At 34.1% G+C, this 82,281-nt stretch carries 72 protein-coding genes, 2 tRNA genes and 4 rRNA genes (2 of these 78 cut by a window edge); 38 read left to right on the top strand and 40 right to left on the bottom strand.

From position 1 onward, the window contains the following. The 20 genes from FDY99_RS12270 to FDY99_RS12175 all read right to left on the bottom strand — a co-directional run. Nucleotides 1-1,253: ribosomal RNA gene (locus tag FDY99_RS12270) — 16S ribosomal RNA — on the bottom strand; it reaches 264 nt to the left of the window's first position. Between the two features lie 787 nt (nucleotides 1,254-2,040). Further along, nucleotides 2,041-2,148: ribosomal RNA gene (gene rrf / locus FDY99_RS12265) — 5S ribosomal RNA — on the bottom strand. Between the two features lie 143 nt (nucleotides 2,149-2,291). Then, nucleotides 2,292-5,051, bottom strand: a 23S ribosomal RNA gene (locus tag FDY99_RS12260). Nucleotides 5,052-5,255: 204 nt separating this feature from the next. Next, nucleotides 5,256-5,329, bottom strand: a tRNA-Ala gene (locus FDY99_RS12255). An 87-nt stretch (nucleotides 5,330-5,416) separates the two neighbouring features. Next, a tRNA-Ile gene (locus FDY99_RS12250) sits at nucleotides 5,417-5,490 on the bottom strand. Nucleotides 5,491-5,671: 181 nt separating this feature from the next. Continuing rightward, nucleotides 5,672-7,188: ribosomal RNA gene (locus FDY99_RS12245) — 16S ribosomal RNA — on the bottom strand. Together the 16S, 23S and 5S rRNA genes with 2 tRNA genes alongside form the textbook arrangement of a ribosomal RNA operon. Before the next feature lie 1,517 nt (nucleotides 7,189-8,705). Next, entirely contained in the window at nucleotides 8,706-9,380 is a 675-nt protein-coding gene (locus FDY99_RS12240; RefSeq protein WP_139421829.1) for a hypothetical protein, read from the bottom strand. A gap of 1 nt (nucleotide 9,381) precedes the next feature. After that, nucleotides 9,382-10,248 (bottom strand): dTDP-4-dehydrorhamnose reductase, encoded by an 867-nt coding sequence (gene rfbD / locus FDY99_RS12235; RefSeq protein WP_139421826.1) that lies wholly within the window; start codon nucleotides 10,246-10,248, stop codon nucleotides 9,382-9,384. Between the two features lie 10 nt (nucleotides 10,249-10,258). Further along, nucleotides 10,259-10,744, bottom strand: coding sequence for an acyl-CoA thioesterase (locus FDY99_RS12230; RefSeq protein ID WP_074230282.1), 486 nt, complete (start codon nucleotides 10,742-10,744; stop codon nucleotides 10,259-10,261). 69 nt (nucleotides 10,745-10,813) lie between these two features. Next, complete coding sequence (locus FDY99_RS12225) at nucleotides 10,814-11,317, bottom strand: OmpH family outer membrane protein (RefSeq protein WP_139421824.1); 504 nt, start codon at nucleotides 11,315-11,317, stop codon at nucleotides 10,814-10,816. A 73-nt stretch (nucleotides 11,318-11,390) separates the two neighbouring features. Further along, entirely contained in the window at nucleotides 11,391-11,939 is a 549-nt protein-coding gene (locus tag FDY99_RS12220) for an OmpH family outer membrane protein (protein WP_102978647.1), read from the bottom strand. Nucleotides 11,940-11,943: 4 nt separating this feature from the next. Further along, nucleotides 11,944-14,481 carry an outer membrane protein assembly factor BamA gene (bamA, locus tag FDY99_RS12215; protein ID WP_139421822.1) on the bottom strand — a complete coding sequence of 846 codons (2,538 nt, stop codon included), beginning with the start codon at nucleotides 14,479-14,481 and terminating at the stop codon, nucleotides 11,944-11,946. Between the two features lie 28 nt (nucleotides 14,482-14,509). Further along, on the bottom strand, nucleotides 14,510-15,259 hold the full coding sequence (gene uppS / locus FDY99_RS12210) for a polyprenyl diphosphate synthase (protein ID WP_139421820.1): 750 nt from the start codon (nucleotides 15,257-15,259) through the stop codon (nucleotides 14,510-14,512). A gap of 6 nt (nucleotides 15,260-15,265) precedes the next feature. Continuing rightward, nucleotides 15,266-16,159 (bottom strand): type IX secretion system protein PorG, encoded by an 894-nt coding sequence (porG, locus tag FDY99_RS12205; RefSeq protein WP_139421818.1) that lies wholly within the window; start codon nucleotides 16,157-16,159, stop codon nucleotides 15,266-15,268. A 216-nt stretch (nucleotides 16,160-16,375) separates the two neighbouring features. Then, nucleotides 16,376-18,868, bottom strand: coding sequence for an exopolysaccharide transport family protein (locus FDY99_RS12200; protein ID WP_139421816.1), 2,493 nt, complete (start codon nucleotides 18,866-18,868; stop codon nucleotides 16,376-16,378). A gap of 3 nt (nucleotides 18,869-18,871) precedes the next feature. After that, entirely contained in the window at nucleotides 18,872-19,711 is an 840-nt protein-coding gene (locus FDY99_RS12195; protein ID WP_139421814.1) for a polysaccharide biosynthesis/export family protein, read from the bottom strand. Between the two features lie 30 nt (nucleotides 19,712-19,741). Next, a complete protein-coding gene (locus tag FDY99_RS12190) occupies nucleotides 19,742-20,872 on the bottom strand; it encodes a glycosyltransferase family 4 protein (protein ID WP_139421812.1) in 1,131 nt (376 codons plus the stop codon). Between the two features lie 103 nt (nucleotides 20,873-20,975). Beyond that, nucleotides 20,976-21,977 (bottom strand): glycosyltransferase, encoded by a 1,002-nt coding sequence (locus FDY99_RS12185; protein WP_139421810.1) that lies wholly within the window; start codon nucleotides 21,975-21,977, stop codon nucleotides 20,976-20,978. Nucleotides 21,978-21,980: 3 nt separating this feature from the next. Further along, nucleotides 21,981-23,051 carry a formimidoylglutamase gene (locus FDY99_RS12180; protein WP_139421808.1) on the bottom strand — a complete coding sequence of 357 codons (1,071 nt, stop codon included), beginning with the start codon at nucleotides 23,049-23,051 and terminating at the stop codon, nucleotides 21,981-21,983. 152 nt (nucleotides 23,052-23,203) lie between these two features. After that, nucleotides 23,204-24,289: a glycoside hydrolase family protein gene (locus FDY99_RS12175; RefSeq protein WP_139421806.1), complete on the bottom strand. Its 1,086-nt coding sequence runs from the start codon at nucleotides 24,287-24,289 to the stop codon at nucleotides 23,204-23,206. Between the two features lie 196 nt (nucleotides 24,290-24,485). On the opposite strand from FDY99_RS12175, the gene FDY99_RS12170 reads away from it, so the two are divergent. Then, entirely contained in the window at nucleotides 24,486-25,391 is a 906-nt protein-coding gene (locus FDY99_RS12170) for a hypothetical protein (protein ID WP_139421804.1), read from the top strand. A gap of 8 nt (nucleotides 25,392-25,399) precedes the next feature. Here the strand turns inward: FDY99_RS12170 and FDY99_RS12165 are convergent, their stop codons facing one another. The 5 genes from FDY99_RS12165 to FDY99_RS12145 all read right to left on the bottom strand — a co-directional run bounded on the left by FDY99_RS12165 (nucleotide 25,400) and on the right by FDY99_RS12145 (nucleotide 32,093). Then, nucleotides 25,400-26,527 (bottom strand): transglutaminase domain-containing protein, encoded by a 1,128-nt coding sequence (locus FDY99_RS12165; protein WP_139421802.1) that lies wholly within the window; start codon nucleotides 26,525-26,527, stop codon nucleotides 25,400-25,402. A gap of 214 nt (nucleotides 26,528-26,741) precedes the next feature. Then, the gene (gene topA / locus FDY99_RS12160; protein WP_139421800.1) at nucleotides 26,742-29,312 is read right to left on the bottom strand and encodes a type I DNA topoisomerase; all 2,571 of its coding nucleotides are present in this window, start codon (nucleotides 29,310-29,312) and stop codon (nucleotides 26,742-26,744) included. 272 nt (nucleotides 29,313-29,584) lie between these two features. Next, nucleotides 29,585-29,797: a T9SS type A sorting domain-containing protein gene (locus FDY99_RS23700; protein ID WP_394344550.1), complete on the bottom strand. Its 213-nt coding sequence runs from the start codon at nucleotides 29,795-29,797 to the stop codon at nucleotides 29,585-29,587. Nucleotides 29,798-29,948: 151 nt separating this feature from the next. Then, the gene (locus FDY99_RS12150; RefSeq protein ID WP_139421798.1) at nucleotides 29,949-31,088 is read right to left on the bottom strand and encodes an EpsG family protein; all 1,140 of its coding nucleotides are present in this window, start codon (nucleotides 31,086-31,088) and stop codon (nucleotides 29,949-29,951) included. A gap of 3 nt (nucleotides 31,089-31,091) precedes the next feature. Further along, entirely contained in the window at nucleotides 31,092-32,093 is a 1,002-nt protein-coding gene (locus FDY99_RS12145) for a hypothetical protein (RefSeq protein WP_139421796.1), read from the bottom strand. 175 nt (nucleotides 32,094-32,268) lie between these two features. Between FDY99_RS12145 and FDY99_RS12140 the strand changes: the two genes are divergently transcribed. From FDY99_RS12140 to FDY99_RS12110, 7 genes are all read left to right on the top strand, one after another. Next, a complete protein-coding gene (locus FDY99_RS12140; protein ID WP_228448786.1) occupies nucleotides 32,269-35,937 on the top strand; it encodes an MMPL family transporter in 3,669 nt (1,222 codons plus the stop codon). A gap of 42 nt (nucleotides 35,938-35,979) precedes the next feature. After that, complete coding sequence (locus tag FDY99_RS12135; protein ID WP_139421794.1) at nucleotides 35,980-36,894, top strand: dialkylrecorsinol condensing enzyme DarA; 915 nt, start codon at nucleotides 35,980-35,982, stop codon at nucleotides 36,892-36,894. Between the two features lie 2 nt (nucleotides 36,895-36,896). Next, a complete protein-coding gene (locus FDY99_RS12130; RefSeq protein ID WP_139421792.1) occupies nucleotides 36,897-38,036 on the top strand; it encodes a beta-ketoacyl-ACP synthase III in 1,140 nt (379 codons plus the stop codon). Then, a complete protein-coding gene (locus tag FDY99_RS12125; RefSeq protein WP_139421790.1) occupies nucleotides 38,036-38,467 on the top strand; it encodes a hypothetical protein in 432 nt (143 codons plus the stop codon). Before FDY99_RS12130 ends, FDY99_RS12125 begins: the two co-directional genes overlap by 1 nt. A gap of 134 nt (nucleotides 38,468-38,601) precedes the next feature. After that, on the top strand, nucleotides 38,602-39,045 hold the full coding sequence (locus FDY99_RS12120) for an ABC transporter permease (RefSeq protein ID WP_139421788.1): 444 nt from the start codon (nucleotides 38,602-38,604) through the stop codon (nucleotides 39,043-39,045). Between the two features lie 86 nt (nucleotides 39,046-39,131). Further along, the gene (locus FDY99_RS12115; protein ID WP_139421786.1) at nucleotides 39,132-39,398 is read left to right on the top strand and encodes a hypothetical protein; all 267 of its coding nucleotides are present in this window, start codon (nucleotides 39,132-39,134) and stop codon (nucleotides 39,396-39,398) included. A gap of 56 nt (nucleotides 39,399-39,454) precedes the next feature. After that, on the top strand, nucleotides 39,455-40,243 hold the full coding sequence (locus tag FDY99_RS12110) for a GLPGLI family protein (RefSeq protein WP_139421784.1): 789 nt from the start codon (nucleotides 39,455-39,457) through the stop codon (nucleotides 40,241-40,243). A 63-nt stretch (nucleotides 40,244-40,306) separates the two neighbouring features. On the opposite strand, the gene FDY99_RS12105 is transcribed toward FDY99_RS12110, so the two are convergent. Beyond that, nucleotides 40,307-43,219, bottom strand: a complete 2,913-nt coding sequence (locus FDY99_RS12105) for a M16 family metallopeptidase (RefSeq protein ID WP_139421782.1) — start codon at nucleotides 43,217-43,219, stop codon at nucleotides 40,307-40,309. Between the two features lie 114 nt (nucleotides 43,220-43,333). Between FDY99_RS12105 and FDY99_RS12100 the strand changes: the two genes are divergently transcribed. From FDY99_RS12100 to FDY99_RS12000, 21 genes are all read left to right on the top strand, one after another. After that, entirely contained in the window at nucleotides 43,334-43,540 is a 207-nt protein-coding gene (locus FDY99_RS12100) for a hypothetical protein (RefSeq protein WP_139421780.1), read from the top strand. A gap of 152 nt (nucleotides 43,541-43,692) precedes the next feature. Continuing rightward, entirely contained in the window at nucleotides 43,693-44,097 is a 405-nt protein-coding gene (locus tag FDY99_RS12095; protein WP_139421778.1) for a hypothetical protein, read from the top strand. Between the two features lie 4 nt (nucleotides 44,098-44,101). Then, entirely contained in the window at nucleotides 44,102-45,097 is a 996-nt protein-coding gene (locus FDY99_RS12090; protein WP_139421776.1) for a BtrH N-terminal domain-containing protein, read from the top strand. Between the two features lies 1 nt (nucleotide 45,098). Continuing rightward, a complete protein-coding gene (locus tag FDY99_RS12085; RefSeq protein WP_139421775.1) occupies nucleotides 45,099-45,851 on the top strand; it encodes an ABC transporter ATP-binding protein in 753 nt (250 codons plus the stop codon). Continuing rightward, nucleotides 45,841-47,103 (top strand): ABC transporter permease, encoded by a 1,263-nt coding sequence (locus FDY99_RS12080; protein ID WP_139421773.1) that lies wholly within the window; start codon nucleotides 45,841-45,843, stop codon nucleotides 47,101-47,103. The genes FDY99_RS12085 and FDY99_RS12080 overlap by 11 nt, the downstream gene beginning before the upstream one ends. Next, nucleotides 47,093-47,512: an acyl-CoA thioesterase gene (locus FDY99_RS12075; RefSeq protein WP_139421770.1), complete on the top strand. Its 420-nt coding sequence runs from the start codon at nucleotides 47,093-47,095 to the stop codon at nucleotides 47,510-47,512. Before FDY99_RS12080 ends, FDY99_RS12075 begins: the two co-directional genes overlap by 11 nt. Nucleotides 47,513-47,590: 78 nt before the next feature. Further along, nucleotides 47,591-48,745, top strand: a complete 1,155-nt coding sequence (locus tag FDY99_RS12070) for a beta-ketoacyl synthase N-terminal-like domain-containing protein (protein WP_139421768.1) — start codon at nucleotides 47,591-47,593, stop codon at nucleotides 48,743-48,745. A gap of 39 nt (nucleotides 48,746-48,784) precedes the next feature. After that, nucleotides 48,785-49,024: an addiction module protein gene (locus FDY99_RS12065; protein WP_139421766.1), complete on the top strand. Its 240-nt coding sequence runs from the start codon at nucleotides 48,785-48,787 to the stop codon at nucleotides 49,022-49,024. Next, nucleotides 49,021-49,182, top strand: coding sequence for a hypothetical protein (locus FDY99_RS23340; protein WP_228448785.1), 162 nt, complete (start codon nucleotides 49,021-49,023; stop codon nucleotides 49,180-49,182). The genes FDY99_RS12065 and FDY99_RS23340 overlap by 4 nt, the downstream gene beginning before the upstream one ends. 142 nt (nucleotides 49,183-49,324) lie before the next feature. Then, nucleotides 49,325-49,864: a 3-oxoacyl-ACP synthase gene (locus tag FDY99_RS12055; RefSeq protein WP_139421764.1), complete on the top strand. Its 540-nt coding sequence runs from the start codon at nucleotides 49,325-49,327 to the stop codon at nucleotides 49,862-49,864. 107 nt (nucleotides 49,865-49,971) lie between these two features. Further along, nucleotides 49,972-50,229 (top strand): phosphopantetheine-binding protein, encoded by a 258-nt coding sequence (locus tag FDY99_RS12050; protein ID WP_074230319.1) that lies wholly within the window; start codon nucleotides 49,972-49,974, stop codon nucleotides 50,227-50,229. Between the two features lie 82 nt (nucleotides 50,230-50,311). Continuing rightward, complete coding sequence (locus FDY99_RS12045; RefSeq protein ID WP_139421762.1) at nucleotides 50,312-51,511, top strand: beta-ketoacyl-[acyl-carrier-protein] synthase family protein; 1,200 nt, start codon at nucleotides 50,312-50,314, stop codon at nucleotides 51,509-51,511. Beyond that, a complete protein-coding gene (locus FDY99_RS12040; RefSeq protein WP_139421760.1) occupies nucleotides 51,508-52,569 on the top strand; it encodes a beta-ketoacyl synthase N-terminal-like domain-containing protein in 1,062 nt (353 codons plus the stop codon). Before FDY99_RS12045 ends, FDY99_RS12040 begins: the two co-directional genes overlap by 4 nt. 147 nt (nucleotides 52,570-52,716) lie before the next feature. Further along, a complete protein-coding gene (locus tag FDY99_RS12035; protein WP_139421758.1) occupies nucleotides 52,717-53,445 on the top strand; it encodes a polysaccharide deacetylase family protein in 729 nt (242 codons plus the stop codon). 185 nt (nucleotides 53,446-53,630) lie between these two features. Next, the gene (locus tag FDY99_RS12030) at nucleotides 53,631-54,257 is read left to right on the top strand and encodes a LolA family protein (protein WP_139421756.1); all 627 of its coding nucleotides are present in this window, start codon (nucleotides 53,631-53,633) and stop codon (nucleotides 54,255-54,257) included. Next, nucleotides 54,223-54,858 carry a hypothetical protein gene (locus FDY99_RS12025; protein ID WP_139421754.1) on the top strand — a complete coding sequence of 212 codons (636 nt, stop codon included), beginning with the start codon at nucleotides 54,223-54,225 and terminating at the stop codon, nucleotides 54,856-54,858. The genes FDY99_RS12030 and FDY99_RS12025 overlap by 35 nt, the downstream gene beginning before the upstream one ends. Before the next feature lie 3 nt (nucleotides 54,859-54,861). Continuing rightward, nucleotides 54,862-55,233, top strand: coding sequence for a 3-hydroxyacyl-ACP dehydratase (locus FDY99_RS12020; RefSeq protein WP_139421752.1), 372 nt, complete (start codon nucleotides 54,862-54,864; stop codon nucleotides 55,231-55,233). 5 nt (nucleotides 55,234-55,238) lie between these two features. Beyond that, complete coding sequence (locus FDY99_RS12015; RefSeq protein ID WP_139421750.1) at nucleotides 55,239-55,715, top strand: hypothetical protein; 477 nt, start codon at nucleotides 55,239-55,241, stop codon at nucleotides 55,713-55,715. 4 nt (nucleotides 55,716-55,719) lie between these two features. Next, nucleotides 55,720-56,889 (top strand): DUF2062 domain-containing protein, encoded by a 1,170-nt coding sequence (locus tag FDY99_RS12010; protein ID WP_139421748.1) that lies wholly within the window; start codon nucleotides 55,720-55,722, stop codon nucleotides 56,887-56,889. A gap of 21 nt (nucleotides 56,890-56,910) precedes the next feature. Continuing rightward, a complete protein-coding gene (locus FDY99_RS12005; RefSeq protein WP_139421746.1) occupies nucleotides 56,911-57,177 on the top strand; it encodes a hypothetical protein in 267 nt (88 codons plus the stop codon). Beyond that, nucleotides 57,122-57,517: a hypothetical protein gene (locus FDY99_RS12000; protein ID WP_162304165.1), complete on the top strand. Its 396-nt coding sequence runs from the start codon at nucleotides 57,122-57,124 to the stop codon at nucleotides 57,515-57,517. Before FDY99_RS12005 ends, FDY99_RS12000 begins: the two co-directional genes overlap by 56 nt. 137 nt (nucleotides 57,518-57,654) lie before the next feature. Here the strand turns inward: FDY99_RS12000 and FDY99_RS11995 are convergent, their stop codons facing one another. From FDY99_RS11995 to FDY99_RS11965, 7 genes are all read right to left on the bottom strand, one after another. Then, nucleotides 57,655-59,421: a C45 family autoproteolytic acyltransferase/hydolase gene (locus FDY99_RS11995; RefSeq protein WP_139421742.1), complete on the bottom strand. Its 1,767-nt coding sequence runs from the start codon at nucleotides 59,419-59,421 to the stop codon at nucleotides 57,655-57,657. Beyond that, nucleotides 59,411-60,943: a phytoene desaturase family protein gene (locus FDY99_RS11990; protein WP_139421740.1), complete on the bottom strand. Its 1,533-nt coding sequence runs from the start codon at nucleotides 60,941-60,943 to the stop codon at nucleotides 59,411-59,413. The genes FDY99_RS11995 and FDY99_RS11990 overlap by 11 nt, the downstream gene beginning before the upstream one ends. Before the next feature lie 434 nt (nucleotides 60,944-61,377). Next, nucleotides 61,378-62,262, bottom strand: a complete 885-nt coding sequence (locus FDY99_RS11985; protein WP_139421738.1) for an LpxL/LpxP family acyltransferase — start codon at nucleotides 62,260-62,262, stop codon at nucleotides 61,378-61,380. 110 nt (nucleotides 62,263-62,372) lie between these two features. Then, a complete protein-coding gene (locus FDY99_RS11980) occupies nucleotides 62,373-62,627 on the bottom strand; it encodes an acyl carrier protein (RefSeq protein ID WP_074230328.1) in 255 nt (84 codons plus the stop codon). A 6-nt stretch (nucleotides 62,628-62,633) separates the two neighbouring features. Continuing rightward, entirely contained in the window at nucleotides 62,634-63,854 is a 1,221-nt protein-coding gene (locus tag FDY99_RS11975) for a beta-ketoacyl-[acyl-carrier-protein] synthase family protein (protein WP_139421736.1), read from the bottom strand. A gap of 89 nt (nucleotides 63,855-63,943) precedes the next feature. Next, entirely contained in the window at nucleotides 63,944-64,675 is a 732-nt protein-coding gene (fabG, locus tag FDY99_RS11970) for a 3-oxoacyl-ACP reductase FabG (RefSeq protein ID WP_139421734.1), read from the bottom strand. Nucleotides 64,676-64,722: 47 nt separating this feature from the next. Beyond that, nucleotides 64,723-66,243: an HAL/PAL/TAL family ammonia-lyase gene (locus FDY99_RS11965; protein WP_185148727.1), complete on the bottom strand. Its 1,521-nt coding sequence runs from the start codon at nucleotides 66,241-66,243 to the stop codon at nucleotides 64,723-64,725. Between the two features lie 85 nt (nucleotides 66,244-66,328). Between FDY99_RS11965 and FDY99_RS11960 the strand changes: the two genes are divergently transcribed. After that, a complete protein-coding gene (locus FDY99_RS11960; RefSeq protein ID WP_139421730.1) occupies nucleotides 66,329-67,573 on the top strand; it encodes an NAD(P)/FAD-dependent oxidoreductase in 1,245 nt (414 codons plus the stop codon). A gap of 35 nt (nucleotides 67,574-67,608) precedes the next feature. On the opposite strand, the gene FDY99_RS11955 is transcribed toward FDY99_RS11960, so the two are convergent. Both FDY99_RS11955 and FDY99_RS11950 read right to left on the bottom strand, forming a co-directional pair. Further along, on the bottom strand, nucleotides 67,609-68,205 hold the full coding sequence (locus FDY99_RS11955) for a hypothetical protein (protein WP_139421728.1): 597 nt from the start codon (nucleotides 68,203-68,205) through the stop codon (nucleotides 67,609-67,611). A gap of 95 nt (nucleotides 68,206-68,300) precedes the next feature. After that, on the bottom strand, nucleotides 68,301-69,593 hold the full coding sequence (locus FDY99_RS11950) for a phenylacetate--CoA ligase family protein (RefSeq protein ID WP_139421726.1): 1,293 nt from the start codon (nucleotides 69,591-69,593) through the stop codon (nucleotides 68,301-68,303). 428 nt (nucleotides 69,594-70,021) lie between these two features. Between FDY99_RS11950 and ileS the strand changes: the two genes are divergently transcribed. The 8 genes from ileS (at nucleotide 70,022) to trpS (ending at nucleotide 78,083) form a co-directional block, all read left to right on the top strand. Next, the gene (gene ileS, locus FDY99_RS11940) at nucleotides 70,022-73,639 is read left to right on the top strand and encodes an isoleucine--tRNA ligase (protein ID WP_228448784.1); all 3,618 of its coding nucleotides are present in this window, start codon (nucleotides 70,022-70,024) and stop codon (nucleotides 73,637-73,639) included. A 59-nt stretch (nucleotides 73,640-73,698) separates the two neighbouring features. Beyond that, entirely contained in the window at nucleotides 73,699-74,079 is a 381-nt protein-coding gene (locus FDY99_RS11935) for a TraR/DksA family transcriptional regulator (RefSeq protein ID WP_066678201.1), read from the top strand. A gap of 86 nt (nucleotides 74,080-74,165) precedes the next feature. Next, nucleotides 74,166-74,411 (top strand): DUF6576 domain-containing protein, encoded by a 246-nt coding sequence (locus FDY99_RS11930; RefSeq protein ID WP_139421724.1) that lies wholly within the window; start codon nucleotides 74,166-74,168, stop codon nucleotides 74,409-74,411. Nucleotides 74,412-74,451: 40 nt separating this feature from the next. Beyond that, nucleotides 74,452-74,646, top strand: coding sequence for a DUF2683 family protein (locus tag FDY99_RS11925; RefSeq protein ID WP_139421722.1), 195 nt, complete (start codon nucleotides 74,452-74,454; stop codon nucleotides 74,644-74,646). Next, nucleotides 74,646-75,284, top strand: a complete 639-nt coding sequence (locus FDY99_RS11920) for a lipoprotein signal peptidase (RefSeq protein WP_139421720.1) — start codon at nucleotides 74,646-74,648, stop codon at nucleotides 75,282-75,284. The genes FDY99_RS11925 and FDY99_RS11920 overlap by 1 nt, the downstream gene beginning before the upstream one ends. A gap of 127 nt (nucleotides 75,285-75,411) precedes the next feature. Continuing rightward, nucleotides 75,412-76,056 (top strand): SanA/YdcF family protein, encoded by a 645-nt coding sequence (locus FDY99_RS11915; protein ID WP_139421718.1) that lies wholly within the window; start codon nucleotides 75,412-75,414, stop codon nucleotides 76,054-76,056. A 6-nt stretch (nucleotides 76,057-76,062) separates the two neighbouring features. After that, nucleotides 76,063-77,064: a hypothetical protein gene (locus FDY99_RS11910; protein WP_139421715.1), complete on the top strand. Its 1,002-nt coding sequence runs from the start codon at nucleotides 76,063-76,065 to the stop codon at nucleotides 77,062-77,064. Between the two features lie 50 nt (nucleotides 77,065-77,114). After that, nucleotides 77,115-78,083, top strand: a complete 969-nt coding sequence (trpS, locus tag FDY99_RS11905; RefSeq protein ID WP_102978698.1) for a tryptophan--tRNA ligase — start codon at nucleotides 77,115-77,117, stop codon at nucleotides 78,081-78,083. A gap of 73 nt (nucleotides 78,084-78,156) precedes the next feature. Here the strand turns inward: trpS and FDY99_RS11900 are convergent, their stop codons facing one another. The 5 genes from FDY99_RS11900 to FDY99_RS11880 all read right to left on the bottom strand — a co-directional run. Beyond that, on the bottom strand, nucleotides 78,157-78,852 hold the full coding sequence (locus tag FDY99_RS11900) for a YjjG family noncanonical pyrimidine nucleotidase (RefSeq protein WP_139421713.1): 696 nt from the start codon (nucleotides 78,850-78,852) through the stop codon (nucleotides 78,157-78,159). 201 nt (nucleotides 78,853-79,053) lie between these two features. After that, nucleotides 79,054-79,641, bottom strand: a complete 588-nt coding sequence (locus FDY99_RS11895; RefSeq protein ID WP_074231159.1) for an RNA polymerase sigma factor — start codon at nucleotides 79,639-79,641, stop codon at nucleotides 79,054-79,056. 184 nt (nucleotides 79,642-79,825) lie between these two features. Then, nucleotides 79,826-80,314: a hypothetical protein gene (locus tag FDY99_RS11890; protein WP_394344540.1), complete on the bottom strand. Its 489-nt coding sequence runs from the start codon at nucleotides 80,312-80,314 to the stop codon at nucleotides 79,826-79,828. 81 nt (nucleotides 80,315-80,395) lie between these two features. Next, the gene (gene metK, locus FDY99_RS11885) at nucleotides 80,396-81,676 is read right to left on the bottom strand and encodes a methionine adenosyltransferase (RefSeq protein ID WP_139421710.1); all 1,281 of its coding nucleotides are present in this window, start codon (nucleotides 81,674-81,676) and stop codon (nucleotides 80,396-80,398) included. A 231-nt stretch (nucleotides 81,677-81,907) separates the two neighbouring features. Next, nucleotides 81,908-82,281, bottom strand: partial view of a LysR substrate-binding domain-containing protein gene (locus FDY99_RS11880; protein ID WP_074230344.1) — the 3' end only. It continues 577 nt past the right edge of the window; only the last 374 of its 951 coding nucleotides appear in the window; its start codon lies beyond the right edge, outside the window — the gene reads right to left on this strand; its stop codon occupies nucleotides 81,908-81,910.

Genomic DNA, 82,281 nt, shown 5'->3' with positions numbered 1-82,281 from the left:
TATCGCTAGGTAGCTGCCCTCTGTACCGGCCATTGTATTACGTGTGTGGCCCAAGGCGTAAGGGCCGTGATGATTTGACGTCATCCCCACCTTCCTCTCTACTTGCGTAGGCAGTCTCACTAGAGTCCCCAACTGAATGATGGCAACTAGTGACAGGGGTTGCGCTCGTTGCAGGACTTAACCTAACACCTCACGGCACGAGCTGACGACAACCATGCAGCACCTTGAAAATTGTCCGAAGAAAAGTCTATTTCTAAACCTGTCAATTCCCATTTAAGCCTTGGTAAGGTTCCTCGCGTATCATCGAATTAAACCACATAATCCACCGCTTGTGCGGGCCCCCGTCAATTCCTTTGAGTTTCATTCTTGCGAACGTACTCCCCAGGTGGCTAACTTATCACTTTCGCTTAGTCTCTGAATCCGAAAACCCAAAAACGAGTTAGCATCGTTTACGGCGTGGACTACCAGGGTATCTAATCCTGTTCGCTCCCCACGCTTTCGTCCATCAGCGTCAGTTAAAACATAGTGACCTGCCTTCGCAATTGGTGTTCTAAGTAATATCTATGCATTTCACCGCTACACTACTTATTCCAGCCACTTCTACTTTACTCAAGACCTGCAGTATCAATGGCAGTTTCATAGTTAAGCTATGAGATTTCACCACTGACTTACAGATCCGCCTACGGACCCTTTAAACCCAATAAATCCGGATAACGCTTGCACCCTCCGTATTACCGCGGCTGCTGGCACGGAGTTAGCCGGTGCTTATTCGTATAGTACCTTCAGCTTTCCACACGTGGAAAGGTTTATCCCTATACAAAAGAAGTTTACAACCCATAGGGCCGTCGTCCTTCACGCGGGATGGCTGGATCAGGCTCTCACCCATTGTCCAATATTCCTCACTGCTGCCTCCCGTAGGAGTCTGGTCCGTGTCTCAGTACCAGTGTGGGGGATCACCCTCTCAGGCCCCCTAAAGATCACTGACTTGGTAGGCCGTTACCCTACCAACTATCTAATCTTGCGCGTGCCCATCTCTATCCACCGGAGTTTTCAATATCAAATGATGCCACTTAATATATTATGGGGTATTAATCTTCCTTTCGAAAGGCTATCCCCCTGATAAAGGCAGGTTGCACACGTGTTCCGCACCCGTACGCCGCTCTCAAGATCCCGAAAGATCTCTACCGCTCGGCTTGCATGTGTTAGGCCTCCCGCTAGCGTTCATCCTGAGCCAGGATCAAACTCTCCATTGTATGTTTGTCTGACTCACTCAAAGTTTTGACGCTTTAGTTTTTCCTTACTTGGTTGTATATTATTTTTCAATGATCTCTTCTCTCTCGCTTTTTACGATACCTACATTTTCTGTCGTTTTCAGTACCGATTTGCGTGTGCAAAAGTAAAACTTTATTTCTAACTGACCAAATGTTTTTAAAAGAAATTTTAAAGTTTTTTGATGACCCTAAATCCTTATTTCCCACACTTGATTTATTCTACTCCGCTCCCGTTTTACCGGACTGCAAAGATAAGAATCTTTTTATTTCTCGCAAATTTTTATTTCAAAAAATTTAAAAGTTTTTTCTAAGATCTTTATCTACTGTAGATAACACTAGTCTTATCGTTTTCGCCTTATTCAAAGCTCTTCTGCGCTACCAATCAACTCTCGTTTTTCAGTGGGGCAAAGATAAGACGACTTTAGCATACAAAACAAATCAACATACAATAAAAACCTAATTTGTGAGGAACTCACTCTATTAAAATACTGAAATACAATATTTTAAAAATAAAATTATAGTTACCCACAATGACATAAATCTATTTTGAATGCAGTCAAATGTGATTTTAATGGACTTTAGAATAATTTATAAGAATTGTATAGCAAATACTAGATAAGAATATGGGCAATTATCCACAAAGCAGCCCTAAATATAGCTTAATAAGCTACTGAGAGTTTTTTATTTTATCTTCTCCGTGTAAAATATATATTGTTGATGTATATAACAAAAAAGTCTCATAGAAACAAATCTATGAGACTTTTAAAAAAACTGGCGGCGACCTACTCTCCCGCTTTCGCAGTACCATCGGCGCTAGAGGGCTTAACTTCTGTGTTCGGAATGGGAACAGGTGAGCCCCTCTGCTAAAACCACCCTAAAGGTTGTATATAAGAGGGTAGAGTTTAGTAGTTAGAGGTTAGTGATATACTAACTTCTAATCTCTAATTTCTAACTTCTGATTTTATCGATAAAAACATTCACAAAGAGGTAACCTTGCTGCACTTTCGTAGCACCATATCAGGCTATAAATCTACGGGTAATTAGTACTACTCGGCTATGACATTACTGCCTTTACACCTATAGCCTATCAACGTTGTCATCTCCAACGACCCTTAAAAGATGTCTCATCTTGAGGCGAGTTTCGCACTTATATGCTTTCAGTGCTTATCTCTTCCAAACGTAGCTACTCAGCGGTGCTCCTGGCGGAACAACTGATACACCAGAGGTTTGTTCAAATCGGTCCTCTCGTACTAGATTCAAGCCCTCTCAAACATCTAACGCCCGCAATAGATAGAGACCGAACTGTCTCACGACGTTCTGAACCCAGCTCGCGTGCCACTTTAATGGGCGAACAGCCCAACCCTTGGGACCTTCTCCAGCCCCAGGATGTGACGAGCCGACATCGAGGTGCCGAACCTCCCCGTCGATATGAGCTCTTGGGGGAGACTAGCCTGTTATCCCCGGAGTACCTTTTATCCTATGAGCGATGGCCCTTCCATACGGAACCACCGGATCACTATGTCCTGCTTTCGCACCTGATCGACTTGTAGGTCTCACAGTCAAGCACCCTTATGCCATTACACTCTACGCACGGTTACCAAGCGTGCTGAGGGTACCTTTGAAAGCCTCCGTTACTCTTTTGGAGGCGACCACCCCAGTCAAACTACCCACCACGCAGTGTCCTTCAATACAGAAGTTAGGCTCCAAGTAAGTAAAGGGTGGTATTTCAACGTTGACTCCACAAACACTAGCGTGCCTGCTTCAAAGTCTCCCACCTATCCTACACATTACTTACTCAAAGTCAATACGAAGTTATAGTAAAGGTTCACAGGGTCTTTTCGTCCCATTGCGGGTACTCGGCATCTTCACCGAGACTACAATTTCACAGAGCTCATGGTTGAGACAGTGCCCAGATCGTTACACCATTCGTGCAGGTCGGAACTTACCCGACAAGGAATTTCGCTACCTTAGGACCGTTATAGTTACGGCCGCCGTTTACTGGGGCTTCAGTCAAACGCTTCGCATTGCTGCTAACGCCCTTCCTTAACCTTCCAGCACCGGGCAGGTGTCAGACCCTATACTGCATCTTTCGATTTTGCAGAGTCCTGTGTTTTTGATAAACAGTCGCCTGGGCCTTTTTACTGCGGCCACCATTGCTGATGGCGTCTCTTCTCCCGAAGTTACGAGACTATTTTGCCTAGTTCCTTAACCATGATTCACTCTAGCACCTTAGGATTCTCTCCTCGACTACCTGTGTCGGTTTTGGTACGGGTTGCTTCACTTCGGCTTTTCTTGGAAGCACTTTCCCTACAACAACTTCGCCCGAAGGCTAGGTCTTGACTATTCCGTCAGTCTCCAGTAAGTACGGCACTCCGTCCCCTTTTTAGTGTGAGCAAGTATGGGAATATTAACCCATTGTCCATCCACTACCCCTTTCGGGTTCGCGTTAGGTCCCGACTAACCCTCAGCTGATTAGCATGGCTGAGGAAACCTTAGTCTTTCGGTGAGCGGGTTTCTCGCCCGCTTTATCGTTACTTATGCCTACATTTTCTTTTCTGTCCGCTCCACCAAGCCTCACGACTCAGCTTCTGTGCAAACAGAATGCTCCCCTACCAGATATATCTAATGATATAAATCCATAGCTTCGGTACTCTATTTATGCCCGATTATTATCCATGCCGGACCGCTCGACTAGTGAGCTGTTACGCACTCTTTAAATGAATGGCTGCTTCCAAGCCAACATCCTAGCTGTCAATGCAGTCCAACCGCGTTGCTTCAACTTAATAGAGATTTGGGGACCTTAGCTGTTGGTCTGGGTTCTTTCCCTCTCGGACACGGACCTTAGCACCCGCGCCCTCACTGCCGTGGAACATTTATTAGCATTCGGAGTTTGTCAGGAATTGGTAGGATTTGACTCCCCCGCATCCAATCAGTAGCTCTACCTCTAATAAACTTATACACGACGCTGCACCTAAATGCATTTCGGGGAGTACGAGCTATCTCCCAGTTTGATTGGCCTTTCACCCCTACCCACAGGTCATCCGAAGACTTTTCAACGTCAACCGGTTCGGTCCTCCACTTTGTGTTACCAAAGCTTCAACCTGCCCATGGGTAGATCACAAGGTTTCGCGTCTAATACTACTAACTAAGCGCCCTATTCAGACTCGCTTTCGCTCCGGCTCCGGACCTGAAGTCCTTAACCTCGCTAGTAACATTAACTCGTAGGCTCATTATGCAAAAGGCACGCCGTCACCCAACTTGTGGGCTCCGACCGCTTGTAGGCGTACGGTTTCAGGTTCTATTTCACCCTTCTATTCGAAGTGCTTTTCACCTTTCCTTCACAGTACTTGTTCACTATCGGTCTTTCAGGAGTATTTAGCCTTGGAGGATGGTCCCCCCATATTCAGACAGGATTTCACGTGTCCCGCCCTACTCATTTATCACTTAAATATGCCTTTCATATACGGGGCTATCACCCTCTACGGCTGTTCTTTCCAGAACATTCTATTAAACATATAAAAGCTTTTGGGCTAATCCGCGTTCGCTCGCCACTACTTACGGAATCTCTTCGATTTCTTTTCCTCCGGGTACTTAGATGTTTCAGTTCTCCGGGTTTGCTCTCCTTGCGGAGTGACATGTCTTCAACATGCCGGGTTGCCCCATTCGGACATCTCGGGATCAATTCGTGTGTGCCAATCCCCCGAGCTTTTCGCAGCTTACCACGTCCTTCGTCGCCTCTGAAAGCCTAGGCATCCGCCATACGCCCTTAACGATTTCTTTCCTAATATTATATTAGTTCAGTATTTTTTGATAAACTTTCGTCTATCGATATTTTTATAAACTCGGCACTCGAAAGTGCTCGGTTATCTCTTTGTGATATCTTTACCGTTAATGTCAATGATCTTTAATTCTTTTCAGAAATTCTGATGAACAAATATTGTTTTTGGCTCTATTCGTAACTTTTAAATCAGTTTTCCAAAACTGTGGAGAATAAGGGAGTCGAACCCTTGACCTCCTGCGTGCAAGGCAGGCGCTCTAGCCAGCTGAGCTAATTCCCCCTCTAGGTAAGATGTTAGATGTTAGTAATTAGATATTAGTAAAAAACTAACTTCTAAATTCTAATTTCTAACCTCTATTTCAATTAGTAGTCTCGGGCAGGCTCGAACTGCCGACCTCTACATTATCAGTGTAGCGCTCTAACCAGCTGAGCTACGAGACTCTCTCTAATTAATAATTATTAATTAATAATTGTTAATTATCTCTGTTCCCGTTTACTAATTTCTAGTGGGTTTTGTATTTTTATATTATATATCAACCAAATAAAAAACTAAAGCTTCTCTTTAAGTAAGTACTTATGTATCTTACGATACTAATTTTGTTTATCGTCTAAAGACGCTCTAAAATGAGATGTTCCAGCCGCACCTTCCGGTACGGCTACCTTGTTACGACTTAGCCCTAGTTACTTGTTTTACCCTAGGCAGCTCCTGTTACGGTCACCGACTTCAGGTACCCCAAACTTCCATGGCTTGACGGGCGGTGTGTACAAGGCCCGGGAACGTATTCACCGCATCATGGCTGATATGCGATTACTAGCGATTCCAGCTTCATAGAGTCGAGTTGCAGACTCCAATCCGAACTGAGACCGGCTTTCGAGATTCGCATCCTATCGCTAGGTAGCTGCCCTCTGTACCGGCCATTGTATTACGTGTGTGGCCCAAGGCGTAAGGGCCGTGATGATTTGACGTCATCCCCACCTTCCTCTCTACTTGCGTAGGCAGTCTCACTAGAGTCCCCAACTGAATGATGGCAACTAGTGACAGGGGTTGCGCTCGTTGCAGGACTTAACCTAACACCTCACGGCACGAGCTGACGACAACCATGCAGCACCTTGAAAATTGTCCGAAGAAAAGTCTATTTCTAAACCTGTCAATTCCCATTTAAGCCTTGGTAAGGTTCCTCGCGTATCATCGAATTAAACCACATAATCCACCGCTTGTGCGGGCCCCCGTCAATTCCTTTGAGTTTCATTCTTGCGAACGTACTCCCCAGGTGGCTAACTTATCACTTTCGCTTAGTCTCTGAATCCGAAAACCCAAAAACGAGTTAGCATCGTTTACGGCGTGGACTACCAGGGTATCTAATCCTGTTCGCTCCCCACGCTTTCGTCCATCAGCGTCAGTTAAAACATAGTGACCTGCCTTCGCAATTGGTGTTCTAAGTAATATCTATGCATTTCACCGCTACACTACTTATTCCAGCCACTTCTACTTTACTCAAGACCTGCAGTATCAATGGCAGTTTCATAGTTAAGCTATGAGATTTCACCACTGACTTACAGATCCGCCTACGGACCCTTTAAACCCAATAAATCCGGATAACGCTTGCACCCTCCGTATTACCGCGGCTGCTGGCACGGAGTTAGCCGGTGCTTATTCGTATAGTACCTTCAGCTTTCCACACGTGGAAAGGTTTATCCCTATACAAAAGAAGTTTACAACCCATAGGGCCGTCGTCCTTCACGCGGGATGGCTGGATCAGGCTCTCACCCATTGTCCAATATTCCTCACTGCTGCCTCCCGTAGGAGTCTGGTCCGTGTCTCAGTACCAGTGTGGGGGATCACCCTCTCAGGCCCCCTAAAGATCACTGACTTGGTAGGCCGTTACCCTACCAACTATCTAATCTTGCGCGTGCCCATCTCTATCCACCGGAGTTTTCAATATCAAATGATGCCACTTAATATATTATGGGGTATTAATCTTCCTTTCGAAAGGCTATCCCCCTGATAAAGGCAGGTTGCACACGTGTTCCGCACCCGTACGCCGCTCTCAAGATCCCGAAAGATCTCTACCGCTCGGCTTGCATGTGTTAGGCCTCCCGCTAGCGTTCATCCTGAGCCAGGATCAAACTCTCCATTGTATGTTTGTCTGACTCACTCAAAGTTTTGACGCTTTAGTTTTTCCTTACTTGGTTGTATATTATTTTTCAATGATCTCTTCTCTCTCGCTTTTTACGATACCTACATTTTCTGTCGTTTTCAGTACCGATTTGCGTGTGCAAAAGTAAAACTTTATTTCTAACTGACCAAATGTTTTTAAAAGAAATTTTAAAGTTTTTTGATGACCCTAAATCCTTATTTCCCACACTTGATTTATTCTACTCCGCTCCCGTTTTACCGGACTGCAAAGATAAGAATCTTTTTATTTCTCGCAAATTTTTATTTCAAAAAATTTAAAAGTTTTTTCTAAGATCTTTATCTATCCGTAGATAACATTAGTCTTATCGTTTCTGCCTTATTCAAAGCTCTTCTGCGCTACCGAAACTCTCTCGTTTTTCAGTGGGGCAAAAGTAGTACTTTATTACCACACAATCCTAATTTATTTAACATAAAATTCATATTTAATCAATATTCCATGGTAACTAACTGGTTTAATGATTCAAAATTTTGAGCATTAGGTAGCAGAGGGTAGGACTTAGGGTATCGGTGGCTGGTCGCAGGTTGTGTGGGTTGGGTGGCGGGTGAGTGTCGGAGAGTAATAGCGTTGGAAAGTTTGGGAGTGAAGATTGCTTAAGCTCTGGGATTCTCGAAGCACAGTAAAGTAGAAAGAAAAGGTTTCAGAGGCAAATATCTATGGTAATATATAGAGAGAGGCGTTTTTATCGCAAAGCCAAACTAAGAGTTTTTAGTTATATCCTTATATAAGACAAACAAAAGCGTTTTACTTAGCAAAGAAAGACAAAGGGGAAAAATAAAGGATTCAAACGTGAAAAGATATTCTTTTATATTATAAAAGACAACGTTCTTTAGGAGTGCAGGATTTTGCTTTTATATATTGTTCTGTCTGTGATTTGCTTTTTGGAGGACTTGTGTTTTAGGTGTCGCTCCGATGGAGCTTTAAATCTAACCAATTATTGTTTTGCTACAAAGGGCTCGCTCCGGAGGAGCGCTATATTTACTATTATATATGATTTTGTGTACAAAATAAAATGGATTGGTTTTCTAATGATTAAATAAGAAGTTTTTTGAAAAAATCCTTTAATAACCATCACTGAACATTTTGGTAAACACCTTTTCTTTATATAATAATCTACTATCATTTTACAGATCGCTCCTATGGAGCTTAATCCTGTACTTTTATAATGCCCTATTAACCGGACACCACGATGTAGTTTTTAGATATTTTTGCTTTTAACGATATTGGATGTTATCCACCAAATGGAACAATTGCTAAAATAGCCCGGATTGAATGGCTTGTTTGAGCTCTTTTTGCATAAAAGGAAAAAGCAAGGTGCAAAAAAGCGAGTAGTGAAAGCCGGATAAAGCTTCTGAAAAAAAGTTAGAGGGTAAGAGAATATGAGAGTTGAAAATATGCTTCTATTATTTTTTTGAAAAATAATAGAAGCATATTTTCAGAGGTATATGTATGTAAAAAATTTTATTGCTTATTTTCTGTGTAGATCATTCTAAGAAAATCTCCGTATGATCTATCAACTCCTATTATATCTCCAGATTTCAAATTTATTCCGGCATCACCAGATTTGTTTGAACTGACTTTAAGTGCAGAAACTTGAAAATATTGAGGAATACCATCTGTATTTGATATCTTAATTGCCGATCCAAGGAACTTTTTCGTCGAAATTGTATAAACATCTCCACGGACAGCTGTTAATGAGAGGTAGGATCTTGGTTCAAGCACGTAGTTTTTTTTATTTATACTAATTGTCTGAGATTTTTCTGAAGAAGAGAACAGGTAAAGCTGCTGTGAATTTTTAGAAAGTTCTTCTTTTGTGATATAAAAAAGTTTAATTCTGTAGTTCGCAGGATTAAAAGGTTGCTCAATCTCATCAACTGTTTCAAAAGGCTCGTAAGCGAAAGCATTCGCTCCAATTTCTTTTGCTTTTTTATAAATTTTAGAGAAAACTTTCTCGTCATCAGAAGAGAATCCCTGAACATCAATCTGACCAAGGTATTCCGCAGGTGTCTCTTTACTAATTTTTATAAAAATTTTATCCTTGTTATCGTTGACCTTTACTACTTTAGACAAATAAACATCTTGAGCACTAAATAATGTAAAGGAAAAAGCAAAAATAAGAGTGATTATATTTTTCATTTTAATTTGAAAGTATATTTACACAATCTTCTAAACTGTTTTCCCAATGTTTCGGCTCAATCTTGTAGATCTTTTCAATTTTATCGAGACACATTGTGCTTCTTTTCGGTCTTTTTGCCGGAGTTGGGTACTGCTCTGTCGTTAATGCATTCAGCTTTACTGATGATTTGGAGAATTCAGCAATTTTTTTTGCAAACTCAAACCACGTTGTTTCCGGATAATTTGAAAAATGGAAAACACCAAAAGTTTTGTTCGGGTTTTCTATAATACCCATAATCGCTTCTGCCAAATCATTAGCATTGGTTGGTTGCCCAAATTGATCAGCAACAATTCCTAACTCATCTTTTTGCGAAAATAAGTTGAGCATTGTTTTCACAAAGTTCTTATTGAACTCTGAATACAGCCAAGAAGTTCTTAAAATAATGGTCTTAGGACTATTTTCTAAAGCCAGCTCTTCCCCTTTCAGTTTAGATTCTCCATAAACTCCGATCGGATTTGTAAAATCGTCTTCCGAATAATCTAAATTGGTTTCACCATCAAATACATAATCGGTTGAAACGTGAATGAAAACTGTTTTATAATCAGCACATGCTTTTGCAATGTTTCCTACTCCATTTGTGTTTACAGCAAATGCTTTTTCTTTTTCTTTTTCTTTTTCCGCAAGATCTACCGCAGTATATGCTGAAGCATTGATGCAGAAGTCTGGTTTTTGATCATAAAAGAAATCATTAATCTGATCTTCGTCTGTAATATCTAAAGATTGAGAATCTGTAAAAATAAATTCATAATGAGGTTCAAAATCGGGAGCAATTTTTCTGATGCAGTTTCCTAACTGACCGTTACTTCCTACTACAAGTATTTTTTTCATTGAATTGGTTTTATGAATTTTTCGCATTTTGTGATCTTAAAAACTTTACTCTCGACTGAAAGTCTTTCTGTTCTAAGTCAACATAAAAATTTCCAAAAGTCTGCATGATTTCTTCCGGATGAATATCAGAACGTCTTGTTTTTATATTAAAATAAATTACCGTAACCCAAAGCACCGCGTGAATTGTTTTTTCATCAAGACTTTTCATCAGAATTTCTACTTTAGAAATTCGGTCTCCTATCTCGATCGTTTTACTGCTGATAACAACCTGAGTATTGTATTTTACTTCTTTAAGATAAGCAATTTCATTCTGAATTGCAATCCAGGTACAGCCTGTTTTTTTAGTATATTCTTCGTAAGTAAAGCCATAGAAAGTTTCTACATGATCTTCTCTGGCATTGAACATGTAATCGAGATATTTAACATTATTTAAATGTCCAATCGGATCACAATCACTGAATCTTACTTTTACGGTCGTTGAGACTTCTTTTTCCATAGCGCAAAAATAAAAAAACCACTTCGAAATGAAGTGGTAGTTTTTATAAATCTTTGTTAATTTCAGAAATTATTGAAGACCTAATTCTTTTTTAACAGCTGGAGTTGCATCAGGACCTCCTTTATAGATAAGACCTGTAGAGTTCGTATCCATGATATACTCATAACTGTTTGCTTTTGCCACTTTGTTTACAGCATCCATCACTTTCTTTTCGATAGGAGCGTAAGCCAATTTTTCTTTTTCAGCAAGATCTTTTTGTGCTCTCTCGCTCATTTGCTGAGCTTCAGTCTGTAACTTCTGCATTTCTTCTTGTCTAGCTTTGTTTTCAGCTTCTGTTTTTGTAGGAGCTTCTTTTGTGTACAAAGCATATTTTGCCTGCATTGCGTCAGTCTTCTTTTTTATTTCTCCTTCTTTTACATCAAGGAAAGCTTTTAAATCTGTATCTGCTTTTTTCTTTTCAGGCATTGCATTAAGTACGCTTACTAAGTCTAGAGTAGCAATTTTTTGAGCTTTTGCCATCCCAACAGAGACAACCATCATTACTGCTCCAAATAATACACTTAATTTTTTCATAACGGGTAATAAATAATTAATTTGTTTTTAGATTTTAAATTTAAGTAAAAGTTAAGTTCTGGTGAAACTTTTACTATTTTTTATTAGTTTTCTTTTCTTTTTCTTTCTCGGTTCCTTTTAGTAATACGGCCAATACTTTATCCGTATAATCATATCTTGGTTCATATGAAAGAACATTGTCTCTATTTTTATCAAAAACTATACCTAATCCGTTTTTTGCGATTACAGAACGGAGAGCGGTATAAATCTGATCTTGAAAAGGCTCTACCAAATTAGCACGAAGCTGATTGATCTCGCCGGTTTTACCAAATCTTAAACTTAATGTCGTCTGAATACTTTTTTCTAAGTCTAAGACCTCTTTTTCTCTAAGCTTAAGCTGATCACCAATTAATAAAACTTTTTCACTCTCAAAAGCAGATTTTTTTTGCTCGTATTGTGATTGAATACTTTTAATTTCTTGTTCCCAAGTATCAATCTGAGCATTAAGCCTTGCTTCAGCTTCCTTATATTGAGGCATTTTATCCAAAATATATTGGGTATCAATGACTCCTATTTTCTGAGCATTGCTAAATCCGAAAAGCAAAATTACCGCTAAAGTGAAAAGAGTTTTAAAATTTTTCATACTGTTATAAAGATTGGTTCATTAAGAAGTGTGTTCTACCTCCTGAAACATCACCACTGATTGTTTTATCAAATCCATAAGCGAAGTCAAATCCTATTAAACCAAATGCTCCCATGTAAACTCTTACCCCCACACCAACAGATCTTTTAAGCTGGAAAGGGTTATAATTTCCCCACTTGTTCCAAACGTTACCTCCTTCTGCAAATGTAAGTGCATAAATTTTGGCTGTTTGATTTAATGAAATCGGATATCTTAGTTCTAATGTAAATCTGTTGTAAATAGTACCTCCTCCTCTTTGAGTAATATCTTCAGCCTGGCCACCATATGTAGAAGCATTTTCATAACCTCTTAATGGAATCAATTCTCTACCATCAAATCTACCTCCAAAAAGTCCGGTTCCACCCACGTAGAATCTTTCAAAGGGTGGCGCTCCTAATTCCTTATTGTAACCATCCATGAAGCCCATTTCAGCAGAAGATCTTAAAACAAGTTTTCCGATAACTTCATTGTAAACATCGACTTTAAATTTCACCTTATAAAATTCCATCCACTTATATTTATCAGTAGGTGCCATCGTTGAATAATTTTTATTACTGAACAATGAATACGGTGGAGTAAATTTACCAGATACTTCAATATTTGAACCCACTGTAGGGAAAATAGGATCTATACCTGCAGAGTTTCTGCTTAATCCAACATTTAAACTTAAATTGTTTGCATTACCGTATAATTCTGTGGTATCACCAAACTCAAAAGGATAATTGCTGAAGTTATATTTTTGGAATTGAATCCCTGTGTATAAAGAGAAATAATCGTCCGGCCATCTTAAATATCTATTTAAACCCACAGTAGCTGAGAAAATATTTAATCTCTGATCTGGTCCTGTAGACTGGCTATAATTAACTCTAGAATTATTTAAACTTACAGAAAGAGCTGTTGGTTTTGTACCAAACAACCAAGGTTCTGTAAACGAAACTCCATAATTCTGGAAATATTGTCCGGCTTGAGCCTGAATAGATAAAGTCTGACCATCACCTTGAGGTACCGGTCTAAAATCTTTAAGCTTCAAGAAATTTCTCAATGAAAAGTTATTAAAAGTAAGTCCTAAAGTTCCGATGAAACTGTTACCTCCGTAACCAGCTTGCAACTGGACCTGAGAAGAACCTTTTTCTACTAATTTCCAACCGATATCAACTGTATTATCTTGTTGATTTGGCTGAATATCCTGACCGATCTGTTGAGGATCAAAGAATGACATTGACGCTAAATCAAAAAATGTTCTTTTGATTTCTGTTTTCTTAAACAATTCGCCAGGTTTCGTTCTTAACGCTCTCAAAATCACATGGTCATGAGTTGTAGTGTTACCAGACCAAGTTACTTTGTTCCAACTTGCCTGTTCACCTTCAACAATTCTGATTTCAAGATTAACAGCATCACCATTAACCGATTTTTCTACAGGAGTAACGTTTGAGAAAAGATAACCGTTATTCATGTAATTTGATTTGATATCAGAATCATCTTCTTTTCCTCCGTCTTCCCCTACTTTTTTGTTGAAACCTACTGCATCGTAAATATCTCCTTTCTTATATCCCAAGATTCTTTGAAGATATTCTGTAGCAAAAACTGTATTTCCGGTAAAAGTAATATCACCAATATAATATTTTTTACCTTCTTTCAATTTAACATTGATTTCGTAGTTATTCTTTTTATTCCTCCATACAGAATCAGAAACAATTGCAGCATCTCTGTACCCTAATGAATTGTAATAATTAATTAAGCTTTGTTTGTCTTCCTGGTATTTTTCTTCAACAAATTTTGAAGATTTCAAAATACCACCGATCCCAAATCTCTTTTGTTTGGTTTCTTTGAAAGCTTTTTTTCTAAGCTTTGCATCAGTTACACTTTCGTTTCCTTCAAACTCGATGTGGCTGATTTTTATTCTTTTCCCTTTGTCTACATTGATTGTCCAGTCAACAAGATTAGGATCACTTGCGTTTACCTTATCCTGAATCGTGATTTTAGCATCTGCAAAACCTTTTTTAACGTAATCTTTAGGAATATTTGTTTTAAGGCTAGAAACAAGATTTTGAGTGATCTTTGTTCCTGGCTTTAAATTATTGTCTTTTGCTAATTTTTCACCTTTAGACTTTCCGATTCCTTTACCTGTAAATTTTACTTCGCCAAGGTCTTTTAAGTCTTGTAGATAAAATCTAAGAACAACGGTCTGTCCCTCGATGCTTTCTACATAAACTTCCACTTCAGAGAAAGATTGAGAATCCCAAAGTTTTTTGATAGCATTACTTACCTTCTGCCCCGGAATATCTACAATTTCACCTTTTGATAGGCCTGTAAATCTAAAGATCTGAGCTGGTGTGTATTTTTTTACCCCATCAACAACAATGTCCTTCAGCGTGTAAGTTCCTGTTTGATTTTCTGCAAGAACAGCAGCGGTCTCAACCTTTGTACTGTCTTGCGGAGTTACCTGTCCATAAAAATGTGCAGAAGCAGCAAACATAATGATGGGTAATAGTCTAAACTTCATTTTATCGTAATCTTTCTTTTCTTAAAATTTACTGAATTTGAATTTGGTCGCCTGTAAGACCATATCTTCTTTCCTTATTTTGATAATCAACAATACATTGGAAGAAAATATCTTTTGTAAAGTCTGGCCACAGAACATTAAGAAACTGAAGTTCTGCATAAGCAATCTGCCAAAGCAGGAAATTGCTTATCCTTATTTCACCACTTGTTCTGATAAGTAGATCCACTGGTGGAAAATCTTTTGTATAAAGATAGTTTTCAAATAATTTCTCATCAATATTCTCCACCTCTACCTTTCCTTCTTTTACATCGGAGCTTATATTTTTTACAGCATTTAGTATTTCACTTTGCGAGCCATAGCTGATTGCTAATACTAAATTTCCTTTTGTGTTTTCTTTTGTAAGATCAACCACACTCAGTAATTGGTCTTTTACCATAACTGGTAGTTTATCTAAATTACCAATAACATGCATTCTTAATCCCTTCGTAAAAATTTCTTCAGCTTCTAATAAAAGTGTCTCAGCGAGCAGACTCATTAAGATATTTACTTCATCTGTAGGTCTATTCCAATTTTCTGAGGAAAATGTATAAAGGGTAAGGTAAGGGATATGGATCTCGTTACATGCATTAATGGCATTTCTTACTGCATTAATGGCATTTTTATGACCAAAAGTTCTTTCTTCACCACGAGATTTTGCCCATCTTCCGTTTCCATCCATAATGATAGCTACATGCTTTGGCAAATTCTCGGAATTTATTTGTTTTTTTATCAACGACATAGTTTCTTAATCACAATAACATGGTGGTCTACCAAAAGAATAGGTCAATCCTAAACTAAAAGTATTCATCCAATCTTTAGAGTTTGTATCACCTACAGCTCTGTTGTTTATATAAGCGGTTTCTCTTTCTTTAGAAACGATATAATAATTCCCAGTTTGCAGCAAAGAACCTCCGGTTGTAGGGCTCAAAATATCTGCATTATAATTACTAATCACATCTTTTGCAAGAATTTTACTGTGATCAAGTTGATCAGTTAAAGTATATCTGAAAGTAGCTTCAGCAAAAATAGCCCATCCATGATTGAATTTATATTTTAAACCAACCCCGAAAGGAATCTGTGCAACTGTTTTCTTTCCCAAAGAATATTCTGTTGTAGTTACAAAATCTGTTTCATTAATTGGAGCCTGTGCGACACCATCTGCATTTCTTCTAAAATCGTGTGTTAAAGTAGCTTTTGGAGCATCAAACATTAAACCTCCAATTCCCCCAAAAATATAAGGGCTCAACATACTTAATTGTTCATTATTTACAGGAAAGAAATTGTACTCAAACATTAAACTTGCTTCGTAAATATTATTTTTACCAAATGAGTTTCTGTTTCTTCTATATTCTTCTTTTGCTGCCTTATCGCTAAACTGCACCTGGTTATACCCTAAGTCTAATCTAACTGTCTGATGTGGATTAAAATTAAATCTATATAAAATACCACCATAAAAAGGAACGCCCCATTCTGAAGCTCTATCCAAATCCAAAGGTTGCTGTAAAATGTAATTGGTTTTTCCTATATCGCCAACAAGATTACTCATCCCTAAGCGAATTCCCAATTCATTTCTTTGTGCTTTTAAACTTACCACAGTTCCTAAGAGGGTAAGGAAGCTAAACAATAATTTTTTATTCATAAAAGAATATGGATTTATGGTTATTTTAAAAATTAATTTTTGCAAATATAAAACATTTTTATATTAATGATAATCTTAATGTTTAGTTAAAAATAAACAAAAAAATATAATTTGTTATAAAGTAAACGACAAAGTAACAAATTTATTCTTTTTTTAATAGTTTTCTAAAAAATTTATAAACAATAAATCCCCAGTTAATGAGGATCTATTTTATCTCTATCTATTAAAAACTGCTCTTATTTTGTTTCTTATTTTAATCAAAAGAGGCTCTTTATAATTTTTATCTTCATCAAAATAGCCATACCCGTAACCATACCCGTAACCATACCCGTAGCCATAACCATACCCCTGTTTAATTACATAATCATTATAAACTAAACCTAAATGTTTGATTTCATTGTTATGATATTTTTCTGTGATCATCTTCAGCATATATTTTTCAGTATACTCATGACGCACAACATACAAGTTGGCATCAGAATGCTTCATCAGCTCATAAGAATCAGCAACAAGTCCAGCTGGTGGTGAATCGATGATAATAAAATCATACAATTGTCTAAGTTCCTCTATAAACTTGATATTTCTTTCGCTCATCAATAGCTCAGATGGATTTGGAGGAATTGGACCTGAAGTTGCCACATCAAGATTAGGGATTTTTGTTTTGTTAATAATCTGATCAATTGATGCTTCTCCGGTAAGATAATTTGAAATCCCCAGCTTATTATCAACATTAAAATCTCCGAAAATTTTTGGTTTCCGCAAATCCATTCCCAATAAAATAGTTTTCTTGTCACTTAAACCTAAAACCGAAGCCAGATTTATTGAAATATATGTTTTTCCTTCTCCTCCAATAGATGAAGTCACCAAGATAACCTTACTTTTATTATCTTCCCCTGACAAAAATCTTATATTTGCTCGAATACCCCTAAACGCTTCTGAAACTGAAGATTTCGGAGTGTTCAAAACCGTAAGCATACTTTCATTGTTATTATTACCAATTACTCCCAATAGTGGTATTCTGGTTGCACTAATCAATTCTTTAATGTTCCTTATTTTACTATCAAAAAGGCTTCCTAAAAGAATCAAAACAAATGGAAAAGCAAGTAACCCGCCGATAATTGTCATTTTCGTTCCTTTCACATTAGGCCCAATAGGTCCTTGTCCAAGATTTTTCGCAGGGTCAATGACCGTAATGTCAGACTGATTGGTTGCAAGTCTCATCTGGCTTTCGTTCTGTCTAGCAAGCAAGCTATTGTAAGTGGCTTCTATCATATTGTAGCCCCTTTCCGCATCAAGATATTTCCTTTGCTTTTCAGGATATGTTGTAAGATCAGTACTTGCTTCTGAGATTTGCTGATCTATTTTGTTTAGTTCTGTAGTATAAACAGTATGAACATTTCTAAGAGATCCAGAAGAATTTGTTTTTGCTTCACTGATCAATCGGTTTATTTCCTTAATAGGTTCCGAATTAGGGGTATAAATTGATGCCAATTCTCTTTTCTTAAGATAAAGCGCTTTTAGCTCAGAAACAGACGCAGTAAAAAGACCATCATCAAACCCGGCCGCAGAAGGACTAATCATTCTATCGAAACCTTGAGATTCTACAGAGTTTCTGATACTATTCAAAGAATTCATTTTACTAAGTATATCTGCTTTTTTGGCTTCTAGTTCTTTTATTTTTTGCAAAGATTTTTCGTCTCTGTTGGTAATATCATATAATTTCTCTGAAACCTTAAGATAGTTTAGATATGCCGCACTTGAATCTAGCTTTTTTCTAATATCTGTCAAACTGTTTTTCAAATACAGCTCTGTATTTTGATCAACTTTTATTTTATCATTAAACCTTTTTTTCTGAAGCTCAGCCACAGATTTATTAAGAAAATTAACTGTACTATTTAGGTTAAATCCCGTTTTAGAGATTATCATAATAGTATTAATTTCTCTATCAAAATCTACCCCCACTGTAGAAACAATTTCATTTACTGCATCGTTTACCGTAGAGAGATTTACAATAATATTTTCTAAATTTATAGAAGGAGCTACGGGGTTAGGAACCAATCTAAACCTAAGATTGGGTGTTGTATACCATTCGTTGACCTTGACCGTTTTATCGACAGGTCTGGCAAAGCTTTTGACACTCTTAAAGCCCTCAAAATCATAAGAATACAAATAATTTGACTGTCCTTCTTCCGGCAAACTTATCTGGTAAGAATTTTCTCCTTTAGGAGTCAGGGTAATAGGATAATTGACTTGTTGTAAATGTTTTCTATCTATTTCTAAAAATACAGGGGAGTCATTTTTATCCAAAAAAGTAGATTTAATAACTCCTTTTGTACTATAATTTACAAAAAGTCCTAATTCTTTTACTAAAAATTCATTGTGCGACCTAGACAATAACATTTTTTTCAAATAGATACCATCTTGATTACCATTTTGCCCCCATATAAAATTAATTGACTGGCTTGGTGTAAAATAACTTGCTGTATTGTTTGAAATACTTAACTTTAAATCTGATGCATAGATATTTTGTGCATAATACTTGCCATAAAACCATGACACAGCATACCCAATAGACAACATCAATATAAACCAATACCAGTTTCGAAGGATTCTTCTTAAAAAGTGTTCTATATCAAATAAAGCAAATGATCCGTATTTTTCTTTTTGCGGTTCATTCTTACCTACTAAAGCTTCTTTTCCTGGAATCATACATTAAAGGTTTTTAATAAGTAGATAAATTGACAATGCCGTTGTAAGTACAGAAACGCCACTGATTAGTGTTTGTATTGGATCTTTTCCAAAGCCATTGAGAGCTCTTCTCTGCGTAGTCAGGAAAATCTCATCTCCATTTTGCACATAATAATAAGGAGAATTCATCACATCTTCTCGTGTAAGATCAATCTTAGCTTTTTTGATACCTTCCGGGAGTTTTCTATACACTACAATATTTTTACGATCTATGGTTCTGTTTAGTCCTCCATTAATAGAAATTGCCTCTGTTAAAGTCAATGTATTTTTGTGAGCCTTTTTCTCTCCTGTAATGCCGGTAGTTTCAATATCCCCTAAGACATAATAGGTTATCCCATCTGTATTGAGCCTTACTTCAGATTTACCCTCCTGGAAATTTTCATTTACTTTTTGTTGAAGCTCCTGAGTAATCTCTTCTATGGTTCTACCTTCTGCTTTTACATATCCGATACCGAAAACCAATATATCCCCTTTCGAATCAACTTTCAAACCGTTAAAATAGATCATTGCGTTTCCGCCTGTCCCATTTCCACCGCCTCCGCTAAATGAAATATTATTTCCTGTCGCTTGAGCATTTAAAGAAGAATAAAACTGAGCTGCATCACCTTTAGGAGTTGTTACAATATTCAAAGTCAGCATATCATTTTTGGTAACCCTGTAAACAGGAATATTATAGGGAATCAAACCTTCTTCATTGATAACAAGGCTTTCACTTGGCTGCATATATTTTACGTCTTTTGTAGTGATACAAGAAACCATCAAAAAAGGCAAAATTAAGGATAGGAAGTATTTATAAATTTTCATCGTAATAAATGTAGTTTGCAAAAATATAATTTAATTATTAGTTTTTAGTTTTTTATTCCGTAATAGAAAAATAATATCTGGAATATAAGCTCCTAAAAAACCTAAAAACAGAATGATCAACAATAATAGATTCACATTAGCGTGTCTAAAGCAATATGTAACTGTAACGATAAACAAATAATAGCATATAATATAAAAGCTAGCTCTTCTATGGGTGAGATTAAGCTGAAGAAGTTTATGGTGAATATGGTTTTTATCTGCTTCAAAAGGTGATTTTTTATTCCAAAGTCTCACGATAATAACATTTAATGTATCAACAATGGGGAGAATAAGAATTGCAACGGCCACTACAGGAGCCGATTTCAAATGATATCTCGGAACACTCAGCGTTTTTTTATCTATAAAAATATCTATAAAACATATACACGTAAATGCCAATAAAAATCCTAAAAGCATAGAACCCGTATCACCCATAAATATCTTTGTCGCCCGTAAATTAGATAAATTATAATATAAAAATGCTAATACAGAGCCAATTAAAACGATCGATAAAATAACTAATGGATAATTATACTCTCCTAAACGATAATAACTAATTCCAAAAAGTGCACTACAAATAAGAGAATACCCACCCGCAAGACCGTCAATCCCATCAATAAGATTGAATGCATTGATAAGAATAATAAAAGTAATAATTGTAAAAATGATACTTACCAAATAATGAATTTCGTAAATACCAAAAATTCCAAATAAATTTCTGATTCTTACATCTGAACCAATTACGATGAAAGCCGATACTACAATCTGTGCAACCAATTTCTTGTAGGCACGCATGACAACAATATCATCCATAATTCCTACATAAAGCAGAATAATCAGCGAGGCAAAAAGAAATTTATATAAATCGAAGATTTCATACGCAAAAATTGAAGTACAAATTCCTATGGAATAAAACATCGCAATGCCACCCAAATTAGGAATTTTTCTAAGATGAGAGCTCCTTACACCTGGCTCATCCATCAGGTTTTTACGTTTTGAAATTTTAATAATTGTGGGAATAGAAAAAAACGTAATCAGAAAAGAAGACAAGAAACCCAACCCTATTTTTATGTAAAAAATAGAAATCCCAGTTTCACTCAAGAATAATTCAAAATTTTTCATCAACTGCTTTTTAAGCTACTAGTTTTCAGCAAATTTCAATATAAATTTCTAAAATATCAAACTTCAAAAATTTATTTCCAAAATACTGAAATCTCATTTGTGTTTACATAAGTTTTCGTATCATTTTTTTTTGTCCAGTGAAAAAAAGCAGATAGAATATTATTTTTTTCAGGGGTAAAGATAAAAGATAATTCTTACCAAAACGACTGTAACACAATATATCTTTCATTTTAACATCTCTTTTTCGTATAAAATCCTCAAGCTCTTGAGACATTCTATAGAATTGAACTTCACTTTTAACAAAAGCCAGATAAGCCAAAAAAGAATAAACTCCTTCTAAAATCTGAAAGCCCTGTAATTCTTTTGTTTTTGAAGAATATTTTGAAACTTTAAAAACGGCTTCCACATCTTCTACTGCTTTCAAAATATCCAAACCTCTCTCGTTGTGGGTTTTTGAGATAGAATTTGCTCTTTCAAGATATTGATAATGAAAATTTTGCGTCTGTGCTATTATTTTACTTTCCAGCAAAAGCTGAGGAATCAACTGAATATCTTCAAAATGAACGCCTTTTTTAAATCTTTTATGAGCAAATAGCTCTTTTATGAATAATTTATTACAAGCAAAATAACTCAAATCTGAGAAAGCAGAAAAATTTGTTTCCAAAACAATTTTTTCAGGCATATTAGGAATTTGGGTCAGCTTCTGCGTTACATTTCCTTCTTCATCCACTTTCTGAATATTGCAGATTACCATTTCCGCACAGTTTTTTTCAGCCAGATTCAACATGTCTTCAAACATTGTTCCAGAAACATAATCATCACTGTCTACAAACCCCAAATAATCTCCCGTTGCTTGATCAATCCCAAAGTTTCTTGCATCACTTAAACCTCCATTTTCTTTGGTAAAAGCTTTTATTTTATCCGAATACTTTTCCGAATATTGCTGAATAATATTTCCCGAACCGTCTTTACTTCCATCATTTACAACGATAATTTCAATATTCTGCAGACTTTGGTTCACCAAAGAATCAAGACATTTAGCCAAATAATGTTCAACGTTGTAAACAGGGACAATTACAGAAACTTTTGGATTCGGGTTTTCCATCGTTTAGATTTTTGTAAATCTTGCGCTCAGCCAACCTTTTTTAGCTTCATCAAAATCTCTTCTTGAGCACGGAATACAGTTTTCAATATTTTCATCATCTCCAAAATACCAAAGATTACTGAAAGTATCACGCTTGAAAGCATATTGCCTGTCTTCAATCAAGACATAAAACATTTCGTAATGTCTTTCTTTAGGATGCGATTGTTGAATGTTGATTCCTTCAATCAAATACCAAAGCATTTGTACCAAAAGCTGGTGATTGAGCTGGTTTTCAGAATAAATATTATAATTAAAAATTCCTACAGATTTCAAGTTTTCACTTAAGCCAATTTCTTTCATGTAAGCACAAATTTCTCTTCGGTTTAAACCATTTACCTGCGGATTCATCGAAAATGCATCACTGAAACTTTCAATAGCATCACAATTCACCGTTACCAAATCTGCTTTTCTGAAAAAAGGTTCGGTTTTTTCTGTAGAATTCATCATTTCTGCTAAACGCACAATATCAAATTCCACTTCTTTGATGAGCTTTACAGAATCCTGCTCGTTCAAATGTTTTTGATATCCTAAATGATGATAATTTTTGATAGAAAAGTTTTTCGAACCTAAAATTTTACTTAAAAAAGTATGTTCATTAATATTTTCACCTTGTTTCAGAGAAATAATATTACTGATTTGAGTATAATTAATATTTTTCTGATGAAAATGTAAACCAGAAAATAATGAGAATGCAAAATCATTAGAACCACCAATAATCACCGGAATAGCTCTTTTATAATGACATGCCGACAAAACTTCCTGTAAAATATAATGAGAATCTTCTACCGATTTTCCTGAAACTAAATCTCCAAGATCAACTATCGGAATTTCAAAATCCAGTTGCGAAAGTTTGTAAAATTCTTTTCTTACCGCCGTAAAATCCTGAACTTCAGCATCACCGTTTGCTCCTCTGTAGTCAGAAACAAACAAGAGTACAATGCTGTCTTCTTTTATTTCCTTTGTAATCTTATTTCCGATCTGCCAGTTTTCTGTTCTGAAATTTCTTGGTGAAATGATAAAATCTTCAAAATCCATATTCTCAAATACTTATTAAAGCTCAAAAATATTAAAATTAAATGAGTCTATAGAGTTTTGAAATTATATTTCAGAACGAAAAATATTCTTGTCATCAACCTTGTCAAAGTTTTGAACTTTGACAAGGTTGATCAAACCAGTGTAGTTTAAGCTTAACTCTTCAAAATCTCAAATACGAAAGTCGTAGAAGTTTCAAACGTGCCTCCTTGTGTTGCTCCGAATAAGAACTCAGGTCTTTTCCCGTCTTTGCTCATCAAAATCATAGGACGTTCTAACCTTCCGAATCGTTTTAAATATTTTGGAGGATTAGCTTCCTGAATATAAGACTGCATATTGAGATAGGCTATTTCAGGTTTTGTCCATTCTATTCCGTTTTTTGTCGTTAAATGCAATCCGTATTCGTGGTTAAAAAATCCCATATCACGAGCGATCATATGAAACTTCCCGTTTTCTTTCCAGATAAAAGCATCTTCCAATTGAGCATTGTTAGGTAAGTTTGAAAAATCAATCACCGGATTTCCAGAAACCTTTTTGTAAGGTCCGATTGGAGAATCTGCTTTTGCCAATCCGTATTTTCGGTTACCTCGAACGGTTCCTTTCTGAGTTTCGTATTCTTTGGTATTCCAGGATTTGTAGAAAAGCCAATATTTTCCGTCATTTCCTTTTACAAAAGCTGGATTTGTAGTACAATGGTCGTCCCAAGAACCTTCTTTTCCGGGAAGAAGCAAAGGTTGATCCGGTCTGTCCCATTTTCCACTCAAACTTTTTGAAGTAGCCAATCCTATTCTTTTGGTATTTGTTTTTCCGTTGGAATTTCCCATAAAGAACAGATAATATTGATCATCTACTTTTTTAATTAAAGGATTGTGACAGGTTGTTGCATCCCAAAAATCACCACCTCTTGGACCAAGAACAACCTCTTTATGCTCAAATTTATCGAATGGAGAATTGGCTTCCGCCCGACAAATCTCAGAGCCATTGAGCCAACCGCCCATTCCTTTTTCTTTTTTCCATCGGGAATAAAAAAGATACACTTTTCCATCTTCGCCCCAAATCGGAGAAGAACACCAAATATAATATCCTTCGAGTTCTAATGAACGACCAATCGGTTTTAATTTAAAATAAGGTTTGTCGGAAAAATCAAATGCTTTAGTAAATGACGACCCCAAAAATACAGCCCCAATTCCTAAAGCTGAAGTTTTTAAAAAATCTTTGCGTGTGTATTTTGGATGATTCATTTGATTTGATTTTCAGCTAATGTAGAAGAAATGGAAATAAAGAGTGTCCTGCGGTTTCGGGCTGGGTTTAAATTTGAGTCTATTTAAAATTGCTTTCCAAAATCTTCTGTTGAGATTGAATATGTAGACAAAATCGTTATATTTGAGTTATTGATAATACGCAACAGGTTTTACTAATCTGATTAAAAAAACTTAGATGAAAAATTTAAAAATTTTATTGCTTTTATTTCTGATGATCAATAGTTATGCTCAGAACTTAAACCTTCGGAAGGCAATCCTTAAAAGTGATTTAATTATCGTTTGCTATGATTTCGATTTTGATACTATTCGCATCAATGATTTTACCAACAATACCTATGTCAAAATAAATAAAATTGACAGTATCTTAAAAAACAGGCTTTCTACAATACCAAAAAAACTCACAGTCAGAAAGTATCTAGACAATGAAGATTATTATTCGGATTTAATAACCAATGAAGGAGGATGTATTATGAAACCTACCGAAGCTAATAATTGGACAGCATATACTAATATTTTCTTCATTAGAAAAAATGGAAAAGAATATCAATCTTTTTTAGCTGTACAGGGAATAGAATTGGAAAAATATAAGAAAATAGCCCACCAAATAAGAACGATCTCAAAAATTGAGCATCTAAAAAATGATAAGGAACGATTTGAAAAAACTTTAGACTGGTCTATAGAAAACGGATTACTTCCCGACCCTGATTTTATAGAATATTATAAACAAAAAGGCATCACCACTGATACGATTCAATATTCTGACCAACAGTACAAGAATGCATTACAACAGTTTCAAAAAGGAAAAGAAGAACTTTTGCCAATGGTTAGAGAAAAATATTTTGATGAAATAAAAGCATACTATCTTAAAAAAATGCAAGTTTTAATTGATAAAGAAAAATTAGATCACAATGATTATTACGATTTTTATAACATAGTTTCGAATACCACCAACACCTTTAATGACGATTACAATTCAGGCGATTATATTTTAAATAGCGCTTTAACCTCAGATAAATTTAATGATTATGAGAAGAAAAATATAATGATCCATTTATTGAAAATAGTAACTGAATGGGAATAAAGTTTCTATCACGGTTTTTTCCAAAATAAATCAGGATTATTAAGTTTATAAAAAATCAACTTTGCATTAATATCTTTATATAAAATTTCTTTCTTTTTTTCCACTTGTTCAAATTCATCTGAAGTAAGCAAATCAACATATACAATTTCTTTCCCTTTTTTTAATGTTTCTGCATCATACTCACTCATAAGAGGTGTTTGTAAACGATAGAGATTTTTTGCCATATAGTGATAAAGATACCCCTCTTTTGTTTGCATAAGTTCTCTATTCCAATTAGCATCGGCATTTAAAACCAGAGGCTCATTTTTAATTAGCTTTTCCCTTACCTCTTCTACTCCAAGTAGATTTCCTTTATTATCCATAACATATGCGTCAAAAGTTGGATCCATCCAAATCCACTTATCCAGATCTTTACTATAGACCATATTGATGACATGAGAATCATTATCGTTTTTATCTTTCGGCATACAAGTAACTGCACGAGATTTTATTCCCATCGAAAGATAACATTCATTTAAAGTTATTGCCAGCATTCTACAATTTACCCCCCGGTTTTCTGCTTTACAAACTTTTATTAAATCTGCTGCATTTTGCGATGTTGGATTATTGCTGTTACCATCATGCTTTATGAGGCTATGAACCCAATGCATTAGATTAAAAATTTGAGATAACTCGTTGCCTTTTCCAGCAATTGAATCTAATTTAAAATCCTTCCTAAGATTTTGTAATCCTATGTTTTCAGGTGATTGATAAGTAAACTTCGGTAAATAATTATTATCTGAATAATTATATTTTCCGCTTTTTTTTAAAACATATAGCTTTGATGGCTGATATTTAATTTGGGTTCTCGCAGAATCTTTTCCATTTAATAAAATAATAAAATCATAACTTTTTTTGGGATTGATTTTGAAAGTAATGGAGTCAATATCGGTGTAGAAAGTAACCTTTTTACCAGAAGTGGTATAAATATCCAACTTTTCTTTCGGAACAATATTCCAAGCCTTCTTATAAAGTTTATTATCATCTCTAATATCAACGACCGATGAAGTTGCCTTAATAATTGGCAGCATTTTTTGAGAAAATAAGTTTTGACTGATGAAACTAAATAGAATTAGTCCTAAAATTTTTGCTTTCATATATCATATTCTACCTAATAGACAATTATATTCTCATTTTTGTTACATTAAACTATCAATTATTTGCATATTCTTTTAAACATACTGCACAAGAAAGCGTTTTGTGTCAGTATAAATCTAACCCGTTTTTATTATAATTTTACAAAGTATAACAAAACAACAACCCCTCTTGAGAATTTCAAAAGGGGTTTATTTATCTAAGTTTAAAAACTATTTATTTCTTCGCTGCCGGTTTTTTAGCAACCGTTTTCTTCGCTGTCGTCGCTTTTTTTGCGGCTGTCTTTTTCGCTGCCGGTTTCTTTTTCTCGGCGAAAGCTTTTGGATCTTGTGCGGTAATCCATTTTTTAACCTCATCGATAGCAACGTCTTTCAGTTCGTCTGCTTCATACTTGGTATCGTCTTTTTTCTTTGGAATTTTATAAATATTTTTTCCGTGTTTTACGATAGGACCCCATCTTGCGTTTTCGATTGAGATTTTTTCGGCTTCCCATTGTTGGATGTAACGGTTGGCTTCTTTTTCCAGTTTGGCTTCTACCAATTCGTTGATGTCGCTTTGAGAAAGGTTTTCGAAGTTATATTTCTTCGGAACGTTGATGAAAATACTTTGATACTTAATGAAAGGACCAAATCTTCCTGTTCCTTTTGTAATTGGCTCACCTTTGTAAGATGCAATAGGTGCATCGGCTAATTTTTTTTCAGCAATGATTTCTTCCGCACGTTTTTGATCTATAGAAAGAGGATCTTCACCTTTAGGAATACTGATGTAAGTTTCACCCCATTTTACATAAGGACCAAATCTTCCGACTCCGACTGATACGGTCTGGTCTTCAAAACTATTTAATTCAAAAGGTAATTTGAATAGCTCCAAAGCATCTTCCAGGTTGATGGTCGCAATATTTTGTCCGGCCAATAATGAGGCGAAAATTGGTTTTTCTTCATCATCCTGCTCTCCAATTTGAATCATGGCTCCGAATCTTCCGATTCTTGCATGAACATTTTTACCGGTTTTCGGATCTACACCTAATAATCTTTCACCATTCGCACGGTCTGCATTTTCTTCTACATCAGCAATTCTTGGATGGAATTTTGAGTAGAAATCGATCATCATTTCTTTCCACTTTTGGGCACCACTTGCAATTTCGTCAAAACTTTCTTCTACTCTTGCAGTAAACCCGAAGTCTAGAATTTCACTGAAATTATTCGTTAAGAAATCATTCACAACTTCTCCTATGTCAGTAGGAACAAATTTATTTTTGTCGCCCCCAAATTTTTCGTCAAGAACTTCTTTTTTGATTTTATCATTTGTTAAAGAGATTTTCACCACCTCTCTTATCTGTGGCTCAATTTCTCTTTTATCAACATATTCACGGTTCTGAATCGTCTGAATGGTTGGAGCATAAGTCGATGGACGACCAATTCCCAATTCTTCCAGTTTTCTTACCAATCCGGCTTCTGTATATCTTGCACTAGGTCTTGTAAACTTTTCCTGTGCCGTAATTTTTTTATAGCTTAAAACTTCACCAACGGTTACTTTTGGCAATAACTTTTCGTTGTTTTCCTCATCATCATCTTCTGTTTTTACAATTCCGTATGCTTTAAGGAAACCATCAAAAATAATAACCTCACCCTGAGCTTCAAAATGCTGTGGAAGTTTGGCATTACCAATTTCGATAACCGTTTTCTCAATTTTAGCATTTGCCATTTGAGAAGCCAATGTTCTTCTGTAAATCAACTGGTACAATTTACTTAGCTGCACATCTGCAATTGATTTTACAGAAAAATCTGTCGGACGGATCGCTTCGTGAGCTTCCTGAGCCGATGAAGATTTTGTAGTATAATTTCTCGGAGAAGAATATTCTGCTCCGTATTCTGATATAATTTGATTTTTTGCGCCTTCTATTGCTTCCTGAGAAAGGTTTACCGAGTCGGTTCTCATATAGGTAATGAATCCTTCTTCGTAAAGTCTTTGTGCAAGACGCATCGTGTTGGTCACATTGTAACCTAATCTTGAAGAGGCTTCCTGCTGAAGTGTAGAAGTTGTAAACGGTGCAGATGCAGAACGGCTTCCCGGTTTTGTTTCTACATTTAAAACTTTAAACTCAACTGTTTTTGCAAGTTCTAAGAATTTTTCAGCTTCTTCTTCTTTTTCGAAATCTTTTTTAAGCTTAGCAGCGATTTCCTGCATTGCTTTATTTAAGAAAATTCCGTCTAGTTTGAAGCCTGCTTTTGGAGTAAACTCACGAATTTCTTTTTCTCTTTCAACAACTAATCGTACAGCAACCGACTGTACTCTACCTGCAGAAAGACCTGGTTTTACTTTTTTCCAAAGTACCGGAGACATTTCAAAACCTACAATTCTGTCTAAAACTCTTCTCGCCTGTTGAGCGTTTACTAAGTTCTGATCAATATCTCTAGGATTTTCAATTGCTTTAAGAATCGCATTTTTAGTAATCTCGTGGAAAACAATTCTTTTTCTGTTTTCGGGTTTCAGTTTTAATTCATCTGCCAAATGCCAAGCAATAGCTTCTCCTTCACGGTCTTCATCGGAAGCAAGCCAAACCATTTCGGCTTTCTTTACGGCAGACTTTAATTCTGTTACCAATTTCTTTTTGTCGGCAGAAACTTCGTAATCTGGGCTGAAGGTCTCCAAGTCAATCCCCATTCCTTTTTTAGGAAGATCTCGGATGTGTCCGAAACTGGATTTTACCTCGAAATCCTTTCCTAAATATTTCTGAATAGTTTTTGCTTTTGCAGGGGACTCAACGATTACTAAATTTTTCGACATATTGAAAATTTTTGCAAAAGTAAAGCTTTTTTATTAGATGAGTTTTGCTAAATGATTTTATTTACCCCTTGAAATGGCTCAAATCAAGGTTTTTTAGATATTTTTTTTGAAAGTAAAAAGCCATTTCCCAATCGATTACCAAATAAAAAAAGGTAATCTGAGAAAAGCTCTTGTTTTAATAAAATAGACAAAACCGTTTGGGGTATTTGATATTTTAAATAACATAGGCTTAAAGAATTGAATTGTTTTTAAATTCTTTAAGCCTTATGCTTTTATTTTTTTATAATCTTAACTACTGTTTCAGAATTATTAATTCTTACCAAGTAAATACCTCCTACCAAGCCAGAGACATTGGTAAAATTGTTTTCAAACTTTCCTGATTTTACCATTTGACCTGCCGCATTGTAAATTTGAAAATAATAATCTTTATCCTCGGTCGCTTTAATATACAATTGATCTTGTACCGGATTTGGGAAAAGAGTAATCTTGTTTTCTTTTATCTTTTCAGAAATCTCATCTTTGCTGAAAACATTTGAAGCTCGTACAGCAGAAACAAGAGCTACAGGAATAGGATCTTATTCAAATTCATTAATAAAAATTTTTAGTAATTAAGGCTTTGTATATTTTTAAATAACACTAAGGTAGTAAGTAATTTTTGTAAAGTTCAGATGTAAACCTTCCGTTTGTAATATTTTTAAAGCTTGAGAATACGATAAAATTAAACAGAAATAATGTAATTATAAAAGCATAAATGACCTTTTTTGTATTTGCGGAAACTACATACATGGCATTAGGAATAATGACATATGCAAAGCCGATAAAAGCTCCTGCCATTCTGGAAGAAAATATATTATTGTTCCTAAAAATAAAATACATACAAATACCTATCACTGCGTAAACTTTATGATATTCATAGTACGGAAATTTCTCCATCATTTCATCATCAAACGTAAACAGGAAAAATGTAAGAATTGCCATCATTACTTCCGGGATACCAATTCCACCATTCAATCTTTCAGCAGATAAGCTTACATACCCGTTAAAGCCCTCTACAAGCATACTATCTGATGCAATACTCGTCAAGAAATCTCCGAACCCCCTATAAATCTCAAATGGCGAAGCAAAAACAGAAGCAATGATTAAAATCAGCATCAAGTATTTGTTTAAAGGAACACGAACAAGCCAATACATTGGTAAAAAGAGATAACAGACATTATGAATACCCGAAGCAATAAACATCCAGAAAAGATAGAGAATAAGCTTTCTTTCTTTGATGTAACGTATGGCAAAATACACGATAAAAGTTCCAAGGTTTTGCCTTATCTGTCCACTTTCTCCAATAAAAAAGCCAGGAATAAACATAAATAAAGTAAAAGTAAATGGATAAAAGGTATTATCATCAGTATATTCTACTTTAAAAAACACAGCGCAAATAGCAATAACCAGTGTAAGGACATAAAACGGTGCATTAAATACATTAAGCAATACTTTATTAATCAATGCAAAGAGCCATTCTAAATCAACATTTTCAGAACCTTGTATATGCAATGCTTTTAGAAATATATTAATATACTCTTTAGTATCAGCATATACATAAATCATTACATAACTTCCATAATCCGGTCCTACATTCTCACGAAGTCCAGCAAGAATCATCAAATAGATTCCTAAAAACCAAAACCATTTTTTTTCTACCTTACTTCCAAAAACTTCCTGAACGCTAAAAAACAGCATGTAAACAATAGCAATCAGATAATAAGGGTGCAGTAAACTCATCGTTTAATTATATAGCTTTTTAAAATTCTGACACGCCACCAATGCGCCTGCCAGAATAAGTGGTAAAAATAATCTTACTTCCCAAAAAAGTCCAACAAAAGTAATCATTCCAATATAAGGCATTGAAAAGAATAAATATTTTTTGAAAACCAGTCTGCTTACATCATCTGCACAAAGCTTATAAATAAAATAAAGTGCAATCACCGAAAACAGCAATCCGGCAAGATTGAAAGGACTTGTAAAATTAGCAACAACATACACTCCTTCCATAAAAGACGTTTCTTCATTGCTCAAAAACATCCTTAAACCTAAATATGGAATCAGGAAAGACAAAAGTAAAGGAATCACTTTCCAAATAAATTGAAAATTTTTCCGCTTTATTTCTTCTATGTTGAAAAATACCGAAGCAAAAAAAGCAATATTAAGACATGCAGTTTCCCTCACAAGAGTTGATACCGCAATGAGAATGATCAACATATAAAAAAACACGTTTTTACTGGTATGAAGATATTTTAGAGTCAAAACAATTCCAACTAAATAGTAAAACAAAGCAATTGTATCACAGTTTGAAGGAGTATATTGGGTCATGACAATAAAGAAAATCATCAGAAGATGAACAATTCTTCTAATCATCACATTCGAAAAAAGATCAACCGAATTAAATTTTAAAATCGCATTAATAATTACCGAACACAAAATAAAAAAGAAGGTATTCATCAAAAAAAGACCATGATAAAACGGAGTACCATTTTTAATGAGAAGATTTTTAAAAGGTAAAAGATTATTGATACAATATTCCATAAAATCTGTCATATAAATACTCAGATAATTAGGGATTATTCTATACGAATACACTGAAGAAAACAAGAAATCCGGTGGTCTCTCAGAAGTTTTAAAATGAGTATAAGAAGATTCGAACCCATAATACGACATGAAGAACAGCAGAAACGGTAAAATTACTACAAACAGAAATCCGGATAATTTTTCATCAAATGTTTTCAACATACAAAACAATTGCGTCTTTTAAGAATAATTTACCGCCAAATATAATCTGGCAATAAGGGAACTTTTACAAAAGTATAAGTTTTTTTCATTTTACATTAAATATTTTATTGATTTTCAGTTAAAACTTATCAAATAATTGTTTTGAACTACTACTTAAAAATTTAAATTTGCAAACTTGATTCAAGAAACCATGCATCGTTTTTTCATCCATTTATATTATTTTATTTCTAAAAACCGACTTATTTCTATTGCTGCAGCATTGGGAATCTTACTGGTTTGTGGTTTTTTTGCTTCGAAAATTAATTTTGAGGAAGACATCAACCAGATTATTCCGAAAAACGAAAAATCTGATCTTACGGCAAAAGTTCTCACGCAACTCAATTTTTCAGACAAGATTATCGTCATTGTTGAAAAAAAATCAAAAGACGACAATTTTCAGCTTTCAGAAACTGCCGATACTTTTTTAAATAAAATTGAACCTTTAAAAAAATACATCGGTTCCGTTCAAGGAAAAGTAAATGACAATGAAATTTCGGAGACTTTCGATTTTGTCAACCAGAATCTTCCTTTGTTTTTAAATGAAAAAGATTACGCGGAAATCGAAAGAAAGCTCAACAAAGACAGCATTGCCAAACAGGTTGAGAATAATTATGTTTCGCTGGTCTCTCCTACAAGCTTAGTAACTAAAGATTTCATCAAAAAAGATCCTTTAGGAATTACTTTTTTAGGAATCAAAAAACTGAATGCGCTCAATATCAGTAAAGATTTTAAGCTCGAAGACAATTATATCGTCACCAAAGATGGAAAAAATCTTTTGCTTTTCATCGATCCTAAAAATAAAAGCAACGACACCAAAAACAACGAAGTTTTCGTCAATCAATTAAACGAAATCAAAGACGAAGTCAACAAAACTTTTAGCGGAAAAACTGAGATCAGTTATTTCGGTTCGCCTGTAATTGCCGTTGCCAATGCCCAACAAATCAAGAAAGACATTCAGAATACAGTTATTATTTCAATGACGGTTCTTTTGATTTTACTAATTTATTATTTCAGAAATTTCTTTACACCGTTAATTGTATTTCTACCAACCGTTTTTGCCGTTTTCATTTCACTGATGATTTTATATTTTATTAAAGATAAAATCTCGGCAATTTCGCTCAGCGTCGGTGCGATTCTCATCGGAATCACTATTGATTATGCTCTTCACATTCTCACGCATTACAAGCACAACAATAATATTGAAGAGCTTTATAAAGAAATTACACAACCTATTATTCTGAGTAGTGCAACTACAGCGGTTTCATTTTTATGTCTGGTTTTCGTTCGTTCTGAAGCCTTAAAAGATCTCGGTCTTTTTGCTTCGATTACGGTTTTCCTTTCTTCTTTTGCAGCGTTGATTATCGTTCCGCAACTGTATCATCCTAAAGCAGATAAAGAGAAAACCAACACCAATTTCATCGATAAAATAGGAAGTTATCCTTACGAAAAGAACAAGCCTTTGATTATCGGATGTTCTCTGATTATCATTGCCTGTCTTTTCGGTTTCAGACACGTTGGTTTTAATGAAGATATTGGCGACTTAAATTATATTCCAAAAGATTTAAAAATAAGTGAAGCCAAGCTTGAAAAACTGTCCGACATCACTTCAAAATCGATTTACACTATTTCTTATGGAGATTCTGAAAGTGAAGCTTTAACAAGAAACTCTAAATTGAGTCAGTTTTTGGAAAAAGAAAAACAGGAAGGAAAAATTTTAAGCTACAATTCTATTGGAAATGTTGTTCTCTCAGAAAAAGACCAACAGAAAAAAGTAGAACAATGGAATCAGTTTTGGAATCAAAATAAAAAAGACCAGACGATTTCTGAATTAGTTGAAAACGGAAATAAATTTGGTTTCAATGCTTCCGCATTTGATCAGTTTAATGAAAACTTAAATAAACCTTATTCTACTTTAAGTTTAAAAGATTATGAAAAAGTAAAAGCACTCCAAATCTCAGAATTTTTGAGCAATGAAAAAGGATTTTATACTGTTTCGAATGTTGTAAAAGTGGATGAGAAAAACAGAGACGCATTCATTAAAGATGTCGAAAAAAGCCACGAAGCTTTAGCAATCGACCGTCAACAGATGAATGAAAACTTTTTAGGTTTACTGAAACGAGATTTTAATACACTGATTAACTATTCTCTTTTGGCGATTGTTTTAACGATTATTGTTTTCTTCAGAAATTTTGAATTGTCTCTTTTAACAATGTTTCCTATTGTTTTAACAGGAGTCGTTACCGCAGGAATTCTCTATTTTTTAGGATTGGAATTAAATATTTTCAGCACCGTTGTTTGTACTTTGGTTTTTGGTGTGGGTGATGATTTTAGTATTTTCTTGACGAAAGCAATGCAGAAAGAGCATACGAACGGGAAAAATGAGCTTCCGACTTACAGAACATCTATTATTTTGGCGGTTTTCACAACCATTTTATCAATTGGTTCGTTGATTTTTGCAAAACATCCGGCTTTACATTCTTTAGCTTTAGTTGCTTTAATCGGTATGTTTTCGGTGATTGTGATTACCTCCACTTTATATCCGTTTTGGTTTAGATTTTTGATTACTAACAGACAAAAGAAAGGATTGTCACCAATTACTTTAAGGTTATTTTTACGTTCAGTCTTCTCATTTATATATTATGGTTTGGGTGGACTTATCTTTTCTTTCTTCGGACATTTTTTTGTGAGAAAAGCCAAAGGAAAAACGTTAGACAATATCAAAAAAGCCATTGCTTTATTTTTAAAATCGGTTTTGCATGTTACCCCATTTGTAAAGAAAACTGTAATAAGAAATCCGAACGAAGATTTCAGCAAACCAGCAGTAATTATTGCCAATCACACCTCATTTCTCGATACTTTGGCGATTGCAATGACAACACACAAGATTGTTTATCTTGTCAACGATTGGGTATGGAATTCTCCAGTTTTTGGTAAGCTGGTAAGAGCTTTGGGCTTTTTCCCGGTTTCTCAGGGCATCGAAAATGGAAAAGAAAAATTAAAAGAAAAAATCGACCAAGGCTATTCATTAGTTGTTTTCCCTGAAGCAGAAAGATCTTACACCAACGATGTGAAACGCTTTCACAAAGGGGCTTTTTATCTGGCTGAAGAATTCGGTTTGGATATTTTACCACTTTACATTCACGGAAATTCTGAAGTACAGCCAAAAGGCGACTTCATTATCTACGACGGAAGTATTACCGTAAAAGTAGGAGACAGAATTCTAAAAGATGATTTAAATTTTGGAAAAGATTATTCCGAAAGAACGAAAAAAATCAATGCTTATTTCAGAGATGAGTTTGCCAAACTGAGAAATGAAATTGAAGACGAAAATTATTTTAAAAAGAAACTGCTTTTAAGCTTCTTATATAAAGAAAACGAAGTCGTAAAACCTGTAAAAGAAGATTTTAATAAAAACAAATCGGTTTATTTTGAACTGAACAAACATATTCCGAATGATGCAACGATTTTTCATATTGCAGATGATTTTGGACAAAAAGATATTTTGCTGACTTTGCAACAAGCCGGAAGAAGAGTTTTCAGTTTAATTAATGATGAAGAAAAAAGACTGGTTGCAAAAAACAATTATCTGGTACAGAGACGAAAAATTTTCTACATTGATAATCAGAACCAAATCAATAAAAAAGTTGATGTGCTTTTAATTTCTGACGAGAATTTTAATCTTAATGATATCAAAGATTTACCCGAGACTATTATTTTATTGAATAGTAAGAATCAAACTTTTGAAAATCCTAATTATAAAGAGGTTGTTATTTCAGAATCAATAAAAATATTTAGGCACGAATAATAAAATTGAAAATCTTATTTTTGTAATCCATAAAAAATATTAATGCAAAAAAATATACTTGTTCTTTACTATACTCAGACCGGTCAGCTTGAGGATATTGTAAAAAATATTGCACAGCCTTTTGAAGATAAAAAAGACGAATATAAAGTGACGTATTACAACATTCAGCTCAAAAAAGATTTTCCTTTTCCCTGGCCGAGTGATGTTTTCTTTAATACATTTCCCGAATCTTATTTACAGATTCCCAGCGAAATTTTTCCACCACCGGAAGAAGTGCTCAATACAAAATTTGATTTGATTCTTTTCGGATATCAGGTTTGGTATCTTACACCGTCTATTCCGATCATTTCATTTCTGAAAAGCGGTTTTGCAGCTGGTATTTTAAAGAATACACCAGTTGTTACTATTTCTGCAACCAGAAATATGTGGATGCTTTCTCAGGAAAAACTGAAAGTATATTTAAAGAATTTTGACGCTAAACTGGTAGGAAATATTGCATTAGTAGACAGAAGAGACAATTACACAAGTGTTTTGACGATTCTTCGCTGGATGACAACCGGACAAAAAGAAAAATCAGGAATTCTTCCTGCAGCCGGAGTTTCTGATGAAGAGATCAACGGAGCCGGAAAATACGGTAAGATTATTGAAAATCATTTTGAAAATAACAATCTCGCCAATCTGCAGCCTGAGCTGGTAAAAAACGGAGCCGTAGAAATAAGACCTTTTTTGGTAAGAGTTGAAAAAGTAGGGAATAAAATCTTTACAATTTGGTCTAATCTGATTATCAACAAAAAAGAAAAACGACCATTGCTGATAAAATTCTTTAAGGTATATTTGATGGCAGCAATTTGGATCATCTCACCAATTGTGTTGATTTTTCATATCTTGCTTGCTCCAATTTTATGGACGAAAAGACAAAAACAAAAAGAATATTTACAAGGAATTAATTTAAAATAGAAATGTACGACGTATTTATAACAAAAGCTTCAACATACTTGCCGAATGAGCCGGTTTCTAATGATGAAATGGAAACGTATCTTGGCTATATAAATGACAAACCGTCAAAAGCAAAAGCACTGATTCTAAGAAATAATAAAATTAAAACCAGATATTACGCTTTAGATAAAAACGGAAAATCTACACACACCAATGCGCAGATTACCGCAAAAGCAATTGAAGGTCTTTTTGATGAAAATTTCAAAAAAGAAGACATGGAATTGCTTTCGTGCGGAACAACATCTGCAGACCAGATTCAACCTTCTCATGCGTCAATGGTTCATGGTGAACTGAACATCGGAAAATCTGTTGAAATTAATACCTCAACTGGACTTTGTAATTCAGGAATGAACGCTTTAAATTATGGTTTCTTAAATATTAAAGCCGGAATTAAAGACAATGCAGTCTGTGTAGGGTCTGAAAGAATGTCTGCGTGGATGACTGCCGATAAATTTAATCACGAAGCTGAAAACTTAAAACTTTTGGAAGAAAGACCTATCGTTGCTTTCAAAAGAGAATTTTTGAGATGGATGCTTTCTGACGGAGCCGGAGCATTTCTTTTAGAAAATAAACCAAGAGAAAACGAAACTTCTCTAAAAATAGAATGGATTGATTTCTATTCTTATGCTCATGAGATTGACGCGTGTATGTATTCTGGTTGTGAAAAACAGGAAGACGGAAGCTTAAAATCTTGGGCAGAATATCCTGCTGAAGAATGGCTGAACCAATCGATTTTTGCTTTAAAACAAGATACTAAACTTTTAGATCAATACATTTTGGTAAAAGGTGCAGAAAGTTTGAGAACTTCCTTCACCAAACACGATCTTGATCCTGATTCTATCGACCATGTTTTGGCACATATTTCTTCCGGTTACTTTAAAGAAGGCTTAAAAGAGGAATTTGCTAAAGTAGGTCTTGATTTCCCTTGGGAAAAATGGTTCTATAACCTTTCGGAAGTTGGAAACATCGGAGCGGGCTCAATCTTTATTGCTGTTGAGCAATTGCTTAATTCCGGTAAACTTAAAAAAGGAGAAAGAATCATGCTTTGTGTTCCTGAAAGTGGAAGATTTGCTTATTCTTGTGCATTATTAACAGTTTGCTAATGAGTATTTCTATGCCGACAACTGATCAAAATTTCGTGGAAAGTTTAATTCCGCAGAAGTTTCCTTTTGTAATGGTCAATGGTATTTCAGAATATTCTGAAGAGCATTTGGTTTCAGATTTTACCATTAAAGAAGAAAATATTTTTGTAAACGAAGGAATTTTTCAGGCTTCAGGTTTGATTGAACATCAGGCGCAAAGTGTAGCGCTTCATACCGGATACAAATTTTATCTTTTAGGAAAAGAAGCTCCCACTGGTTACATTGGTGCCATCAAAACTTTTGAGGCGAAAACTTTACCTAAAACCGGAGATCAACTAACTTCTGAAGTAAAAATCATCAATGAAATGATGGGTGTTACTTTGGTTGAAATTATTACAAAAATCAAAGGTGAAATTATTGCGAAGTCTGAAATGAAAACGGTGGTAAAATAATTTAAACAGTATTCGTCAGTTCGAGTAAAATTCTGCAAGAATTTATATCGAGAACTTTAATCAAAAACTTCTCGATACTATTTTTATCAAAATCTACTCGAAGTGACGTTATTAACATAGGTTTTAAAAAAACAATGGAATTAAGAGAAGAAAACCTCATCAATATTCATCATTTTTTGCCTCATCGCAATCCGATGTTGATGGCAGATTATATTCTGGAGCTTACTCCGGAAAAAGTGGTGACTTCTTTTGAGATTACTCCAGACAATATTTTTGTACACAACAATCAGTTTGTAGAAGCGGGATTAATTGAACATTCTGCGCAAACCTCATCATCAATTCTTGGGCAAAGCTTTTTTGAAAATCCGGAATCGAATACTAAGGTAATCGGATTTATTACCAACATCAAAAAAATTGAAGTTTTCGGGCTACCTCAAGTTGGGGATCAGATTATTTCTAAAGCTTCCTTGATTTCGCAATACGAAAACATCTGCAATATTTTCTGTGAAACCTTTCTGGATGACCTATTGCTGATTCGTACGCAAATCAGTTTGTTTATTCAGGAAATAGAATCATAAAAATTTCAATACAAAATACAGAAGCCGACTTTGAAGTTGGCTTTTTTTATTGGCTAAATTCTCGATATATTTGAGAAAATAAAATTATGAGCGTAAAAGTAAGATTCTATTCATACGACATTGAATTTGAGTTTGAAAACTCTGTAGAATTCCCGGTAGCACCACAAGTTGGCGATGAGGTAAATCTGATTTCTTTTTTTAAATATCAAACTTCAGAAAGAATTGAATATTACGAAAACATGGAAGATTTAGGTTTATACAATAATGCCTTGGTTATTGAGCGAACCTGGTGCAACGATCTTGAAAAGAAGGAGATTTATCTTTTGATACAGCTGAAATATAAAAGGAAGTAATACGTATTAAAGGGATAGAAAACAAGCAGAAAAATAAATAAAAACAAATTACACAAATGAAATATCTTTTATTCTTTCTTATGATTTCAGTATTTGGTTTTTCACAAAAATTTAGTTTTATATATGAGACTAGATATAAATCGAATACTCAAAAACCAGATGATATCAATACCATCAATATGATTTTAGATTTTGAAGGTAATACATCCATTTTTAGGGAAGTGGAAGACAAAAAAGCTGATTCCGCAAAATTGAATAATGGTAACGGAATGATGAAAATGGGAGTTGAAAACCAATTCTATGTTAAAAAAGACGTATCGAAAAATACAGTAGAAAAAATCATCACTTATTTAGGAACCGATTATCTCTTACCAATTGATGAAAAATTAAATTGGAAAATTGCTGTCGAACAAAAAACAATAGGAAAATACAAAGTTCAAAAAGCCGAAACGAATTACGGCGGAAGAAATTGGGTTGCTTGGTTTACAACAGAATTGCCTTTTAGTAACGGCCCTTATATTTTTGGCGGTTTGCCCGGTTTGATTATTTCGATTCAAGACACTGACAATCATTATTCTTTCAATTTGACAGAAGTAAAAAAAGGTGGAAACCTATTTGATATACGAACAAAAACGGTGAAAATTGACTGGAAAAAATACGAAACTTTAGCAAAATCATATTACAACGATCCCTTCGATTTACTTTCTAAAATTGGAAGAAAAGTTACCATGACCGATGCTAATGGAAACAAAGTAGACATTACAGAACGTATCAAAGTAATGCAAAATTATATTCAAGAAGAAGATAATCCATTAGAATTAAATCACAAAATAAATTATAAATAAAGGTTTTCAAACAAAAAAATGAGGCATTTCTGCCTCACTTAAAACAATTTATATTAATGAAAATTAATATCCAAAGATTTCTTCTAAAGTCACTTCTTTAAACTGTCCCATTTTGTTGATCGATTCCATATTCAGGTTTTCTCTTTTCCCGATAATGGCCGTATTATACATCAATGGTTTAATTTCTGTGTTATAGAAACCAGTCAATTGAGGCAATGTCAACGACTGAATTTCAGAATAAACATCCTTTCTGATATCATAATCAACTCCTAACTTTTTAAGAGCCATTTGATTGTAGAAAATATTTGTTCTGTTGATTCTGTTAGATGCAATCTGCTTTAAAGCCGATCCTTTAGAATTCTCAAACTGAGCAGGAATTTGTGGGAAATCTGCCATCAATTCATTCATTGCATTTACCGCTAAAGGTAATTTATTAGACTGAGTTCCGATGTAATTGGTTACATAATTCGGATGGTCTTTTTCATTTGCTGTAGCATAAGAAACGTAAGCAGAATATGCCAAAGATTTACTCTCTCTGATCTCCTGGAATACGATCGAAGATAAACCTCTACCAAAATATTCGTTGAAAACATTGGCTTTACCGAAGTTGGCAAGATTTACATCGCTTCCTTTTGCAATTTTAGACATTTCCATTTGTACCATGTCGTAATTAGCAAAATATACTTTTCCTCCAGTTGCAGGCTCTGCATATACTTTCGCTTTTGCAGGCTGTAAAGTTGCGTTTGCAATAAATGGTTTTACCGCTTTCTCAAGATCTTTCTGGCTTTCTCCGTACAAGAAAACTTCGTAAGGATAATTATTTAAAGTCTTGATCTTCGACATCAATTCAGTTACATTGATATTCTGAAGCCTTTCTTTAGAAATAATATCAGTCATTCTGGAGTCTTTCCCGTATTTAGCATAATTGGAAAGTGCTGCCATAATTCTGTTCTTGTCTTTCTTAGCAACATCTCTGGATTCAAGAATGGTTTTTACCGTTTGGTTGTAAATTGTCTGATCTGCTTTTACGTTTTTCAACCAGTGATTCAACAATTCTACCCCTTTTTTCATATTTCCTTCAAGACCGCTTAATGTAATAAACGTTTGATCATTAGTCGTTCTGAAGCTGTTTGAAATTCCTAATTTGTAGAATTCTTCTTTCAGTTGCTCAGGAGTATATTTATCAGTTCCTAAATACTGTAAAACACTTACACCTAAAGAAAGCTCTTTATCGTTATCTGTTCCGAAAGGGAAAATATAACTTACCTGAGCAACTTTATTGTATTTGTTGTTAACGAAACTTACTTTTTTATCTTTGATCTCAGTCGTCGCAATAGCAGTTTTGTAATCAACAAACTGAGGTTTTATTTCTGCAACTTTTGTACTTAAAATATCTTTAAGGAAAGGCGATTGCGCATCTCTGTTCAGTTTAATTGGTGTGATTCCTGGGTTTTCTACACGAACCAATTTATCATTTACTCCTTTCTCTTTGTAAATCACAACATAATTATCTTTAAAGAAATCATTGGCAAATTTTACAATATCAGATTTTGTAATTTTCTCAAACTGATTAATTTCGTCAAGTTCCTGTTCCCAGGTTCTTTCACCAATATAAGCTCCGTAAAGCGTTGTTGCCAAACCATCCGCAGTTTCCCAACCTTTCATACGCTGAACTCTCATATCGTTTACGATAGCTTTCAGCATCCAATCTGGGAACTCTCCTTTTTTAATTAAATCTATCTGAGCAAAAAGTAATTTTTTCGCAGCATCAAAACTCTGCCCATCTTTCGGAGTTACATACATATTAAAAGACCCGTATGTTTTTAAAGGATTTGCATAAGCTCCCGCTCCTAAAGTGGCTTGTTTCTGATTAATGTTAAGGTCAATTAATCCAGCATCACCATTGTTGCTCAAGATCTCTCCTACCATTGTTGCCAATCTTGCCTCTTTAGTTCCGTTAGAATCTGTTCTCCAGGCAATTGTCATTCTTGGTGTAGATGGGCTTTTTACAGTTCTGCTTACAATAGAAGTCATTGGTTCTTCTGAAACCATTTTCTTCATTGGCAATTCTTTGTATTTGAATGCTCCGAAATATTGATCAACTAATTTTATAGTTTTGTCGAAATCAAGATCTCCAACCAAAACTACTGCCATGTTATTAGGAACATAGTAGGTATCAAAATATTTGTGGATCGCCTCCATTGAAGGACTTTTCAAATGCTCTGAAGTACCAATTGTTGTTTGCTGACCGTTTGGATGTTTTGGGAAAAGTGCATCCATTAATGCATAATTTACCAAACGTCCGTCATTATCCTGCGCTCTGTTGAATTCTTCGTAAACCGCTTCCAATTCTGTATGGAAAAGTCTTAAAACCAATTCAGAAAAACGCTCTTTTTCAACTTTAAGCCATTTTTCAAGCTCGTTTGCAGGAATATTATTTTTGTAAACAGTTTCGTCTAACCAGGTATGAGCATTAGTTCCTGTTGCCCCCAAAGAGGAAATTGCTTTGTCGTATTCGTTGGCAATTGTATATTTTGAAGCTTCCTGAGAAACCTCGTCTATTTTTTTATAAAGTGCTTTTTTCTTTTCAGGATCTTTTTCCGCTTTGTGCTGTTCGTAAAGATCAGAAATTTGCTTTAAAATAGCTTTTTCTTTTGCCCAATCCTGAGTTCCCAAATGTGAAGTCCCTTTGAAAACCATATGCTCTAAGTAATGAGCAAGACCGGTATTGTCGCTAGGATCATTATTAGAACCTGTTCTTACCGGAATATAAGTCTGAATTCTCGGTGCGTCGTCATTTTTAGCAAGATATACTTTTAAACCATTTTTCAAAGTATAGACTCTTACTCCTGACTGGTCATTCTTCACAGTTTCGAAGCTGTAGCCTTGAGCATCCGTTTGTTTCTGCGTTTCAAATTTTTGTGCAGCAGCTTGCAACATCACAAAAAGAGAAAGAGAAATAAAAATTTTCTTCATATGAAATTAATTATTTTAATTACATTAGTCTTTATAATATTTGTTTCGTTACAATTCTTTCACACAATAAAACAACCTCACCCACGTTTGATATATAATTTAAAAATCTATACTATGAAAAGAAAAATTTTAAACATTTTTACGATCTCTGCAATTATTACAACAATCGGCTTTCTTATGGATGGTGATGTAAAAGAACCAAGCATGACAATGCGTTTTACAGAATTTTTTGCAATGATGACGATGTTGTTTCTAGCAATATCAGCAGTCTATCTTCCCGCACATTCTCTGACAAAGAAATTACAGAGAGTACGTCAATAAACTTTAATTCCCTTTTTATTGTTAGAGCGCCGAGAAAATCTTGGTGCTTTTTCATTTTAAAATATTTCAAAAAAATAGCACAATCTTATGTCCTGCTTTTTTATTATTTTAGCCAATTAGATTTTAAAGATAATTAACATCAATATTTTCGGGTGAAAAAGCAAGATCTTCCTCAGGACGAAAGTAATTTACAATCAGCAAATATGACCGAAGTGTTGTATGTGACTGATGAAAATGACAATTACACCACAGCAAACAGCATTGGTTGGGATGCCAAAAAAGCAGCTCTCGAAGAATCGATGGAGCTTATTAATGAGCGCATCGAAGAGGCAAAACAAAATGTGGCAAACAATTTGGTAAGTCCTATCGTCTATTTTATGGAATTAAATAAAATGGATGTACAGGTTTTGGCAGCTTACGTTAATATGTGGCAATGGACTGTGAAAAGACACGCAAAACCCAAAATTTTCAAAAAACTCAGCGATTCTACCCTCAAAAAATATGCAGATGCATTTGAGATTTCGGTAGAAGAATTAAAAAATTTCAACGGCAAATAAAAAAATGAAGATCAATTTTGAACATCACCAAACTGCACATTGCGAAAACGGTGTTGCCTCCAATCTACTTCTCAACAGAGGTCTGAAACTCAGCGAACCTATGATTTTCGGAATCGGTTCGGGTCTGTTTTTCGTATATCTTCCTTTTTTGAAAGTTAATTTTGCTCCGGGTTTTAGTTACCGTCCGATGCCGGGTGCTATTTTCAGCAAAGCAGCAAAAAGACTGGGAATTACAATTAAAAGACAAAAATTCTCAAATCCTCAGGAAGCACAAACTGCTTTAGAGAAAAATTTAGAACAAAACATACCTACAGGTTTACAGGTCGGCGTTTTTAACCTTACTTATTTCCCTGAAGAATATAAATTCCATTTCAACGCTCATAATCTTGTAGTTTACGGAAAAGAAAATGGAAAATTCCTCATCAGTGATCCTGTAATGGATTTCGCAACAACATTGTCTGAAGCAGAACTGGAAAAAGTACGTTATGCAAAAGGAGCACTTGCCCCAAAAGGTCATATGTATTTTCCAACTCACATTCCGGAAAATGTAAATCTGGAAGAAGCTATTAAAAAAGGAATTAAAGATACCTGCAAAAATATGTTGGCTCCAGTTCCATTAATCGGAGTAAAAGCAATGCGCTGGGTTGCAAAAAGCATCCCGAAATGGGCAGAGAAAAAAGGCACAAAAGTGACCAATCATTATCTTGGACAATTAATCAGAATGCAGGAAGAAATAGGAACCGGCGGTGGCGGATTCAGATTTATTTACGGTGCATTTTTGCAGGAAGCTTCTGTAATTCTTAAAAATGACGAACTGAAAGAATTGTCTAAAGAAATTACCGCAATCGGTGACCTTTGGAGAGATTTTGCGGTAGATATTGCCAGAGTTTACAAAAACAGAAATTCGAAAAGTAATATTTATAATGAGCTTTCAAAATCAATGCTTCATATAGCCGATTTGGAGGAAGCTTTTTATAAAAAACTGAGAAAAGCGATTTAGTTTGGAACATATCATCGAAATAAAAAACCTTTATAAGAAATACAAAAATTCGGAAGAATTTTCGGTAAATGATATTTCTTTAAATATAACTAAAAACGAGATTTACGGAATTCTCGGTCCCAACGGAGCGGGAAAAACCACCTTGATTTCTATGCTTTCAGGTTTAATCAAACCTACTTCAGGAAGTTTTACCATCAACGGATTATCACCTAAAAAAGACAGTTCGAAAATCAAACAAATCATTGGCGTTGTTCCACAGGAATATGCACTTTACCCTACTTTAACAGCGAAAGAAAACCTTTTGTTTTTTGGAAGTTTGTATGGTTTAAAACATAAAAATCTTCACAAAGAAATCGATGAAGCTTTAAAATTAATGGGCTTAACAAAATTTGCCAATAAAAAAGTCGACCAGTTTTCGGGAGGAATGAAACGCCGTTGCAATCTGATTGCAGGAACACTTCACAACCCGAAAGTTTTGTTTCTGGACGAACCAACTGTTGGCGTTGATGTTCAATCGAAAAAAGCCATAATCGATTATCTTTTAGATTTAAATAAAAAAGGAACGTGCATTATTTACACTTCGCATCACCTTTCTGAAGCGGAAGAATTCTGTACAAAAATTGCTATTATCGACCACGGAAAGATCCACGCAACCGGAACTCCTGAAGAATTGGTAGAAAGAGTTGCCAATGCTGAAAACTTAGAAGATGTTTTCATTTCATTAACCGGAAAAGAATTGAGAGATGTTGTATAAATTGTGGAGAAGTTTCATCAAGGAAATTCAGTTATTGAAAAGAGATTCAGGTGGAATTGTCATTATATTTTTAATGCCTTTGCTTCTGATTATTACGATTACTTTAATTCAGGATTCGACATTTAAAAACCTAGAAGGTTCAAAAATTCCGATTATTTTTATTGATAACGATAAATCTGAAATTTCTAAAAACATAAAGCTGGAATTACAACGCAGTAAAACTTTTGATCTACTGACAAATTATGATGAAAAATCCGCTCAAAACGCAGTTTTTTCAGGCGATTATCAAATGGCAATTGTCATTCCGGAAAATTTGACGAAAGATTTAAATTCAAATATTGATTCCAAAGTTCAGACCATTGTCAGTTCATTTGGCCTGGAAACCGATTCAACTGCGACAAAAGCGGTGGCTTCAAAAACCAAAGATATCCATCTCTATTTCGACCCTGCGACCAACGCAGGTTTCAAAAATTCAGTAATGAATGCCATTAATAAAATGGTTTTTGAAATCGAGAATAAAAAAATATACAAAGCCTTTCAAGACCAATTGGGAACAACTGAAGACCTTGAAAATAAAAGCTTAATTACCTTCAAAGAAATCACTCCAAACAAAGGAAAGGAAGAATTAATGCCAAATTCTGTTCAGCACAACGTTCCGGCTTGGGCATTGTTTGCGATTTTCTTTATCGTCGTTCCGCTTTCCATTAATTTAGTTAAAGAAAAAAGTCAGGGAACGAGCGTGAGAGTTCGTGTGAGCCCAACTCCTTATTACATCCATATTTTAGGAAAAACATTTACGTATCTCATCATTTGCATCATTCAGTTTTTATTGATGGTTGCAGTTGGGGTTTGGCTTTTCCCTTATATGGACTTACCACAATTTGATGTAACCGGAAAAATGTTTCACCTTATCATTGTAACTCTTTTTGCAGGATTGGCAGCGATTGGGTTTGGAGTTTTATTAGGAACAGTTGCCGATACTCAGGAACAATCTGCACCTTTTGGAGCGACTTCTGTAGTTGTTTTGGCAGCGGTTGGCGGAATTTGGGTTCCGGTTTTCCTGATGCCAGAATTTATGCAAAAAATCGCTGCATTTTCTCCGATGAATTGGGGACTGAATGCCTATTACGATATTATTTTAAGAAACAGTGGACTTGGCGAAATTGCTAAGGAATTGATTTTCTTATTTTTATTTTATATTGCAATGGTTACCATCTCATTACTATACGAAAGAAAACAAAATGCAGTCTAAAGATTTAACTTGTACCGAGGAAGTTCGCGTACGATTCAACGAAACAGATCCGCTTGGAATTGTTTGGCACGGTCATTACATCGTTTATTTTGAAGATGGAAGAGAAGCTTTCGGAAGACAGCATGGCTTAACGTATCTAGATATTCAAAAAGCAGGATTTGTAACACCAATTGTGAAAAGCACGTGCGAACATTTTCTTCCTTTAAAATATGGCGAAACATTTAACATCGTTACGACTTTCATTAATTCTATTTCAGCGAAACTGATTTACAAATACGAGATTTTTAACCAAGAAAATAAATTAGTTTGTTCAGGAGAAACCATTCAGGTTTTTTTAGATTCTGATAATAATTTATGTTTGTACAATCCTGAGTTTTTTCAAACCTGGAAAGATAAAATGGGATTATAAATGGTTGTTGGTTGATAGATATTGGTTGATGGTTTTTCAGAAACAAATTAAAGTTATTAAATTATGATTATTCCATAAATGGGGAAAGAAATTTACATTACAGATTATAACTGTATCACACCTCTTGGTTTTGATGTAGAATCAAACTGGAAAGCGCTTTTGGAAGGAAAATCAGGAGTAGCTTTGCATCAAGTTAGCGATAATCTTGAAGCTTTTTTTGTTTCTAAAATTGATGAGGAAAAATTGGAGGAAGAATTTAACAATAACTTCGACAATCAAGATTTCACAAGACTTGAAAAAATGTTTTTGTTGAGCTTAAAACCATTAATTGAAAGACATCAGATTTCAGATGAAACCGCTTTTATTCTTTCAACAACAAAAGGAAATATCAGTTTATTAAAAAATAAAAAAGACTTACCTGAAAGCGTTTACCTTTCCAATTTAGCTCAAAAATTAGCTGATTTTTTTGAATTTAAAACTAAACCAATTGTTGTTTCCAACGCTTGTGTTTCCGGTGTAATGGCGATTTCTGTTGCAAAGAATATGATTCAGGCAGGAAAATACAAAGATGCTTTTGTAGTTGCAGGAGACGAGATTTCTGAGTTTGTGATTTCAGGATTCAATTCTTTTCAGGCAATTGGAAGCGAACCTTGCAAACCCTACGATAAAAACCGCAACGGAATTAATTTGGGCGAAGCAACCGCTGCAATGTACATTACTAGTCATTGCGAGGAACAAAGTGACGAAGCAATCTCAAACGAAAAATTTAGATTTATAATTTTAGGAGATTCAGCAATCAATGATGCTAATCACATTTCTGGACCATCAAGAACTGGCGACGGATTGTTTGCAAGCATTCAAAATGCAATGAAAGAAGCAAAAGTTTCAGCAGAACAAATCGATTTTATTTCCGCTCACGGAACAGCAACCATTTACAATGACGAAATGGAATCCATTGCTTTCAACCGAATGGAATTACAAAATGTTCCTTTGAACAGTATGAAAGGATATTACGGGCATTGTTTAGGAGCTTCAGGTTTATTGGAAAGCATTATTTCTATGGAATCTGCTTTATATAATACTTTAATTCCATCTAAAAATTTTGAAGAAATGGGAGTTTCTCAAGATTTAAATATTATTAAAGAAAACCAACCGGCAGAAATCAAATATATTCTGAAAACAGCTTCGGGTTTTGGTGGTTGTAATGCGGCAATTGTTTTGGAAAAGGCATAAAATAATTTTGTAATTTTGATAGAATTAAAGTTTTAGGAAATGGAATCTACTTTAGAAATCAGAAAAAGAATTCACGAATTCATTGATATTGCAGATGAAAGAATCTTACGTATTATCAATGGAATTATTGATGCTGAAGAACAGGAAGATAATTATCCTACGATTCCTGATTGGCATTACGACAAATTAAATGAAAGAAGAGAAAAATACATAACAGGAGAAAGTAAATCTTATACTTGGGAGGACGTTAAAGAAAAAGCAAAATCTGCTTTGAAATGATTTATGAATTAATCATACAAGAAGAAGCCAGTCTTGAAATTTTGGAAGCATACATTTATTATGAGAATGCACAAAAAGGTTTGGGAGAAAAATTTATGAAACAGTTAAATAATTATTTTTCGCAGAATCCTCAGCAATCCAAAACATTTTCAGCTTAAAAGAAATTATAGAGAAGTTTTTATTAAAAAGTTTCCCTATCTCTTAGTTTTTGATATTATTGATAACAAAATCATTGTACTATCTGTTTTCAACACCCATCAAAATCCAAAGAAAAAGCCTTAAACTTTTTGAAACCTATTAATGAAGAAAACAGACATTTGCACCATAAAAAATTCAAAAATTATTCTCAACAACAAAATTATTTTTGAATCTCAAACAGAAAATTTTTCAGATTTTGCGAAAGAAGCTTATAAAAATTTAGAACTGAGTTATCCTAAATTTCATAAAATGGATAATCTAAGCAAACTCGCTTTTATCGCTTCTGAAATGATTTTGAAAAATGAGGACCACAGCAAAACGGCGTTAGTTTTCGCCAATAAATCATCCAGTCTCGACACCGATTTTAAATATCAGGAAAGCATTAATTCTCAGGACAATTATTTCCCGAGTCCTGCCGTTTTTGTGTACACTTTACCGAACATTTGTGTTGGCGAAATCAGCATTAAACATAAAATGCAGACCGAAAATGCTTTTTTTGTTTTGGATGAATTTGATGAAGATTTTTTAAACACTTATGCAGAACAAATCCTGCAATCAGGAAAAGCTGAAAAAGTCTTGTGTGGCTGGGTAGAACTTTATCAGGAAAGTTATAAAGCTTTTGTATATTTGCTTACTTTGTAATATAACAATATAATAATGTAACAGTTTACCAATAATTAATTACCTCAAACATCATTGGTACATTGTTAAACTGATACATTAGTACATTATAAATGAAATTTATTTTTATGGAAGATTTAAAATTAGAATTAAAAACAAAAATTATAGAAGTTCTTAATCTTGAGGACGTTGCAGTAGAAGAAATCAAAGATACAGACCCGTTATTCGGTGGCGGTCTTGGATTAGATTCTATCGACGCTTTGGAATTGATTGTACTTCTTGACAAAGACTACGGAATTAAATTATCTGATCCTAAAAAAGGAAAAGAAATCTTCCAATCTATCGAGGTGATGGCAAAATTCATCGAAGAAAACAGAACAAAATAATTCAATCTAACAATGTATCAATTTAACAGTTTACCAATATTGTTACACTGTTAAATTGATATATTGCTACACTATTTAAAAGATGGGTCAAAAAATTGCCATTACAGGGATGGGCATTATTTCCTCCATTGGTAACAATGTTGAGGAAAATTTTATTTCGCTGACGACTGGTAAACACGGGATTTCAGACATCGAAATGTTTGAAACACGTCATGCAGGAAGTATTAAAACGGGTGAGATAAAATTGTCTAATGAAGAATTGATACAGAAACTTCAGCTCTCTGAAGATAACAATGTAACAAGAACTGCTTTGTTAGGAATGGTTGCCGCAAAAGAAGCCGTAGAAAGTGCCGGAATTTCGGATATTAATGAATATAAAACCGGACTCATTTCCTCAACCAGTGTTGGCGGAATGGATATCACCGAAAAATACTTCTACACTTACGAAGATTTCCCTGAAAAGCAAAAATACATTGATTCTCACGATGCCGGAAATTCATCGTTGGCTATTGCAGATTTATTAGGTCTGAAAGGGATGGTTTCTACAATTAGTACGGCTTGTTCATCTGCAGCAAATGCAATTATGATGGGTGCAAAACTCATCAAAAATGGTGTTCTTGACCGTGTAATTGTCGGCGGAACAGATTCTCTTTCAAAGTTTACTCTGAATGGATTTAATACGCTGATGATTTTGACAGATTCTTACAACACACCTTTCGATAACGACAGAAAAGGTCTGAATCTCGGTGAAGCCGCCGCTTTTATTGTTTTGGAATCTGACGAAATCGTGAAAAAAGAAAACAAAAAAGTTTTAGCCTATCTTTCCGGTTATGGAAATGCTAATGATGCGCATCACCAAACCGCTTCTTCGGAAAACGGACAAGGTGCTTATTTAGCAATGGAAAAAGCTTTGAAAGTTTCAGGTTTAGATAAAGAAAACATCGATTACATAAACGTTCACGGAACAGCAACTCCGAATAATGATTTGTCTGAAGGCATTGCAATGATTCGAATTTTTGGTGAAAATAAAGTCCCGGAATTCAGTTCTACGAAAGTATTTACAGGTCATACTTTGGCTGCAGCTGCAGGAATTGAAGCGGTTTATTCGATTTTGGCAATGCAGAATAATGTGATTTTCCCAAATCTTAATTTTAAAACTAAGATGGAAGAATTTGATTTGACTCCGGTAACGGAACTCAAAGAGAAAAATATCAATCACGTTCTTTCCAATTCATTTGGATTTGGAGGAAATTGTTCAACCTTAATTTTTTCAAAATCGTGAGTGCAGTTTACATCAACAGTGCAGCCTGCATCTCGGTTCAGGACACTTTAAACGAAAATATTTTTGACAATTTACAACCTGAAAACTCAGTTCAGATTTTAAAAGCCATTGAGCCGAATTACAAAGAATTCATTCCGCCTGCAGCAAGCAGAAGAATGTCTAAAACAGTAAAAATGAGCACCGTTGCTTCTCAATATGCATTGAAAGAAGCCGAAATAGAAAAACCCGATGCCATTATTGTCGGAACAGGAATGGGCTGTTCGCAGGATTCTGAAAAGTTTTTAAAAAATGTCCTTGAAAATAATGAAGAGTTTTTAACTCCCACTTATTTTATTCAGTCGACTCACAATACGGTTGCTGGTCAAATCGCTTTAGGTTTGCAATGTCACACTTACAATTTCACTTATGTGAACACTTCTTCGTCTCTGGAATTTTCGTTTTTGGATGCAAAATTGCAGATTAATGACGGTGAAGCAGAGAATGTTTTGGTGGGTTCTACAGACGAGCAAACCGACAGAACAATGGGATTGTATAAGCTCAACAGTACCATTAAAAAAGAAGAAAATTTTCCCGTTGATTATATAAATTCAAAAACCGAGGGTGTTATTTGGGGTGAAGGTGCAAGTTTTTTTGTCTTAGGAAAAGATAAAACAGAAAATTCTTACGCTCAGCTAAAAGATATTCAATTAAGTAATCAATTAGATTTAGAAGAAACCCCAAAATTTATTGAAGATTTTTTGTCTAAAAACAATCTGAAAAATGATGAAATTGATGCTGTCATTTTAGGATTCAGCGGAGATGCAAAGTCTGATGTTTATTATACAAAAGCAATGGATTTATTTTCAAATTCGTCTTTATTATATTACAAACATTTGAGCGGAGAATTCAATACAGCGAGTGGTTTTTCAATATTTATGGCTTGTCATATTTTGAAAAATCAGGAAATTCCGGAGGTGATAATGATTAATGATGTGAAGAAAAGAGAGGTTAAAAACATTCTACTTTATAATCATTTGGGTGGAAATGACCATAGTTTGGTTTTGGTGGAGAAAGCTTGATTTCACTCAGCAAAATAAAACGCTCCGTTTGTCATTCTGACGAAGGAAGAATCTCAACTTTATCATTTAGATTCTTCATTTCGCTTCGCTACATTCTGAATGACAAAACAGACGGCAACAAGGAGAACCAATAATTAAAAATAGAAGATGAAACACTATCCATTTATCCTATTTTATCTTTTCTGCAACGTATTTATTTATGCGTTTCAAGGAAGTTTTTGGGTATATCTTTTTTGGTTTTTAGTATTTTCAGCAGTTGTAGTTTGGGGTTCTTTTGATATTCAGTTAGGTTATTTTGTCAATAGTTTTACGCACAAACGAACCAAAATAAAAGAAGTTGCTTTGACTTTTGATGATGGACCTACAGAATTTACACCGAAGTTTTTAGATATATTAAAAGAAAATAACACAAAAGCTACTTTTTTCTGTATCGGAAAACAGATTGAAAAATATCCCGAAACTTTTCAGAGAATTATTGCAGAAGGTCATACCATTGGAAATCATACGTTTTCGCATTCTAATAATACCGGGTTTTTATCAACTCAAAAAATGATTGAGGAAATTGAGAAATGTGATAAAATGATATTGAAAGTTGGAAATATTAAAACTAAATTATACCGACCGCCTTTCGGAGTTACCAATCCGAATATTGCAAAAGCAATCAGGAAAACTCAGAAAAAAAGCATTGGCTGGAATGTACGTTCTTTAGATACAATCACAGAAAATGAAAAGAAAATCTACAAAAGAATCACGAAAAATCTAAAAAAAGGAAGCATTATTCTTCTTCACGATACTTCGAAAAAAACGTATAATGTTTTGGTAGATTTATTGCTATTTTTGAAGGACAAAAAGTACTCGACTTTTACGGTTGATTAATAATTTTTTAATCGCAAAAGTCACAAAAGTTTTTGAACACATTAGTTACCTGAAGTTATAGATTCGCTGTATTAGAAGAACACATAAGTTTTAAAAATCTTTGATTTTCATCTTTTGCGAACTTTTTTAAACTAAAAGTATAATAATCTTTGTGCCTTTTGCGGTTAAACTTAAACAATAAAATAATGATAAAAAATATTGCTTTCGGAGCATTTTTATTAGTTTCAAGCTTGTTTTTTGCACAAAACACAGCAATGTCCGGAGCGGAAGCAAAAGCATTCGTAACCAAAGTTTCATCGGAAACCAAAGAAATAAAAACCTTACAAGCCGATTTTGTTCAAACCAAAAAAATGGATTTTTTAGATAAAAGCATTATCACATCCGGTAAAATGTCTTTAAAATCACCAAATACGCTGAGCTGGAAATATACAAAACCTTATCAGTACAGCATTATTTTTAAGGAAAATAAAATCTTCATCAATGATCAGGGAAAAAAATCTTCTGTGGATGCAAAAAGCAAAACTTTTGAAAAAATCAATAAACTGATTGTGGGAAGTTCGAACGGAAAAATGTTCAGTGACCCTGAATTTGCAGTTGCTTACTTTAAAAACGGAACTTCGAACATCGCAAAGTTCACTCCGAAATCTGCTCAATTATTGAAATATATTAAACAAATTGAGCTTCATTTTCCTAAAAATGAAACGACGGTTTCACAGGTGAATATGACAGAAGCTTCAGGAGATACAACGAATATTGTTTTCAAAAACACAAAAATAAATGCGCCGATTCCTGCTTCAGAGTTTTCTTTATAGTCTGATTTTTTTGCTGTTTGTTTCCTGTAAAACGTATAAGCTTAGAGATGTAAAACCTGTTTCAAATTCTGAAAAAACAGCTGAAAATCTATACTTTTCTTCCAACGAAGATTATGTGTATAAATGTCAAATGGATATTTATAAAAATCACGTCAGTGGAATTTTAATTATCAAAAAAATCAAGGAAACAACACATCGAGTTGTCTTAACTTCAGATTTCGGAAATAAACTGATTGATTTTGAAGTTTCGGAAAATGATTTTAAACTGAATTACGTTCTTCCGGATTTAGATAAAAAAATCGTCATTAATTTTTTGAAGGATGATTTTCAGGAACTGTTAAGACAAAAATATCCCGTGAATGAAAGTTTTGAAAATGAAAATTCTAAAATTTATCTTTCAAAAATTGAGAAGAAAAACTATTATTTATTTTTCAACAAAGAAAATAATCTGCTCAAACAAATCATTTATACAAAGAACAATAAAGAAAAAATCGATTTTAGTTTTGATGCAAAAAAACATATCTTCGCAGATAGTTTGAATCTTCAACATAAAGATTTCAAAATCAATATAAAACTATTTCAAATCACTGAAACTGAATAAATAATGCAGACCATTCTTACAGATTTTTACACTTTAAAATCCTCCGAAAAGGCAGAAAACGGAAGTTTTGTTGCGAATATTTCTCTGAATAAAGATCACGATATTTTCAAAGGGCATTTCCCAGGAAATCCTGTAACTCCCGGAGTTTGTATGATGCAGATTGTGAAAGAACTGACTGAGGAATTTACAAGCAAAAAATTGTTTTTAAAATCAGCTTCCAATGTGAAGTTTATGGCCATTATCAATCCTTTTGAAACACCGGATTTAACGTTGCAACTTGATATTAACGAAGGCGAAGAAGAAATTAAAGTAAAAAACACCACTTCTTTTGGCGAGACTATTGCATTAAAAATGTCAGTAAACTATAAAAAATAGACCTTATGAAACTGATCTTCTCGTTTTTGACCGCTTTTATTCTGTTCTTTCAATCAGATCTTGATGCTTTAAGAAACAGCTATGAAAAGGCAAATTCGTCAACTGCAAATACACAAAGTTTCATTGATATTGCCGAAAAACAAACTGGTTCTGATGCTGTAACAAATGGTTACAAAGCAGCTGCAAAAATAATGGAAGCCAAAATTGTAGCAAAAAACAGAAAAGCACTTGTAAAATCCGGAGCGACAAGTCTTGAAAGCATTATTAAAAGCAATCCGAATAACGCAGAATTGAGAGTTATAAGAATGAGTGTTCAGGAAAATATCCCGAAAATTGTAGGTTATCGAGGAAGCTTAAAAGACGACAAAGCTTTTCTGTTAAATAATTACAGCAAACAAAATGCAGCGCTGAAAACCTACATCAAAAAGTTTGCAGCCCAGTCTAAGACAATGACAGACGCAGAAAAAGCAATGTTAAAATAAAACAATGACCCTTCCTGAAGTACAAAATGCAATTTCCGAAAAGAAAATCTGTGTTTTAATTCCTACTTACAATAACGAAAAAACTCTGAAAAGAGTGATAGACGGCGTTTTAAATTACACCGAAAATATTATCGTTATCAATGACGGCTCTACCGATTCTACTTTACAGATTTTAGAAAAATATTCGATTACGGTTATTGATCTATCAGAAAACAAAGGGAAAGGAAATGCACTGAAAATAGGTTTCAGAAAGGCAAAAGAAATAGGCTACGATTATGCCATAACCATCGATTCAGACGGGCAACATTATCCCGATGACATCCCTGTTTTTGTAGAAAATCTGTTGCAAGAAAACGAAGATGTTTTACTGATTGGAAACCGAAATATGTCGCAAGATGGTATCCCAAAGAAAAGCAGTTTTGGAAACCGTTTTTCTAATTTTTGGTTTTGGTTTGAGACCGGAATCAAGCTTGAAGATACCCAATCTGGTTATCGTCTTTATCCTTTACATAAAATTCCGAAAAAATATTTCACTCCAAAATTCGAGTTTGAAATCGAAATTATTGTAAGAACAGCTTGGAGACACGTTCCGGTAAAAAATGTTCCGATAAAAGTTTTGTATGACCCTGCAGAAAGGGTTTCGCATTTCAGACCGTTCAAAGATTTTACAAGAATCAGTATTTTGAATACGATTTTAGTAACCATTACCTTACTTTACATTATTCCGAGAAATTTCGTGAATAATTTCAAAAAAAAAAGCTTTAAAAAATTCATCAAAGAAGATGTTTTGGAAAGCGACGGAACCAATCGTATTAAAGCTTTTTCCATCGCACTTGGTGTTTTCATCGGACTTTCTCCGTTTTGGGGATTTCAGACTTTGTTGGTTATTTCTTTATCAGTCCTTTTCAAATTAAATAAAGTTTTAGCATTTGTGGCTTCCAATGTGAGTTTGCCGCCGTTTATTCCGTTTATTATTGCAGCGTCACTGTTTTTGGGAGCGCCTTTTGTTTCAGGAGATTCTAATCTTTTGAGTCAGGATTTAAATTTCGATTTGGTAAAAAATAATCTGCTTCAATACATTATCGGAAGCTTTATTTTGGCGACAACAATTTCTACCGTTTCGGGAATTGCTGCTTTTCTTTTTTTGAATAAAGTGAATCCTGAGAATAATTGATATCTTTAAGAAAATCTTTTGATGAAATATCTTATCTTCTTCATCTTCATTATTTTAAGTTGTTCTTCGCCAAAAAATGACGAAAAAAAACTCAGCCTAAAAAATAAAAGAAAAGCAGACTTATCAAATCCAAACAATAAATTATCTGGTAAAACTGAAACTTTAGAATTGGAATATATCCTTTGGGGTTGCGCTTGTGCAAACTGGATAGAATCTTCAAAAAGAGCAAAATATGAAGCAAACAATCAATTGGGGGAAAAAAACAATTTTTATAGAGCCGGAGAATAAAAATATAGAATTGCCAATCTATTTTGATCCATCAAGACATAGGCTGATTTTGAAAGGGCAGTTTTACGTATATCCAGATTATCCGAAAGGAACTCCAGAAACGGAAGAACCTTTAAAAAAGGCAAAAGTTTTTCGGTATTCAGAAATGAAAATTATAGATATTCCAAAAAGTTTTTCTAAAAAAGAAGAAAAAACATTCATCCTAAATTATGATCCAATTGCCTGCGAGTGTGCAAAATGGTTCCAATCAAAATATAGCGAAAACTTGAATGAAAGAGAATACTTTTATCTTGAAAGAAAGAGTGAAAACTTACCTAATGCAGATTCTCTTTATAATTGAAATAATTTGCCAATTCAAATTAAAGTAAAAGGTTATTTTATCTCTGAATATGGTTATCCAAAAGGATTTAAACCTGTGAAAACTACTCCCAAGACTGCAAAAGTTTTCCAATATAATACAATAGAAATATTGAAGGACTAATTCAATTTCCTCAAAATTTCCTTCAAATATTTTTCAACATTTTCTTTGTCTGGAAGAGTTGTAATTTCTTTCGTCAAAGCTTTTTCAAATTCAGTTTTTGCTTTTAAATATTCTTTTTGTTTAAAATAATATTTCCCGGATTGATAGTAAACCAACCAAAAATCAGGATTTAAAGATTGATAATGCGGAATAAAATCATCCGTAAGAATCATATCATCCGAATCAATTGCATTTTGTATTTCAGAATGGGCAAATTTAAACTCTTCATAATTTTCAAAATCCTGAGAATCCACAAAAGGATCTTTCGCAATATTTAATTCTGACTTTGCAAATTCACCGCTTTTTAATCTTTTATCCGAGAAAATTTCATTTAAATCATAGCATACAAATTCACCCAATTGATAAGGATTTGAAGACACCCAAACCAGTTTTTTCTGAGGCGAAAAAATCACCGCATGATGCGCTAATAACTGATTAATCGCTTTTTCGTTTCCATAACCGATTTTTTCGTCCTTCAAACCTAATTTATCTCTTAAAATAGAAGCCATTTTTTCAGGATTTAGTTTTTTATTTTCCTGCAAAAGTTCCTGAAGTTTTTCGTAACGGTATTCGGAGTGGCTTTCTACGATTTGCTTTTGATTCCTTTTATCATTTTTATAAGCTTCAGATTGAAAATGGTTGGTACAAAAAACCTTACTCTTATTCTCAACTCTGTAAACCCCAAAATTATTCGGAGACACCTCAATAATGACTGCATTTTTATCATTAGCGCTTCCCACCAAAATAGATTCGGAAACAAAAACTTTACGCTTTTTGGCAATCGCTATCGCTTCGTCAATCGTTGTAGCATATTGCAGAATTTCCCTTGTCACAAAAGAAATCGGAGTCTTCGCTGTCAACGGAATTTTAGATTTTCCGGCGTTAATTGTTACTGTAATTCCTTCTTTATTCATCCCGGAAACTACGCCAATCATTCCTGGCCAACTTACCGACATATAAGGAATTCCGTTTTCGGGTTCTATAAATTCGACTAATTTATTTTTAGCAAATTCGTCACCTACATAAAAATCGAAATTTCTCCCAATCAACAAATCACCATCTTCTGTATTTTCATTCCAAACTGCAAGCGAAGTACAGCCAACAACCATCAAATCCTGCATTGCGTGACCAATATCGTGTGCTCCGTGCAAATACATTGCTCGTCTGAACTTTGGAGCAATAAAATCATATTTATCTGATGAATATTGAGATAAACCGTACAATTCAGCCTGAAAATCTTCACGAACATTCAGATACATTTTTCGGTTGTACCATTTCAAAAAACCTCTCAACAATTTCTGCTTGAACTTTGAAGGAACAAAACCTTCCACTTTAGAAAAGAAAATTTCTTCCTGTTTCTGCATTAAATTCTGCGTTAAAGCTCCGTTATTATAGCCCAACTGCAAAGGATTTCCTTTGATGTACAATTCCCAAAGATGTTGTTTATTTTTTGTTAAATAATTTTGATTAAAACTAAAAGTAGAATCGTTAATTGTTTTGACTTTCGGGATTTCTAAAGAATATTTTTTTACATCTGGAATGTGTTTTATGGATTTTCTTACACCGCAAGAAGTAATATTCAGGATAAGAATAAGACCGAAATAGAGAAAAATCAAACGCTTGTCATTTCGACGAAAGGAGAAATCTATTACAAATATATTAGATTCTTCACTGCGCTTCGCTTCGTTCTGAATGACAAACTGTGTGTTATCTTTATTCTTCATTTTTAATAATCATTTGTGTCAAACGTTCATCCAGTTTTTCTTTACCTAAAATTTCTGCACAGGTGTTGAAAGCTCCGATTGTACAACCTAAAATTCCGTGCATATTGACTGATTGCCCTGTCAGAAAGAGATTTTCGATTTTTGTACGTGGAGAAACCATTGTTTTTAAAGGATTTTCAGAGCTTTTCATATAACCATACATATTCCCATCAAAACTTCCGATATAATCGCGATAAGACAAAGGAGAAGAGGTATAAATATTTTTAATTGAATCTCTTAAATTCGGAATTTTCTTTTCCAAAGCATCAATCATTTTTTCTGCTTTTTCCAACTTGAACTTTTCGTATTTTTTTCCTCTTTCGTATTCTTCAGCAACAGTATTTACAGTAGTTTTCCAAGCTTTGACCTCATCAAAATCCATATAAGAAATGGCGGTTAAACTTTCTGCAAATTCAGGATGATGTTTTGAAGGCGTAGAAGAAAGCATATAAGTTTCCGGCCACGATTTTTTCTCGTAACGATAGGCATTCCAGACTAATTCGTCGGATGAATAATGGTAAATATTATAATTGAAATTGGAAATTGTCTGAGGTTTTAAAACCAAATAAACACTGAAACATGACGAAACAGGTTCCCAACTTAAGACTCTGTTTAAAAAAGATTTTTTCAATCTTTCTTCACCGATTAATCTAGTTAAAGAACGAATTTCAATATTCGAAATAAACTGTTTAGCGAAATATTCTTTTCCTGATTTTGTTTTTACCGAACTTAAAACATTGTTCTCTTTAAAAATGAATTCTGAAACTTCTGAATGTTTGTGAACATCTGCTCCGTATTCTCTTAATTTCCGGATTAAAAGTTTTGAAATCTGGCTTCCTCCTTTCACGCATTTGTAAGCACTTTGAATGTAAGAATTCACCGTTAAAGCATGAACATAAAACGGAATGTTTTCAGAATCGCCTGCGTATAAAAAATTGGAACCCAATAAAACAGATTGCAATTTCTTATTCTGTGTAATAGATTCGATGAATCTTTTGGTATTTAAATGGAGGATTTCCTCACTATAATTATCTTTTCCAATCACATTATATCTGGGAAAGTGATTGCAAACACGCTGAATTTCTTCACAATAATCTTCTAAATTCTCTCTTTCTTCAGGAAAATATTTTGATAATTGTTCAACAAAATTTTCATAACCCTGAGCGTGCGGATATTCAATTTCATCGGCGCCGAAGGTGATTTTATCGTAACCATTTTCATCCATTTTCTGGAGCTCTAAATCATCCATTATTTCCAGGTAAGAAAAAAACTGATGCAGGTTTTGCCCTTTTGAAAGTCCGCCCAAATAATGAACTCCGGTATCGAAAATTAATTTATCACGGGAAAATGTCTGTAAATTTCCGCCATATTGATTGTTTTTCTCCAAGACACAGACTTTTAAGCCTTCTTTCGCCAAAATAAGAGCCGAAACAAGACCTCCTATTCCGCTGCCGATAATCAATATGTCGTATGTTTTTTTCAAATTCTGATTATAGTTTTAACGGCAAAAGGTACAAAAGTTTATCAAACTGTTTAGAATAATGTGTCTAAAAATATTTACGAAAAACTCAATTTATATAGCATTATTTAAACTCAAAGGACACAAAGATTTTTTTAAATTATTGAAAATATTTTTTGTTCGCAAAGGCGTTTCACTTAGCAAAGGAACAGCACTCTATAATCCTCTTTACCAAAAACTTACAATACATTAATTTAATAGATATTAATCTTGGATCTTTAAACTTTTACCTTGGCTCCTGTATTATTGAATTACAAGCAGCCCGACTTGAGCGGAGCTCTTTTTGTGAAGCAAAGCGTAACAAAAAAGCGGGAGCGGAAGGCGGAAATAGCTGCCATAAAAAATATTAAACTGGCTTATTCAACACTGCCAAATAACCGCCTTAAAATTATCGAAAATTAATCAATATCGTCCCAAAAATCGAAATAGTTGAACCATTGAAGTGGATATTTCTGAATCATTGATTCAAGATTCTTGGTGTATGAGCGTAAAAGTCCTTGTGCATCGCGTTTTTTGACGTTTTCAGCGACTCTTGCATACAAATGATAATGAAGATTTTTTTCTTTCATTACATACACATAAACCACAGGAACGCCCAATCGGGAAGCAATAAGGAAAGGACCTGCCGGAAATTTAGCACTTTTCCCAAGCAAATCTGCTTCAAGGAATTTGGAACCTTCGAAATAACGGTCGCCAGTAAAACAAATCAATTCGTTTTTAGACAACGCTTCGTTGATGTCGAAAATATGCGACATATCGTCTTTTACGTAAATGAATTTGATGCTGCTTTGTTTCACAGAAACGCTTTCAAGATATTCTTTAATAACCGTAACTTCCTGATCTGTTGTCACTAAATTAATTTGGCAATCGAAATCAATTTCTGCAAAAAAATGTTCTGCAATTTCGAAATTCCCGATGTGTGCACTGATGAGAACACCGCCTTTTTTTTCGGCTAAAAGATTTCTGAGATTTTCTATTCCGTCGAATTCGTAGGTATATTTATCTCTTAAACCAGCTGAAATAGCAGTTTTGTCTATCAAAGTCTGACCGAAAGTAAAATAGCTTTTGAATAAAGAGAGCTTAGTTTTCCAAAAACCGTAATCGAGTCTTTTCTGAAAGTAATATCGATAATATTTGTTGCTCTTTTTTTCGAATAAAAAATAGTAAAAAGCAACAAAATAAAGAACAAAATAAGAACTTCGGATCCCAATATTTCTAATGCACCAAACGAAGATTCTGTAACCTAAGATGGTACCTTTAGATTTGCCTTTCCACTTGTTCATAATATTAATTTAACAATGTATCAATTTAACAGTGTAAGAATATTTAAAACATTGGTTAACTGTTAAATTGTAATATCGTTACATTTTTTGAGTAAATTTTTAATCGATAGTTATGCGTTTTTTTGAGCGATTTTGTTTTCTATTGTCGAGTAGAAATCATCAAAAGTGATAATATCTTTAAAGTCTGTTTCGCCTAATTTTATTCCAAAATTAGACTCAATTACCACCACCAAGTCTATATAATCTAAACTGTCTAAGCCCAAAGTCTTCTTGAAATGGGCATCATTACTGATTTCGTCACCATCTACCTCAAACTCATTGATTAAAAAATCATTAGCAATGGCAACAATTTTTTCTCTTTCCATGTTTTTTTATTCAAATTTTTTAACGATTAATGCGGAGTTGGTTCCCCCAAATCCGAAAGAATTCGACAAAAATACGTCAATTTTTTGATTTTTAGTTTCGGAGATTAAGTTTATCTTTTGAGCGTCTTCATCAGGATTTTCTAAATTGATGTTAGGCGCCACAAAATCGTTCTGCATCATTAAAATAGAATAGATCACTTCACTTGCACCTGCCATCCAACATTCGTGACCGGTCATTGATTTTGTAGAACTTACCGGGACTTCGCTTCCGAAAATTTCATGAATTGCTTTTGCTTCATTCGCATCACCAATTGGTGTTGAAGTCGCATGAGCATTAATATAATCAATATCTTTCACGTCTAAACTTGACTGTTTTAAAGCACGATTCATCGCTAAAGCCGGACCATCTACATTCGGTGTAGAAATGTGTCCGCCATTTGAAGAAAAACCGTAACCAACGATCTCACCTAAAATGGTTGCTCCTCTTTTTTGTGCAGATTCAAGGCTTTCAACAATTAAAGTTGCTGCTCCACCGCTTGGAATTAATCCGTCTCTATCAGAATCGAAAGGTCTTGATGCTTTTGCAGGTTCGTTTTCTCTTACCGAAAAAACACCCAAACCATCAAAACTCGCCATTGAATATTTGTTGGTTTCCTGTGCTCCACCGCAAACAATCATCTCCTGAAAACCATTTTTAATCATCATATAAGCCAATCCCAAAGAATGAGAACCACTTGCACAAGCTGCGCTGATGGTAAGGTTGATCCCTCTTAATTTAAAAATAGTAGAAAGATTCATCGTTACCGTAGAGTTCATCGATTTAAAAATCGCTCCAGAACCCATTAAAGTAGTATCTTTTTTTTCTCTTGCAATATCGATAGATTCTACAACCGCTTTTGAAACGCTATCGTTTCCGTATAAAATTCCGACTTCATTTTGGTCTAAAAAATCCTGATCGATATTTGCCTGTTTTAGGGCATCCAATGTCGCAATGTAAGCGTATTCGCTTTCTTCGCCCATACTTACGCGTTGACGTCTGTTGAGAAGATTTTTCAAATCCGGTTTTGGAACAACTCCCGTAAGACCTGATCTGAAACCAAATTCTTTTCTTTCATCGACTAAAACAATTCCCGATTTTCCTTGATACAGGGATTCTTTCACTTCTTCCAAAGAAGTTCCGATGCAAGAATAAATTCCCATTCCGGTAATGACTACCCTATTTTCCATGCTTTTCAAATTTAACAATGTATCAATCTAGCAATGTAACAATTTAAAAACATTGGTAAACTGGTACATTGTTATATTGTTACATTATTTTACGAATAAATTCCTCCGTTAATATTAATAATTTCTCCTGTGATGTACGAAGATTTTTTGGATGCTAAAAATGCAACTAAATCTGCCACTTCTTCTGCTTCACCAAATCTGTTTGCAGGAATCATTGCTTTCAATTCATCTTCGTTAAAATCCTGCGTCATATCTGTTTTGATAAAACCCGGAGCAACTGCATTTACAGTAATATTTCTTTTTGCAACTTCCTGAGCCAAAGCTTTTGTCGCGCCAACCAAAGCACCTTTCGCAGCAGAATAATTGGTTTGTCCGGCCGTTCCTTTTACTCCTGAAACAGAAACCATATTGATAATTCTGCCATATTTGTTTCTCAACAATTTCTGAATAAAGAAATTCGTCACATTATAGAAACCATTTAAACTTGTGTTAATCACAGAATTCCAGTCTTCAATTGGCATCCACATGAATAATCCGTCTCTTGTGATTCCTGCGTTGTTTACGATAATTTCGACTACAGAATTTGGATTATTTTCCTGCCATTCATTTAAAACTTTTTGAGTTTCCTCAGCATTTCCTACATCGAATTTAAGAATTTCTCCTGTAGAACCCAATTCTTCCACTTTAGCTAAAGTTTCCTTTGCTGCAGATTCGTTTGAAGTATAATTAATTAAAATATGCTCGATTTTCTCTTCAGCCAGTTTTATACAGATTGCTCTTCCGATTCCGCGAGAACCACCTGTTACAATTGCACATTTCATATGTGTTTCAGTTTATTTATATATTGACAACTAAAAGCAGCCAATAATTACATTGTCTTTAAATATTTTTTCACTTCCTCTAAATAAGGATACATCACTATATCATTTGAAAATGCAGGAATGATTTTTCTGATTTCATCATACAGCTCTTTTGTTTTAGATGAAATTTGTTCTTGAAAACCAAGATATTCAATCGCCTGAACAATCGTAATCGCCTCAATAGAAAGTACTTCAAAAGCATTTTCAATTACTTTTCTGCAAATTACTGCTGCATTCGTTCCCATACTTACAATATCCTGATTATCATTATTATTCGGAATACTGTGAACATACATCGGATTCGACAACATCTGGCTTTCTGCAGTTGTAGAAGTCGCTGTAAACTGAACACCCTGCATCCCGAAATTAAATCCTAATTTACCCAAATTAACAAATGGTGGTAAAATTTCATTTATTTTTGAATTTAAAAGATAATTCAATTGTCTTTCAGCTAACATGGTCAACTTCGTTACAACGATTTTCAACTTATCCATTTCCAAAGAAATATAATCTCCGTGAAAGTTTCCACCGTGGTAAACGTGCTGGTCTTTCACATTGATAATCGGGTTATCATTTGCCGAATTGATCTCATTTTCCAACACTTTTTCAGTGTATTCTAAAGTATCTAAAACCGGACCTAAAATCTGAGGAACACATCTTAAAGAATAATATTCCTGTACTTTTTCTTTGAAAACTTTTTCCTGTTCTTCAAAGTGAGTATATAAATGGTCTGCTCTTTTTCTGATTAATTTACTATCAGCTAAATGATGACGCATTTTTTCTGCGATTTTCTGCTGACCTGCGTGAAGTTTTGTTCCGTTCAGTACTTCAGAAAAATGATCATCGTATGCCTGAACAATTTCGTTGATTGCACAAGATAATTTTAATGAAATTTCAGTTAATTGATTGGCTTTGTATGCGTTTACAATTCCAATTCCTGACATTACCGAAGTTCCGTTCATTAAAGCTAAACCTTCACGAATTTCAACCTGAATTGGTTCTAAACCTTCAGTTTCGAAAACTTCTTTGGTAGATTTTCTTTCATTTTTATAGAAAACTTCCCCTTCACCAATTAGAACTAAAGCTAAATGTGCCAATTGCACCAAATCACCACTTGCTCCAACACCTCCATGTTCGAAAATCAACGGCGTAATATCTCTGTTAATTAATTCCTTAAGTAAATTCACAACAGATTCGTGAACTCCGGAATTCCCTAACGATAATGTATTTAATCTTGCCAACATACAAGCTTTCACTTCATCCGCGGGAAGCGGATTTCCAATCCCTGAAGAATGGCTTCTGATTAAATTATATTGAAGTTGATGGGTATCTTCATCACTGATTTTAAACTGAGCCATCGGTCCGAAACCCGTATTTACTCCATAAATTACTTTATTTTTTGAAAATTCTTTCAGAAAAGAAAAGCTTTCATTCACCCTCTGGAGAAGTGATTGATCTAATTCTATGCTTTCATTTTCAATAATAATTCTCTGAAAATCTCTCAGTTCTAAAAAGTTATTTATTTTCATCAATTAAAAGTAATGGTATATAATTTTGTAAGATATGATTAATTGTCACTAATTTTGCGCAAAGATAAAAAGTTTTATTAAACAAATGGACAAAGAAATTGTTGATGTTTTAGTAATTGGAGCTGGACCTTCCGGATGCGTATCTTCTGCTTATTTGAAGAAGAATAACATCAATGTGAAAGTAGTTGAAAAAACAAAATTCCCAAGACTTGTTGTTGGCGAAAGCCTTATTCCCAGAGTGATGGATCATTTTGATGAAGCCGGATTGTTTCCTGCGTTAGATAAAATGGGCTTTGAAAAAAAATTGGGAGCCCGTTTTATGCGAGGAAATGAAGTCTGTATTTTTGACTTCAGCAACAAATTCGGAGAAGGATGGGATTGGACTTGGCAAGTTCCAAGAGCTGATTTCGACAATACTTTGGCTCAGGAAGTCATCAACAAAGGAATTGACCTTGAATTTGAAACCGAAGTTATCGGCATTGAATTTAACGGAACAGATTCTGTCACAACCGTTAAAACGAAAGACGGAAAAACGAAAGAAATTCACGCAAAATTCGTAATTGATTCCAGCGGTTACGGAAGAGTTTTACCAAGACTTTTAGATTTAGAAAAATCCTCAAAATTGTCTCCGCACTCTGCAATTTTTGCTCACGTTGAAGATATCAACAGAGAAGAAGGCGTAGAAGGAACTTTGATCTCTTTTGACATTATTGAAACAGAAGTCTGGCTTTGGGTAATCCCATTTTCCAATGGAAATACAAGTATAGGAATTGTTGGTCCGACTGATTATATTGAAAAATTATCTGAAAATGGAGACCCTACAGAAGCTTTGAGAAAAGCAATTTCCCTTTCTGATTATTATGTAAAGCGTTTTGGTGATGTAGAATTTCTTTTTGAACCAAGACATTTGAAAGATTATTCTTGCTCGGTAAAAAGTCTTTACGGTGACGGATTTGCTTTAACGGGAAATGCTTCAGAATTTCTAGATCCTGTTTTTTCTTCGGGAATGGCTTTTGCAACCGAAGGCGGAATGACAGCGGCAAAACTAGCCATAAGACAATTAAACGGAGAAAAAGTCGATTGGCAAAAAGAATTTGCAGACTATATTTTATACGGTGTTGATGTTTTTACAACGTATGTAAAAGAATGGTACACCGGAAATCTTCAGGAATTATTTTTCCACCAACCGGAAAATCCTGATGTTAAAAGAAAAATCTGCGCAGTTTTGGCAGGCTATGTTTGGGATAAAAAGAATACGTTTGTTAGAATACACGATACTGCAATTGTGAATTTAGCAAATTTCATTAAAGCAGAAAAGCAACAAGCATAAAAAAGCGGTCTGAAAATTTTCAGACCGCTTTTGTTTTATTTTAAAGCTTTTTTCAACTCTTTCCCAAACTCTTTTCCTGTTTTTTCGTAAGCTGCAGCGATTCTTCCATATTCCATGCTGTAATCAACCTTACTTCCGACTCCTTCAATTTTATCACCTACAAATTTTGCTAAAACTTTTGAAGGATCTGCAGTTTCCACAATTGTAATTTCTGCTGTTAATTTTCCGGGCTGCGTTACAAAACCGCTCCATCCTGCGTACATCCATTTTGGCTGGATAATTAAAGTATATTTTGTTTCAAGATTTTGAGCAAATTTAATTTTCTTTGATCTATTTAAACCTTCAATAAATTTTTCCGTCCAAATGGTTTCTACATGTTGCTCCCAAATGTCGATCCATTTTTTCCATGCTTCTTCACCTTTTTTAGCTACAGTTTCTTTGTGTCTTCTTTCTATATATTCAGTTTCTGTAAAATTATCTGCCTGAAAAAGTGGGCTTCCGTAATTACGTTCAACATTAACTTCTGTTTGTCCTTTTAGAAAATTCAAGTTTCCCGCCTCGATGGTCAATTTATTTTGAGCGAAAATAGTTGTGCTCATTGCAACGAACAGAAATAGAAATATTTTTTTCATAGTATAAAATTAAGATTGCAAATATAATATCAGAAAAGCAAATTAGTTTTAACTGAACGATAATATTTCCAACTTATTTGAATAAAATTTAAAATTCATCTTAAATCTATAAATGTAATCGGTTTTCTACTGTTTGGGTTGAAAACGGTTTTAGACAAAACATCAAAATCTACAATTTCAATTTTCGGGCTAACTCTTAATTTTGCACGGAAATGATCTCTCACTTCTCCTTCAAAACTTTCTTCTTCTCTTTCTGTACTAAGCTTAATGATAATTTCATCCAAACCAATTTCATTGGATTGAATAACAATTTGATAACATAAAATTCCTTCGAAATCATTCAGAATATCATTCATTGCAGGCGGATATAAAGTCGTTCCTTTATATTTGATCATTTGCTGTTTTCTTCCGACAACTGGGCCTAATCTCATTGTATTTCTACCGCATTTACATGGTTCGTAATGAGCTTTAACTAAATCTCCCGTTTTAAATCTCAACAAAGGAAGTGCTTCAACACCCAAAGTTGTAATGGTCAGTTCACCGCTTTCTCCATCTTTTACTGGATTTCCTTCATCATCAAGAATTTCTGTGATAATTAATTCCGGATGTTGATGCCCTCCAATTTGATGTTCACATTCAGTAAACGCAGTGCTCATTTCAGTGGAAGCATAAGTAGAATACAATTGAATATTCCATTTCTCCTTAATTTTCTGCGAAAGAATATTATCAGTAAAATCTTGATTTTTGATGCTTTCACCAATGCAAACCGCGCCAAAAACGCTGGAATTTTTATAATCAATTCCGTGTTTTTCGGCATAATCAATCATTTTCAACAGAAATGATGGAACGGTTATCAAATATTTTGGTTTATATCTAAAAATAGAATCCCATTGAAGTTCTGGAATTCCCGGTCCCATTCTTACGACACTTGCACCCATTTTTCTCAATCCTAAAAAATAAGCCAAACCAGCCATAAATCTTTTATCAATCGTCGTAATCATCTGTACAACATCCCCTTTTTGAATTCCTGCACAGGCAAAAGAAACCGCTTCGTTGTAAGCCAATCTTTCAAGGTCGGCATCAGACAATCCAAAAGTTACAGGATCACCGAGAGTTCCGGAAGTCGTGCTGTAATCAACAATTTGATTTTGAGGAATACAGAAAAAATCATCATTATTTTGCTGGATATCGTTTTTCGAAGTTGTTGGGATTTTCTGTAAGTCTTCCAAAGTCTGAATATCAGCAATATCAATACTTTTTTCTTTAAATAATTTTTGATAAAAAGGTGAATGCGCTTCAAGATATTTCAAAAGTTCCTGAAGTTTTTCTTCCTGAAATTTTTTGATGTCCTGAATGCTTGCCTTTTCGATGAGTGGGAAGAGTTCCAATAGTTTAAATTTAGAAGACAAATTTATTTAATTAAAATGAAAAGATTAAAGCAAAGCCAAATGAAAATTTTTCATGCTCAGATAACGCATATGATTGAGAATAAAATTACGATGGAAATATTGAACCATTAAGATTTCTATTAAGAAGTTAAGAATATTAAGTCTCTTCTCTCTTCCAGCAGAATGCTTTTCAAAAAATCTATTGATTTTTCTTAAAAAAGCTTAACTTCTTAAATCTCCTTAATGGTTCAGTTTTAATTTTTTTATAAAAAAATGTGCGATCTGTGGGACATTTAATTTTAACGTCAAATACACATCCTTTTATTCCAACTTTTCAATAGATGGAATCAAAATAAAACATATATTATAAACCGACAAAAATCACTAAATTTGCCAACTTGATTAATCAACGAAATTGAGAAATTACAATGAGCCAATTTAAAGAATATAAAAACCTCAACCTTATAGATGTAGCCGAGAATGTTTCGGAATTCTGGAAAGCAAACGACACTTTCGCAAAAAGTGTGGAAACACGTCAGGGAAATCCTGAGTTTGTGTTTTACGAAGGTCCGCCTTCAGCCAACGGAATGCCCGGAATTCATCACGTTATGGCAAGAGCTTTGAAAGATATTTTCTGTCGTTACCAAACGCAGAACGGGAAACAGGTTTTCCGTAAAGCAGGTTGGGACACACACGGACTTCCTGTGGAATTAGGAGTTGAAAAAGAACTCGGAATCACTAAAGAAGATATTGGCAAAAAAATTTCGATTGAAGATTACAACAAAGCTTGTCGTGAAGCAGTAATGCGTTATACCGATGTTTGGAATCACCTTACCGAAAAAATTGGATATTGGGTAGATCTTGAAGATCCGTACATCACGTACAAGTCAAAATATATGGAGACGGTTTGGTGGCTGTTGAAGCAATTATACAGCAAAGAATTATTGTATAAAGGCTACACCATTCAACCTTATTCTCCAAAAGCAGGAACCGGACTTTCTTCTCACGAATTAAATCAGCCTGGAACTTACCGTGATGTTACCGACACAACAATTGTTGCTCAGTTTAAAGTTAAAAAAGATTCTTCAGAATTATTCAACGATGTTGATGGAGATGTAAACGTTTTAGCTTGGACGACAACTCCCTGGACTTTGCCTTCAAACACAGCTTTGGCGGTAGGAAGAGATATTGAATATGTCTTATTGAAAAGCATAGAAAATCAATATACTGATGAAAAAAGTAATGTTCTAATTGCTTTTGATAGAGTTTTTAAAAATTTATCTAATAAGCAAGCAGAAAAATGGATAGTAGAAGAAATTTTTAAAGGTAGGTTAACATTAGAAAAAGAAAATTTCAAATTTGACGGATTTACTTTTATAAATGATGTTGAATATCCCGTAGAACTAAAACTAACTAATTATAACTTAAAGAGTTTAAACGAATTTGTTGGGTCTTGTATTAGTTCAGGCTATAATAGAGGAGTTTTTATTTGTCCGCAAATGACCGAAGAACTTCCACATATTGAAGGTTTTGACCTTAAAATATTTTCTTCAAAAGATTTAATAAATTTATTGTATAAAGAAAATTTAATTTTCTCAGGAGAAAAACTTGCAGGAACACAATACGAGCAATTAATCCCTTGGTTTACACCGGATGAAACTCCTGAAAAAGCGTTCAGAGTAATCATTGGAGATTTTGTAACCACAGAAGATGGAACTGGAATTGTTCACATCGCTCCTACTTTTGGTGCAGATGATGCGAGAGTAGCGAAAGATGCAGGAATTCCTCCAATGTTGGTGAAAGACGAAAATGATAATTTAGTTCCGTTGGTTGATTTACAAGGTAAATTCATCAAAGGAAATGATGTTCCGGAAACTTTCTCAGGAAAATATATTAAAAACGAATATTACGATGAAGGAACTGCACCTGAAAAATCTTGGGATGTAGAATTGGCGATTTTGTTGAAAACAGAAAACAAAGCCTTCAAAGTAGAAAAATATGTTCACTCTTATCCACACTGTTGGAGAACCGATAAACCTGTTTTATATTATCCTTTGGATTCTTGGTTTGTAAAAATGACGGCTGTAAAAGACCGTTTGGTAGAATTGAACGAAACCATCAACTGGAAGCCAAAAGCTACCGGAGAAGGTCGTTTTGCCAACTGGTTGGAAAATGTAAACGACTGGAATCTTTCCCGCTCAAGATATTGGGGAATTCCATTGCCAATCTGGAGAACTGAAGATTTAAAAGAAGAAAAAATCATCGGTTCTGTAGAAGAATTATATAACGAAATCGAAAAATCTGTTACTGCAGGATTAATGAAAGAAAATCCTTTCAAAGGTTTTGAGATTGGAAATATGTCTGAAGAAAACTATTCTTTGGTTGATCTGCACAAAAATGTAGTTGACAAAGTAGTTTTGGTTTCAGATTCAGGAAAAGCAATGAACCGTGAAAGCGACCTAATCGATGTTTGGTTTGATTCAGGTTCTATGCCTTATGCACAGTTGCATTATCCTTTTGAAAATAAAGAATTAATTGATAACAATAAAGCTTTCCCGGCAGATTTCATTGCGGAAGGTGTTGACCAGACTCGTGGTTGGTTCTACACACTTCACGCTATCGGAACGGCGGTTTTTGATTCTGTTGCTTATAAAAATGTAATGAGTAACGGACTTGTTTTGGATAAAAACGGTCAGAAAATGTCAAAACGTTTAGGAAATGCAGTTGACCCGTTCGAAACTCTTGCTGTTTACGGACCGGATGCAACGCGTTGGTACATGATTTCAAACGCAAATCCTTGGGAAAACCTAAAATTTGACATCGAAGGAATTGACGAAGTGAGAAGAAAATTCTTCGGAACACTTTACAATACTTATTCATTCTTTGCTTTGTATGCAAATGTTGACGGATTCAAATTCGCTGAACCTGCGGTTCAAAACAGACCGGAAATCGACCGTTGGATTTTATCTGAATTAAATCTTTTAATTAAAGAAGTAAAAGCATTTTACGAAGATTACGAGCCAACAAGAGTTGCAAGAGCGATCAGTAATTTCGTAAACGATAATTTATCAAACTGGTACGTAAGATTGTGCAGAAGACGTTTCTGGAAAGGAGATTATTCTGATGACAAAATCTCTGCTTACCAAACTTTATATACTTGTCTTGAAACTGTTGCCAAATTATCTGCACCAATTGCTCCGTTCTTTATGGATCAGTTGTATCAGGATTTAAACAAAGTAACAGGAAAAGAAAGCGTAGAATCTGTGCATTTAACGAACTTCCCGGTTGCAGATGAAAGTTTAATCGATCAGGATTTGGTTGAAAAAACCCATTTAGCACAAAACATTACAAGTATGGTTTTCTCATTGAGAAAAAAGGAAAACGTAAAAGTTCGTCAACCGTTACAAAAAGTGTTGATTCCTGTATTGGATAAGAAAACTGAAGAGCAGATTTTAGCCGTTGCAGAATTAATTAAACAGGAAGTTAACGTTAAGGAATTACAATTGATCAATGCTGAAGAAGCATCTCATTTAATTGTAAAACAGATCAAACCCAACTTCAAAACTTTAGGTTCGAGACTTGGAAAAGATATGAAAGTTGTTGGTAATGAAATTACTAATCTTTCTGCCGAACAAATCTCATCTTTAGAAAAAGAAGGAAGCCTAGAAATCCAAGGATATGAAATCACATTGAATGATGTAGAAATTTCAACAAAAGATATTCCGGGATGGACGGTAACTTCAGACGGGAAAACAACTGTGGCACTAGATTTGAAGATGACTGATGAGTTGAAATCTGAAGGTATCGCAAGAGAATTTATCAACAGGATCCAAAATCTCAGAAAAGAGAAAGATTTTGAATTAACAGACAGAATAAGCATCGTTTTGGAAGAAAACACTCCGTTTTTGGAGCAGATCAAACAAAATGAAGAATATATTTCATCTGAGGTCTTGTCAAATAAAATAGAAATTGTATCTTCACTTTCAAATTTTAACGAAATCGACATCGATGAGATTAAATTTAAAGTGAATGTTGAAAAAAATTAATATATAACTATTGTTTTTTCAATTTCCAAATCATAAATTTATTAAAAAAGAAAAAGACAATGCAAGACGAAAGAGTAAAATACAACGACTCTGATTTACAAGAGTTTAAAAAAATAATCAAAGAAAAGATTGAGAAAGCAGAGAAAGATTTACAGCTAATCAGAGAAAGCTTTATCAATGATCAAAATAACGGAACGGATGATACATCACCTACTTTCAAAGCTTTTGAAGAAGGTGCAGAAACGTTGAGCAAAGAGCAAAACTCTATTTTGGCAGGAAGACAGGAAAAGTTTGTAAGAGATCTTAAAAATGCTTTAATAAGAATTGAAAACAAAACTTACGGCGTTTGCAGAGTTACGGGAAAACTAATTCCAAAGGAAAGACTTTTGGCCGTACCACATGCTACTTTGAGTATTGAAGCTAAAAATATGAAGAGATAATTATTTTTATCTTATTTTTGTAAATAATTAATTGGGTTTATATAATGTTTTACAGCATTGTATAAACCTAATTTTTAATTATATCTATGAGTGAATTTTTGATTTTAGGAATTATCCTCGTTGTTGTTTTATGGTTTTTTAATAAAGATCGAATCAAAAACAGATTCTATCCTGATAAGCCTAAAAATCTGACAATCGATCAGCAATTCAACTCAGATAAACGAGAAAGAGAAAAAGAAATCGACAGGCTTCTCAGTAAAATGGGCAAGAACGGAATCAATGATCTGCCTGCAAAAGACAGAAAAAGACTCGACGAACTTTCTAAACATTAAGTCTTTGATTATCCTAAGACTGACAAAAAAATAAATTAAAATGGAAGCATTAATTGTACACCCAAAAAACCAAATGGAGCTGAATGCGCTAAAAAGCGTGATGAAAGATATGGGAATTCGATATGAAAAATTTCATACCAGAGGTGCAAAAACACAAAAATTTGAACCAAAAGCTCCTGTAAAAAAGGATAAACCTGTAAGAGATTTTAAAGACAATCCAAAGAAAGACAAGTAATGAAGAAAATAGCATTAATCACTTTTCTTATTTTATTAATAGATCAGGCTTCAAAAATTTATATCAAAACAAATTTTAACCTGAATGACAGTATTCCTGTTTTTCCAGGTTTTAAGCTTACATTTGTAGAAAATCCGGGCATGGCTTATGGTTTTCATTTTGGTGGAATGCTTGGTAAATATTTTTTAGTGATTGTTCGTATTTTCCTGATTGGCGGAATGATCTATCTTTTCAATAAGTGGCTTAAAAGAGGCGAATCTAATTATCTGATTATCCCAATGTCAATTATTTTTGCCGGAGCTATTGGAAATCTTATCGACGGAATGTTTTATGGTTTAATTTTCGACAGCGGAATGGTTTACGATGAAAATGTAAATCAATGGATCGGTTATGGCGGAGTTTCTAAACTGGTTCCTTTCGGAGAAGGTTATTCTACTTTTATGAAAGGCTGTGTTGTTGATATGCTACATTTTCCTTTAGTTGATTGGTATGTTCCCGAAAGCTGGCCTGTAATTGGTGGAAAACATCTTGAGTTTTTTAAATATATCTTTAACGTTGCCGATTCTGCTATTACTATTGGAGCTGCATTGCTTTTAATTTTCAGAAAAAAAGCTTTTCCAAACGGACTTGAGTTCTAAAATATTTAATATGTAGATTTTTATTGTCTTCTAAAGGACATATTTAATCCCAAAATCTTTATCGATTTTTGTGTTGCCAACTCATAGGGATTTCATACTTTTATGAAACCTTCAAGGTTTACAATGTATGAAAAGAATTATAAAAAATATAATCAAAATTTTCCTGCTACTTTTTGTGGCAGGAATTATTTTTATCATCTGGTCAAATTTTACAATTAATAATCAGTCGGAAGATTACGTAACGTCTAATATTTCAACTTTACCAAATGAAAAAACGGGACTTCTTTTAGGAACAAGTAAAACTTTATCCAACGGAGCACCGAATGCTTATTTCTTCAATCGAATTGAGGCAGCTACGCAATTATATAAATCAGGAAAAATTCAGAATATCATCGTGAGTGGTGACAATTCTAAGAAAGATTACAATGAGCCTGAAGAAATGAAAAACGAGCTTATCAAAGCCGGAGTTCCTGCTGATAAAATTTTCGAAGATTTTGCGGGTTTCAGAACTTTAGATTCTGTGCTTCGGGCAAAAGAGATTTTCGGACAAAGCTCTTACATCATTATTTCACAAAGGTTTCACAACGAAAGAGCGGTTTATTTAGCAAGAAAAAACAATATTGAAGCTTGGGGTTACAATGCAGCAGATGTTAATAAATATGCCGGTTTAAAAACCAATGCGAGAGAAAAACTGGCAAGAGCAAAAGTTTTCTGGGATTTTATGTTTGGTGTAGAACCTAAGTTTGGTGGGGAGAAGATTTTGATTCCATAATGCTGAATGAAAACTTTTCAGTTAGCCATATTACTCTTCATTCTCTTTTCCTGTAAAAAGGAAAACATTTATTATTATTCTGATAACAAAACTATAAAAGATAGCACTGTCATTCGTTTTGTGGATGAAGAACTCGAAAAACTTAAAATAGATACAAAAGAGAAGAATTTAAAAATTTATACAACTTTAGATTCGACATCTTACAAAAGTAATCTCGATTCTATCAGAAATAAAATTTTTGACAGTTCTTTAAATTACAATCTTAAACCTGAAGATAAAAAAGTATTTGATGAATGGTTCAGAGAAAAAATAATTATTGTTGATAATAGTACGAGAAAAGTAGTTAATTTTTACAGTTCTTTCAAGACTAAAAAATATGATAGAAATGACCTTTCAATGGGAGGACTACGAAAAATAATCAGGATAGGAAGTGCTCTTTATAAAAATTCAAACTCCGAGATTTCTGAAAATTATTTAGCTAATTATCCTTCTCAAGTAATATCTGGAAAAGATTTGGAAATAAGCCAAGAAGAAGTTCAATTCCTATCGAATTTTAATATAAACAACCTCAACACGAAAGGTTATTTTTATAATTATATTCCATATTTAGATGCAATTAAAATACTTCAAACCTACAATGGCGGTTTATTGAAACAACCTTCTGTGATAGAGAAAGTTTTGATTAATGAGAAAATGGTTTATTTGAAAAAAGATAATCCTCGCAAAATTTTCGATACAAAATCATTAGAAAAAATCCGGCATCTATTTAGTTATCAGAAGAAATATTCTTTCGGAGCTTTCAAGAATCAACTTACAAATACACAGAATTTAATTTTCTTTGGTACAAATTCAGATTATTACATGATTATTAATGATGGAAAATACACCTATTTCATTTATATTTTTGGAACTGTTATCACAAATTTGGATAAAAAAGAATATAAAATTATTTTGCCACAGATTTTTAAAAGAGTTGAGATTAAATACTACAACGCAATTAGAAAGTAATTTTCCCTAAATTTGCAGTTCAATAATTTTTTAAAAATAATTTTAAACAAATGTCAAGAATTCTTACCGGCATACAAGCCACCGGAACACCGCACCTTGGAAACCTTTTGGGTGCAATTATTCCTGCAGTAGAGCTTTCTAAGCAAGCAGGAAATGAATCATTTTTATTCATTGCGAATCTACATTCGTTGACGCAGATTAAAGATGCAAAAGAACTTAAAAACAATACCTACGAAATTGCTGCAGCTTGGCTTGCTTGCGGACTTGATACCGAAAAAACATTTTTTTACAGACAGAGCGACATCCCTGAAACCTGTGAACTTTCTTGGCATTTATCATGTTTTTTTCCTTATCAGAGACTGACTTTAGCACATTCATTTAAAGATAAAGCAGACCGTTTGCAGGATGTGAATGCAGGTTTGTTTACCTATCCTATTTTGATGGCTGCAGATATTTTATTATACGACGCTGAAATTGTTCCTGTAGGAAAAGATCAGCTTCAACATTTGGAAATTGCACGTGATGTTGCTTCAAGATTCAATAATCAGATGGGTGAAGTTTTGGTTTTACCTCAAGCCGAATTGCAGGAAGACACCAAATATGTTCCCGGAATTGACGGTCATAAAATGTCAAAATCAAGAGGAAACATTATCAATATTTTCTTACCTGAAAAACAATTAAAAAAGCAGGTAATGAGTATTGAAAGCGATTCTAAATCTCTGGAAGAACCAAAAGATCCTTCTACAGACAAAACTTTTGCTATCTACGAATTGATTGCAACACCTGAACAAACTGAAGAATTAAGAGCAAAATATTTAGCCGGAAATTTCGGTTACGGTCATGCTAAAAAAGAGCTTTTAGATTTAATTCTAACAAGATTTGAAAAAGAAAGAGAATTATTTTCTTACTATATGAACAATCTTGAAGAGCTTGAAGCAAAACTACAGGAAGGAGCAGCAAAAACAAGAGTTATTGCTACGGAAACTATTAAAAGAGTAAGAGAAAGTTTGGGAATTTAATTCTGAATTTTTCTGATGAATAATAAGTTTCGGCGGCACCTTTGGTGCCGCCGAAACTATTTTAAATAGGTCTTTACAAATATTCTTTAATCTGCAAAAGATGCTTTATCACCTTCAGATTTTCAACTTCTTTATTTTCATTTAAAACATCAAAGAAAATAACATCCATACCGAAATTCTGAGCACCAATTACATCAGCTATCCAATCGTCGCCAATCAGAATACTTTCTTCTTTTTTAGCTTCAGAAAGCCCTAAAGAATACTCAAAAATAGCAGGATTGGGTTTTCTTACTCCAACAGAATCTGCGCTTGTAATCGTCTGAAAATAATGATCAATTCCTGAAAGAATACATTTTCTTTCCGTCACTTCCTGAAAACCGTTTGATATAATATGAAGTGTATAGTTTTTAGCTTTTAAATAATCTAAAATATATTCTGCGCTTTCAACCAAATGGTTATAATTAAGAATTTTATCTAAGAAATGTTCCTCAAAAAACATCGACAATCCTAAATCATCAATTCCAAAATGTTTGAAGGTATCATAAAAACGATGCTTTCTAAGATATTCTTTATCAATTTCGCCGTCTCTGATCTGTTCCCAAAGTTTTTCGTTGATCTCATGATATACAGAATGAAATTCTTCAAAATCAATATTGTATTTTAAAGTAATTTCTTCTTTATCGAAAAGATCTTTGATGGTTAGGTAAGCGTTTCTGCGGTGATCCCAAAGCGTATTGTCTAGGTCAAAAAAAATGTGCTGAATTTTCATACAGCACAAAATTAATGATTTTTAATTTTTTGAAAGATGGTAATGATTTTTTTTAATCTTTACTACTTCAAGATTTTTTGAGAAATTGAGCAAAAAATCAATAGTTTGTTTTTTTGGTTTCAAACTTTTCATTTTTAAAGAATCGTTATTTTTCATAGGCAAAAATTACTTTTTCTTTAAAACGTGAAAAATATTGAATTATTATCTCGTCAAGACAATATTATTTTCTTCCATTATTTTTCTCAGGTTGATCAATGCATACCGAACACGTCCCAAAGTCGTATTAATACTCATATCTGTATGGTCTGCAATTTCTTTAAAACTCAATCCGTCAAAAAACCTGAGTTTTATCACCTCTTGTTGGTTTTCTGGTAAAAACTGCAACATTTTCAACAAATCTTCCTGAATCTGAAGGCTTACCAGCTGATCTTCAATATTTTCTGAAGGCTCTCTAATTAAATCGAAAATAGAAAACTCATCATTTTCAAAAGTAGTTTCTGAAACTTTTACATTTTTTGCTTTTGCACGAAAATAATCGATAATAAGGTTTTGTGCAATTCTTTTTGCCCAAAGAATAAACTTCCCTTCCTCATTGTAACGACCTTCTTTCAGCATTACAATAATCTTAATAAAAGTATCCTGGAAAATATCATTTGCCAAATCCTGATCATTTATTTTATACAAAATAAACGTAAACAATTCTCTTTGATGGCGATGTATTAAGGTTGACAATGCTTCTTCGTCTCCTTTTTGGTACAGAGAAATTAATAGACTATCTGTTGATTTCATAACTCTTCTCATTATTTTCCGCCGACAAACAATTTCCTGACTAGGATCAAGTTAATTTTCAGTTTGCCAAAACAGTATTAGAGTAGAGTATTATCTATAAGCATTCAATTATGCTGTAAATATAAATAAAATTTTAATAACTGTTAACTAATTATTAAATATTCTGAAGAATTATTTAAAAAATCTACTTTAACATGTCATGTAAGAAGGATGTTGGAATATTTAGTGTGAAATTTACATTTACTCCTTTCAATTCTTTACCATTTAAACCAGAATTCCCAATTGGAAAAGCATAACCACCTGTTAAATCTAAAATTCCAAAAAGAGTAACCCCAATCTTTGGAGCCACATATTTATTCGTTCCCTCAACTCCAGCAAGAAAATAATAAGAATGATAGAAATCTACATTTCTCTCGAAATTAAGCAGAATGTCTGCTTGTAATTTGGGCATTATCGCAAAGTCAGAATTCGTAGATCCCATTAAAGCAGAAGCTCCTAAACGATAAATAATATCGTCATTTTTAAGAAACATCAGTTTCCCTCCTACTTCACCGAAGCTTTGGTTTTGGTAAACGTATCCCACATTAATCATTTTATGCACCGTGTATTGCGCTTTTACAAAAGTGCTTACGAAAAATAGAAAAAGTATAGAGATTGCAAATCGCATATTCATTGTGAAATATTTAAGTGTAAAAATAAAAAAAACTGCTTTAGCATTTTAATGTTAAAGCAGTTTCTATACCGAAAAGAAGAATTAAATTCCGAAAGCAGATTTAATTTCTTCTACTTTGTCTAATTTCTCCCATGTGAAGAACTCTAAACCCGTAAGAGTCAACTCATTTTTATGCCCTTTATTAAAGGTTTTATCAGCAACGAAATGCTCTCTTCCCATGTGTCCGTAAGAAGCAGTTTCTTGGTAGATAGGGTTTCTCAATTTTAAATTTTGTTCAATTGCATAAGGTCTCAAATCAAAAACTGTAGATACTTTTTTAGCGATCTCACCGTCATTTAAAGCAACTTTTGATGTTCCGTATGTATTGATGTACAAACCACAAGGTTCAGCAACACCAATAGCATAAGAAACCTGTACCAAAACTTCATCAGCTACACCTGCAGCAACTAAGTTTTTAGCAATGTGTCTTGTAGCATAAGCAGCACTTCTGTCTACTTTTGAAGGATCTTTCCCAGAGAAAGCACCACCACCGTGAGCTCCTTTTCCACCGTAAGTATCAACGATAATCTTTCTTCCTGTAAGACCTGTATCTCCGTGAGGACCTCCGATTACGAATTTCCCTGTAGGATTGATGTGATATTTGATCAGATCATTAAATAAAGCTTTGATTTCTTCAGTCTGCTGAGCAACAACTCTAGGAATCAAAATTGTTTTAATATCTTCTCTGATTTTGTTTAACATTTCTTCTTCAGCTCCGAAATCGTCATGTTGAGTAGAAACCACGATAGAATCAATTCTTACCGGTTTGTGGTCATCAGAATATTCAATTGTTACCTGAGATTTTGCATCTGGACGAAGATATTTGATTTCAGAATCTTCTCTTCTGATTGCAGAAAGTTCTTTAAGAATAGTATGCGCCAAATCTAAAGCTAAAGGCATATAGTTTGCCGTCTCATTGGTTGCATAACCAAACATCATTCCCTGATCTCCTGCTCCTTGAGCGTTTGCTTTTGTTTCGAAAGTTTCGTCAGCAACTACTCTGTCAACCCCTTGGTTGATATCCGGTGACTGCTCGTGAATCGCAGAAATTACTCCACAAGAATCACCATTGAACATATATTCACCTTTTGTATAACCAATTCCGTTGATTACTTCTCTTGCAATAGTCTGAACATCTAAATAAGCATCAGATTTTACCTCTCCAGCCAAAACAACCTGTCCTGTTGTAACCAAAGTTTCACAAGCAACTTTTGATGTTTTGTCGTATGCTAAAAAGTTATCGATAAGCGCGTCAGAAATCTGATCGGCAATTTTATCCGGATGTCCTTCTGAAACAGATTCAGATGTAAATAAATAAGACATATTATTCTTTGTATTTTTTAGATTAAAAAAAGTGAAGAAAAAATGAATAATTGCCCGGAAATGCTAAAAAAGAATTACTGTTTTAGCATTTTTTTAGAGAGGTTGCAATCAGGTCAAATTTTTCCTCGTTAATAAACGTCTGCAAAGTTAAGTACTATTTTTTAATACTCAAAAACTTTTGTCGATTATTATATTTTTATTGAAACATGCTTTAAACGTCCCTAAATTCTGTTATTGAGGCTTAATGCTTACAAAATCTTTTGGTGCATTGTTGAAATTAAGCTTCGTTTCTAAAGAAGATTTTATAAAAGAACTCAACTCATCAATAATTTTTTGCTTGAAAGTCGGCTTATAATAGATGATTTTAATTTCTCTGTAAGGGAAGGGTTTTTTAAATCTGTAAACTTTGCCCTTTTGTTCTTCTGAAAGTTGATTTAAAGCTAACTCAGGCAAAATACTGATCCCTCCCACTTTGTCAACCATATGTACCAAAGTCTGAATATTGGACGCTAAGAAATCTAAATTTTTAGGCTTCAAAGTATTTTCTTTTAAATGGCAGATATTTTCAAACTGATTTCTCAAACAGTTCCCTTCCTCTAAAAGCC

It is taken from the genome of Chryseobacterium mulctrae, from assembly GCF_006175945.1.
Classification (GTDB): domain Bacteria; phylum Bacteroidota; class Bacteroidia; order Flavobacteriales; family Weeksellaceae; genus Chryseobacterium; species Chryseobacterium mulctrae.
The sequence above is the reverse complement of the archived record's forward strand: the minus strand, read 5'-3'. Positions and strand labels throughout refer to the sequence as shown.

Excerpts from the sequence above, each read along its gene's own strand:
- FDY99_RS12240 (WP_139421829.1), bottom strand. The coding sequence starts at position 9,380 with ATGAAAAATATAATCACTCTTATTTTTGCTTTTTCCTTTACATTATTT.
- rfbD (WP_139421826.1), bottom strand. The coding sequence starts at position 10,248 with ATGAAAAAAATACTTGTAGTAGGAAGTAACGGTCAGTTAGGAAACTGC.
- FDY99_RS12230 (WP_074230282.1), bottom strand. The coding sequence starts at position 10,744 with ATGGAAAAAGAAGTCTCAACGACCGTAAAAGTAAGATTCAGTGATTGT.
- FDY99_RS12225 (WP_139421824.1), bottom strand. The coding sequence starts at position 11,317 with ATGAAAAAATTAAGTGTATTATTTGGAGCAGTAATGATGGTTGTCTCT.
- FDY99_RS12220 (WP_102978647.1), bottom strand. The coding sequence starts at position 11,939 with ATGAAAAATTTTAAAACTCTTTTCACTTTAGCGGTAATTTTGCTTTTC.
- bamA (WP_139421822.1), bottom strand. The coding sequence starts at position 14,481 with ATGAAGTTTAGACTATTACCCATCATTATGTTTGCTGCTTCTGCACAT.
- uppS (WP_139421820.1), bottom strand. The coding sequence starts at position 15,259 with ATGTCGTTGATAAAAAAACAAATAAATTCCGAGAATTTGCCAAAGCAT.
- porG (WP_139421818.1), bottom strand. The coding sequence starts at position 16,159 with ATGAATAAAAAATTATTGTTTAGCTTCCTTACCCTCTTAGGAACTGTG.
- FDY99_RS12200 (WP_139421816.1), bottom strand. The coding sequence starts at position 18,868 with ATGATTCCAGGAAAAGAAGCTTTAGTAGGTAAGAATGAACCGCAAAAA.
- FDY99_RS12195 (WP_139421814.1), bottom strand. The coding sequence starts at position 19,711 with ATGAAAATTTATAAATACTTCCTATCCTTAATTTTGCCTTTTTTGATG.
- FDY99_RS12190 (WP_139421812.1), bottom strand. The coding sequence starts at position 20,872 with ATGAAAAATTTTGAATTATTCTTGAGTGAAACTGGGATTTCTATTTTT.
- FDY99_RS12185 (WP_139421810.1), bottom strand. The coding sequence starts at position 21,977 with ATGGAAAACCCGAATCCAAAAGTTTCTGTAATTGTCCCTGTTTACAAC.
- FDY99_RS12180 (WP_139421808.1), bottom strand. The coding sequence starts at position 23,051 with ATGGATTTTGAAGATTTTATCATTTCACCAAGAAATTTCAGAACAGAA.
- FDY99_RS12175 (WP_139421806.1), bottom strand. The coding sequence starts at position 24,289 with ATGAATCATCCAAAATACACACGCAAAGATTTTTTAAAAACTTCAGCT.
- FDY99_RS12170 (WP_139421804.1), top strand. The coding sequence starts at position 24,486 with ATGAAAAATTTAAAAATTTTATTGCTTTTATTTCTGATGATCAATAGT.
- FDY99_RS12165 (WP_139421802.1), bottom strand. The coding sequence starts at position 26,527 with ATGAAAGCAAAAATTTTAGGACTAATTCTATTTAGTTTCATCAGTCAA.
- topA (WP_139421800.1), bottom strand. The coding sequence starts at position 29,312 with ATGTCGAAAAATTTAGTAATCGTTGAGTCCCCTGCAAAAGCAAAAACT.
- FDY99_RS12150 (WP_139421798.1), bottom strand. The coding sequence starts at position 31,088 with ATGAGTTTACTGCACCCTTATTATCTGATTGCTATTGTTTACATGCTG.
- FDY99_RS12145 (WP_139421796.1), bottom strand. The coding sequence starts at position 32,093 with ATGTTGAAAACATTTGATGAAAAATTATCCGGATTTCTGTTTGTAGTA.
- FDY99_RS12135 (WP_139421794.1), top strand. The coding sequence starts at position 35,980 with ATGCAAAAAAATATACTTGTTCTTTACTATACTCAGACCGGTCAGCTT.
- FDY99_RS12130 (WP_139421792.1), top strand. The coding sequence starts at position 36,897 with ATGTACGACGTATTTATAACAAAAGCTTCAACATACTTGCCGAATGAG.
- FDY99_RS12125 (WP_139421790.1), top strand. The coding sequence starts at position 38,036 with ATGAGTATTTCTATGCCGACAACTGATCAAAATTTCGTGGAAAGTTTA.
- FDY99_RS12120 (WP_139421788.1), top strand. The coding sequence starts at position 38,602 with ATGGAATTAAGAGAAGAAAACCTCATCAATATTCATCATTTTTTGCCT.
- FDY99_RS12115 (WP_139421786.1), top strand. The coding sequence starts at position 39,132 with ATGAGCGTAAAAGTAAGATTCTATTCATACGACATTGAATTTGAGTTT.
- FDY99_RS12110 (WP_139421784.1), top strand. The coding sequence starts at position 39,455 with ATGAAATATCTTTTATTCTTTCTTATGATTTCAGTATTTGGTTTTTCA.
- FDY99_RS12105 (WP_139421782.1), bottom strand. The coding sequence starts at position 43,219 with ATGAAGAAAATTTTTATTTCTCTTTCTCTTTTTGTGATGTTGCAAGCT.
- FDY99_RS12100 (WP_139421780.1), top strand. The coding sequence starts at position 43,334 with ATGAAAAGAAAAATTTTAAACATTTTTACGATCTCTGCAATTATTACA.
- FDY99_RS12090 (WP_139421776.1), top strand. The coding sequence starts at position 44,102 with ATGAAGATCAATTTTGAACATCACCAAACTGCACATTGCGAAAACGGT.
- FDY99_RS12080 (WP_139421773.1), top strand. The coding sequence starts at position 45,841 with ATGTTGTATAAATTGTGGAGAAGTTTCATCAAGGAAATTCAGTTATTG.
- FDY99_RS12075 (WP_139421770.1), top strand. The coding sequence starts at position 47,093 with ATGCAGTCTAAAGATTTAACTTGTACCGAGGAAGTTCGCGTACGATTC.
- FDY99_RS12070 (WP_139421768.1), top strand. The coding sequence starts at position 47,591 with ATGGGGAAAGAAATTTACATTACAGATTATAACTGTATCACACCTCTT.
- FDY99_RS12065 (WP_139421766.1), top strand. The coding sequence starts at position 48,785 with ATGGAATCTACTTTAGAAATCAGAAAAAGAATTCACGAATTCATTGAT.
- FDY99_RS23340 (WP_228448785.1), top strand. The coding sequence starts at position 49,021 with ATGATTTATGAATTAATCATACAAGAAGAAGCCAGTCTTGAAATTTTG.
- FDY99_RS12055 (WP_139421764.1), top strand. The coding sequence starts at position 49,325 with ATGAAGAAAACAGACATTTGCACCATAAAAAATTCAAAAATTATTCTC.
- FDY99_RS12050 (WP_074230319.1), top strand. The coding sequence starts at position 49,972 with ATGGAAGATTTAAAATTAGAATTAAAAACAAAAATTATAGAAGTTCTT.
- FDY99_RS12045 (WP_139421762.1), top strand. The coding sequence starts at position 50,312 with ATGGGTCAAAAAATTGCCATTACAGGGATGGGCATTATTTCCTCCATT.
- FDY99_RS12035 (WP_139421758.1), top strand. The coding sequence starts at position 52,717 with ATGAAACACTATCCATTTATCCTATTTTATCTTTTCTGCAACGTATTT.
- FDY99_RS12030 (WP_139421756.1), top strand. The coding sequence starts at position 53,631 with ATGATAAAAAATATTGCTTTCGGAGCATTTTTATTAGTTTCAAGCTTG.
- FDY99_RS12025 (WP_139421754.1), top strand. The coding sequence starts at position 54,223 with ATGCGCCGATTCCTGCTTCAGAGTTTTCTTTATAGTCTGATTTTTTTG.
- FDY99_RS12020 (WP_139421752.1), top strand. The coding sequence starts at position 54,862 with ATGCAGACCATTCTTACAGATTTTTACACTTTAAAATCCTCCGAAAAG.
- FDY99_RS12015 (WP_139421750.1), top strand. The coding sequence starts at position 55,239 with ATGAAACTGATCTTCTCGTTTTTGACCGCTTTTATTCTGTTCTTTCAA.
- FDY99_RS12010 (WP_139421748.1), top strand. The coding sequence starts at position 55,720 with ATGACCCTTCCTGAAGTACAAAATGCAATTTCCGAAAAGAAAATCTGT.
- FDY99_RS12005 (WP_139421746.1), top strand. The coding sequence starts at position 56,911 with ATGAAATATCTTATCTTCTTCATCTTCATTATTTTAAGTTGTTCTTCG.
- FDY99_RS12000 (WP_162304165.1), top strand. The coding sequence starts at position 57,122 with ATGAAGCAAACAATCAATTGGGGGAAAAAAACAATTTTTATAGAGCCG.
- FDY99_RS11995 (WP_139421742.1), bottom strand. The coding sequence starts at position 59,421 with ATGAAGAATAAAGATAACACACAGTTTGTCATTCAGAACGAAGCGAAG.
- FDY99_RS11985 (WP_139421738.1), bottom strand. The coding sequence starts at position 62,262 with ATGAACAAGTGGAAAGGCAAATCTAAAGGTACCATCTTAGGTTACAGA.
- FDY99_RS11980 (WP_074230328.1), bottom strand. The coding sequence starts at position 62,627 with ATGGAAAGAGAAAAAATTGTTGCCATTGCTAATGATTTTTTAATCAAT.
- FDY99_RS11975 (WP_139421736.1), bottom strand. The coding sequence starts at position 63,854 with ATGGAAAATAGGGTAGTCATTACCGGAATGGGAATTTATTCTTGCATC.
- fabG (WP_139421734.1), bottom strand. The coding sequence starts at position 64,675 with ATGAAATGTGCAATTGTAACAGGTGGTTCTCGCGGAATCGGAAGAGCA.
- FDY99_RS11965 (WP_185148727.1), bottom strand. The coding sequence starts at position 66,243 with ATGAAAATAAATAACTTTTTAGAACTGAGAGATTTTCAGAGAATTATT.
- FDY99_RS11960 (WP_139421730.1), top strand. The coding sequence starts at position 66,329 with ATGGACAAAGAAATTGTTGATGTTTTAGTAATTGGAGCTGGACCTTCC.
- FDY99_RS11955 (WP_139421728.1), bottom strand. The coding sequence starts at position 68,205 with ATGAAAAAAATATTTCTATTTCTGTTCGTTGCAATGAGCACAACTATT.
- ileS (WP_228448784.1), top strand. The coding sequence starts at position 70,022 with ATGAGCCAATTTAAAGAATATAAAAACCTCAACCTTATAGATGTAGCC.
- FDY99_RS11935 (WP_066678201.1), top strand. The coding sequence starts at position 73,699 with ATGCAAGACGAAAGAGTAAAATACAACGACTCTGATTTACAAGAGTTT.
- FDY99_RS11930 (WP_139421724.1), top strand. The coding sequence starts at position 74,166 with ATGAGTGAATTTTTGATTTTAGGAATTATCCTCGTTGTTGTTTTATGG.
- FDY99_RS11925 (WP_139421722.1), top strand. The coding sequence starts at position 74,452 with ATGGAAGCATTAATTGTACACCCAAAAAACCAAATGGAGCTGAATGCG.
- FDY99_RS11920 (WP_139421720.1), top strand. The coding sequence starts at position 74,646 with ATGAAGAAAATAGCATTAATCACTTTTCTTATTTTATTAATAGATCAG.
- FDY99_RS11915 (WP_139421718.1), top strand. The coding sequence starts at position 75,412 with ATGAAAAGAATTATAAAAAATATAATCAAAATTTTCCTGCTACTTTTT.
- FDY99_RS11910 (WP_139421715.1), top strand. The coding sequence starts at position 76,063 with ATGAAAACTTTTCAGTTAGCCATATTACTCTTCATTCTCTTTTCCTGT.
- trpS (WP_102978698.1), top strand. The coding sequence starts at position 77,115 with ATGTCAAGAATTCTTACCGGCATACAAGCCACCGGAACACCGCACCTT.
- FDY99_RS11900 (WP_139421713.1), bottom strand. The coding sequence starts at position 78,852 with ATGAAAATTCAGCACATTTTTTTTGACCTAGACAATACGCTTTGGGAT.
- FDY99_RS11895 (WP_074231159.1), bottom strand. The coding sequence starts at position 79,641 with ATGAAATCAACAGATAGTCTATTAATTTCTCTGTACCAAAAAGGAGAC.
- FDY99_RS11890 (WP_394344540.1), bottom strand. The coding sequence starts at position 80,314 with ATGAATATGCGATTTGCAATCTCTATACTTTTTCTATTTTTCGTAAGC.
- metK (WP_139421710.1), bottom strand. The coding sequence starts at position 81,676 with ATGTCTTATTTATTTACATCTGAATCTGTTTCAGAAGGACATCCGGAT.